103 protein-coding genes and 1 riboswitch (2 of these 104 running past the window's edge) are annotated in these 114806 nt (G+C 71.4%); of the genes, 37 read left to right on the top strand and 66 right to left on the bottom strand.

The annotated features are described in order from the left end of the window. Together dacB and IEY17_RS05535 are read right to left on the bottom strand one after the other, a co-directional pair. Positions 1-1452, bottom strand: the 5' portion of a protein-coding gene (gene dacB, locus IEY17_RS05540; RefSeq protein ID WP_188986116.1) for a D-alanyl-D-alanine carboxypeptidase/D-alanyl-D-alanine endopeptidase. 120 nt of this gene lie to the left of the window's left edge; the window shows 1452 of its 1572 coding nt (coding positions 1-1452); its start codon is at positions 1450-1452; the stop codon falls past the left edge of the window. Between the two features lie 96 nt (positions 1453-1548). After that, positions 1549-2157, bottom strand: a complete 609-nt coding sequence (locus tag IEY17_RS05535) for a LysE family translocator (protein WP_188986114.1) — start codon at positions 2155-2157, stop codon at positions 1549-1551. A gap of 97 nt (positions 2158-2254) precedes the next feature. On the opposite strand from IEY17_RS05535, the gene IEY17_RS05530 reads away from it, so the two are divergent. Then, entirely contained in the window at positions 2255-2755 is a 501-nt protein-coding gene (locus tag IEY17_RS05530; RefSeq protein ID WP_188986111.1) for an Lrp/AsnC family transcriptional regulator, read from the top strand. A 45-nt stretch (positions 2756-2800) separates the two neighbouring features. Here the strand turns inward: IEY17_RS05530 and tesB are convergent, their stop codons facing one another. Next, complete coding sequence (gene tesB, locus IEY17_RS05525) at positions 2801-3733, bottom strand: acyl-CoA thioesterase II (RefSeq protein WP_188986109.1); 933 nt, start codon at positions 3731-3733, stop codon at positions 2801-2803. A 73-nt stretch (positions 3734-3806) separates the two neighbouring features. Next, a complete protein-coding gene (pyk, locus tag IEY17_RS05520; protein ID WP_188986107.1) occupies positions 3807-5228 on the bottom strand; it encodes a pyruvate kinase in 1422 nt (473 codons plus the stop codon). A 74-nt stretch (positions 5229-5302) separates the two neighbouring features. Here pyk and IEY17_RS05515 point away from each other — a divergent pair, with 74 nt between their 5' ends. After that, positions 5303-5665, top strand: a complete 363-nt coding sequence (locus IEY17_RS05515; RefSeq protein WP_188986106.1) for a VanZ family protein — start codon at positions 5303-5305, stop codon at positions 5663-5665. Here IEY17_RS05515 and IEY17_RS05510 read toward each other — a convergent pair. Continuing rightward, positions 5643-6368, bottom strand: a complete 726-nt coding sequence (locus IEY17_RS05510; RefSeq protein WP_188986104.1) for a DUF2461 domain-containing protein — start codon at positions 6366-6368, stop codon at positions 5643-5645. The two genes, IEY17_RS05515 and IEY17_RS05510, sit on opposite strands and share 23 nt — an antisense overlap. Before the next feature lie 929 nt (positions 6369-7297). Between IEY17_RS05510 and IEY17_RS05500 the strand changes: the two genes are divergently transcribed. Together IEY17_RS05500 and IEY17_RS05495 are read left to right on the top strand one after the other, a co-directional pair. Further along, positions 7298-9649 (top strand): ATP-binding protein, encoded by a 2352-nt coding sequence (locus tag IEY17_RS05500; protein WP_188986102.1) that lies wholly within the window; start codon positions 7298-7300, stop codon positions 9647-9649. A 117-nt stretch (positions 9650-9766) separates the two neighbouring features. Next, a complete protein-coding gene (locus IEY17_RS05495; protein WP_229679857.1) occupies positions 9767-10546 on the top strand; it encodes a transglycosylase SLT domain-containing protein in 780 nt (259 codons plus the stop codon). 49 nt (positions 10547-10595) lie between these two features. Here IEY17_RS05495 and IEY17_RS05490 read toward each other — a convergent pair whose 3' ends face one another. Beyond that, entirely contained in the window at positions 10596-11297 is a 702-nt protein-coding gene (locus IEY17_RS05490; protein ID WP_188986100.1) for a FadR/GntR family transcriptional regulator, read from the bottom strand. A gap of 224 nt (positions 11298-11521) precedes the next feature. Between IEY17_RS05490 and IEY17_RS05485 the strand changes: the two genes are divergently transcribed. From IEY17_RS05485 to IEY17_RS05475, 3 genes are all read left to right on the top strand, one after another. Next, positions 11522-12922 (top strand): GntT/GntP/DsdX family permease, encoded by a 1401-nt coding sequence (locus IEY17_RS05485; protein ID WP_188986098.1) that lies wholly within the window; start codon positions 11522-11524, stop codon positions 12920-12922. A 180-nt stretch (positions 12923-13102) separates the two neighbouring features. Further along, complete coding sequence (locus tag IEY17_RS05480; protein ID WP_229679856.1) at positions 13103-13588, top strand: DUF2867 domain-containing protein; 486 nt, start codon at positions 13103-13105, stop codon at positions 13586-13588. A 115-nt stretch (positions 13589-13703) separates the two neighbouring features. Next, positions 13704-15986 (top strand): HelD family protein, encoded by a 2283-nt coding sequence (locus IEY17_RS05475; RefSeq protein WP_188986096.1) that lies wholly within the window; start codon positions 13704-13706, stop codon positions 15984-15986. Positions 15987-16181: 195 nt separating this feature from the next. Here IEY17_RS05475 and IEY17_RS05470 read toward each other — a convergent pair whose 3' ends face one another. Both IEY17_RS05470 and gltB read right to left on the bottom strand, forming a co-directional pair. Further along, the gene (locus tag IEY17_RS05470; protein WP_188986094.1) at positions 16182-17687 is read right to left on the bottom strand and encodes a glutamate synthase subunit beta; all 1506 of its coding nucleotides are present in this window, start codon (positions 17685-17687) and stop codon (positions 16182-16184) included. Beyond that, positions 17680-22230 (bottom strand): glutamate synthase large subunit, encoded by a 4551-nt coding sequence (gene gltB, locus IEY17_RS05465; protein ID WP_188986092.1) that lies wholly within the window; start codon positions 22228-22230, stop codon positions 17680-17682. The genes IEY17_RS05470 and gltB overlap by 8 nt, the downstream gene beginning before the upstream one ends. A 739-nt stretch (positions 22231-22969) precedes the next feature. Here gltB and IEY17_RS05460 point away from each other — a divergent pair. The 3 genes from IEY17_RS05460 to IEY17_RS05450 are packed head-to-tail and all read left to right on the top strand — an operon-like array spanning position 22970 to position 25718. Continuing rightward, entirely contained in the window at positions 22970-23911 is a 942-nt protein-coding gene (locus IEY17_RS05460) for an ABC transporter substrate-binding protein (protein WP_188986091.1), read from the top strand. Then, positions 23908-24948, top strand: coding sequence for a FecCD family ABC transporter permease (locus tag IEY17_RS05455; RefSeq protein ID WP_188986089.1), 1041 nt, complete (start codon positions 23908-23910; stop codon positions 24946-24948). The genes IEY17_RS05460 and IEY17_RS05455 overlap by 4 nt, the downstream gene beginning before the upstream one ends. Then, entirely contained in the window at positions 24945-25718 is a 774-nt protein-coding gene (locus tag IEY17_RS05450) for an ABC transporter ATP-binding protein (protein ID WP_188986087.1), read from the top strand. The genes IEY17_RS05455 and IEY17_RS05450 overlap by 4 nt, the downstream gene beginning before the upstream one ends. Before the next feature lie 36 nt (positions 25719-25754). On the opposite strand, the gene lgt is transcribed toward IEY17_RS05450, so the two are convergent. The 6 genes from lgt to IEY17_RS05420 all read right to left on the bottom strand — a co-directional run bounded on the left by lgt (position 25755) and on the right by IEY17_RS05420 (position 32384). Further along, entirely contained in the window at positions 25755-26849 is a 1095-nt protein-coding gene (gene lgt, locus IEY17_RS05445; RefSeq protein ID WP_188986085.1) for a prolipoprotein diacylglyceryl transferase, read from the bottom strand. 105 nt (positions 26850-26954) lie between these two features. Next, the gene (trpA, locus tag IEY17_RS05440; RefSeq protein WP_188986083.1) at positions 26955-27749 is read right to left on the bottom strand and encodes a tryptophan synthase subunit alpha; all 795 of its coding nucleotides are present in this window, start codon (positions 27747-27749) and stop codon (positions 26955-26957) included. Continuing rightward, entirely contained in the window at positions 27746-29038 is a 1293-nt protein-coding gene (gene trpB, locus IEY17_RS05435) for a tryptophan synthase subunit beta (protein ID WP_229679855.1), read from the bottom strand. The genes trpA and trpB overlap by 4 nt, the downstream gene beginning before the upstream one ends. Before the next feature lie 84 nt (positions 29039-29122). Then, on the bottom strand, positions 29123-29932 hold the full coding sequence (trpC, locus tag IEY17_RS05430; protein ID WP_188986081.1) for an indole-3-glycerol phosphate synthase TrpC: 810 nt from the start codon (positions 29930-29932) through the stop codon (positions 29123-29125). Positions 29933-30211: 279 nt separating this feature from the next. Beyond that, positions 30212-30832, bottom strand: coding sequence for a Trp biosynthesis-associated membrane protein (locus tag IEY17_RS05425; RefSeq protein ID WP_188986079.1), 621 nt, complete (start codon positions 30830-30832; stop codon positions 30212-30214). Next, the gene (locus tag IEY17_RS05420) at positions 30810-32384 is read right to left on the bottom strand and encodes an anthranilate synthase component I (RefSeq protein ID WP_188986077.1); all 1575 of its coding nucleotides are present in this window, start codon (positions 32382-32384) and stop codon (positions 30810-30812) included. The genes IEY17_RS05425 and IEY17_RS05420 overlap by 23 nt, the downstream gene beginning before the upstream one ends. Before the next feature lie 89 nt (positions 32385-32473). Between IEY17_RS05420 and IEY17_RS05415 the strand changes: the two genes are divergently transcribed. After that, entirely contained in the window at positions 32474-33100 is a 627-nt protein-coding gene (locus IEY17_RS05415; protein WP_188986075.1) for a TetR/AcrR family transcriptional regulator, read from the top strand. An 88-nt stretch (positions 33101-33188) separates the two neighbouring features. Here the strand turns inward: IEY17_RS05415 and hisI are convergent, their stop codons facing one another. From hisI to IEY17_RS05380, 7 genes are all read right to left on the bottom strand, one after another. Beyond that, positions 33189-33539: a phosphoribosyl-AMP cyclohydrolase gene (gene hisI, locus IEY17_RS05410; protein ID WP_188986073.1), complete on the bottom strand. Its 351-nt coding sequence runs from the start codon at positions 33537-33539 to the stop codon at positions 33189-33191. Then, positions 33536-34309: an imidazole glycerol phosphate synthase subunit HisF gene (gene hisF / locus IEY17_RS05405; protein WP_188986071.1), complete on the bottom strand. Its 774-nt coding sequence runs from the start codon at positions 34307-34309 to the stop codon at positions 33536-33538. The genes hisI and hisF overlap by 4 nt, the downstream gene beginning before the upstream one ends. A 150-nt stretch (positions 34310-34459) precedes the next feature. Next, positions 34460-35191, bottom strand: coding sequence for a bifunctional 1-(5-phosphoribosyl)-5-((5-phosphoribosylamino)methylideneamino)imidazole-4-carboxamide isomerase/phosphoribosylanthranilate isomerase PriA (priA, locus tag IEY17_RS05400; RefSeq protein ID WP_188986069.1), 732 nt, complete (start codon positions 35189-35191; stop codon positions 34460-34462). Between the two features lie 89 nt (positions 35192-35280). Continuing rightward, positions 35281-35505, bottom strand: a complete 225-nt coding sequence (locus IEY17_RS05395) for a hypothetical protein (RefSeq protein WP_188986067.1) — start codon at positions 35503-35505, stop codon at positions 35281-35283. Next, positions 35502-36131 carry an imidazole glycerol phosphate synthase subunit HisH gene (hisH, locus tag IEY17_RS05390; RefSeq protein ID WP_188986065.1) on the bottom strand — a complete coding sequence of 210 codons (630 nt, stop codon included), beginning with the start codon at positions 36129-36131 and terminating at the stop codon, positions 35502-35504. Before hisH ends, IEY17_RS05395 begins: the two co-directional genes overlap by 4 nt. Before the next feature lie 90 nt (positions 36132-36221). After that, positions 36222-37145 (bottom strand): transketolase family protein, encoded by a 924-nt coding sequence (locus IEY17_RS05385; RefSeq protein WP_188986063.1) that lies wholly within the window; start codon positions 37143-37145, stop codon positions 36222-36224. Beyond that, complete coding sequence (locus tag IEY17_RS05380; RefSeq protein ID WP_188986061.1) at positions 37142-37840, bottom strand: thiamine pyrophosphate-dependent enzyme; 699 nt, start codon at positions 37838-37840, stop codon at positions 37142-37144. The genes IEY17_RS05385 and IEY17_RS05380 overlap by 4 nt, the downstream gene beginning before the upstream one ends. Positions 37841-37936: 96 nt before the next feature. On the opposite strand from IEY17_RS05380, the gene soxR reads away from it, so the two are divergent. Further along, positions 37937-38395, top strand: coding sequence for a redox-sensitive transcriptional activator SoxR (gene soxR, locus IEY17_RS05375; RefSeq protein ID WP_188986059.1), 459 nt, complete (start codon positions 37937-37939; stop codon positions 38393-38395). A gap of 60 nt (positions 38396-38455) precedes the next feature. Here the strand turns inward: soxR and IEY17_RS05370 are convergent, their stop codons facing one another. Continuing rightward, on the bottom strand, positions 38456-39136 hold the full coding sequence (locus tag IEY17_RS05370; RefSeq protein ID WP_188986057.1) for a response regulator: 681 nt from the start codon (positions 39134-39136) through the stop codon (positions 38456-38458). Beyond that, positions 39133-40752 (bottom strand): sensor histidine kinase, encoded by a 1620-nt coding sequence (locus tag IEY17_RS05365; protein WP_188986055.1) that lies wholly within the window; start codon positions 40750-40752, stop codon positions 39133-39135. The genes IEY17_RS05370 and IEY17_RS05365 overlap by 4 nt, the downstream gene beginning before the upstream one ends. 145 nt (positions 40753-40897) lie before the next feature. Between IEY17_RS05365 and IEY17_RS05360 the strand changes: the two genes are divergently transcribed. Beyond that, positions 40898-42259 carry a cation:dicarboxylate symporter family transporter gene (locus tag IEY17_RS05360; protein ID WP_188986053.1) on the top strand — a complete coding sequence of 454 codons (1362 nt, stop codon included), beginning with the start codon at positions 40898-40900 and terminating at the stop codon, positions 42257-42259. Between the two features lie 51 nt (positions 42260-42310). On the opposite strand, the gene IEY17_RS05355 is transcribed toward IEY17_RS05360, so the two are convergent. From IEY17_RS05355 to IEY17_RS25210, 4 genes are all read right to left on the bottom strand, one after another. Next, positions 42311-43858, bottom strand: a complete 1548-nt coding sequence (locus IEY17_RS05355) for a CBS domain-containing anti-phage protein (protein ID WP_188986051.1) — start codon at positions 43856-43858, stop codon at positions 42311-42313. 146 nt (positions 43859-44004) lie between these two features. Continuing rightward, positions 44005-44163: a hypothetical protein gene (locus IEY17_RS05350; protein WP_188986049.1), complete on the bottom strand. Its 159-nt coding sequence runs from the start codon at positions 44161-44163 to the stop codon at positions 44005-44007. 135 nt (positions 44164-44298) lie between these two features. Further along, complete coding sequence (gene hemC / locus IEY17_RS05345) at positions 44299-45324, bottom strand: hydroxymethylbilane synthase (RefSeq protein WP_188986047.1); 1026 nt, start codon at positions 45322-45324, stop codon at positions 44299-44301. Beyond that, a complete protein-coding gene (locus tag IEY17_RS25210; protein ID WP_229679854.1) occupies positions 45302-45697 on the bottom strand; it encodes a hypothetical protein in 396 nt (131 codons plus the stop codon). Before IEY17_RS25210 ends, hemC begins: the two co-directional genes overlap by 23 nt. Positions 45698-45732: 35 nt before the next feature. Between IEY17_RS25210 and IEY17_RS05335 the strand changes: the two genes are divergently transcribed. Both IEY17_RS05335 and IEY17_RS05330 read left to right on the top strand, forming a co-directional pair. Next, positions 45733-46590, top strand: a complete 858-nt coding sequence (locus IEY17_RS05335) for a helix-turn-helix domain-containing protein (RefSeq protein WP_188986045.1) — start codon at positions 45733-45735, stop codon at positions 46588-46590. Then, a complete protein-coding gene (locus IEY17_RS05330; RefSeq protein WP_188986043.1) occupies positions 46587-46802 on the top strand; it encodes a DUF397 domain-containing protein in 216 nt (71 codons plus the stop codon). Before IEY17_RS05335 ends, IEY17_RS05330 begins: the two co-directional genes overlap by 4 nt. A 56-nt stretch (positions 46803-46858) precedes the next feature. Here the strand turns inward: IEY17_RS05330 and hisB are convergent, their stop codons facing one another. From hisB to hisD, 3 genes are all read right to left on the bottom strand, one after another. Then, a complete protein-coding gene (hisB, locus tag IEY17_RS05325; RefSeq protein WP_188986041.1) occupies positions 46859-47476 on the bottom strand; it encodes an imidazoleglycerol-phosphate dehydratase HisB in 618 nt (205 codons plus the stop codon). Beyond that, a complete protein-coding gene (locus IEY17_RS05320; RefSeq protein WP_188986039.1) occupies positions 47473-48591 on the bottom strand; it encodes a histidinol-phosphate transaminase in 1119 nt (372 codons plus the stop codon). Before IEY17_RS05320 ends, hisB begins: the two co-directional genes overlap by 4 nt. A gap of 87 nt (positions 48592-48678) precedes the next feature. Further along, a complete protein-coding gene (gene hisD, locus IEY17_RS05315) occupies positions 48679-49995 on the bottom strand; it encodes a histidinol dehydrogenase (protein WP_188986037.1) in 1317 nt (438 codons plus the stop codon). Between the two features lie 217 nt (positions 49996-50212). Here hisD and IEY17_RS05310 point away from each other — a divergent pair, with 217 nt between their 5' ends. From IEY17_RS05310 to IEY17_RS05300, 3 genes are all read left to right on the top strand, one after another. Further along, positions 50213-51469: a M14 family metallopeptidase gene (locus IEY17_RS05310; RefSeq protein ID WP_188986035.1), complete on the top strand. Its 1257-nt coding sequence runs from the start codon at positions 50213-50215 to the stop codon at positions 51467-51469. A 66-nt stretch (positions 51470-51535) separates the two neighbouring features. Next, entirely contained in the window at positions 51536-52225 is a 690-nt protein-coding gene (locus tag IEY17_RS05305) for a YqeB family protein (protein ID WP_188986033.1), read from the top strand. A gap of 85 nt (positions 52226-52310) precedes the next feature. Then, positions 52311-53606, top strand: coding sequence for a hemolysin family protein (locus IEY17_RS05300; RefSeq protein ID WP_188986031.1), 1296 nt, complete (start codon positions 52311-52313; stop codon positions 53604-53606). 58 nt (positions 53607-53664) lie between these two features. Here the strand turns inward: IEY17_RS05300 and IEY17_RS05295 are convergent, their stop codons facing one another. The 7 genes from IEY17_RS05295 to IEY17_RS05265 form a co-directional block, all read right to left on the bottom strand. Further along, on the bottom strand, positions 53665-53823 hold the full coding sequence (locus IEY17_RS05295) for a hypothetical protein (RefSeq protein WP_188986029.1): 159 nt from the start codon (positions 53821-53823) through the stop codon (positions 53665-53667). A 63-nt stretch (positions 53824-53886) separates the two neighbouring features. After that, complete coding sequence (locus IEY17_RS05290; protein ID WP_188986027.1) at positions 53887-54531, bottom strand: ABC transporter ATP-binding protein; 645 nt, start codon at positions 54529-54531, stop codon at positions 53887-53889. After that, a complete protein-coding gene (locus tag IEY17_RS05285) occupies positions 54525-55481 on the bottom strand; it encodes an ABC transporter ATP-binding protein (RefSeq protein WP_188986025.1) in 957 nt (318 codons plus the stop codon). Before IEY17_RS05285 ends, IEY17_RS05290 begins: the two co-directional genes overlap by 7 nt. Continuing rightward, positions 55478-56359 (bottom strand): ABC transporter permease, encoded by an 882-nt coding sequence (locus IEY17_RS05280; protein WP_188986023.1) that lies wholly within the window; start codon positions 56357-56359, stop codon positions 55478-55480. Before IEY17_RS05280 ends, IEY17_RS05285 begins: the two co-directional genes overlap by 4 nt. Then, positions 56352-57326: an ABC transporter permease gene (locus IEY17_RS05275; protein WP_188986021.1), complete on the bottom strand. Its 975-nt coding sequence runs from the start codon at positions 57324-57326 to the stop codon at positions 56352-56354. The genes IEY17_RS05280 and IEY17_RS05275 overlap by 8 nt, the downstream gene beginning before the upstream one ends. Next, positions 57323-58912 carry an ABC transporter substrate-binding protein gene (locus IEY17_RS05270; protein ID WP_188986019.1) on the bottom strand — a complete coding sequence of 530 codons (1590 nt, stop codon included), beginning with the start codon at positions 58910-58912 and terminating at the stop codon, positions 57323-57325. Before IEY17_RS05270 ends, IEY17_RS05275 begins: the two co-directional genes overlap by 4 nt. 121 nt (positions 58913-59033) lie before the next feature. Next, positions 59034-59711, bottom strand: a complete 678-nt coding sequence (locus tag IEY17_RS05265) for a DUF2848 domain-containing protein (RefSeq protein WP_229679881.1) — start codon at positions 59709-59711, stop codon at positions 59034-59036. A 107-nt stretch (positions 59712-59818) separates the two neighbouring features. Here IEY17_RS05265 and IEY17_RS05260 point away from each other — a divergent pair, with 107 nt between their 5' ends. After that, on the top strand, positions 59819-61111 hold the full coding sequence (locus IEY17_RS05260) for an MFS transporter (RefSeq protein ID WP_188986015.1): 1293 nt from the start codon (positions 59819-59821) through the stop codon (positions 61109-61111). A 125-nt stretch (positions 61112-61236) separates the two neighbouring features. Here IEY17_RS05260 and IEY17_RS05255 read toward each other — a convergent pair whose 3' ends face one another. Beyond that, positions 61237-61863 carry a GntR family transcriptional regulator gene (locus IEY17_RS05255; RefSeq protein WP_188986013.1) on the bottom strand — a complete coding sequence of 209 codons (627 nt, stop codon included), beginning with the start codon at positions 61861-61863 and terminating at the stop codon, positions 61237-61239. Positions 61864-61933: 70 nt separating this feature from the next. Between IEY17_RS05255 and IEY17_RS05250 the strand changes: the two genes are divergently transcribed. Further along, a complete protein-coding gene (locus IEY17_RS05250; protein ID WP_188986011.1) occupies positions 61934-62725 on the top strand; it encodes a carbon-nitrogen hydrolase family protein in 792 nt (263 codons plus the stop codon). Positions 62726-62871: 146 nt separating this feature from the next. Here IEY17_RS05250 and nadC read toward each other — a convergent pair whose 3' ends face one another. From nadC to nadA, 3 genes are read right to left on the bottom strand one after another with little or no spacing between them, the layout of a single operon-like run. Then, complete coding sequence (gene nadC / locus IEY17_RS05245) at positions 62872-63720, bottom strand: carboxylating nicotinate-nucleotide diphosphorylase (protein WP_188986009.1); 849 nt, start codon at positions 63718-63720, stop codon at positions 62872-62874. Next, entirely contained in the window at positions 63717-65321 is a 1605-nt protein-coding gene (locus IEY17_RS05240; RefSeq protein WP_188986007.1) for an L-aspartate oxidase, read from the bottom strand. Before IEY17_RS05240 ends, nadC begins: the two co-directional genes overlap by 4 nt. Beyond that, the gene (gene nadA, locus IEY17_RS05235; protein ID WP_188986005.1) at positions 65318-66334 is read right to left on the bottom strand and encodes a quinolinate synthase NadA; all 1017 of its coding nucleotides are present in this window, start codon (positions 66332-66334) and stop codon (positions 65318-65320) included. The genes IEY17_RS05240 and nadA overlap by 4 nt, the downstream gene beginning before the upstream one ends. Positions 66335-66540: 206 nt before the next feature. Here nadA and IEY17_RS05230 point away from each other — a divergent pair, with 206 nt between their 5' ends. From IEY17_RS05230 to IEY17_RS05220, 3 genes are all read left to right on the top strand, one after another. Beyond that, positions 66541-67191, top strand: a complete 651-nt coding sequence (locus IEY17_RS05230) for an NUDIX hydrolase (RefSeq protein ID WP_188986298.1) — start codon at positions 66541-66543, stop codon at positions 67189-67191. A gap of 54 nt (positions 67192-67245) precedes the next feature. Continuing rightward, entirely contained in the window at positions 67246-67920 is a 675-nt protein-coding gene (locus IEY17_RS05225; RefSeq protein WP_188985986.1) for an LON peptidase substrate-binding domain-containing protein, read from the top strand. Positions 67921-67982: 62 nt separating this feature from the next. Next, positions 67983-68936, top strand: coding sequence for a DUF8017 domain-containing protein (locus IEY17_RS05220; protein ID WP_188985984.1), 954 nt, complete (start codon positions 67983-67985; stop codon positions 68934-68936). A gap of 62 nt (positions 68937-68998) precedes the next feature. On the opposite strand, the gene IEY17_RS05215 is transcribed toward IEY17_RS05220, so the two are convergent. Beyond that, complete coding sequence (locus IEY17_RS05215; protein ID WP_188985982.1) at positions 68999-69616, bottom strand: DUF2567 domain-containing protein; 618 nt, start codon at positions 69614-69616, stop codon at positions 68999-69001. A 174-nt stretch (positions 69617-69790) separates the two neighbouring features. On the opposite strand from IEY17_RS05215, the gene IEY17_RS05210 reads away from it, so the two are divergent. Beyond that, positions 69791-71782 (top strand): arabinofuranosyltransferase, encoded by a 1992-nt coding sequence (locus tag IEY17_RS05210; RefSeq protein ID WP_229679853.1) that lies wholly within the window; start codon positions 69791-69793, stop codon positions 71780-71782. A gap of 60 nt (positions 71783-71842) precedes the next feature. Here IEY17_RS05210 and IEY17_RS05205 read toward each other — a convergent pair whose 3' ends face one another. Both IEY17_RS05205 and IEY17_RS05200 read right to left on the bottom strand, forming a co-directional pair. After that, the gene (locus IEY17_RS05205) at positions 71843-73051 is read right to left on the bottom strand and encodes a cytochrome P450 family protein (protein WP_188985981.1); all 1209 of its coding nucleotides are present in this window, start codon (positions 73049-73051) and stop codon (positions 71843-71845) included. Positions 73052-73146: 95 nt separating this feature from the next. Further along, the gene (locus tag IEY17_RS05200; protein ID WP_188985979.1) at positions 73147-74034 is read right to left on the bottom strand and encodes a LysR family transcriptional regulator; all 888 of its coding nucleotides are present in this window, start codon (positions 74032-74034) and stop codon (positions 73147-73149) included. A gap of 124 nt (positions 74035-74158) precedes the next feature. Here IEY17_RS05200 and IEY17_RS05195 point away from each other — a divergent pair, with 124 nt between their 5' ends. Both IEY17_RS05195 and IEY17_RS05190 read left to right on the top strand, forming a co-directional pair. Continuing rightward, the gene (locus IEY17_RS05195) at positions 74159-74569 is read left to right on the top strand and encodes a hypothetical protein (protein ID WP_188985977.1); all 411 of its coding nucleotides are present in this window, start codon (positions 74159-74161) and stop codon (positions 74567-74569) included. Then, positions 74566-76107: a multicopper oxidase family protein gene (locus IEY17_RS05190; protein ID WP_188985975.1), complete on the top strand. Its 1542-nt coding sequence runs from the start codon at positions 74566-74568 to the stop codon at positions 76105-76107. Before IEY17_RS05195 ends, IEY17_RS05190 begins: the two co-directional genes overlap by 4 nt. A gap of 83 nt (positions 76108-76190) precedes the next feature. Here the strand turns inward: IEY17_RS05190 and dnaE are convergent, their stop codons facing one another. Beyond that, positions 76191-79778, bottom strand: a complete 3588-nt coding sequence (gene dnaE / locus IEY17_RS05185; protein WP_188985973.1) for a DNA polymerase III subunit alpha — start codon at positions 79776-79778, stop codon at positions 76191-76193. A gap of 186 nt (positions 79779-79964) precedes the next feature. On the opposite strand from dnaE, the gene IEY17_RS05180 reads away from it, so the two are divergent. The 4 genes from IEY17_RS05180 (at position 79965) to IEY17_RS05165 (ending at position 83913) form a co-directional block, all read left to right on the top strand. Continuing rightward, positions 79965-80936, top strand: coding sequence for an AsnC family protein (locus IEY17_RS05180; protein ID WP_229679852.1), 972 nt, complete (start codon positions 79965-79967; stop codon positions 80934-80936). 151 nt (positions 80937-81087) lie between these two features. Further along, positions 81088-82197 (top strand): Re/Si-specific NAD(P)(+) transhydrogenase subunit alpha, encoded by a 1110-nt coding sequence (locus IEY17_RS05175; protein ID WP_188985971.1) that lies wholly within the window; start codon positions 81088-81090, stop codon positions 82195-82197. 34 nt (positions 82198-82231) lie between these two features. Beyond that, the gene (locus IEY17_RS05170) at positions 82232-82537 is read left to right on the top strand and encodes an NAD(P) transhydrogenase subunit alpha part 2 (protein ID WP_188985969.1); all 306 of its coding nucleotides are present in this window, start codon (positions 82232-82234) and stop codon (positions 82535-82537) included. Then, positions 82534-83913: an NAD(P)(+) transhydrogenase (Re/Si-specific) subunit beta gene (locus IEY17_RS05165; protein ID WP_188985967.1), complete on the top strand. Its 1380-nt coding sequence runs from the start codon at positions 82534-82536 to the stop codon at positions 83911-83913. The genes IEY17_RS05170 and IEY17_RS05165 overlap by 4 nt, the downstream gene beginning before the upstream one ends. Before the next feature lie 81 nt (positions 83914-83994). Here IEY17_RS05165 and IEY17_RS05160 read toward each other — a convergent pair whose 3' ends face one another. The 12 genes from IEY17_RS05160 to ftsZ form a co-directional block, all read right to left on the bottom strand. Further along, complete coding sequence (locus tag IEY17_RS05160) at positions 83995-84291, bottom strand: hypothetical protein (protein WP_188985965.1); 297 nt, start codon at positions 84289-84291, stop codon at positions 83995-83997. A gap of 47 nt (positions 84292-84338) precedes the next feature. Next, positions 84339-85223, bottom strand: coding sequence for an RluA family pseudouridine synthase (locus tag IEY17_RS05155; RefSeq protein ID WP_188986295.1), 885 nt, complete (start codon positions 85221-85223; stop codon positions 84339-84341). Between the two features lie 41 nt (positions 85224-85264). Then, positions 85265-85882 carry a signal peptidase II gene (lspA, locus tag IEY17_RS05150; RefSeq protein ID WP_188985963.1) on the bottom strand — a complete coding sequence of 206 codons (618 nt, stop codon included), beginning with the start codon at positions 85880-85882 and terminating at the stop codon, positions 85265-85267. Between the two features lie 77 nt (positions 85883-85959). Next, entirely contained in the window at positions 85960-87297 is a 1338-nt protein-coding gene (locus IEY17_RS05145; RefSeq protein ID WP_188985961.1) for an aminotransferase class V-fold PLP-dependent enzyme, read from the bottom strand. 38 nt (positions 87298-87335) lie between these two features. Continuing rightward, a riboswitch (SAM riboswitch) is annotated at positions 87336-87451 on the bottom strand. Positions 87452-87638: 187 nt separating this feature from the next. Next, entirely contained in the window at positions 87639-90788 is a 3150-nt protein-coding gene (gene ileS, locus IEY17_RS05140) for an isoleucine--tRNA ligase (RefSeq protein ID WP_188985959.1), read from the bottom strand. A 283-nt stretch (positions 90789-91071) separates the two neighbouring features. Next, positions 91072-91449, bottom strand: coding sequence for a hypothetical protein (locus IEY17_RS05135; RefSeq protein ID WP_188985957.1), 378 nt, complete (start codon positions 91447-91449; stop codon positions 91072-91074). Between the two features lie 77 nt (positions 91450-91526). Further along, the gene (wag31, locus tag IEY17_RS05130; RefSeq protein ID WP_188985956.1) at positions 91527-92354 is read right to left on the bottom strand and encodes a DivIVA-like cell division protein Wag31; all 828 of its coding nucleotides are present in this window, start codon (positions 92352-92354) and stop codon (positions 91527-91529) included. Between the two features lie 47 nt (positions 92355-92401). Beyond that, positions 92402-92686 (bottom strand): YggT family protein, encoded by a 285-nt coding sequence (locus IEY17_RS05125; RefSeq protein ID WP_188985955.1) that lies wholly within the window; start codon positions 92684-92686, stop codon positions 92402-92404. A gap of 19 nt (positions 92687-92705) precedes the next feature. Then, positions 92706-93335: a cell division protein SepF gene (locus IEY17_RS05120; protein ID WP_188985954.1), complete on the bottom strand. Its 630-nt coding sequence runs from the start codon at positions 93333-93335 to the stop codon at positions 92706-92708. Between the two features lie 73 nt (positions 93336-93408). Next, entirely contained in the window at positions 93409-94167 is a 759-nt protein-coding gene (locus tag IEY17_RS05115; protein ID WP_229679851.1) for a YggS family pyridoxal phosphate-dependent enzyme, read from the bottom strand. Between the two features lie 98 nt (positions 94168-94265). After that, positions 94266-94994, bottom strand: coding sequence for a peptidoglycan editing factor PgeF (pgeF, locus tag IEY17_RS05110; protein ID WP_188985952.1), 729 nt, complete (start codon positions 94992-94994; stop codon positions 94266-94268). A gap of 97 nt (positions 94995-95091) precedes the next feature. Continuing rightward, positions 95092-96501: a cell division protein FtsZ gene (ftsZ, locus tag IEY17_RS05105; RefSeq protein WP_188985950.1), complete on the bottom strand. Its 1410-nt coding sequence runs from the start codon at positions 96499-96501 to the stop codon at positions 95092-95094. Positions 96502-96968: 467 nt separating this feature from the next. Between ftsZ and IEY17_RS05100 the strand changes: the two genes are divergently transcribed. Next, entirely contained in the window at positions 96969-97886 is a 918-nt protein-coding gene (locus tag IEY17_RS05100; RefSeq protein WP_188985948.1) for an SDR family oxidoreductase, read from the top strand. Between the two features lie 91 nt (positions 97887-97977). Here the strand turns inward: IEY17_RS05100 and IEY17_RS05095 are convergent, their stop codons facing one another. The 8 genes from IEY17_RS05095 to IEY17_RS05060 all read right to left on the bottom strand — a co-directional run bounded on the left by IEY17_RS05095 (position 97978) and on the right by IEY17_RS05060 (position 108380). Further along, positions 97978-98724 carry a cell division protein FtsQ/DivIB gene (locus IEY17_RS05095; RefSeq protein ID WP_188985946.1) on the bottom strand — a complete coding sequence of 249 codons (747 nt, stop codon included), beginning with the start codon at positions 98722-98724 and terminating at the stop codon, positions 97978-97980. After that, on the bottom strand, positions 98721-100163 hold the full coding sequence (gene murC, locus IEY17_RS05090; RefSeq protein ID WP_188985945.1) for a UDP-N-acetylmuramate--L-alanine ligase: 1443 nt from the start codon (positions 100161-100163) through the stop codon (positions 98721-98723). The genes IEY17_RS05095 and murC overlap by 4 nt, the downstream gene beginning before the upstream one ends. Then, positions 100160-101281, bottom strand: a complete 1122-nt coding sequence (gene murG / locus IEY17_RS05085) for an undecaprenyldiphospho-muramoylpentapeptide beta-N-acetylglucosaminyltransferase (RefSeq protein ID WP_188986294.1) — start codon at positions 101279-101281, stop codon at positions 100160-100162. The genes murC and murG overlap by 4 nt, the downstream gene beginning before the upstream one ends. 20 nt (positions 101282-101301) lie before the next feature. Beyond that, positions 101302-102714, bottom strand: a complete 1413-nt coding sequence (gene ftsW, locus IEY17_RS05080) for a putative lipid II flippase FtsW (RefSeq protein ID WP_188985943.1) — start codon at positions 102712-102714, stop codon at positions 101302-101304. Positions 102715-102720: 6 nt separating this feature from the next. Further along, positions 102721-104124, bottom strand: a complete 1404-nt coding sequence (gene murD / locus IEY17_RS05075; protein WP_188985941.1) for a UDP-N-acetylmuramoyl-L-alanine--D-glutamate ligase — start codon at positions 104122-104124, stop codon at positions 102721-102723. 61 nt (positions 104125-104185) lie between these two features. Beyond that, positions 104186-105271: a phospho-N-acetylmuramoyl-pentapeptide-transferase gene (mraY, locus tag IEY17_RS05070; protein ID WP_188985940.1), complete on the bottom strand. Its 1086-nt coding sequence runs from the start codon at positions 105269-105271 to the stop codon at positions 104186-104188. Then, the gene (locus IEY17_RS05065; protein ID WP_188985938.1) at positions 105268-106731 is read right to left on the bottom strand and encodes a UDP-N-acetylmuramoyl-tripeptide--D-alanyl-D-alanine ligase; all 1464 of its coding nucleotides are present in this window, start codon (positions 106729-106731) and stop codon (positions 105268-105270) included. The genes mraY and IEY17_RS05065 overlap by 4 nt, the downstream gene beginning before the upstream one ends. Beyond that, positions 106728-108380 (bottom strand): UDP-N-acetylmuramoyl-L-alanyl-D-glutamate--2,6-diaminopimelate ligase, encoded by a 1653-nt coding sequence (locus IEY17_RS05060; protein ID WP_188986293.1) that lies wholly within the window; start codon positions 108378-108380, stop codon positions 106728-106730. The genes IEY17_RS05065 and IEY17_RS05060 overlap by 4 nt, the downstream gene beginning before the upstream one ends. 127 nt (positions 108381-108507) lie before the next feature. Here IEY17_RS05060 and IEY17_RS05055 point away from each other — a divergent pair, with 127 nt between their 5' ends. The 5 genes from IEY17_RS05055 (at position 108508) to IEY17_RS05035 (ending at position 112580) form a co-directional block, all read left to right on the top strand. Then, positions 108508-109011 carry a YbaB/EbfC family nucleoid-associated protein gene (locus tag IEY17_RS05055; protein WP_188985936.1) on the top strand — a complete coding sequence of 168 codons (504 nt, stop codon included), beginning with the start codon at positions 108508-108510 and terminating at the stop codon, positions 109009-109011. Between the two features lie 18 nt (positions 109012-109029). Next, positions 109030-109350 (top strand): type VII secretion target, encoded by a 321-nt coding sequence (locus IEY17_RS05050; protein WP_188985934.1) that lies wholly within the window; start codon positions 109030-109032, stop codon positions 109348-109350. A 4-nt stretch (positions 109351-109354) separates the two neighbouring features. Further along, entirely contained in the window at positions 109355-110785 is a 1431-nt protein-coding gene (locus tag IEY17_RS05045) for a WXG100 family type VII secretion target (protein WP_188985932.1), read from the top strand. Further along, positions 110766-111911 (top strand): pentapeptide repeat-containing protein, encoded by a 1146-nt coding sequence (locus tag IEY17_RS05040; RefSeq protein WP_188985930.1) that lies wholly within the window; start codon positions 110766-110768, stop codon positions 111909-111911. Before IEY17_RS05045 ends, IEY17_RS05040 begins: the two co-directional genes overlap by 20 nt. 180 nt (positions 111912-112091) lie before the next feature. Then, positions 112092-112580 (top strand): CHAP domain-containing protein, encoded by a 489-nt coding sequence (locus IEY17_RS05035; RefSeq protein WP_188985928.1) that lies wholly within the window; start codon positions 112092-112094, stop codon positions 112578-112580. 68 nt (positions 112581-112648) lie between these two features. On the opposite strand, the gene IEY17_RS05030 is transcribed toward IEY17_RS05035, so the two are convergent. Then, positions 112649-114367: an IlvD/Edd family dehydratase gene (locus tag IEY17_RS05030; RefSeq protein WP_188985926.1), complete on the bottom strand. Its 1719-nt coding sequence runs from the start codon at positions 114365-114367 to the stop codon at positions 112649-112651. 229 nt (positions 114368-114596) lie between these two features. On the opposite strand from IEY17_RS05030, the gene IEY17_RS05025 reads away from it, so the two are divergent. After that, positions 114597-114806: the 5' portion of an MFS transporter gene (locus tag IEY17_RS05025; protein ID WP_229679849.1), read on the top strand. Its footprint extends 1134 nt past the window's final position; 210 of the gene's 1344 nt are visible here — the first part of the coding sequence; its start codon is at positions 114597-114599; its stop codon lies off the right edge, out of view.

Genomic DNA, 114806 nt, shown 5'->3' with positions numbered 1-114806 from the left:
GTCGTACCCGGCCAGCCGGATCGCGATCGCGTCCTGTAGATCCTGCGGGGAACTGCCGAGAAAGTCGTTGAACACCACCGAGAACACCAGCTCGCGGCCGTCGGCCGCGGTGACGTAACCGGACAGTGAGATGACCCCGGTCAGCGAGCCGGTCTTGGCGTGCACGTTGCCGGCCGCGGCCGTCCCACCCATCCGGTTGCGCAGCGTGCCGCCGACCATGCGGTCCGCGACGCCCGCCACCGGCAACGAGTCGTAAAAGACCGGAAACCACGGTCGTTCCCGCGCATTGTCCAGCAGTACGGTCAGTTGCTCGGGCGTCACGGAGTCCATCGTGGACAATCCAGAGCCGTCCACCAGACGCAGCACCTGCGGGTCCACGCCCAGCCCGCGCACCTGCTCGGTCAGCACCGCCAGGCCCGCGGCCCAGCTGCCCTCGCCGCGGACCTCGCGCCCCATCGCCTTGACCAGCACCTCGGCGTGTCCGTTGTTGCTCAGCTTCATGAACGGCACCAGCAGCTCCCGCAACGGCATCGACTGCCGCTCGGCCAGCACCCGCGCGCCCCCGGGCGCGGTGCCCTCCCCGGTGCCGCGAACAACCACGCCGTGGGCGGCCAGCGCGCGGGCGAAGACGTCCGCGGCGTAGGCGGACGGGTCCAAAACGGTGGTGAAGTCCTCGACCGGCTGCGCACCCGCCGGGATCGTTCCGCTCACCACGACCCGGGAACCGCCGTGGTCGCGCAGCACCGACACGTCGGCCACCCCCTCGGCCGAGGTCGTCGTCCGGTTGTCGATCCGCACGGCCCTGGTCGGCGGGTCCAGCGACACCTGCGCGGGCCGCCCCTCGACGGTCGGGACAACCCGCACGATCACGGTTCCGGCGTCGAAGTCGGTGTTCGGGGCGACGGTCAGCGCGGACACCGGTGCGGCGTAGTAGTACGGCTCGTCATCCCATACCCAGCCGGTGCCCAGCGGCACGTCGTCGAACCACGTGTCGTCGGTGCGCAGCCGGCCCCGGACCTCGCGGATTCCTGCCGCCGCCACCTGCTCGGCCAACCGGTCGTAGTCGGTGGCCAGCAGGGTGGGATCACCGGTGCCGCGCAGGTACAGGTCACCGAGCAGCACCGGGCCCAGCTGCGGGGCGTTGGTGACGACCTCGGTGCGGAAGCGGTACTCGGGCCCCAGCACCTCCAGCGCCGCGGCGGCGGTGAGCAGCTTGGCGTTCGACGCCGGGGTCGCGCGGTCCGCGGCCTGCCTGCTGTAGAGCACCTCGTCGGTGGCCGGGTCGCGCACCACCACCCCGGCGTGCGCGCCCCTGAGGCGGGCGTCGGCGAGAATGTCGTCCAGATCGACCCGCAGCGCGTCCGGGCCGGCGGGGGCCGCGCCCGAAACGGCCACGGACGCCAACGGCATCCCCAGTGCCAGCACCAACCCGAACGCCCAGCGTCGACGCATCGCGCAGCTCCTTCGGCCCGCCCCGCACAGATCATGCACGATCATGACGGTTGGCCAACGACTCCGCATGGTCTGTCTTGATCCGCCGGTCGGCGGTCAGCCGACGGCGATCGAGGCGGCCATGGCCAGCAGCGCCCCGCCGCAGCACCGCTCGAAGACCCTGCGGCGCCGCGGCCCCGACAGCAGCGCGGACAGCCACCGCACCGACGGCACCACGATCAGCCACCACACGCCGAACGCGGTCACCGCGACACCACTGAGCAGCGCGGCCTGCGGCATCGGCGCCGCCGCCGGGTCCATCGCCTGCGGCAGCAGCGTCAGGAAGGTCAGCATCACCTTGGGGTTGAGCACATCGGTGAGCAGGCCGCGTGCGAAGACCGCACCCGCGGACCGCGGGGTGTCCACAGTGGTCGGCTGCGCCGCCGCGCCGGACCGGCGCACAATCTGCCACCCCATCCAGGCAAGGTAGGCCACGCCGATGGTCTTCACCACCAGCAGCGCCCCCGGCACGGTCACCACCAGCGCCGACAGCCCCAGGGTGGCGGCCGTCGCGTGCAGCAGCAGACCGCAGGTCACCCCGGCGGCGGCCAGCCATCCCCAGCGCGCGCCGTTGGCCGCGTTGCGGGTCACCAGGACGAAGTCCGGCCCCGGTACCAGGACGATCACCAGCAGCGCCAGCAGGAACGACCCCCAGGCGATGTGCACGACAGCTCCTTCGCAAACTCGCAGGTCGGGTGGAAGTCGCCCACATCGTCCGTCATATGTTCGCCGCGTTTCCAGTGACGCCGTAGGATGTTCGGTTATGCGGGAATCTGTCGAACTGGATTCGGTCGACTGGCTGATCCTGGAGGAACTGCAGAACGACGCGACGCTGCCGAACCGGGTGCTGGCCGAGCGCGTGGGGCTGGCCCCCTCCAGCTGCCTGCAGCGGGTCCGGCGGCTGCGGGAACAGGGCGTGATCACCGGGTCACACATCGACGTTGACCCGGCGGCGACCGGGCTGGTCCTGGAAGCGGTGGTGGCGATCAACGTCCGACCGCACACCCGCGAGGTCGTCGACCAGTTCCGGGAGTTCGTGATGGCGCAGCGGGAAACCCGTTCGCTGCTGCACGTCAGCGGGCAGGCCGACTTCCTGCTGCACGTGGCGGTCGCCGACACCACTCACCTGCAGGAGTTCCTGGTCGACAAGCTCGCCTCGCGTACGGAGGTCCGCCACTTCACCAGCTCGATCGTCCTGGAACAACTGCACACCAGGGCCCTGACGCCCCCACCGCACCTGCGCCGCAGACGACGCCGTCGCTGAGCGGCCGGATTGACCGAAGTCGATCTCCGCTGGATCGCGCGGTGGTCAGCGGTTGACGCGGAGCAGGCCCTCCTGGACCACCGTCGCCACCAGGCGGCCGTCGCGGGAGAAGAAGCGACCGGTCGCCAGGCCACGCGCTCCGGAGGCGCTGGGCGAGGCGCAGTCGTAGAGCAACCACTCGTCGGCGCGGAAGCGGCGGTGGAACCACATCGCGTGGTCCAGGCTCGCGCCGTTGACCCGGTCCAGTCCCCAGTAGACGCCGTGCCGCGCCAGCACCGCGTCCAGCAGCGTCATGTCCGACGCGAACGCCGCGATGCACACGTGCAGCAGGTCGTCGTCGGGCAGTACGCCGTCCGCCCGCATCCACACCTGGCTGCGCGCCTCCCGCGTCTCCTTCTCGCGGCTCACCCACGGCGGGTCGGTCACGTAGCGGACGTCGATGGGCCGCGGCTGCCGCCCCAGCACCTCGACCAGGTCACCGACCTGCTCGCCGTAGGTCGGCAGCGACTCGGGGTCGGGCACCTCCGGCATCGGGTCGGCGTGGTCGATGCCCTCCTCGTCGAGCTGGAACGACGCCGACAGGGAGAAGATCGCCTTTCCGCGCTGCACGGCCACCACGCGGCGAGTGGTGAAGGACCGGCCGTCGCGGGTGCGGTCGACCTCGTAGACGATCGGGATGCTCGGGTCTCCGGGCCGGATGAAATAGGCGTGCAGGGAGTGCACCCGCCGCTCCGGCGGAACCGTGCGGCCGGCGGCGACCAGCGCCTGGCCGGCGACCTGACCGCCGAAGACGCGCACCGGCGAGGAGGCGGGGCTGACCCCGCGGAAGATGTTCTCCTCGATGCGCTCCAGGTCCAGCAGCGCCACCAGGCTGTCCAGGACCGGCTGTCCGTGCGGCAGGCCGTTGACGTCCAGTGGGACGGTTCCCTCCCAGCTTCCGGTGGGATCGGCGGCTGCTGCTCGGGCCGCTTCGGTCACTGCACGCTCCTCGGTCCTCACGCCCGGTCGCCGGACGGGAGCGCCGGGTGGCTCCCGTCCGGTGGAACTGGGATCAGACGTGGTCCTCCTCGCCCAGCCGGTGCACGCGGATGAGGTTGGTGGAACCGACCGTGCCGGGCGGCGAACCCGCCACGATGACCACCATGTCGCCGCGCTGCGACCGGCCGAGAGACAGCATCGCCTGATCCACCTGGCGCACCATCTGGTCGGTGGTGTCCACCTTAGGCACCAGGAACGTCTCTGTCCCCCAAGTGAGAGCGAGCTGACTTCGCACGCTCTCCTCCGGGGTGAACGCCAGCAGCGGCAGCCGGGTGTGCAACCGGGCCAACCGGCGCACGGTGTCGCCGGACTGCGTGAAGGCGACGAGCGCCTTGGCGTTGAGCCGTTCGCCGATGTCGCGGGCCGCGTAGGAGATCACGCCGCGCTTGGTGCGCGGGACGTGGCTCAGCGGCGGCGGCGCGGCGGAACCGGCCTCGACGGCCTCGATGATGCGGGCCATCGTCTGCACGGTTTCGACCGGGTAGCGGCCGACGCTGGTCTCGCCGGAGAGCATCACCGCGTCGGTGCCGTCGAGCACCGCGTTGGCGACGTCGGAGGTCTCGGCCCGCGTCGGGCGCGAGTTGTTGATCATGGAGTCGAGCATCTGGGTGGCGACGATGACCGGCTTGGCGTTCTCGCGCGCGATCCGGATCGCCTTCTTCTGCACCAGCGGCACGTGCTCCAGCGGCAGTTCGACGCCGAGGTCGCCGCGGGCGACCATGACGCCGTCGAAGGCCAGCACGATGGCCTCCAGGTTGTCCACCGCCTCCGGCTTCTCCAGCTTGGCGATCACCGGGATGCGGCGGCCGACCCGGTCCATCACCTGGTGCACCAGGTCGATGTCGGCGGGGCTGCGGACGAACGACAGCGCCACGAAGTCCACGCCGAGCTCGAGCGCGAACTCCAGGTCCTCAATGTCCTTTTCGGACAGCGCGGGCACCGAGACATCCATGCCCGGCAAGGAGATTCCCTTGTGGTCCGACACCGGACCACCTTCGGTCACCTCGCACACGACGTCGTTGTCCTCGACGCCGGTGACGGTCAGCCCCACCTTGCCGTCGTCGACCAGCAACCGGTCGCCGACCTTGGCGTCCTTGGCGAGGCCCTTGTACGTGGTGGACACCCGCTCGTGGGTGCCCTGGACGTCGTCGACCGTGATGCGCACCGTGTCGCCGGTCCGCCACTCCACCGGCCCGGCGGCGAACTTGCCGAGGCGGATCTTCGGTCCCTGCAGGTCGGCCAGGATGCCCACGGCGCGGCCGGACTCCTTGGCCGCGGCCCGGACCATCTCGTAGACCTGCTGGTGATCGGCGTGGCTGCCGTGGCTGAAGTTCAGCCGGGCGACGTCCATTCCGCTGCTGACGAGCTCAGCCACCTTGTCCGGTGTCGCGGTGGCGGGGCCCATGGTACAAACGATCTTGGCTCGTCGACTCACGTTATGCCAGCGTAGTCTGTTGACCGGTGCACGCAGCACGCAGCCATGCCCGCGGATGCGGATCGGGGAGATCGTTGCTGGATCATTACAGAACGCAGCTCACCCGGATACCTTTCGCGGTGGCGGCGCTGGCCAGCCTGGTCGTTCTGTTCACCCCGGAGTCGGGGGTGCCGACCGCGCCGCCGGGCACCGACAAGGTGGTGCATTTCGTGCTGTTCGCGGCGCTGGCCGCCACCGGCCGGATCGCCGGGTTCCCGACCGCGCGGCTGCTGCCGGGCCTGGTCGCTTACGCGGCGGCGTCCGAGGTGCTGCAGGGCCTGCTGCCGCTGGGACGGAGCTGCGACGTGGTGGACGGGATCGTCGACGTGGTGGGCGCGGTCGCGGGCTGGTCGGTGGTCGCGGCGGCGCGGCGGATCAACGGCGCTTCTTCTCGCTGACCCCGATGTGGTCGGCGCACCACTGGTTGAGCTCGCGCAGCGCGGCCCAGGATTCCCGGACCCGGTCCAGGCAGCTGCGCTCGTGCAGCACATCCTCCGGTTCCCAGGAGCGGAACGCGTACAGCGTGCGGTGCCGCAGCAGATCCAGCCGCGGGTGGTCGGCAGCCACCCCGCGCGGGCGGCTGCGCAGCGTCTCGCCTGCGATCTCCCAGTCCTGCCGCACCAGCGCGTCGAGCAGCGCCCGCAGCCGCTCGCCGTGGATGCTGGTGTCCACCGCGGTCCGGAAGCGGGCGAGTTGGTCGGACTCGGTGTGGAAGCACCCGCCGGCGACGAGCAGCCCGGCAGCGCTGACCTCCACGTAGTAGGCGCCGCCGCCGCGCCCCGGCTCGATCACGGCGCCGCAGTGCGTCTTGTAAGGCGACTTGTCGTTGCTGAACCGGACGTCGCGGTGCGGGCGAAACACCTTGCCCCGGCCGAATCCCGGCGCGAACTCCGGCTCCAGCTCGGCCAGCAGCGCCTCCATGGGCCGCCGCACATGGTCCCGGTAGAGCTCGAGGTGGTCGTTCCAGTATGTCTTGGCGTTGTCGATCTCTTGGTGCGAACCACTGAGACAGCCGTCCTGGACGTCTTCGAGTCCTTCGAAGAACTCGACCACTCCCCTACCGAAGCCCTCGAACCGCTGTTCGGCCGCCTTGCGCCCCACCACTTCTCCCAGCTCGACCGAGAAAGCGCCCTGCCCCCTTCGCCGGACGCGGAGCCCGGATGCCGTCCGAGAATCCCCCTCCTCGACGCAGCGACTGCGCGTGTCCGGGCACGCTGACCGGATGTTAGACCACGTGTTCGATATCGTGCCAGCCAGCCCCCAACCGCCCCCACATTTCTTGGAAACCCTCGCCTGGCCCGATTCCCGAATTCGCCACCTCGTCGAGCGGGCCCATCATGCCACCTCGATGGGGCTCCACTGTGGATCGCCACGTCGAGCGACTCGCGGCTGACCACGGGCCGTCCGAGCACGCCGCAGGCGGGCACGTTACTTCGGCAGCTTCGGCGCGATCTGCCGGGCGGCCCGCTCGGCCTCGCCGCAGGTGTCGGGCACCGAATCGCGCATCACGCCGACCACATCGACGATCACCACGCCGCCGCCAGCGTCAATCAGTGCCGAACAGCCACCCTGCCCGGACGCACCCTTGGCGACAGCCCTGGCGGCTTTACGGCCATCGATCTCGCCGATCGGTTCGTAGCTGTCCCAGGTTACCGTCGGACTTGTAGCTGTCCACGGTCTTCTCCTGGTTCTCGAAGACCGAGACAAACCTGTCCTCGCCCTCGAAACGACAGCCGGTCTCGAAGCTGAACTGCTGTCGCGGCTCTCCGGGCCCCGCAACACCGGGAACGTCGGATCACTGCTGGATACCTCGCTGCAAGTCCTGGGCGTGCTGTTCGTCGATCGCACGATAGTGGCGGCCACTCGCCGTCGACGTGCTCGCCCGTGTCGAGCGTCAGCGGCACGAGCTCAGGGTGCTTTGGGCACCCGGCACGGTCACCACGCCCAAGTCCGCCCACTCGTCCGGGTGACGCCGGTGCGGGGAGGCAAGATCCCAGGTCAGGCCCCGCGCAGCGGGTTAAGCTCGTGGCGTGGTCTCCACTGCACGGGCCCGTGTGCGGGAGCCAGCGGGCAACCTCCCGGCCGACGTCACGAGCTTCGTCGGTCGACGCCACGAGATCACCCTCACCAAGCGGCTGCTGGCCCAGTCGCGCGTGGTGACCCTGACCGGTCCCGGCGGGGTCGGCAAGACCCGGCTGGCCATCCGGGTGGCCACCAACATGCGCCGGTCGTTCCGGGACAAGTCCTGGGTCGTCGAGCTGGAGGACGTGCAGGACGGCTCACTGGTCGTCGGCGCCGTCATCGAGCAGCTGCGCATCAGCGGCCCGTCCGTCGGCGAGGATCTCGGCACCGTCGTCGAGCAGCTCAAGAACCGCGAGATGCTGCTCGTGCTGGACAACTGCGAGCACGTGGTCGAGGATGTCGCGCTGCTGGTGGACGCGGTGGTGCGCTGGTGCCCGGGCGTCCGGGTGCTGGCCACCAGCAGGCAGTCGCTGGGCGTCGCCGGCGAGGCGACCATGGTGGTCCCGCCGCTGCAGGCCCCCGACATCGAGCACCTCCCGCCGCCCGAGGCATACGAGCAGTTCCCCTCGGTGCGGCTGTTCGTCGACCGGGCGCGGGCCGCCGTCCCGGAGTTCGAGGTCACCCCCGACAACGCCACCTCGCTGATGCGGCTGTGCTACCTGCTCGACGGCAACCCGCTGGCGATCGAGATGGCGGCGGTGCGGCTGCGCTCGCTGTCCCCACAGCAGCTGGAGGAACGCCTCTCCGAGCGTTACGACCTGCTGACCGAGGGGCGTCGCAGCGCTCCGCCCCGGCAGCAGACGCTGCGCGCGCTGATCGACTGGAGCTACGAGCTCGCCTCCGAACAGGACCGGCTGGCGTGGGCCAGGGTGTCGGTGTTCTCCGGCAGCTTCGACCTGGCCGCCGCCGAGCACATCGCCACCGACGGCCTGTCCGAGACCGAGGTGCTGGGCGCGATCCACTCGCTGGTGGACAAGTCGGTGCTGCTGCGCGAGGAGGGCGACGGGGAGGTCCGGTTCCGGCTGCCGCACACGCTGCGCGAGTACGGCCAGGACAGGCTGGCCGAGTCCGGTGAGCTGGCGGCGCGGCAGCAGCGGCATCTGGCCTGGTACGCGGAGCTGGCCGGGCGTTTCGCCGCCGAGTGGCTCGGCCCCGACCAGGTCGCCTGGATGCAGCGGCTGCACAACGACCAGGGCAATCTGCGGGTCGCACTGCGAACCGCGGCGGGCGCGCCGGAAACCGCCGCCACGGCTCTGCGGATGTCCACTGACCTCTGGCACTACTGGGTCATTCGGGGCCTCAACGCCGAAGCCCGGCACTGGCTCGACGAGGCGCTGGCCCTCACCCCGAGGGGACTGCCCGAGCGGGTCCGCGCGCTGCGCGTGGACGCCTGGTTCGCGCTCCTGCAGGGCGATCTCGACGCGGCCCTGCCGCTGCTTGACCAGGCAGCGGAGCTGGCCGCGCAGCGCGGTGACGAGGTGGAGAAGGCGCATCTGGCCCTGGTGCGCGGCATGGCCGCGTTCTTCGCCGATGACTCCCCGCACGCCGTGGGCCTGCTGGAGGACTCGCTCAGCCGGTTCGGCAAGCACGGCGACCGCGACGGGGAGCTGTTCGCGCTGTTCGCCCTGGGCCTGGTGAAGGGCCTGACCGGGGAGCACGAGACCGGGCTGGCGCTGCTGTCCGAATGCATCCGGCTGGGCGAGGAGGCCGGCGAGCTGGCCTGGCGCTCCTTCGCGCTGTGGGGCTGCGCGCAGATCGAGGTCCGCCGCAGCGAGATCGAACGCGCCGAGCGCGCCGCCAAGGAAGCGCTGCGCCTCCAGCGCCAGTTGGAGCACCGGCTGGGCATGGCCTTCAGCATCGACGTCCTGGCCTGGATCGCGCAGCGGCAGGGCCGCCACGACCGCGCGGCCCGGTTGTTCGGGGCGGCCTCCGCCGCGTGGGACGCGGTGCGCTCGGCTCCCGGCTTCTGGGCGGCGTTCGCCGCCGACCACGACGCGCACGAGGCACAGACCCGGGCGGCACTCGGCGACGAGGCGTTCCAGGAGGCGTTCGACCGGGGCCGCCGGCTGTCGCTGGCACAGACGGTGGACCTCGCGCTGGAGGTCAAGCGGCACGCGCGGGTGCGCACCGGCGACGGGCCCCAGATGCCGCTGACCCGGCGGGAGCGCCAGATCGCGAAGCTGGTGGCGCAGGGTCACACCAACAAGGAGATCGCGGAGACCCTGGTCATCGCGCAGCGCACCGTCGAGGGCCACGTGCAGAACATCCTGATCAAGCTCGACTTCTCCTCGCGCGCGCAGATCGCCGGGTGGCTGGCAGCCCAGCGCACGGGTGACGTGCACGATAATCCCGCTGAGTAACCTCACAGTGTGTAGCTAAATCCCGGCAGTATGTCGCCCATTCGAGCGATTCTAGGTACCTAACCGCGTATAAACCGCGATGCACGGACACGCTCTGTGCCGGGATTCTCGGCTCTCGTGACCCCCGACCAACTGAATTCCCCCGACCCGAACGTCCCCAACGAAGCGACCCGGACCCGACCGGCGGCCCGCCTGCGGGCGGCGCTCGCCGGAGTCACGGCCCGCGGCGACCGGCAGCACCGCGTCCCCCCGAAGATGCGGTCGATACAGCTGGGCGTCGCGGTGGCCGCGGTCGGCGTGCTCGGCGTGGTCACCGGCGCGGGCAGCGCCCCGACCGACCAGCCCGCCGTGCAGGCCGCCGCGCACGCCAAGCCGCTGGCCGCGAGGCCCGTGCCGCCGGCCTCCGCGCCGGTCAAGCAGGACGCCCCGCAAGCGGCGCCCGCCCCGCAGGCGACCCCCGAAGCCGCCGCCGCGCCCGCACCGGAGCAGCCCCCGGCGCCGCAGCCCGAGGCGGCCCCGGCCGCCGAGGTCAAGCCCAAGGACCAGATCGGCGCGTGGATCGACGAGGCGATCACGGTGCTGGAGGCCAACGGTGTCCCGCGCGAGAAGTGCGACGCCGAGGCGATCCGGACGATCATCATGCACGAGTCCAACGGCGACCCGACCGCCACCAACAACTGGGACTCCAACGCGGCCGCCGGCACCCCGTCCATCGGCCTGATGCAGACGATCGAACCGACCTTCGAGTCCTTCGCGCTGCCCGGGCACGGGGACATCTACAACCCGGTCGACAACATCATCGCCGCCACCCGCTACGCGATCGCCCGCTACGGCTCGGTCTCCGACGTGCCGGGCGTCGTGGGCGTCACCTCCGGCGGCAGCTACCAGGGCTACTGACGACGGGCGGCGCAGGTGGTCGCCTGCCGGACCTGGGGATCAGGTCCCGTCACCGGTGCGTCGCGGCCAGCTCGGACAGCGTGCCCTCCAGCGCCTCGGCGACCAGTTCGCGCATCGCCTCCTCCGCCCGCGCCCGGTCACCGCTGCGGATGCACTCCGCGATCTCGCAGTGCAGCCGCACGGCGACCGGGCGCGGGTGCACCGGCATCAGGCCGTGCCCGGCCCGCCACCGCAGCAGTTCCTCGACGACCTCGTGCAGCTGCGCGAACATCTCGTTGCCGGAAGCGGTCAGCACCAGGCGGTGGAAGGCGACGTCGGCGTCCATGAACGTGTCCAGGTCGCCGGCACGGGCGGTGGCCACCATCCGCTCGGCGAGCTCGACCAGCCGCGCGGCGTCGGCGTCGGTGGCCCGCTGCGCCGCGGCTCCGGCCGCCACCGGTTCGACGGCGGTGCGCAGCTCGGCCAGTGTCTTCAGCTGCGCGGTGCGGTCGGCGGCCAGTAGCCAGCGGATCAGCAGCGGGTCGAAGGTGTTCCAGTCGGCGCGCGGCCGGACCACGATGCCGACCCGCTTGCGGCCCACCACCAGCCGGATCGACGCCAGGCTGCGCACCACCTCGCGGGCCACGCTGCGGGAGATCCCGAAACGCTGCTCCATCTCGTCGATGCGCAGCACGCTGCCCGGCGGGTGCGCGCCGGCGGCGATCTCGTGGCCGAGCACGTCCAGCACCCTGTCGTGCAGTCCGCCGCCCATCCGATCCCCTCCGACGCTCGTCGCTTCGCGGTGCGGGGCGTCGTGGCAGCGGCTGGCAACAACACCGCGTCGCATTCGTCCCGGCTCCGATCCGTGCGCACTCTAAGCCACCACAGACGGGTGATGCGCGTAACAGACATACTTAATCGGTCAATATGGCAATAAAGTCATACTTATTGCGTAGGCTGTGCCGGCACCAGCTGCTCAACGAGGAGCCAACCCCCATGTCGCACAGCCTTTTCGGCAGCCTCGCCGGCGCCTCGACCGAGGCGGGCACCTGGACCGCGCACGACACCCGGCTGCTGGTGGCGGCCGTCGCGGGCATCGCGGTCATCGTCGTGCTGATCAGCTGGGCGAAGCTGCACCCCTTCCTCTCCCTGGCTCTGGGCGCCGCCACACTCGGCGTCGTCGCCGGCATGCCGTTCGGGGACCTCGTGGAGACCTTCACCAAGGGCCTCGGCAAGACTGTCGGCGATGTCGGCCTGCTCGTCGCGCTCGGCGCGATGCTCGGCAAGCTGCTCACCGACACCGGCGGCGCCGGGCAGATCGTGGAGACGGTGCTACGCCGCACCACCCGCCGGACGCTGCCGTGGGCGATGGTGTTCATCGCCGCGCTGCTGGGCCTGCCGATGTTCTTCGAGGTCGGTGTGGTCCTGCTGGTCCCGGTGGTGGTCATGGTGGCCAGTCGGTCCCAGCAGCCGATGCTGCGCATCGGCATCCCCGCGCTGGCCGGGCTGTCGATCCTGCACGGTTTGGTCCCGCCACACCCCGGCCCGCTCGCGGCCGTCGACGCACTGCACGTGGACCTCGGCCTCACCCTCGCGCTGGGCGTCGTGGTGGCCATCCCGACCGCGATCGTCGCCGGCCCGCTGTTCGGCTCCCACATCGCGCGCCGCGTCGACCTGCCCCCGGCCACCCACCTGCTGGGCACGACCCCGGAGCAGGTTGCGCCGGAGAGGCGCCCCGGTTTCGTCGCGTCGGTGGCGATGCTGCTGCTGCCGGTGGTGCTGATGCTGGGCAAGTCCCTCGCCGACCTGACGCTGCCGGAGGACAGCGCCGGCTACCGGGTGCTCGACACCGTCGGCACCCCGGTGGTCGCCCTGATGCTGACCGTGCTGATCGCCATCGTGGTGCTCGGCGGCGGCGCCCGGTTCGGCCGCGACCGGCTGTCCGACGTGATCGGCGGATCGCTGCCCGCCATCGCCGGGATCATCCTCATCGTCGGCGCCGGTGGCGGGTTCAAGCAGACCCTGGTCGACTCCGGGGTGAACACCATGATCACCGACGTGGCGAGCGGGGCGCACCTGTCGCCGCTGGTGCTCGGCTGGCTGATCGCGGTGGGTATCCGGGTGGCCACCGGTTCCGCGACGGTGGCCACCATCTCGGCGGCCGGGATGGTCGCGCCGCTGGTGACCGGGATGCCGCCGGCGCAGGGTGCGCTGGTGGCGCTGGCCATCGGCTCCGGCTCGCTGTTCCTCTCGCACGTCAACGACGCCGGGTTCTGGCTGGTCAAGGAGTACTTCGGGATGACCGTCGGGCAGACCCTCAGGACCTGGTCGGTGATGGAGACGCTGCTGTCGGTCGTCTCGTTCGCGGTGATCCTGGGCCTGTCGACGGTGCTGTGACCAGCGGTCGTGGGTGGCGGCCGGCGCTCACGACGAGCACCCAGACTCAGGCAAACCTGGAAACCGGTGGTAGCCCCAGCACGCCGCGGATCGCCTGCTCGGCGAGCTCGACGTCGTGCGGGGCGTGCCCCGCGAGGAAGCTCCCAAGCCCTTCCAGGGCACCGAGGTAGAGACAGGGACATGCAGTCCGATTCCGTGCCGACCATCCACGAACACCAGGTCGTGCCCGGGGAGATCCGCGCGCTCAGCACGATCACCGATCCCCACTACACCGACTTCTTCACGCTGGCGGCGACCGGCGTCGCCGACCACACGGCCGAGGAATGGGCGCGCGCCGCGTTCGAGAAGACCTTCGCCGGCCCGCTGGCGCGCCTGATCTTCCGCGGGCTCCTGCAGCTGCGCCTGGACCGGCGGCCGTCACCAGACCACCTGAGCGGCTGGAAGATCGGCGGTCGCGGCGACCGGTGGCTGCGGATCGAAGCCACCTCCTGGTCACTGGCGGTCCACCTCGTCGTCCGCGTCGCAGACGAGAAGGTGTCAGCTGCGACGATCGTCAGATACCACAACGCCTTCGCGGCCCGGATCTGGTCACCGATGTCGACGTGGCACCGCAGGGGCATGGCGATGCTGCTGCGCAGAGCGCACCAAACCCTGCTCGCCGCCTGAGCAACCGGGAGCCCGGCTCCGCGGCCCTGCGACCGCCCCGCCGCGGGCGGTATATTGGCGGGTCGGGCCCGAGTCGGGCTTCTTCCCTGATCCCCAGCCAAAAAAGGTGGCGCAATTGTCCAACGCCCGAGCCGATCGGGATGCCGTGCGCGCACAGGAGATCGCGGCCGAACAACAGTACCTCACCATGCTGTACGCAAAGCTCGACGCGCTGCGCGAGGAGACCACGCAGCGGTTGCGGAACACGCTGCGCGACAGCGGCGGCCCGCCGCAGGCCCGCACCGAGCGGGACATCTCCACCCGGATGTACACCGACAGGCTCGCGCAGCTCAGCGCGGTCGAGCACGGCATGTGCTTCGGGCGGCTGGACCTGGACAGCGGCGAGACCTTCCACATCGGCCGGCTCGGGCTGTTCGACGAGGACAACGAGTACGAACCGCTGCTGGTGGACTGGCGCGCCCCGGCGGCCCGGCCGTTCTACCTGGCCACCGCCGCGGCCCGCGACGGCGTTCGCCGTCGGCGGCACCTGCGCACCAGCCAGCGACGGGTGCTGGACTACGAGGACGAGGTGCTCGACCTCGACGCCGCCGAGCAGGGCAGCGATCTGGGCCTGGCCGGGGAGGCCACGCTGCTGGCCCGGCTCGACGCCCGCCGCACCGGGCAGATGCAGGACATCGTCGCCACCATCCAGCGCGAACAGGACCGCATCATCCGCGCCGGGATGAACGGGGTGCTGGTGGTGCAGGGCGGTCCCGGCACCGGCAAGACCGCGGTCGCGCTGCACCGGGCGGCCTACCTGCTGTACACCTTCCGCGAGCAGCTGTCCAAGCGCGGTGTCCTGGTCGTCGGCCCGAACCCGACGTTCCTACGCTACATCGGCCAGGTCCTGCCCTCGCTGGGCGAAACCGGCGTACTCCTGTCCACTGTGGGCGATCTGTACCCGGGGATCACGGCGACCGGCGAGGAGTCGGCGCGGGCCGCCGAGATCAAGGGCCGGGCCGCCATGGTCGACGTGCTGCACACCGCGGTGCGCGACCGGCAGCAGGTGCCGAAGGACTACGTCGAGGTCACCTTCGACCGCGAGGCGCTGCGCATCCAACGCCGCGACGCGTTACACGCGCGCACCCGCGCCCGCCGCACCCGCCGACCGCACAACCTGGCCCGCCGGGTGTTCCGCGACGAGATGTTCTCCGCGCTGACCCTGCAGGTCGCCGACCGGCTGGGCCGCGACCTGCTGGACCGCCGCGATCTCGACGACATCAACCGCGAACTGCGCGCCGACCAGGTGGTGACCAAGGCGCTGGACGAGCTGTGGCCGGAACTGACCCCGCAGGAGCTGCTGGACGACCTGCTCAGCAGCCCGCAGCGGCTGGAGTCCGCGTCCCGCAGGCACCTCAACGACGCCGAACGCACCGAACTGCTGCGACCCCCCGGCGCGCCGTGGACGCCCGCCGACGTCCCGCTGCTCGACGAGCTGGCCGAACTGCTCGGCGAGGACGACGCCCAGCAACGCGCCGAACGCGCCCGGCAGGAACGCGAGGAACTCGCCTACGCGCAGGGCGTGCTGCACATCATGGAGCAGGACGAGGAGATCGCCGACGAGGAGCGGCTGCGGGTCTCCGACGTGCTCGACGCGGAACTGCTCGCCGAGCGGTTCCGCGCGCGCAGCGACCTGACGGCGGCCGAACGCGCCGCCGAGGACCGCACCTGGACGTTCGGGCACGTCATCGTCGACGAGGCGCAGGAGCTGTCGGCGATGGCCTGGCGGGTGCTGATGCGCCGCTGCCCGAGCCGGTCGATGACGCTGGTCGGCGACGTGGCGCAGACCGGCGCGCTGGGCGGGGCGCGGACCTGGCACGAGGTGCTGCACCCCTACGTGCAGGACCGCTGGAAGCTGGCGGAGCTGACCGTCAACTACCGCACCCCGGCGGAGATCATGGCGGTCGCGGCGAACGTGCTGTCCGACATGGACACCGACCTGGAGGCGCCGAGCTCGGTGCGCACCAGCGGCCACCGGCCGTGGGCGAGGCGGGTCGACGACCTCGCCGCCGAACTACCGGCGCTGGTCGAGGCCGAGCTGCGCGAGGTCGAGGACGGTCGCCTGGCGGTCCTGCTGCCGCCGCGGCTGTGGGCGGACCTCGGCCCGGGGCTCGTGGCGGCCCTGCCGCAGGCGGTACTCGGCGACCGCCCCGACGACCTGGAGTCGCCGGTGGTGCTGCTGACCGTCGAGCAGGCCAAGGGGCTCGAGTTCGACTCGGTGCTGGTGGTGGAACCGGCGGCGATCGTGACCGAGTCGGAGAAGGGCCGCAACGACCTCTACGTGGCGCTGACCCGGGCCACCCAGCGCCTCGGCGTCGTGCACACCGGCGAACTCCCCGCGTCCCTGCGCGGCATCTGACCCCCGTCCGCGGCGTGGTGATCTGGGATGGAACACCGGTTCACCCCAAAGCCGCCGGTTGGTGGCTGCGCCGCGGATCGTCACGTGATGGCAACGGCGATGGTCCTGATTCCCTTGGTAGGACTCAGGACCATCGCCATCGGTGCCCTACGGCTGAGCTATCCCGGCTGATCCGCGGCCCTGCACCGCGGGAAATCAGGCCACGGCGAGCGGCAGGGCCGTGGGGTGCACCGGCGAGGGCAACTGCGACTCGCCGGTCAGGTAGGCGTCCACCGCGTTGGCCACCGAACGGCCCTCCGCGATCGCCCACACCACCAGCGACGCCCCGCGGTGCGCGTCACCGCAGACGAACACGCCCGGCGCGGTGGTCTCCCAGTTCGAGCCGCAGCCGATGGTGCCGCGCTTGGTCAGCTCGATGCCCAGGCCGTCCAGCAGCGGCATGTGCTCGACGCCCTCGAACCCGATCGCCAGCAGCGCCAGGTCGCAGGGCAGCTCCTCCACCTCGTCCGACACCGGGATCACCTGCCGGCGGCCGTCCGCGTCGCGCTGCACCTTGACGTGCCGCAGCCGCACCGCGCGCACGTTGCCCTCGTCGTCGCCGACGAACTCCTGGATCGCCACCGCGAACCGGCGCTCGCCCGCCTCCTCGTGCGCCGGGTAGGTGCGCAGGATGTACGGCCACGTCGGCCACGGCGACCGGTCGTCGTCGCGGGTCGTGGGCGGCTGCGGGTAGTTGTCCAGCTGCGTCACCGACAGCGCGCCCTGCCGGGTCGCGGTGCCGTAGCAGTCCGCGCCGGTGTCCCCACCGCCGAGAATCACCACGTGCTTGCCCCGCGCCGAGATCGGCGACGGGCCGTCGCCCTCGCACTCCTTGTTCGCCGGGACCAGGTGCTCCATGGCCAGGTGCACGCCCTTGAGGTCCCGCCCGGGGATCGTGCGGTCGTCGCGGCCGCGCAACGCACCCACCGCGAGCACCACGGCGTCGTAGCCGGCGCGCAGATCCTCGACGGAAAGGTCCACGCCGACCTCGCACCCGGTGACGAATTTCGTGCCCTCGGCACGCATCTGCGCCAACCGGCGGTCCAGGACGGACTTCTCCATCTTGAACTCGGGGATGCCGTAGCGCAGCAGCCCGCCGATGCGGTCGTCGCGCTCGAACACGGTCACCTCGTGCCCGGCGCGGGTCAGCTGCTGCGCCGCGGCCAGCCCAGCCGGCCCCGAACCGACCACGGCCACCCGCTTGCCGGTGTGCTCCTCGGGCACCTGCGCGCAGACGTACTCGTTCTCCCAGCTGACCTCGGCGATGGTCTCCTCGACCCGCTTGATGGTCACGGCGCCACCGGCCTCGGGCGAGATCGCCAGCACGCAGGCGGCCTCGCACGGCGCCGGGCACAACTTGCCGGTGAACTCCGGGAAGTTGTTGGTGGCGTGCAGCCGCTCGCTGGCCACCTGCCACTGGCCGCGGCGCACCATGTCGTTCCACTCCGGGATGAGGTTGCCCAGCGGGCAGCCGGCCGAACCGGAGTGGCAGAACGGGATGCCGCAGTCCATGCAGCGCGTGGCCTGCGTCGCGACCTGCTCGTTGCGCTCCGCCGCGGGCAGTGCCGCGTAGACCTCGCGCCAGTCGCCGAGCCGGTCCTCGACGGGGCGCTTGGGGGCGTCGGCCCGGGTGTACTTCAGGAATCCCTTCGGGTCAGCCACGGGAAGCCTCCATGATCGCCTCGTCCACGTCTCGGCCCTCGACCTTGGCCATCCGCATCGCTTCCAGGACGCGCTGGTAGTCGCGCGGCATCACCTTGGTGAACGCCGCGGAGCGCCGCGGCCAGTCGCCGAGCAGCGAGGCCGCCACCGCCGAACCGGTCAGTTCGTGGTGCCGCTGCACGATCTCGTGCAGCCACTTCAGTTCCTTGGCGCTGGGCCGCTGCAGGTCCACCATCGCGGTGTTCACCCGCACCGGGTCCAGGTTCAGCACGTAGGCGATGCCGCCGGACATGCCGGCGCCGACGTTGCGGCCGGTGCTGCCCAGCACCACCGCCCGGCCGCCGGTCATGTACTCGAAGGCGTGGTCCCCGGCGCCCTCGGCGACCGCGACGGCCCCGGAGTTGCGCACGCAGAACCGCTCGCCGACCTTGCCGCGCAGGAAGATCTCCCCGCTGGTGGCGCCGTAGCCGATCACGTTGCCCGCGATCACCTGGTCCTCGGCGGCGAACACCGAGTCCGGGTGCGGGCGGACCACGATCCGGCCGCCGGACAGGCCCTTGCCGACGTAGTCGTTGGCGTCACCGATGAGGTCCAGCGTGATACCGGGCGGCAGGAACGCGCCCAGCGACTGCCCGGCCGAGCCCTCCAGCTCCACGTGGATGGTGTCCGGCGGCAGGCCCTCCCCGCCGTAGCGGCGGCTGACCTCGGCGCCCAGCAGGGTGCCGACGGTGCGGTTGACGTTGCGCACCGGCAGCTGCAGCCGCACCGGGCGGGCGTCCTCCAACGCCGCCTCGGCGAGCTGGATCAGCGTGCGGTCCAGCGCGTGTTCCAGGCCGTGGTCCTGCTCGCGGACCCGGCGCCGCACCGACGAGTACGGCGTCTCCGGCTCGGCGAACACCGGGGACAGATCCAGGCCGCGGGCCTTCCAGTGCTCGATGGCCTCGTCCGTGCGCAGCGCCGAGACCTGGCCGATCGCCTCGTCCAGGGTGCGGAAGCCCAGCTGCGCCAGGTACTCGCGGACCTCCTGCGCGACGAACTCGAAGAAGTTCACGACGTGCTCGGCCTTGCCGGTGTAGCGCTTGCGCAGCTCCGGGTTCTGGGTCGCGACGCCGACCGGGCAGGTGTCGAGGTGGCAGACGCGCATCATCACGCAGCCCTCGACCACCAGCGGCGCGGTGGCGAAGCCGTACTCCTCCGCGCCCAGCAGCGCGGCGACGATCACGTCGCGGCCGGTCTTGAACCCGCCGTCGACCTGCACCGTGATGCGGTCGCGCAGCCCGTTGAGCAGCAGCGTCTGCTGCGTCTCGGCGAGTCCGACCTCCCACGGTGTGCCCGCGTGCTTCAGCGAGGTCAGCGGCGCGGCACCGGTGCCGCCGTCGTGGCCGGAGATCAGCACGACATCCGCGTGCGCCTTGGCCACCCCGGCCGCGACCGTGCCGACGCCGACCTCGGACACCAGCTTGACGTGGATCCGGGCGTGTTCGTTGGCGTTCTTCAGGTCGTGGATCAGCTGCGCCAGGTCCTCGATCGAGTAGATGTCGTGGTGCGGCGGCGGCGAGATCAGGCCGACCCCCGGCGTGGAGTGCCGGGTCCTGGCGATCCACGGGTACACCTTGTGGCCGGGCAGCTGGCCGCCCTCGCCAGGCTTGGCGCCCTGCGCCATCTTGATCTGGATGTCCGTGGCGTTGACCAGGTACTCGCTGGTGACCCCGAAGCGGCCGGAGGCGACCTGCTTGACCGCCGAGCGGCGCTCCGGGTCGTAGAGCCGGTCGACGTCCTCGCCGCCCTCACCGGAGTTGGACTTGCCGCCGATGCGGTTCATCGCGATGGCCAGCGTCTCGTGCGCCTCCGCGGAGATCGCGCCGTAGCTCATCGCACCGGTGGAGAACCGCTTCATGATCTCCGAGATCGGCTCGACCTCGTCGATGTCGATCGGTTCCCGGCCGCTGTCCAGCTTGAACAGCCCGCGCAGCGTACCGCCCTCGGCCGCCAGCCGGTTGCACTCCGCGGTGTACCTGCGGAACACGTCGTACCTGCCGGTCTTGGTGGAGTGCTGCAGCAAGAACACCGTCTCCGGGGTGAACAGGTGCAGCTCGCCCTCGCGGCGGTAGGCGTAGTCGCCGCCGATCTCCAGCTTGCGGTGCACCCGCTCGGTCGGGTTGTCCGGGTAGGCGCGGCGGTGCCGCTGCGCGACCTCCTCGGCCAGCACGTCCAGGCCGACCCCGCCGAGCTTGGAGGCGGTGCCGTGGAAGTACTCGTCGACGAGTTCCTTGGACAGACCCACGGCCTCGAAGACCTGCGCGCCGGTGTAGGCGCCGACGGTGGAGATGCCCATCTTGGACATCACCTTCAGCACGCCCTTGACCAGCGCCTGCACGTAGTTGCGGATCGCCACCTTCGGCCGAATGCCGGTGATCTCCCCGGTGGCGATCATGTCCTCGATGGTCTCGAACGCCAGGTACGGGTTGACCGCCGCGGCGCCGTAGCCGAGCAGCGTGGCGATGTGGTGGACCTCGCGGGCGTCGCCGCTTTCCACCACCAGCGCCACGCGCAGCCGCTCCTTGGTACGCACCAGGTGCTGGTGCACGGCCGAGACGAGCAGCAGCGACGGGATCGGCGCCATCCGGTGGTCGGAGTCGCGGTCGGAGAGCACCAGCACGCGCGCCCCGGCGGCGATCGCCTCCGACGCCTCCTGCCGGACCCGCTCGATGGCCTCGGCCAGCGCCGCACCGCCACCGCCCACCTCGTACAGACCGGACAGCACGGCGGAGGCGAAGCCGGGCAGGTCGCCATCGTCGTTGACGTGGATGAGCTTGGCCAGCTCGTCGTTGTCGATCACCGGGCTGGGCAGCACGATGTGCCGGCAGGACGCCGCCGACGGCGCCAGCAGGTTCTGCTCCGGCCCCATCACGCGCGCCACCGAGGTGACGATCTCCTCCCGGATCGCGTCCAGCGGCGGGTTGGTGACCTGCGCGAACTGCTGCACGAAGTAGTCGTAGAGCATCCGGGAGCGCTGCGACAGCGGCGCCGGCGGGGTGTCCGACCCCATCGAGCCCAGCGGTTCCCCGCCGCTGGTCGCCATCGGCGCCAGCAGCAGGCGCAACTCCTCCTCGGTGTAGCCGAACGCCAGCTGGCGGCGCACCACGGACTCGTGGGTGTGCACCACGTGCTCGCGGTCCGGGAGCTTGTCCAGGTGCAGCAGGCCCGCGTGCAGCCACTCGTCGTAGGCGTGCTCCTCGGCCAGCTGCGTCTTGATCTCGTCGTCGTCGACGATGCGGCCCTGCGCGGTGTCGATCAGAAACATCCGGCCCGGCTGCAGGCGGCCCTTGGCCACCACCTCCTCGGGCTTGACGTTGAGCACCCCGGTCTCGCTGGCCAGCACCACCCGGTCGTCGGCGGTCTGCCACCAGCGCGCCGGGCGCAGCCCGTTGCGGTCCAGCACCGCGCCGACCAGCGTGCCGTCGGTGAAGGTCACGCAGGCCGGGCCGTCCCACGGCTCCATCAGGCTGGCGTGAAACTGGTAGAACGCCCTGCGCTTCGGGTCCATCTCGGCGTGGTTCTCCCACGCCTCCGGCACCATCATCAGCACCGCGTGCGGCAGGCTCCGGCCGCCCAGGTGCAGCAGCTCCAGCACCTCGTCGAAGGAGGCGGAGTCCGAACCGTCCTCGGCGCAGATCGGATACAGCCGCGACAGGTCACCGGGGATCAGGTCCGACTGCAGCAGCGCCTCGCGGGCCCGCATCCGGTTGCGGTTGCCGCGGATGGTGTTGATCTCGCCGTTGTGCGCCACGTAGCGGAACGGGTGCGCCAGCGGCCACGACGGGAACGTGTTGGTGGAGAACCGGCTGTGCACCAGCGCGATCGCGCTGACCAGCCGCTCGTCGGTGAGGTCCGGGAAGAAGGCGGGCAGCTGCTCGGTGGTCAGCATGCCCTTGTAGACCATGGTGCGGCTGGACAGCGACGGGAAGTACAGCTCCAGCCCGTCCTGGGCGGCGAGCCGCTCGGCCCGCTTGCGCAGGCAGAACGCCAACCGGTCCAGCTCGATCCCGGCCTCGTCGCCCAGCCCGGCGACCAGCACGGTGGCGAAGTGCGGCATGCACGTGCGCGCGGTGGCGCCGATGCCGGCCTTCTCCGGGGCGATCGGCACGTCCCGCCAGCCGAGCACGCGCAGGTTCTCCTCGGCGGCGATCCGCTCGACGAGCTCGACGACGCGGCGGCGCTGCTCGACGTCGGTGGGCAGGAAGGCCATGCCGGCGGCGTAGCGGCGCTGCCCGGCCTCGTCGGGTTCCGGCAGCTCGACACCGGCTTCGGCGCGCAGCAGCTCGTCCGGTAGCTGGATCAGGATGCCGGCGCCGTCCCCGCTGGTGGGCTCCGCACCGGCGGCGCCGCGGTGCTCGAGGTTCGCCAGCGCGGTCAGCGCGTCGGCGACGATGCCGTGGGACCGGCGGCCGCGGATGTCGGCGACCATGGCGACACCGCAGGAATCCTGCTCCGCAGCCGGGTCATACAGGCCCTGGGCTGCGGGGACGGCGGAGAAAGCCACTGCGCGGACCTCCCTCGTCAGTACTCGTGCGCAAGCGCCGGTCAATTGCTGACCGGGACTTCATGACTTCTGGCACGGGACGGCGCTGGCCCGCAGTTGACTTCCGGTGGCACGGCAGGATTGTTCGGGCGCTGACAGCCCGCATGGGGCGACCGGAGCGTTCAGGGAACTTTAACAGCCAGGATACCTGGAAGCAGCACCGTGGAAGTGATGCTGACCATCTTGTTGTAACGCCCCCGGATGGGTTAGAGGGGGCGTGTGGCGCGAGGGGCGGAAGCTGCTCCGCCGCCGGATTCACCGCACGTGCGAGCGAGCACGTTCCCACCTCCCTCCGCGCGGCCGCCGGGTGCGGTCTCTCAATGCACTTCCCGGCGCCGTACGTCGTCGAACACGATTCGTTGTCAAATCTAGCCGCTCGGTGGTCCGCGGTGTAGGGAGCGTGCGTTCCGACACTCGGCGGCGGCTCGGAGCGTGGATCTTCTCCTGATATCTTTCCAGCTCAGAGTACCCGCGAACCGGGTGCTCGCGGGACGCCAGCGACGAGCGAAACCGGTGCGAACCCGGTGCTGTGCCGCAACTGCGATGGCCCGGCGCGCCGGGCACGAGCCAGGTCGCCTCACGCTGGCGTCGAAGTCCGCCACCCCCGGTGCAGGGGTGCGACTCGCTCGGGGAGGCTCGGCAAGGCCGCCCGGCTCCGGCGAGGCCACGCCCGCCGCACCGGCCGAACCGTAGGGAAGACATGACCGGGTTCCGCCGCCTAGCCACCCTGCTGCTCGTCGTCCTGGCCCTGGTCACCGGGGTCACCGCCTGCGCCACCCGCCCCCACTCCGAGGCACCGGTCCCGGCCGACGACCCCGCCTCGGCGTTCCCGGTCAAGGTCGGACTGCCCGGTCAACCGCCGGTGACCGTGCCCCAGCAGCCGAAGCGGATCGTCTCGCTGTCGCCCACCGCCACCGAGACGCTGTACGCGATCGGCGCGGGCGACCAGGTCATCGCCGTCGACCAGTACTCGAACTTCCCGCCGGAGGCGCCGCGCACCGACCTGTCGGGCTTCTCCGCGGACGCGGCCGCGGTCGGCGCGCGGACGCCGGATCTGGTCATCGCCCCGGACAACGCGACGCAGCTGGCCGAGGGCCTGAAGGTGGTCAACGTGCCGACGCTGCTCACCCCGTCGGCGGCCACGCTGGAGGACGCCTACCGGCAGATCGAGGTGCTCGGCCAGGCCACCGGGCACACCCGGCAGGCCCGCGAGCTGGTGGGCCGGATGCGCTCGGAGATCGACCGGATCGTCCGCGACACGCCTCGACCGCCGCAGCCGCTGAGCTACTACCACGAGGTCAGCCCGGACTTCTACAGCGCGACGTCGCAGAGCTTCGTCGGCAACGTCTACGACCTGTTCGGCCTGGTCAACATCGCCGACCCGGCGGGCGGGAAGTTCCCGCAGCTGTCCCAGGAACACATCCTGCAGGCCAACCCGAACCTGATCTTCGTGGCGGACACCAAGTGCTGCCAGGTGACCGCTGCGGCGGTGGCGGCCCGGCCGGGCTGGGGCACGTTGGACGCGGTGCGCCGCAACCACGTCGTGGAGCTGGATGACGACATCGCCGGGCGGTGGGGCCCGCGGGTGGTCGAGCTGGTGCGGGCCATCAGCGCCGAGGTGACCAGGACGCAGCAGGGGTGACCCGCGCGCTACGCAACCCCGCCCCGCTCACGCGCAGCACGTTGCGGCTGCGCCATGTGCTGCTCGCGGTGGCGGCGTTGCTGGTGAGCGTTGTGCTGTCGGTGTTGCTCGGTGCCGCCGAGCTGGGCTGGCAGCGGGTGCTCGCCGAGATCGTCGCCCAGCTGACCGGCGGGGTGTCGCCGCTGTCGGAGCGGGAGGCGGCGATCCTGTGGAACCTGCGGGTGCCGCGCGTGGTGCTCGGGGTGCTGGTCGGCGCGGCACTGGCGGCGTCCGGTGCGGCGTTCCAGGGCGTGTTTCGCAATCCACTGGCCGACCCGTACCTGCTGGGGTCGGCGTCCGGAGCCGGGCTGGCGGTCACCGTGGTGATGACCGCCGCGCCGCAGGCCGGGGTGACCGGTCCGGTGCAGCTGGCGGCGTTCGCCGGGGCCCTCGGCGGGGTCGGCCTGACGTGGCTGGTGGGCCGCTCCGCGGGCCGCGACGCGGCGACCCTGGTGCTGGCCGGGGTCGCGGTCGGCGCGTTCCTCACCGCCGGGCAGACCTTCGTGCAGCAGCTGCGCGTGGAGTCATTGCAGCAGGTGTACATGTGGATTCTGGGGCGGTTGAGCACCACCGGGTGGCGGGAGGTTCTGGTTGTGCTGCCGCATCTGGTGCTTGCGGCGGTGGTGCTGTGCCTATGCGCGCGGCTGCTCGACCTGCTCGGAACCGGCGACGAGGAAGCGACCGCGCTCGGGGTGAACCCGGCGCGGGTGCGGGCGCTCGTGCTCGTCGCCGCGTCGCTGGCCACCGCGGCAGCGGTGTCGGTGGCCGGGTTGATCGGTTTCGTCGGGCTGGTGGTGCCGCACCTGGTGCGGCTGGCGGTCGGCGGCAGCTTCCGGATCATCGTGCCGCTGTCGCTGCTGTTCGGCGGGATGTTTCTGGTGCTGGCCGACATGCTGGCCCGGACGCTGCTGGCCCCGGCCGAGATTCCGATCGGAGTGATCACCGCGTTCACCGGCGCCCCGTTCTTCGCGGTCCTGCTGCACCGGAGGCGCGCGTGAGCACACTGCAGGTGCAGGACCTCTCCGCCGGATACCGCCGCGGCACGGTGCTTTCCGGCGTCACGACCACTGTGGACACCGGCGGCTGGCTGGGGGTCATCGGGCCGAACGGGTCGGGCAAGTCGACCCTGCTGAAGGCGATCGCGGGCGTCGTGCGGCACCAGGGACGGGTGCTGGTCGACGGGCGCCCGCTGGCCGCGCTGCGCCGCCGCGAACGCGCCCGGGTGGTCGGTTATGCGCCGCAGATCCCGCAGCTGCCGATCGGACTGACCGTCACCGACTACGTCCTGCTCGGCCGCACGCCGCACCTCGGCGTGCTGGGCCGCGAAGGCCCGAAGGACCTGGACGTGGTGCGTTCCCTGCTGGAGCGGCTGGACCTCACCGCCCTCGCCGACCGGCCGCTGACGACCCTCTCCGGCGGCGAACGGCAGCGGGCCGTGCTGGCCCGGGCTCTGGCGCAGCGCGCGGGCGTGCTGCTGCTGGACGAGCCGACCACCGGCCTGGACGTCGGGCACGCCCAGGCGCTGCTGGACCTGGTCGACGAGCTGCGCCGGGAGATGGGCACGACGGTCGTGATGACGCTGCACGACCTGACGCTGGCCGCCCAGTACGCCGAGCGCCTGCTGCTGCTGGACGCGGGGCGGGTCGCCGCCGAGGGCTCCCCGGCGGACGTGCTGACCCCGGCGGTGCTCGCCGAGCGCTACACGGCCCGGGTGACGGTCCTGCACGCCCCCGACGGTTCCCCAGTGATCGCGCCGGTGCGCTCCTGAGCACCACCCAAGGCCGGCTGGGCGCCCCTCGGCGCGTCAGCCCTCGTGGTTCTTGTGGCCGTCGGTGCCGTTGCTGCGCGCCTCCGCCCGGTCGTCCTCGGCCCGGTCGCCGGACCCGTCGGCGCTGGATTCGTCCGCGTCGGCGGTGTCCTCCGTCGCGGCGGCCGCGGTCTGTTTCGGCGCGGCGGCACCGGGGTCGGCCGCACCGGGGTCGGCGGCGTCGACATCGTCGTCGCCGGGCAGCGGCCTGCCCTTCAGCTGTTCGGGGTCCTCGCGCCTGCCGCGGACCAGCACCAGGTACAGCACCGCCCCAGCGAAGACGAGCAAGGAGGTGAAGACGTTGATGCGGACGCCGAAGAGGTGGGTGGCCTCGTCGGCGCGCATGAGCTCGATCCACAACCGACCGGCCGTGTACCCGGCGACGTAGAGCGCGAACACCCGGCCGTGGCCCATCCGGAACTTCCGGTCGGCCCAGAGCACCAGCAGGCAGACGCCGACGTTCCACAGCAGTTCGTACAGGAACGTCGGGTGCACGACGGCGACCGGGGTGTGGTCGACGGCCACCCCCGCGATCGGGTCGGCCAGCCCGGTCTCCGGGTCGATGCGCCGGTAGATCTCCAGGCCCCACGGCAGATCGGTCGGCCCGCCGTAGAGCTCCTGGTTGAACCAGTTGCCGAGGCGGCCGATGGCCTGTGCCAGGACGATGCCGGGGGCGACGGCGTCAGCGAACGCGGACAGCGGGATGCCGTGGCGGCGGCAGCCGATCCAGGCACCGACCGCGCCCAGCGCCACCGCACCCCAGATGCCGAGGCCGCCCTCCCACACCTTGAGGGCGTCCAGCGGGTCGCGGTCCGGCCCGAAGTACTTGTGCCAGTCCGTGGCGACGTGGTACAGGCGGCCGCCGACCAGCCCGAACGGCACCGCGAAGACCGCGACGTCGATGACCGTGCCCTCGCGGCCGCCGCGCGCCACCCAGCGACGGCTGCCCAGCCAGACAGCGGCGATGATCCCGGCGATGATGCACAGCGCGTAGGCGCGCAGCGGGATCGGGCCGATGTACCAGACACCTTGGGAGGGGCTGGGGATGGTGGTCAGCAAGGCGTTCGCCGAGGCAGCAACCGGGGCACTCACGCCGCTAACCGTATCGGGCCCGCAGCGGAGGGCGAGCACCACCCGCCCGACACGCCCTGCGAACTCGACGACCGCCGGAACCGGAGCGGGTGAACGGCGGCGACGTCAGCGGGAGCGGACGCCACGCGCCAGCTCGGCGGTCAGCTCGCGGACCCCCGCGACACCGTCCTGCTCGGCGCGGGTGACGAACGCGGACCCGACGATGACGCCGTCGGCGAAGGACGCCACCTCGGCCGCCTGCTCGCCGGAGCGCACGCCCAGGCCGACACCGATCGGCAGGTCGGTGTGCGCCCGGGTGCGCTGCACCAGGCCCGCCGCGGCCGAACCGACCGACTCGCGTGCCCCGGTCACCCCCATCACCGACGTGGCGTAGACGAACCCGCTGCCGGCCTTGGCGGTCAGCGCCAGCCGCTCCTCGGTGGACGACGGCGCCACCAGGAAGATCCGGTCCAGCCCGTGGGCGTCGGTGGCGGCGATCCAGTCCTCGCCCTCGTCCGGGATGAGGTCCGGGGTGATCACGCCGAGCCCGCCGGCGGCCTTGAGGTCGCGGGCGAACGCGTCCGGTCCGTAGTGGTGCACCGGGTTCCAGTAGGTCATCACCACGGCGTGCCCACCGGCGTCGGCGATCGAGGACACCACGTCGAACACGTCCCGCACCCGGAAGCCGGCGCGCAGGGCCTTGTCGCTGGCCGCCTGGATGGTCGGCCCGTCCATCACCGGGTCGGAGAACGGCAGGCCGACCTCCACGATGTCGCATCCCGTGGTGCCGTCGACCCCGGTCAGCATCGCCTGCAGCAGTTCCTTCGAACCGTCGACGGTCGGGAAACCGGCGGGCAGGTACCCGATCAGAGCGGCCCGCTGCTCCTCGCGGCAGGCGTGGAAAACCTCGCGCAGGTTCACCGCGACTCCTCCTGTTCCGTGGCCTGGGTGGCCGATCCGTTGACCAGACCGAAGTACTTCGCCGCGGTGTCCATGTCCTTGTCGCCGCGCCCGGACAGGCTGACCAGGATGATCGCGTCCGGGCCGAGTTCCTGGCCGAGCTTGATCGCACCGGCCAGCGCGTGCGCGGACTCGATGGCCGGGATGATGCCCTCGGTGCGCGAGAGCAGGCGGAACGCCTGCATCGCCTCGTCGTCGGTGACCGACCGGTACTCGGCGCGCCCGGTGTCCTTGAGGTAGGAGTGCTCCGGACCCACGCCCGGGTAGTCCAGCCCGGCGGAGATCGAGTACGCCTCCATCACCTGGCCGTCGTCGTCCTGCAGCAGGTAGGACCGGGCGCCGTGCAGGGTGCCCGGGCTGCCCTCGCAGAGCGTCGCGCCGTGCTCGCCGCTCTCGATGCCGTGCCCGGCGGGCTCGAAGCCGACCAGCCGCACGTCCGGGTCGTCGATGAAGCCGTGGAAGATGCCGATGGCGTTGGAGCCGCCGCCGACACATGCGGCGACCACGTCGGGCAGCCGCCCGGTCATCGCCAGCACCTGCTCGCGGGCCTCGTCACCGATGATCCGGTGGAAGTTGCGCACCATCATCGGGAACGGGTGCGCGCCCGCGGCGGTACCCAGCAGGTAGTGGGTGTGGTCGACGTTGGTCACCCAGTCGCGCAGCGCCTCGTTGATGGCGTCCTTGAGGGTCGCCGAACCGGCGCTGACCGGGATGACCTCGGCACCGAGCAGGCGCATCCGAGCCACGTTGAGGGCCTGCCGCTCGGTGTCGACCTTGCCCATGTAGATCACGCATTCGAGGCCGAGCAGCGCGCAGGCCGTCGCGGTGGCCACACCGTGCTGGCCGGCCCCGGTCTCGGCGATCACGCGGCGCTTGCCCATCCGCTTGACCAGCAGCGCCTGCCCCAGCACGTTGTTGATCTTGTGCGAGCCGGTGTGGTTGAGGTCCTCGCGCTTGAGGAGGATGCGCGCGCCGCCCGCGTGCTCGGCGAACCGCGTGGCCTCGGTCAGCAGCGACGGGCGGCCGGCGTAGTTGCGCAGCAGGTCGTCCAGCTCGGCGAGGTACTGCGGGTCGCGCTGCGCCTTGGCGTACTCGGCGGCCAGCTCGTCCTGCGCCGCGATCAGCGCCTCGGGCATGAAGCGACCGCCGTAGGGCCCGAAGTGGCCCCGCTCGTCCGGGTCGTGGCCCTCCGGCACCGGTTTGCCCGGCCGGTGGGCGTGCGCGGTCGCGGTCTCTGCGCCGACGGTCATTGCCTTACCTCCTGTGCGTTGCGCCGACACCGCCCCGGTCGACGCTGATCAGCCTCGTCGGCGCCCGAACCCATGACCACGCGGCTACCGGCTCGGCCGGGGGCACGCCGGGTGCGACCCCGCAGTCACCAACTGCGTGACGGCGCTCTTGGGGTTGTCGCTGGTCACCAGGCCCTCGCCCACCAGCACCGCGTCCGCCCCGGAACCCGCATAGGCCAACAGGTCGCTGGGTCCGCGAACACCGGACTCGGCAACCTTGAGGACCTCCTGCGGCAGCCCCGGCGCGATCCGACCGAACACGTCGCGGTCGACCTCCAGCGTATGCAGGTTGCGCGCGTTGATGCCAATGACTTTCGCACCTGCCTCGAGCGCCCGGTCAGCCTCCTCGGCGGTGTGCACCTCCACCAGCGCGGTCATGCCCAGCGACTCAACCCGGTCCAGCAGGGCCTCCAGCGCGTTCTGCTCCAGGGCCGCCACGATCAGCAGCACCATGTCCGCGCCGTGCGCCCGCGCCTCGTGCACCTGGTAGGGGCTGATGATGAAGTCCTTGCGCAGCAGCGGCGTGGTGACCCGGGCGCGCACCGCGTCGAAGTCCGCCAGCGAGCCGCCGAAGCGGCGCTGCTCGGTGAGCACGCTGATCACGCGCGCCCCGGCCGCGGCGTAGTCGGCGGCCAGGTCGGCGGGCTCGCTGATCTCGGCGAGCTCGCCCTTGGACGGGCTGCGCCGCTTGACCTCGGCGATGACCCCGACACCCGGCGCGCGCAGCGCGGCGAGCACGTCGCGCGGCGGTGCCGCCGCCGCAGACCGCTGCTTGATCTCGTCGAAGGGGACCGCAGACTCCCGGATGGCAAGATCTTCGCGAACACCTTCGATGATGGATTCCAGAACGCTCACGCGAACACCTCGCCGGCCGTGCCCCGAACACCGACCCGCGATCCGTGGGTCCGCAAGTCGCCGGATGCGCAGATGAACTCATTGCGCTCGATCACGACACTCCCCTTCCCGCCGTGCCGTCGCATGGCCGATGCTAAACCTCACCGGACTCCGGTCCTACCAAGGGGTGGGCTCAACGTCCCGGCACAGCAAGGACCTTCGGCCCTGGTGGCGAGGCCGCAGAGCCGTTCGGAACCGTGCCGAACTGGGTTTTCCACGTTCGACGATCTCGACGTCCTTTCACCGATCCTGGTCCTCGGTGGGATCGCGTCCCGCGTCCAGTTCGTTCCACATCCGGCGGTCCGGATCGTGCGTTTTCGGCCTGGCCGCGCCCGGCGCCGCGTACTTCGCGCCCATCGCGGGCATCCGCCCGCCCCGCAGCGCCACCAGGATCCCGGCGACCACCAGCAGCACCGCGCCACCGGTCATCAGCAACGGCCCACCCGGTTGGGTCGACATCTCCCCGATCGGGGTGCTGCCGGGCGGAACGTCGCCCTGTGGGGTGTAGGCGAACCAGCCGTACTCCACCTGCTGGACCACCCGCCACAGCAGCGCCGCCCCGGCCGCCAGCACGAGCCCGCCGACCACGCGCCGCACCCAGCCTCCGGTGGCCAGCACGGCGGCGACGGCGGCCAGCGAGGCCAGCGCCACCGGGACGAGCTCGGGGCGCACCTCCGCGCCGGTGGCACCGGTCGCCACCTCGTTGCCGAACGGTGACCGGAACCGCTGGCCGACCCAGACCAGGGCGCTGGCGCCCCAGAACATCGCAGCGGCGGCCGGCATCAGCAGCACCACCGTCCACAGCAGCCCCTTGGACCGCTGCGGCGGGAGTGGCTGCTCAGATCCCGGCTCGGTGGTCAACCCGCTCCTCCACGACCTCGTCGACCGGACGCCGCAGCGTCTCGGCCGTGGCCACCGCGTTGAGCACCGCCCGGGCCTTGTTCAGGCACTCCTGGTCCTCGGCCACCGGATCGGAGTCGGCGACGATGCCACCGCCCGCCTGCACGTACGCCGTCCCGTCGCGCATCAGGGCGGTGCGGATGGCGATCGCGGTGTCGGCGTCACCGGCGAAGTCGAGGTAGCCGACCACGCCGCCGTACTGGGCGCGCCGCGTCGGCTCCAGCTCCTCGATCAGCTCCAGCGCCCGCGGTTTCGGCGCACCCGACAGGGTGCCCGCCGGGAAACACGCGGCGATCGCGTCGAACGCCGTGCGCCCCTCGGCCAGCTGCCCGGTGACCGTGGAGACGATGTGCATGACGTGGCTGTAGCGCTCGATGCGGAAGAAGTCGACGACGTGCACCGAACCCGGCTTGCACACCCGGCCCAGGTCGTTACGGCCGAGGTCGACCAGCATCAGGTGCTCGGCGCGCTCCTTCTCATCGTTGATGAGCTCCTTCTCCAGCAGCGCGTCCTCGTCCTCGTCTGCGCCGCGCCACCGGGTGCCGGCGATCGGGTGCGTCGTGGCCTGCCCGTCGCGCACCGTCACCAGCGACTCGGGGCTGGATCCGACGATGTCGAACGGGGTGCCACCATCAGGAGCCTCCAGCCGCAGCAGGTACATGTACGGGCTGGGGTTGGTGGTGCGCAGCACGCGGTAGACGTCCAGGGCGTCGGCGCTGGTCTGCATCTCGAACCGCTGCGACACCACGACCTGGAATGCCTCGCCGTCGCGGATCGCCTCCTTGGCCTTCTCGACGGCCGCGAAGTGCTCGTCGGGTTGGCGGCGGCGCAGGAACTGCGGGTTCGGCCGCGTGAAGGTGGCCACCGTCGGCGCTGCCGGGGTGCACAGTTGTTCGGTCATCACGTTCAGCCGCCGCACCGCGTCGTCGTAGGCGGCGTCGACCCGCTCCGGGCTGTCGTCCCAGTTCACCGCGTTGGCGATCAGCGTGATGGTGCCCTCGTGGTGGTCCAGCGCGGCCAGGTCGGTGGCCAGCAGCATGACCAGCTCGGGAATGCGCAGGTCGTCCTCGGTGAGGTTCGGCAGCCGCTCCAGTCGGCGCACCGCGTCGTAGCCGAGGTAGCCGACCATGCCACCGGTCAGCGGCGGCAGCCCGGGCAGCGGGTCGGTGTGCAGCAGCCGCACCGTCTCGCGCAGCGCCTCCAGCGGGTCGCCCGTGTCGGGCAGGCCGACCGGCGGGGTGCCCATCCAGTGCGCCTCGCCGTTGAGGGCGGTCAGCGCGGCCGCGCTGCGCACGCCCACGAAGGACCATCGGGACCAGGAGCGACCGTTCTCGGCGGATTCGAACAGGAACGTCCCGGGGCGGTCCCCGCCGAGCTTGCGGTAGACCCCGAGGGGTGTCTCGTCGTCCGCGAGCAGCCGCCGCACCACCGGGATCACCCGGCGGTCCGCGGCCAGGGCACGGAACTCCTCGCGTCCGGGGCTGATTGTGCCGATATCACCGTCGCCGACCATGTCGTCATTGTGCCGCCCACCCGTCACGGCCTGCGCGCCGCCTCCGGACCACTTTGCTCTCCGCGGCCCGCGGCAGCCAGGATGAGCACGTGAGCAGTGGAATCGACCGCAACGGCACGGAACCCAGGCGCCGCGGGCGGCGACGCAGCGGCGCCGACACCAGGGCGGCGCTGCTGGCGGCGGCGCGCGAGGTGTTCATCGAGCAGGGCTACACCGGTGCCACCGTGCGGGCGATCGCCGGGCGGGCCGGGGTGGATCCGGCGATGGTCAACCACTGGTTCGGCGGCAAGGAGGGATTGTTCGCCGCCGCGGTGTCGATCCCGGTGAACCCGGCCGAGGTGATCCCGCAGCTGTTACAGGGCGATCCCGAGCAGCTCGCCGAGCGCATGGTGCGCCGCTTCCTGTCGGTGTGGGACGAGGCGGGCGGCGGCGAGTTCGTGGCCCTGGTGCGCAGCCTCGCCGTGCACGACGAGGCGGTGGCGATGCTGAAGGAGTTCGTCACGACGCTGCTGTTCGGCCGGTTGACCGAGGCACTCGGGATGGACCAGCCGGAGCTGCGCGCGGCGCTGTGCGGATCGCAGATCGTCGGGCTGGGCATGGCCCGCTACGTGGTCAGGCTGGAGCCGCTGGCGTCGGCGGACCACGACACGGTGGTCGCCGCGGTGGCCCCGAACCTCCAGCGCTACCTCACCGGCGACCTCGGGACACCCCCGTGACCCGGAACCGGCCCCAGGAGTCGGCATCGATGGTGCGGCGTTGTCGCGCAACGGGGTTCCGGCTGTGGCCACGTCGGACCCGGTGCGGTCAGAACTCGGGTTTGAGGAGCACGTCGGCGTCGAAGCAGGTGTGGTCGCCGGTGTGGCAGGCCGCGCCCTCCTGGTCCACGACGAGCAGGACCGTGTCACCGTCGCAGTCCAGCCGTACCTCGTGCACGTACTGGGTGTGCCCGGACGTCTCGCCCTTGACCCAGTACTGCTGGCGGCTGCGGGAGTAGTAGGTGCCGCGGCGGGTGGTGAGGGTGCGGTGCAGGGCCTCGTCGTCCATCCAGGCCATCATCAGCACCTCGCCGGTGCCGCGCTGCTGCGCGATGGCCGCGACCAGCCCGTCCGCGTTCCGCTTGAGCCGCGCGGCGATCGCCGGGTCCAGTCCGCTCATCGCACCGTGATCCCTTCCGCGCGCAGGGCGTCCTTGACCTCGCTGATCCGCAGCTGTCCGAAGTGGAAGACGCTGGCGGCCAGCACCGCGTCGGCCCCGGCGCGCACCGCGGGGGCGAAGTGCTCGACCGCTCCGGCGCCGCCGCTGGCGATCAGCGGCACGTCCACCACCTCGCGGACGGCGCGGATCATCTCCAGATCGAACCCGGCCTTGGTGCCGTCGGCGTCCATCGAGTTGAGCAGGATCTCGCCGACGCCGAGCTGCTGGCCCCGGGCGGCCCACTCGACGGCGCAGATGCCGGTGCCGCGCCGACCGCCGTGGGTGGTCACCTCGTAGCCGGACGCGGTCGGCTGCCCGCCCTCGGGCACGCGGCGCGCGTCCACCGACAGCACCACACACTGGGCGCCGAATCGCTGCGATGCCTCGCTGAGCAGTTCGGGCCGGGCGATGGCGGCGGTGTTGAGGCTGACCTTGTCCGCACCGGCGCGCAGCAACCGGTCGATGTCGTCGGTGCTGCGCACCCCGCCGCCGACGGTGAGCGGGATGAACACCTGCTCGGCGGTGCGGCGGACCACGTCGAAGGTGGTCTCGCGGTTGCCCGAGGAAGCGGTGACGTCGAGGAAGGTCAGTTCGTCAGCACCCTCGGCGTCGTAGGCGCGGGCGAGCTCGACCGGGTCGCCCGCATCCCGGAGGTTGGTGAAGTTGACACCCTTGACGACCCGCCCCTGGTCGACGTCCAGGCAGGGGATCACGCGCACCGCAACGGCCATGTCACCAGGGTAGAGACACGACCGCGCACTCCGGCGCACGGGGCGATCCCACCCCGGGTGACGGGTGAGCGGCACCGTTCATGTTCGGGTGCCGCCCAGCCACCCCACGACCGTGCAGCGGGGTGACGGCATCGTCGACCGGGGCACTCCTCAGCGGACGGCGGCGAGGGCTTGTTCCAGGGTGAAGTTCCGGGCGTAGAGCGCCTTTCCGACGATGGAGCCCTCCAGGCCCAGCGGCGCGAGTTCGGACAGCGCCACCAGGTCGTCCACACTGGACACACCGCCGGAGGCGATCACCGGCGCGTCGGTGCGGGCGCAGACCGCCCGCAGCAGGTCCAGGTTCGGGCCCTGCAGCGTGCCGTCCTTGCTGACGTCGGTGACCACGTAGCGGCGGCAGCCGGCGGCGTCCAGCCGGGCCAGCACCTCCCACAGGTCCCCGCCGTCCTTGGTCCAGCCACGGGCCGCCAACCGGTGGCCCTGCTCGGTGATCCGCACGTCGAGGCCGACGGCGACGCGCTCGCCGTACTCGGCAACCACCCGGTCGGCCCACTCGGGGTTCTCCAGCGCGGCGGTGCCCAGGTTGACCCGCTCGCAGCCGGTGGCCAGCGCGGCCTCCAGCGAGGCGTCGTCGCGGATGCCGCCGGAGAGCTCCACCTTCACGTCGAGCTTGCCGGTCACCTCGGCCAGCAGGGCACGGTTCGAGCCGCGGCCGAACGCGGCGTCCAGGTCGACCAGGTGGATCCACTCCGCTCCCGCCTGCTGCCACGCCAGGGCGGCGTCCAGCGGATCACCGTAGGAGGTCTCGGTGCCGGCGGCGCCCTGCACGAGGCGAACCGCCTGACCGTCGGCAACGTCAACAGCGGGAAGCAGCGTGAAAGTCACGTCCCAACCCTACTTCCCGCCGTCCGGCCCCATCGCACCACCCGACCAGCCGCTCCGCGAGGCACCGCGGCCCGTCACGCGGTCCGCGGTCACAGGCGCCGTCTCCCGGGAGGCTGGCGGCGGGTGCGCTCGGAGTGCGCGACGGCGAGCAACGGCACCGCCAGCACCAGCGCGGACAAAAACAGCACGGCCCACCCCGAGAACCCGGCCTGCACCAGGTACGGCGCGCCGATGCCGATGACCATCCCAAGGGCCAGGACGAGCGCGATCACCCGCACCGCGCCGGGCCCGAGCAGGCCGTGCCGCCGCGTCACAGGCTCTCGACCCAGTTGCGCAGCAGGCGGGCCCCGGCGTCGCCGGACTTCTCCGGGTGGAACTGGGTGGCCATCAGCGGCCCGTTCTCCACCGCGGCGACGAACGGTTCGCCGTGCTCGGCCCAGGTGACCAGCGGCGGCGCGATCGACTCCGACGGCTGCATCTCCCACTTGCGCACGGCGTAGGAGTGCACGAAGTAGAACCGGGTGCCGGGCTCGATGCCGGCGAACAGGACGCTGCCCTCGGGCGGCTGGACCTCGTTCCAGCCCATGTGCGGCAGGACGGGGGCGTGCAGCCGCTCCACGGTGCCGGGCCACTGGCCGCAGCCGTTGGCCTGCATGCCGTGCTCGACACCCTCGTCGAAGAGCACCTGCATGCCCACGCAGATGCCGAGGACGGGCCGGTCCCCGGCCAGCCGGTGGTCGATGATCCGGTCGCCGCCGACCTGGAGGAGTCCCTCCATGCAGGCGGCGAAGGCGCCGACGCCGGGCACGACCAGACCGTCGGCCTCCATGGCGGCACGATGGTCGGCGGTCACCTCGACGTCGGCGCCGGTGCGCTGCAACGCCCGCTCGGCGGAGCGGAGGTTGCCTGATCCGTAGTCCAGGATGACGACTCGTGCCACGGTCCCAGGCTACCGGGGCGGCAGGTCAGCCCACGTCGCGGGAGGTCAGGCTCCCGAGGGTCCGGCCCGTCATCGATCTCGGCCCGAAGGTCACCGGGCTGCTCCGTCCAGGAACTCCCGCACGCTGGCGGCGATCTCGGTCGGGCCCAGGCCGTGCGCGGCCTCGTGCTCCTCGGCGGTGCCGTAGGCCCGCAGCTCGCGGTCCCGCCGGACGCCCAGCGCCAGGACGCGGTGTGGGGTGTCGGCGAGGGCGTCGCCCACGACGTGGGTGGAGGTGCCGCGCAGGTAGGGCTCGACGAGCACGACGTCCGCGGTCGCCGCCTGCACCGCGGCCCGCAGCCCGGCGGTGTCGAACGGCCGGATGGTCGCGGTGTACAGCACGGTCACGTCGAGCGTCGCGGTCGCGGCCAGCACCGGCCGCAACACCGGCCCGACGGCGAGCACCACGCCGCGGCTGCCGCGCCGGACGGTGTGCCAGCCGGGGCCGGTGACCAGCGGTTCGGTGTTGACCCGTTCGGACAGCCGCAGGTAGACGCGGTCGTCGCCGGCCAGTGCGGCGCGCAGCAGCGCGTCGACCTCCGCGGGATGGCCGGGGATGTGCACCGTCCAACCGGGCAGAGTGTCGATCAGCGCGACGTCGCCGGGGGCCATGTGGGTGCGGCCGGAGGTCGGATAGTCGTAGGAGGCGCCGGTGCTCACCACGACAGCACCGACGTCCTGGTGGTTGAGGTCCAGTTTGAGCTGTTCGAAGGGCCGCTCGACGAGGAACGGCGTGATCGAGTGCACCACCGGGCGCAGTCCGGTCAGCGCCAGCCCACCGGCGACGCTGATCAGGGCCTGTTCGCGGATGCCGACGTTGAGCACCCGGTGCGGGTGGCGGGCCGCGGCCTCGGTGAAGCGGTCGGCGGAGATCTCGGCGAGCACGAGGGCCACCCGCGGGTCGGTGTCGAGGGCGTCGGTGGTGGTCCGGACGAACTGCTCGCGCATGGTGGGGGCGATGGCGGGTGCGGTCATGCCAACTCCTTGGGTTCGACTTCGGCGACCACCACGAGCGGGCGGTCCGGGCGGGTGCTGGTGAGGGCTCGGCGCAGCTGCGCGTGGTCGCGGCCGTTGACGGTGTGCGCCGCCCAGCCCTCGCGGGTGAAGCGCTCGGCGATGCCGCCGGGCCAGCCGGTGCTGGACGAGCGGTTGTCGACCACGACGGTGGTCAGCTGGGACAAACCCCAGCGGCCGGCGACCTGGATGGCCTCGTGGTTGCTGCCCTCGTCGAGTTCGGCGTCGCCGACGAGCACCACCACGCGCGGCCGGTGCCGGCCCTGCGCGCGCAGGCCGAGCGCCATGCCGAGCCCGAGCGGCAGGCCGTGGCCGAGGGAACCGCTGCCGATCTCCACGCCGGGGACCAGGACGCGGTCGGGGTGGAACCCGAGGCGGGAGTCGAACTGGCCGAAGCGGGGCAGTTCGGCGGGGTCGAGGAAGCCCTTGGCGGTCAGCACGGCGTAGAAGGCCATCGGCCCGTGGCCCTTGGACAGCAGGAAGCGGTCGCGGTCGGGGTCGTCGGGGCGCTGCGGGTCGACCGACAGGACCTGGTCGTAGAGGACCCACAGCACGTCGAGCGTGGAGGTGGCGGCCGCCGAGTGCTTCTCGTCGCCGGTCATGGCGCTCATCAGCGGCCGGAGGTCGGCGTAGCCGAGCGGTGCGGTGATCGTCATGTCACCCAGCGTGGAACCTCCAGCGCGCTGGAAGTCAAGGCGACGGAAGGAAAATTACCTCAACCAAACTCGAAGTTTTCGGCTAGCCTGGCGGTCGTGTCGAAGCTACCGAAACTGTTGACCATCGGAGAGGTCGCCCACCGCAGCGGGGTCGCGCAGACCGCGCTGCGTTTCTACGAGCAGCGCGGGCTGATCCACACCACCCGCACCAGCGGCAACCAGCGCCGCTACGACCGATCGGTGCTGCGGCGGCTGGCGTTCATCCGCTCCGCGCAGCGCGTCGGGCTGAGCCTGGAGCAGATCTCCGAGGCGCTGTCGACGCTGCCGCACGACCACGCGCCCACCAAGGCGGACTGGGCGCGGCTGTCACGGCGCTGGCGCGACGAGCTCGACGCGCGTATCGACGGCCTGCAGCGCCTGCGGGACCGCCTCACCGGCTGCATCGGCTGCGGCTGCCTGTCGCTGCGCACCTGCGCGCTGCACAACGCCGACGACCGGCTCGCCGAGTTCGGCCCGGGCGCCCCGCTCCTGCGCCCGACCAAGGACCGCCGCTGAGACACCCGTGGGGTCGCCTTTGACTCGGCCGCGCCCGGGCCCCGGTCCGGCGCTGAGGGCTCAGGGCTCGCCGATCCAGAGGTAGGTCATCTCGGGGCGGCCGACCCCGCCGTACTGCGGGCGCCGCTCGGCCATGCCGTTGTTCACCAGGTACTCCAGGTAGCGACGGGCGGTCACCCGGGACACCCCCACCGCCTCGCCGACGACCCCGGCGGAGGCGCCTTCCGGGTTCGCCCGCAGCGCGGCGACGACGACGGAGAGGGTCTCCTCCCCCATGCCCTTGGGCAGCGAAGCCCGGTGCACGCCCCGCAGCGCGGAGAACGCCCGGTCGATCTCGGCCTGCCCGCTGGCCTCCCGGTCGTGCCCGAGGCTGGCGCGGAACCGCGCGTAGTGCTCCAGCTTCTCCCGCATCGTGGCGAAGGTGAACGGCTTGAGCAGGTACTGCACCACGCCGCTGGACACCGCGGCGCGCACCACCTTGAGGTCTCGGGCGGAGGTCACCGCGATCACGTCCGCGCTGCTGCCCGCGGTCCGCAGCGCGCGGGCCACCTGCAGGCCGTCCATGTCGGGCAGCCGCAGGTCGAGCAGCACCAGGTCCACCGGGGTGTGTTCGACGAACCGCAGCGCGTCCTGCCCGGTGCGGACCCGGCCGACGACGCAGAACCCGTCGAGTCGGTTGACGTAGGTCTCATGCGCCTCACCGACCAGTGGATCGTCCTCCACCACCAGGACCGTGATCACCGCACCACGCCCGATCCGGCCGGGAGCCGCACGGTGAACACCGCGCCGCCCTCGCCGCGCACCTCGATCGTGCCGCGGTGGCGCCGCACGCTCTGGCCGACCAGCGCGAGCCCCAGCCCGCGGCCGTCGCTCTTCGTGGACCAGCCGCGCTGGAAGACCTGCTCGGCGGCCCGCGGGTCAAGGCCGGGCCCGTTGTCGGCGACCTGGATGAGCACCCCGTCCGCGGTGGAGCGGATGGTCACCTCCACCCTGGGGTGCGGGCGGTCCAGGGTGGCCTCGACGGCGTTGTCGATCAGGTTCCCCAGGATCGTCACCAGGTCCCGGGAGTCGAGGTGCTGCACGGCGACGTCGTCGATCTCGGAGTCCTCGGTGAGCACCACCTCCACACCGCGCTCGCCCGCCTCGGCGCTCTTGCCGAGCAGCAGCGCGGCGACCACCGGTTCGCCGACGGCCCCGACGACCCGGTCGGTGAGCCGCTGGGCGAGCTGGAGTTCGGCGGTGGCGAACGCGACGGCCTCGTCCGGGCGGCCGAGTTCGATCAGCGACACCACGGTGTGCAGGCGGTTGGCCGACTCGTGGGCCTGCGATCGCAGCGACTCGGCGAAGCCGCGCATCGAGTCCAGCTCCCGACTCAGCGCCTGCAGCTCGGTGTGGTCACGCAGCGTGGCGACAACGCCCAGGTCCCGGCCTCCGCTGCGGATCGGCGAGACGTTGACCAGCAGCACGTGCTCGTCGGTCAGGTGCACCTCGTCCCGCACGGCGCGCCCGGCTCCGAGGGTGTCCACAAGCGACGGCGGCAGTCCCAGTTCGCAGACGTGCCTTCCCTCGGCATCGGCGGGATCCAACGACAGCAGCACAGCGGCCCCATCGTTGCACAAGGTCACCGTGCCGGACGGCGCCACCAGCAGCAGCCCCTCGCGCACGGCGTGCAGGATCGCGTCGTGGTACTCGTACATGCGGCTCAGCTCGGCGGGTCGCAGGCCGTGCGTGTGGCGGCGGATCCGCGCGCTGACCAGGTACGTCAGCAGCCCGCCGAGCAGCAGCGCGGCCCCGGCGACGATCGCCAGCCCGACCACCGCCAGGCGCAGCTCGGCGGTGAGCACCGGCATCGTGATCCCCACGGACACCAGGCCGACAAGCCGACCGGCGTCGTCGTACACCGGCACGACGGCGCGCAGCGACGGGCCGAGGGTGCCGGTGTAGGTCTCGGTGAACGCCGTCCCCGCCACGGCGGGCTCGATGTGTCCCAGGAACCGCTGCCCGATGCGGCTGGGATCCGGGTGGGTATAGCGGATCCCCTGCGGCGACATCATCGTGATGAAGTCGACCCCGGTGTCGGCCCGGACCCGCTCGGCCAGCGGCTGCAGGGTCGCGGGTGGATTCGGCGCGACCATGCCCTGGCGAACATCGGGCAGCGCGGCCAGCGTGCGGGCGACCGCCACGACCTGGTCGCCGGCCGCCTCCTCGGTGCGCCGCTGGGCGTCGTACCAGGCGAGTCCCGCCCCGGCCAGCACCACGACGGCCACCACCACGACCTGCAACACGAACAGCTGACGGGCCAGGCTCCAGCCCGGCCGGACGCGGCCGAACCAGTTGCGGGGATCGGCAGTGGGCATGGCGGTCCCGTGACGAGGACGTGAACAGAATGAACACAAGCGTGACGAGGACGATACCGGGCACCGATAGTTCCATCCCGAGCCACACCGTGACCTGGGACACGAGTGGCTGGAGTGTTACCCGGTAGCCCGTAGGAGCGCAACAGTGGCACGCAAGGACGCTGCACCGGCCCGCCGTCGAGATCGAACGCACTATCTGTATCTGGCGGTGATCGTCGCGGTGGTGGCCGGGATCGTCGTCGGGTTCGCCGCCCCCGACCTCGGCAAGGCCCTCAAACCGCTGGGCACCGGCTTCGTCAACCTGATCAAGATGATGATCTCGCCGGTGATCTTCTGCACCATCGTGCTCGGCGTGGGCGGGGTGCGCAAGGCGGCCAAGGTCGGCAAGGTCGGCGGCCTGGCGCTGGTGTACTTCCTGATCATGTCGTTGGTGGCGCTGGTGATCGGCCTGCTGGTGGGCAATGTGCTGCACCCGGGCGAGGGCCTGCACATCACCGAGGCGCTGCGCGGCCAGGGCGCCGCGCAGGCCGGTGAGGGCGCCGAGAGCACCACCGACTTCCTGCTCGGGATCATCCCGCACACCCTGGTGTCGTCCCTGACCGAGGGCGAGGTGCTGCAGACGCTGCTGGTCGCCCTGCTGGCCGGCTTCGCGCTGCAGGCCATGGGGGACAAGGGTGCGCCGATCCTGCGCGGCATCGAGCACCTGCAGCGGCTGGTGTTCAAGATGCTGGCGATGGTGATGTGGGCGGCCCCGGTGGGCGCGTTCGGCGCGATCGCGGCGGTCGTCGGCGCGACCGGCGTGCAGGCGCTCAAGGGTCTGGCCGTGATCATGTTCGGCTTCTACGTGACCTGCCTGCTGTTCGTGTTCCTCGTGCTGGGCCCGGTGCTGTGGATGTTCGCGCGGGTCAACATCTTCTCGCTGCTGCGGTACCTGGGCCGCGAGTTCCTGCTGATCGTGTCCACCTCGTCGTCGGAGGCGGCCCTGCCACGGCTGATCGCGAAGATGGAGCACCTCGGGGTGAGCAAGCCGGTGGTGGGCATCACGGTGCCGACCGGCTACTCGTTCAACCTGGACGGCACGATGATCTACCTGACCATGGCGTCGCTGTTCATCGCGAGCGCGCTGGGCGCCCCGCTGTCGCTGGGTGAGCAGGTGGGCCTGCTGCTGTTCATGATGATCGCCTCCAAGGGCGCGGCGGGGGTCAGCGGCGCGGGCCTGGCGACGCTGGCGGGCGGCCTGCAGTCGCACCGGCCGGAACTGCTCGACGGCGTCGGCCTGATCGTGGGCATCGACCGGTTCATGTCCGAGGCCCGGGCGCTGACGAACTTCGCGGGCAACGCGGTGGCGACGGTCCTGATCGGCGCGTGGACCAAGGAGATCGACCGCGACCGGATGAAGCAGGTCTTCGCGGGCCGCGAGCCGTTCGACGAGCAGTCCTTCGTCGACGACGGCCACGGCGGCGGCCAGCAGCAGGAACCCGACAAGGTCACGGCTGCGGCGAACTAACGCGCGCACGACGGGCCCGGCCACAGCGCTGGCCGGGCCCTTGTCACCTGCTCAGCCGCGCGGGTCGACCGTGCGCAACATCCGCACGAATCCGGTCAGGCAATCGAGCTGCGCGGCATTGAGTGGGTCTGGGGTGAAGTGCATCAGTTCGTTCCGGATAGCACGGACCTGCTCCAGGCGGTCGAGGAAAACCTGGTGATCCAGCGGCCATCCAAGCCGCTGCCAGTGTGCAACCGGCTCGAGCAGGTATCGGTAGTTCCCGAGGGTGAGATCCGCGGCCGACCGCACCGCACTACGACCTCGACGCGCCACGTACTGGATCTCCCCCAGGCTGAACACCTCGTCCACCCGCCGCCGCAACCGCCGCTCGGCTTCCTCGATCAGTACGAAGGGGCGGGCGATTTCGCCGAACTGTCCGGTGAGATCCGCTGTCGTCACGATGCCGCAGATTGCCTGGTCTGCCCCGCGGACGAAGACGTAGCCGCTGCGGTAGATCTCGTCCAACTGAGTCAGGAGATCTTCGCTGTGCTCGACAGTCCGGGCCGGCACGATCGCGTCTGACACCAGGCTCGGGGTCCGCGACATGCGAGCCTGGCCGATTGACTCCCAACTGACCGCACCGTGCAGGTGTCCCTCGTCATCGATGACTGCCAGCTGCGAATAGTTGTCGGCGACCATCCGAGTCGTCGCGCTCAACAGTGTGTCGCCGGGTCGAACGCTGGCCACACCGCTGTTCGCCGACTTCAGCATGCCCATCCGCAACGTGATGGGCGGAAACTCGGACGCTTCCTGCGTGTTCTCGGTCGCTGCGCGACTTGCCGGCTCCTCCGCATCACCAGGTTCCTCACCGACCGGCACGATCTCGACCTTGTTGTCGAGCCACCCCTCGGTGAACGGCGGTTTGGTGGTGATTCCGAACTCGCTCAGATCAGCCTCGATCGCAGCGATGTTGGCCGGGGTGCGGCGCAGCACCCCCCAACACGCCAGCAGTTCCCTGATCGAAAGCTGAAACGGAGACTCTGCTGAGGCGGCGACTGCCTTGTCGACCAGATCGCGCGGCGACCGCACCCCATGCCACTCCTGCTCGTCTGCGGTGGGCCCGGGGTCAACTCCGTGTGCGGCGATCTGTGCCACTCGCCGGGCTGCCCCGAAACGCTGCAGCCTGCAGATCGTCAACAACGATCCCATGCTGTCCAACAGATCGCGTTGCACCGCATCCCGCGGAACGTCCTTGCGGATCCAGTCCACCGGGCGGACGTGCTGGAAGCCGGGCGGCGCGGTGGAGTCAAAGCGGTATGGTCCGCTGACGCGACCGATCGCGATCTGCTGTGGCCGGGTCTTGAGCGGCATGACGACGTGGTCCCCCTCCTGCATCTCGGAGACAAGCCGCCATAGCTGCCCGGTCCAGTTCGCCACCCTCGCCTTGCTCTCGTGCGGATAGGAACGCTCGATGTGTTCCCGCACGTCCGCTTTGGTGGTCGATCCGCTCAGGTCACCGACCTCGGTCCACCCGGCGATCACCAGGCCGGAGCTCAGGGCACGGTCCTCTCGCTCGCCATCTCGACCACCGCGCACCAGCCACGCCGCAGCAGTTGCCATCCCCAGAGTCCTCCCCGCCGCACGAGTCGATCCCGCTCGACGTCGACCAGGTCAGGCCGACGACCAACCGCGCACTGTAGCAAGCAGAGTAGTCAGATCGTCACGGAACGTGCACGATCTGCGTACGTTATCGGCTGGTGGAGCGTTCAGCCGTACACCATCCAGCCAATGCCGCCGACGATCGCCATGACGGCGGCCACCGCGAGCAGGATCGCGCAGCCCCGCGCGGTCTTCCAGGTCGCGTAGACGCCGCCGACCAGGAAGCCTGCGACCGCGAGCAGCACGATCGGGAGGTAGTCCGCCATGCCCGGCAGCCTACCCGCGAGGCCACGTCAGCCGGTGACACCGGGTCGGCCGTTCTCGACGCGGCCGTGCTGCGGTGTCGCCCACCACCCGTACCCGCGAACGTCCACATGGGACGGTTAAGGCGACTCGGGTTCTCACTTGCGCGTGGCGGTGATCAGGCGTCGGGCTCCCTGGCGGAGCAGGTCTCCGGCGACCCATGCGCCCAGGCTGGCAGGGTCGTCGGTGGGACCCCAGCCGTGGGAGCGGACCCACCGCGAGCCGTCGCGGTTGAACACCATGCCGAACAGGCTGAGCTGGCCGTCGGCGGTGGTGTGGGCGTGTCCGGCGATGGGGCTGTTGCAGTGGCCCCGGAGCATGTGCAGCATCGTCCGTTCGGCGGTGATGTGCCGGGCGGTGCCGGGGTCATTGAGTTCGTCGAGCAGCCGCATGACCAGCTCGTCCGCGGTGCGGGCCTGCACGCCGATCACGGCTGCGCCGACGGCGGGAACCATGGCGGGGGTTTCCCCGTCGGCCCACGTGGTGGGCAGGACTTCGGTGATGCGGTGGTCCAGGCCCACCCGTTCCAGGCCGGCGCGGGCAAGGAGGATCGCGTCGTACTCACCGTCGTCGAGCTTGTTGATCCGGCGGTTCACGCTGCCCCTGACTCGCTCTATGATCAGATCAGGCCGGTACAGACCCAGTTGGGCGTGGCGGCGGACGGCGGATGTGCCGATCTTCGCCCCGGCGGGAAGGTCGGCCAGCGGGCGGCCGTCGCGGGAGATCACCACTCCGAGCTGCATCGGTGACGGCAGGTGGACCTGGATCCGGCCGGGCGGTGCGTCGGGGGCCACACACCGCCACGGCCGGGCGGCTCGGTGCTGGGTGTCGGGGAGGGAAGCGACCAGCACCGAGCCGGGTCTACATGCGCCGCAATCCAGCGAGGATTCGTTGCAGCACAAGAAGATTGCGCGCATGGCCATGTGAGTCCCTTGCCCGCGCTGCGGGTGGTAGCGCGCGAATTCGGGTGCTTTGCCGAGATACCGGACCATCAGCGCACCATCGCCGCCTCCGGCGTGCTGCATACGACCAGCAACGGTAGCGGAACCACGTGGCGCGCAGATGGAGGCGACGCCGGCGGCAGTGATCCACGTGATCAGCTCAGGCCCCTTCGCGTCGATCATCAGGGCGCTGCTCTGCGACGAGAATTCCGTTGCACAGCTGGCAGGTCGGGAAGAGACACCAGTCCATTTCGGACGGTTTGGCCATCGCGACTTCCTGACCACACACGGTTGATCCCGAAGACTGTCCTTCCCAGCGCAGCCCGCGGAAGGCGTGGCGCGTCCCGCCGATGTCGCCTGCACCCGGAATGGGCAACCAGTAGTGGCGGTTCGCGGCGTACTCGGTGGCCATCGCATCTACCTCGGCTTTCAGCATGGTTCCTGGTCGAATTTCTGCTGACCACGTGATCGACTCTTTGTAAGTTACACTGAAGTATTCATTCCGAAAGTCCACCAATCGGGTCGTGTCGCTCATTGGCAGCCGATCGATCGACATGGAGACTGACCAGGTACACGACCGCAGGAGGTGTCATGGCCGGAATGGCCCCGACGATGGGACGGCGCCGATTGGGAGGCGTGCTGAAGGCGTTGCGTCTCAGCGCTGGACTCAGCAACGAGCAAGCCAGGCGGCGCGCAGGCATGTCCACGGCGAAGCTCTCGCGGCTCGAAACCGGCCATAACGTGGTGCTCCTGAAGGACATTCGAGCTCTGCTCGACGCCTACAACGCCGACGACAAGACGCGGAAGAAGGTCCTGGAACTCGCTCAGGCTGCGGAGCAGCGCGGGTGGTGGCAGGAGTTCGATGACGTCCTGCCCACCGACTTCGACCTGTACCTCAGCGTTGAGGAAGCGGCCGCGTCGCTGCTCATCTTCGAAACGTTGATCGTGCCTGGTCTTTTGCAGACGGAGGACTACGCCCGGGCCTGGCTCCGCGCGGAGGATCCGGGCAGGCCCAATGCCGAGTTGGAACGGCTCGTCGGTCTGCGGATGGCACGGCAACAGGCACTGACGCGGGAAACCGACCCACTCACCGTGTGGGCCGTGCTCGATGAAGCGGTGTTCCGCAGGCGGGTGGGCAGCCCAGAGGTCATGCGCGAACAGCTCGAACACCTGCTCACGTTGTGTGAAAGCACCAAGCTCACGGTTCAGGTCCTGCCGTTCAGCGCAGGTGAGCATGTCGCGGCAAGCGGCTCCTTCACGCTCGTCGAGTTCGCCGAACCCACTGATCCCGAGATCGGCTACGTGGACTGCGCGGCGGGTAACGTCTACCCGGAGAAGCCAGCGCAGGTACGCAGGCTGAAGACGAACTTTCATCATCTGACCAGCACCGCGCTGGAACCGCTAAAGTCACTGTCGTTCATCCGCAAGCTGCAGAAGGAGTTCATGTGAGCCACGTTGACCGGGCATCCGACTTAGCGGTTCAGTGGCGCAAGAGCAGCCGCAGCCAGCAAGGTGCCCAGTGCGTCGAGGTCGGTGCCACCGCGGAGTTCACCGCGGTCCGGGACTCGAAGAACCCCACCGGACCCGCGCTGCTGCTCGCGCCGAGCGAGTTCACCGCCATGATCCGCTCGGCGAAGGCCGGTCGTTTCGACCTGCCCTGACGGAGGTATGGGGCGCCCTTGAGCGCTCAGGGGCGCCCCTCACCGGAGAGGATCTGTTACAGGGCGCCCTTGGTGGAGGGGATTACTCCGGCGAAGCGGGGGTCCGGTTCCACCGCGGCTCGCAGGGCTCGGGCGATCGCCTTGTACTGGGCTTCCGCGATGTGGTGGGGGTCCCGACCGTGGATCACCCGGACATGCAGGTTGATCTGGGCGTGGAACGCCAGGGACTCGAAGACGTGGCGGTTGAGGACGAACGGGTAGTTGCCGCCGATCGTGAAGCTGTTGTACTGCTCCGGTTCCCCGGTCAGAACGCAGTAGGAACGGCCCGAGACGTCCACCGCCGCGTGCGCCAGGGTCTCGTCCATCGGGATCCAGGCGTCGCCGAAACGACGGATGCCCTTCTTGTCGCCCAACGCCTGACGCAGGGCCTGACCGAGCACGATCGCGGTGTCCTCCACCGTGTGGTGGGCGTCAATGTGGGTGTCGCCGGTCGACTTCACCTTCAGGTCGAACGCCGCGTGCGTGCCCAGGGCGGTGAGCATGTGGTCGTAGAACGGCACCGTGGTGTCGATGTCGACCTGGCCGGTGCCGTCGAGGTCGAGCTCGACCAGCACCGAGGACTCCTTGGTGGTGCGCTCGACCCGGCCGATCCGGGTCCCCTGCTGGAACGTCACTGGGTGATCTCCTCGCTCACGACCTTGCTCGCCGCCAGGAAGGCGTCGTTCTCCTCCGGCGTGCCGATGGTGACCCGCAGGTGGCCGGGGATGCCGACGTCGCGGATCAGCACATCGGCATCCAGGTAGCGCTGCCAGGCGCGGTGTGCGTCCCCGAACCGTCCGAACAGGACGAAGTTGGCGTCGCTGGGCACCGGCGAGAAACCCATCTCCCGCAGCGCCCGCACCACCCGCTCGCGCTCGTCGATCAGCGCCCGCACCGAGCCGAGCGTGGCCGCGGCGTGCCGCAGGGCGGCGCGCGCCGCGGCCTGGGTGACCACGGACAGGTGGTACGGCAGCCGCACCAGCAGCAGCGCGTCGATGACCGCCGGCGCCGCGGCCAGGTAGCCGAGCCGACCGCCGGCGAACGCGAACGCCTTGCTCATCGTGCGGCTGACGATCACCTTCGCCGGGTACTCCTCGATCAGCCCGACCGCACTGGGCCGCGCGGAGAACTCCGCGTACGCCTCGTCGACCACCACCACCCCGGGGGCGGCGTCGAGGATCGCGCGCAGGTCGTCCTGCGACACCGACTGCCCGGTGGGGTTGTTCGGGCTGGTCACGAACACCACGCTGGGCTGCTTCTCGGCCACGATCCGGGCCGCCTGCCGGCCGTCCAGGCTGAAGTCGTCCCGGCGCGGCGCCGGCACCCAGTCGGTGCGGGTGCCCGCCGACAGGATCGGGTGCATCGAGTAGGACGGTTCGAAGCCCAGCGCGGTGCGCCCGGGCCCGCCGAACGCCTGCAGGATCTGCTGGAGTACCTCGTTGGAGCCGTTGGCGGCCCACACGTTCTCCATCGCCAGCGGCACGCCCGTCGCACCGGTCAGGTAGGCCGCCAGGTCGGCGCGCAGCGCCCGGGCGTCGCGATCCGGGTAGCGGTGCAGTGCGGTCGCGGCCTCCTGCACGGCCGCCGTCACGTCGTCAACCAGATCCCGCGGCGGCGGATAGGGGTTCTCGTTGGTGTTCAGCCGCACCGAGACGTCCAGCTGCGGTGCGCCATAGGGGCTGCGACCGCGCAGGTCGTCCCGCAGCGGCAGGTCGGCCAGCGTCGTGTCCGCGCCGAGCACGTCACTCATGGGTTCTACCTTCGGAATCTTGCGGGACACCCGGTCGGCCGCAGGGCCCGGGACGAAAGTCGGCACCCATGCGTCCTCCTTCGGTCGTCAGCGGGGGAAGCGGGCGGTGATCGCCTGGCCGTGCGCGGGCAGGTCCTCGGCGTCGGCCAGCGCCACCACCTTGTCGGCCACGTCGCGCAACGCCTGCTCGCTGTAGGAGATCACGTGGATACCGCGCAGGAAGCTCTGCACGCTCAACCCGGACGAGTGCCGCGCACAGCCGCCGGTGGGCAGCACGTGGTTGGAACCCGCGCAGTAGTCGCCCAGCGACACCGGCGCGTAGGGGCCGACGAAGATCGCCCCCGCGTTGCGCACCCGCGCCGCCACCGCCTCGGCGTCTGCTGTCTGGATCTCCAGGTGCTCGGCCGCGTAGGCGTCGACCACCCTTACCCCGTCATCCACATCGGACACCAGGATGCAGCCGGACTGCCGACCGGTCAGCGCGGTGCGGATCCGCTCGACGTGCTTGGTCTGCGCCACCTGACGCTCCAGCTCGGCGTCCACCGCGTCGGCCAGCTTTTCCGAGGTGGTCACCAGCACGCTGGCGGCCAGGGTGTCGTGCTCGGCCTGGCTGATCAGGTCCGCGGCCACGTGCACCGGGTCCGCGGTCTCGTCGGCCAGCACCGCGATCTCGGTCGGACCGGCCTCCGAGTCGATGCCGATCAGGCTGCGCAGGTGCCGCTTGGCGGCGGTCACGTAGACGTTGCCCGGCCCGGTCACCATGTCCACCGGGGCCAGCTCGGCACCGTCGGTGTCCTGTCCGCCGTAGGCCAGCAGCGCCACCGCCTGGGCACCGCCGACCGCCCACACCTCCTCGACGCCCAGCAGCCTCGCGGCGGCCAGAATCGTCGGGTGCGGCAGGCCGCCGAACTCCGCCTGCGGCGGGCTGCACACCACCAGCGACTCCACCCCGGCGGCCTGCGCCGGGACGACGTTCATCACCACGCTGGACGGGTACACCGCCAGACCGCCCGGCGCGTACAGGCCGACGCGCGCCACCGGCACCCAGCGCTCGGTGACCGTGCCGCCGGGCACCACCTGCGTGGTCGTGTCGGTGCGCCGTTGATCGTTGTGCACCATGCGGGTGCGGCTGATCGACTCCTCCAGGGCGGCCCGCACCGCGGGGTCGAGCTCGTCGAGCGCGCGCTGCAGCTCCGCCGCCGCGACTCTCACCCGTTCCGGTCGAACTCCGTCGAACTTCTCGGTGAAGTCCAGTACCGCCGCCACCCCGCGGTCCCGGACGGACTCGATCACCGGCCGAACCCGATGCAGCACGTGCTCCACGTCCATCTCGGCGCGCGGCAGGGTCGCGCGCAGCTCGGCGGTGGACGGGACACGACCGCGCAGGTCGGTTCGGGTGAGCATGTTCGTCCTTCCAATGCCCGGGGACTCTGCCGACCAGGGTAGTCGGCGCGGGTCACAGCTGTCCGCGAACCTGGTCGCCGGTCACACCCGCATGCCCCCGCCAGGCCGCTGAAATGGGAAAATGTCAACCACAGGCCATTGTTCGCCAGCGACTTGCCAAGATCGGGCGCCTCATCCAAGGTCTCCACGTCACCACCAGTGATCGATCGGAGACCCCATGTTCAGCTCACGGCGCAGGGCAGCGGCGGTGGCGGCCGCCGCGTGCCTGGTCCTGTTGGCCCCGATCCAGGCCAGCGTGTCCGCGGAGCCGACGACCGCCAGCCAGGAAAACGCCCTCTACACCGTCGCGAACACCGACAGCGCCAGCCGCACCGAGATCAACCGCACCGGCGCCCTCGTGCTGTCGGTCTCCGGCGGCGTGGCCACCATCGAGGCCAGCCCCGAGCAGGCCGAGCAGCTGCGCGCCGCCGGTTTCACGCTGAAGAAGGAGACCACGGTCTCCGAGGCGCTGCGACGCCGCAACGGCACGCAGCGCGTGCCGGGCGACTTCCCGCCCGAGGACCAGGGCTACCACAACTACGACGAGATGGTCGCCGAGCTGGACGCGACGGTCGCGGACCACCCGGACATCGCGGCGAAGTCCAGCATCGGCACATCCTTCGAGGGCCGCGACATCCCGGTGCTCAAGATCAGCGACAACGTCGGGCAGGACGAGGACGAGCCCGAGGTGCTGTTCGACTGCAACCAGCACGCGCGCGAGCACCTGACCACCGAGATGTGCCTGCACATCGCCAAGCGGTTCACCGACAACTACAGCGACCCGGCCGTGAAGGACATGGTCGACAACCGGGAGGTCTGGATCATCCCGGTGGTCAACCCGGACGGCTCGGTCTACGACGTGGAGTCCGGCCAGTACCGGGGCTGGCGCAAGAACCGGCAGGACAGCGGCACCGACCTCAACCGCAACTGGGGTTACAAGTGGGGCTGCTGCGGCGGGTCCAGCGATGCCCCGAACGACGAGACCTACCGGGGCGCCGCGGCGTGGTCGGCCCCGGAGACCGCGGCGATGCGCGACTTCATCGACTCGCGGGTGGTCGGCGGCCAGCAGCAGATCAAGGCCGCGATCGACTTTCACACCTACTCCGAGCTCGTGCTGTGGCCCTTCGGGCACACCACCGACGACGTCACCGAGGGCATGACGCAGGAGGAGTACGACCGGTTCGCGCGGGTCGGCCAGGAGATGGCGGAGTCCAACGGCTACACCCCGCAGCAGTCCAGCGACCTGTACATCACCGACGGCGACAGCCTCGACTGGATGTGGGGCCAGCACAAGATCCTGGCCTACACCTTCGAGATGTACCCGGCCAACGGCGGTGGCCTCGACGGGTTCTACCCGCCTGACGAGGTGATCGAGAAGGAGACCGCGCGCAATGACGGCGCCGTGGACATCCTTCTTCGCGAGGCGGGCGCCTGAGCCGCTGACCGGGGGTCCGGGGTGCTGCGGCGCCCCGGGCCCTTCCACGTCGGGATAATGGCGGGCATGGCTGCTGGTTCCGGGAACGCGCCCACGACCGTGACCGAGCACCACCTGGTCCGGTACGGCTCATGGGTGGTGTGCCCGGCGCTGGGGGCCGTGCTGGTGCTGCTGCTGCGGCTGGTGTCGGGCTGGGTCACCTCGCTGCCGTGGGCGCCGTTCCAGGGCGTGTTCGAGCTGGTCGCCGCGGTGCCGGACCCGTGGGGGCTGACGGGTTCGCTGCTGGTGGGCGCGATGATCGGCTTCGGCTTCGCCGGGCTGATGGCGCAGGAGCGGCTGGCGGTGGTGGTGGCGCCTGACCGGGTCGAGCTGACCGTCGGCCGGTCCACCGAGCGAATCGACCGCGCGGGGGTCGGCGCGGTGTTCGTCGACGGCAGGGACCTGGTGGTGCTGGACGGCGCCGGCGCGGAAGCGGTCCGCAAGCGGTCCGATTTGGACAGGCGGGAGCTGCGCAGCGCCTTCCGCGAACACGGATACCCGTGGCACGACGAGGATCCGCACGCGGCCGACTACCAGCTCTGGATGGCGGACACCCCGGAGCTGTCGCTGCGGATCAACACGCTGATGGCCGCGCGCGACCGCGCGGTCCGCAAGCGGGACGGCAAGGAAGCGACGCTGTTGCGCGCCGAACTCGGCAGGCACGGGGTGGTCGTCCGCGACCGGGACAATCGCCAGTACTGGCGCCGGACGGCCTGACAGCCTGCCGCGCGGGCGGCCCCTTCCGGTTCGGCAGCCCGTCGCGGAGTCGCCCGCCCCCGCGGGCGCGCGGGACAATCGGCGTATGGACGGCGTTGCCTGGAACCTGGCACTGGTCCTGCTGTTCGTGTTGCTCGGCGGGTACTTCGCCGCCGCCGAGATCGCACTGGTGTCGCTGCGCGAGAGCCAGGTGCGCAAGCTCGCCGACCGCGACCGCCGCGGCGCCCGCGTCGCCAGACTGCGCGCCGACTCCAACCGGTTCTTGTCCGCGGTGCAGATCGGCGTGACCTTTGCCGGGTTCTTCGCCTCCAGCTACGGCGGGGCGACGATCGCGGTGCGCCTGGAGCCGGTGCTGGCCGGGTGGGGCCTGCCGATCGGGCTGGCCGCGTCGCTGGCACTGGTGCTGGTGACGTTGTTCGTCTCGTATTTGTCGCTGGTGCTCGGGGAGCTGGCGCCGAAGCGGTTGGCGCTGCAGAAGTCCGAGGGCGTCGCGCTGGCCACGGCCGGGGTACTGGACCGGCTGGCGGCGCTGTCGCGCCCGCTGATCTGGTTGCTGTCGAAGTCCACCGACGCCGTGGTGCGGCTGATCGGCATCGACCCGCGCGCCGGGGAGGAGAAGGTCAGCGAGGAGGAGCTGCGGGACATGGTGCGCACCAACGAGCAGCTGACCGTCGAGGAGCGGCGGCTGCTCAGCGACGCGTTCCGCGCCACCGACCGGGTGCTGGGCGAGGTGATGGTGCCGCGCACCGAGGTGGATTTCCTGGACCGGACCACCACGGTGGAGGAGGCGATCGCCCAGGTGACCGACAAGCCGCACTCGCGGTACCCGGTCATCCGCGACACCGCCGACGACGTCGTCGGTTTCATTCACGTCCGGGATCTGCTGACCAACCGCCGCGACGCGCGCACCGTCGGTGACCTGACCCGGCCGGTGACGGCGTTGCCGGCGAGCAAGCCAGTGCTGGCGGCGCTGTCGCTGATGCGGCGGCGCGGCGGGCACCTGGCGGTGGTGGTCGACGAGTACGGCGGGACGGCGGGCATCGTCACCGTCGAGGACCTGGTGGAGGAGGTCGTCGGGGAGATCTGGGACGAGTACGACCCGAACGCGGCGCCGGTGCGGCCGAAGGCGGACGGCAGCTTCGAGACCGACGGGCTGCTGCACCGCAGCGACTTCGAGCAGCAGACCGGCATCCTGCTGCCCGAGGGGCCCTACGACACGGTGGCGGGGTTCTTCGTCAGCCGCCTGGGCCGGGTTCCGCAGGAGGGCGACTCGCTGGAGGCACTGGGCCACCGCTTCACGGTCCGCGCCATGGACGGCCACCGGGTGTCGCGCCTCCAGGTCACCAGGCTGGCCGACCAGCAGCGACCCCCGGCTGGGTGACTCGTTCCGGTTCTCACTCGGCCGGGTTCGGGATCCGGCCGGGTGAGACCCGCTCGGGTCAGGACAGCAGCAGGACCACCGCACCCACGACGATGCCCACGACCACAACGGCCGCCGCGCTGATCAGCAACGCGCGCAGCTTGGGGCGGTCGTGCCTGACCTCGGACTGGGCGCGTTCCCGCCACTGCATGAAGGTGGTGCCTTCGCCCTCGCTCAACGTCGACTCCTCGATCCGTCGGTGTTGTCCGGCGGTCCCCCCGCGACCGCGTGCCCCACGATGTCACATCGCCCCGGCGCCCAGGCGCACCACGTGCGTCGCCCAGTGCTCCAGCAGGTCCTCGTCGTGGCTGATCGCCAGCACCCCGGTGTCCTGCTCGTGCACCCGCCGGTCCACGACCTGCACCAACGCCGCGGTGGTCGACGCGTCCAGCATCGCTGTCATCTCGTCGCAGATCAGGTACCGGGGCCGCAGCGCCAGCGCCCGCGCCAGGCAGGCCCGCTGCAGCTGCCCGTCGCTGACCTCGTGCGGCCGCCGCGACAGCAGCTCCGCGGTCAGCCCGACCTCGTCGGCGAGGGCGTCGACGTCGCCGGGGCGGCCGGTGGCGCGCAGCGGTTCGGCGACGATCTGCCGCAGCGTCAGGCGCGGGTCAACCGCGGGGCGGGGATGCTGGAAGACGATGCCCACGGCGGTGCGCTGGTCGCGGGGCGTGGCGTGCCGGAAGCGGGTCACCGGTTCACCGTCCAGCACCACGCGCCCCGACCACGGCTCGTGCAGCAGCCCGAGCACCCGCGCCAGCGTCGACTTGCCGCAGCCGCTCGGCCCGGCCAGGCCGACGACGGCGCCGGCCGGCACGTCGAGGTCCACGCCGTCGAGCACCGGGGCGCCGCGGCGGTACCCGGCGACCAGGCCGGTGCCGCTCAGCACGGCGGGTGGGCGGCGACCCACCGGCCGCCGAGGTCGAGCAGCTCGGGTTCGCCCGTGCACGGCGCGAACCCGGGGACGTCCGGACAACGTTGGCAGAACACGCAGCCCCACTCCTGTTCGATGCGGGCGAGTTCGGTGAGGTCGGGCGGGTGCCCGGGGATCGGCCGGAAGCCGCCGTCCGGCAGCGCGCCGAGCAGCCCCGCGGTGTACGGGTGCCAGGGGTCGGTGAGCACCTCCGCGGCGGGCCCGGCCTCCACGATGCGGCTGGCGTACATCACCGCGATGTCGGTGGCGACCCGCCGGGCCGCGGCCAGGTCGTGGGTGATCAGCAGGACCGCGCGGTCGGCGGTGGCGGTGTCGGCGAGCAGGTCGACGGTGCGGTGCACCAGCGGCCGGTCCAGGCCGGTGGTGGGTTCGTCGGCGAGCACGACCCGCGGGTCGCCGGCCAGGGCCAGCGCCACGGCGACGCGCTGCGCCATCCCGCCGGACAGTTCGTGCGGATACCGGTCCAGGTCGGCGGGGTCCAGGCCGACCCGTTCGGCGAGTTCGTCGGCACCGGCCGGACCGTCCAGCGCGCGGATCGCCTCGACAAGCTGGCTGCGCGCGGTGCGCACCGGGGTCAGGTGGGTGGCCGCCGACTGCGGCACGAGGCCGACCAGCCGCCCGCGGACCTGCCCGGCCAGCACCGGTTCGGGCGCCGACAGCAGCTCGATTTCCTGCTCGGTTCCGTTGTGCAGCAACGCCTTCCCGCGCACCTGGGCGTTGCCGGGCAGCAGCCCCAGCAGCGCCGAGGCCAGCACCGACTTGCCACACCCGGACTCGCCCACCAGCGCCAGCACCCGGCCGGGCCGCAGGTGCAGCGTCGCGTCGGTCACCGCGCGCACCTCCGCGTCACGGCCCAGCAGGAACCGCACGGACAGCCGGTCGAGTTCCAGCAGTACTCCGCTCACAGCGCCAACTCCGATCGCCTTCGGGGCACGACCCGGTCCCGCCAGGTCGCGGCCAGCCCGGACACCGCCAACGTCGTCACCACCAGCAGCACGGACGGGAACAGCACGATCCACCACGCGCCGAGCAGTACCGCCTCGCGGCCGTCGCCGAGGATGGTGCCGATGCTCGCCAGGTGCGGCGGCAGGCCGAGGCCGAGGAAGCTGAGCGCCGTCTCGTGCCAGACCGCGTGCGGCACCAGCAGCACGGCCGACAGCGCCGCCTGCGGCACCACCGCGGGCAGCAGGTGCCGGACGAGGATTCGCCACCGCGACGAGCCGCCGGCGATCGCCGCGTCCACGTACGGCCGCTGCCGCAGCGACAGCACCTCGGAGCGCACGATGCGGGCCACCGTCGTCCAGTGCGTCAGGGCGATAGACAGCACCACCGCGGGCAGGCTGCCGCGGTACAGGGCGACGATCACGATGCCCAGCAGCAGGTGCGGCACCGAGTTGACGGTGTCCACCAGCCGCATGAGCAGCCGGTCGGGCCAGCCCCCGAGGGCGCCCGCGACCGCCCCCACCAGCGAACCGAGCACAGTGGACACCAACGCGCTGGTTGCGGCCACCAGCAGGGAGATCCGCAGCCCGGCCAGCGACTGGACGAGCAGGTCGCGGCCGCCGGAGTCGGTGCCGAAGGGGTGCGCCGGGCCGGGTGGCAGCCGGATCGAGTCGTAGCGCACCGACTCGCCGCCGACCAGCGCCGGAACCGCGACGGCGGCGAGCACCAGCGCGGCGAGGACCCCCAGCGAACTCCACAGCCTCGCGCGTGCCCGCCCGGCGGCGCCCGGTGCGGTTCCGGCGCGGCGGCGCCCCGCGTCCCGCCAGGTGAGCTCAACCATCGGCGGCCACCCTCGGGTCGAGCAGGACGGCGGCGATGTCCGCCAGCAGCGAGCCGACCAGCACCGCAGCGGTGGCGACCAGCGTCAGCACCGCGAGCAGCGGGTAGTCCACCGCCGTCGCGGCGGTCACCACGGCAGCGGCCACGCCCGGCCAGGAGAAGACCTCCTCGACCAGCACCGCACCGGTGACCAGTTCCGGCACGCGCGCACCGATCAGCGTCACGAACGGCAGCAGCGCGGTCGGCAGCGCGTGCCGCAGCACGACGACGGGCTCGGCGAGCCCGCGCGCCCGCGCCCCGGTCACGTGGTCCTCCGCCAGCGAGGTCAGCATCGACTGCCGCACGTGCAGCACCAGCCACGGCGACTGCGAGATGCCCAGCACCAGCGCGGGCAGCAGGAGGTGCTCGGCGACCTGCCCGAACGACACCGCGGCGCCGGCGTCGGTCAGCCCCGCCACCGGCAGCCAGCGCAGACCCAGCGCGAACACCGCGATGGACAGCAGCGCGAGCACGAACGGCGGCACACCCTCCAGGGCGTGGCCGAGGGCGGTGACGAACCGGTCGAGCCAGCCGCCCTGCCGCCAGGCGGCGACCGTGCCCAGCACCAGCGCGAGCAGCACCGCGAGGACCAGGCCGGTCGCGGCCAGCAGCACCGTCCACGGCAGCCGCTCGGCGACCACCTGCGCGACCGGTTGCCGGAACGAGCGGGACACCCCGAGGTCGCCGCCGACCACCCCGGTCAGCCAGTGCCAGAACTGCAGCAGCACGGGGTCGTCGAGGCCGAGCCGCGCCCGCACGGCCGCGATGTCGGCGTCCGAGGCCCCGTAGAGCCGCACGCCGTAGTACTGGTGGATCGGATCGAACGGGGAGGCCGCGGCGAGCAGAAAGACCCCGAGCGCCACGACCACCAGCACCGGGACCGCGAACCCGAGCCGCCGCAGCACCAGGCGGCCGATCGCGCGGCTCATGCCTGCGGTTTCCAGGTCTCGACGTTCCACCACGGGCCCCACGTGGTGCCGTGGGTGTGCGGCTCGACGGGGGCCTGGTAGCCGGTCCAGCGGCCCTCGCGCATCACGTAGCTGTGGTCGATGAAGGCGAGGTACACCAGGCCGGGGTCGGCGACGTAGGCGCGCTGCGCCTGCCGGTAGTACTCGGCGCGCCTGGCTGGGTCGAGCTCCTGGCGGGCGCTGTCGAGCGCGGCGTCCACCTCGGCGTTGCGGTACCTGCCCGGGTTGTTGTAGGTGCCGGTGCCGATCACCGAGGAGTGCAGGGTGGTGTAGGACTGCGGGTCGGGGTCCATCGGGTTGCCGCCGCCGAGCACGATCCCGTCAGTGGCCAGCCGTCCCGGTACCGCCGAGCGGTCCACCCCGGCGAGGTCGACCTGGATGCCGACGGCCTGCGCGTCGGAGGCGAAGGCGCGGGCCAGGTCCCTGCGCAGGCTGTCGTCGGCGAAGTACATCACGGTGAAGCGGGCGCGGACGCCGCCGCGCTCGCGGATGCCGTCCGCGCCGACCCGCCACCCGGCGTCGTCGAGGACCCGGGCGGCGCGCCGCGGGTCGAAGTCGAAGCGGGCCGCGGGCTCGTGGTGGGCGCCCATCGACTCCGGGATCGGCGTGTACGCGGGCTTGCCGTGTCCGCCCAGCAGCGCCCGGATCATGCCCTCGCGGTTGACCGCCAGGTTCAGCGCCAGCCGCACGGCGCGGTCACCGGCGACCGGGTGGGTGTTGGGCAGGGCGATGCTGCGGAAGTCCGCCGTGCTGTGGTGCACCGTGCGGTAGCCGTCGCGGCCGACGCTCTCGGCGAGCACCGGCGGCAGCACCGTGCCGTCGAACTCGCCCGAGGCGAGCCGCTGGGCGCGGGTGTTGTCGTCCTTGGCGAAGACCACGGTGATCCGGCTGATGGCGGGCGCGCCGCCCCAGTAGTCGGGGTTGGCTTCCCAGGTCATCTGGTCGCCGCGGCGCCAGTCGACGAGCTTGTAGGGCCCGGTGCCCACGGGCCGGGTGTTGAGCTCGGAGTTCTCCTGCGGTTCGGGCCGGGCCAGTTTTTCGGCGGGCACGATGCCCAGCACCAGCTTCGATGGCCACGCCGCGTACGGGATCTTCAGGTCGAACCGCACGGTGCGCGGGTCGAGGGCCTGCACGTCGGCGAGCATGTCGAAGTCGGAGCTGACCGTGGACGCGTAGGCGGGGTCGATGGCCGCGCGGTAGGTCGCCACCACGTCGTCGGCGTCGAACGGCGTGCCGTCGTGGAACCGGACTCCGTCGCGGAGCCGGACCGTCCAGGTCCGGGCGTCCGGGGATGCCTGCGGCTGCTCGGCGGCCAGCGCGGGGCGCAGGGCGGACCGGCCGTCGAAGGCGAGCAGCCCATCGTAGAACTTGGCCGCGCCCTCCTGGCCGTAGCCGAGCAGCGGGTTCAGGCTGTCCGGTTCGTAGCCGTCGGCGAGCAGCATCGATCCCGGATCGCCCCCGCCCGGCGAGCTGGGGGCGGCGCACCCGGCCCCGAGCAGGCCCAACGCGACGGGGACGGCGACGAGCAGACCACGACGATTCAGCATTCCTGTAAGATAAATGCAACTGCAAGTTTTTCTCAACAAGCTGAGATCGTGCTCGCCGCAACCGGGGAACGGCGGCGTTGCCCCGCGGTGCAGGCGCCGTCAGACCTCGCCCGGGCAGGGGTCATTCGACGGGTTCGGGCATCCGGCGCACCGCGTACTCGCACGCGATGGTCGCGCCGGTCTTCGGGTCGCCGAGCTCCACCCGCCAGCGATCCGCGAACTGGTCGACCGCGGCGTCCATCGGGATCGTGCCGGACAGCAGCACCGTGCCCGGCTGGAGCAGGCCGCGGTCGCGCAGCTCGTCCAGCCAGTACTGCGGGGTCAGCAGTTCGGCCAGCGTGCCGTGCTGGATCTGCGCACCCCCGGCCCAGGCGGTCAGCGTCAGCTCGTCGATCCGGTCCGCGACGTCGACCAGCCGCCAGGCCCGCTCGCCCAGCACGTCCGGCCCGGCCTGCTTGCTCCACGCGACGCCGTGCACCTCCAGTGCGCGGTCGGTGTGGTCGCAGGCCACCGTGAGCAGCAGGTCGCGCTCGTCGGGACCGGCCACGACCAACGCCCACTCGGCCTCACCGGACGTGCGGCCGTGCTGGACCGGCACCTCGGCGGACTGCATCGCCAGGTACGGCGCGACCGGGTACAGGCAGGGCGTGTGGGTGGGCGCCGGCACGCCGAGCTCGGCCAGTTCGGCGACGTGCGCGGCGACGTCCTCCTGGCTGCGCCCCGCGTAGCCCGCGTTGAGCAGCGTCGTCACGGCGACCTCGACGATCTCGCCGTTGACATCGAAACGCAGTGGAAACACAATGCCCTCCCACATCCGCATACCTGTTGTATACATTTGGTATCACACTGGCCCGGTGCTCGGCACCCACCCAGCACAGAACCTCCGGTAGGACAAGGACCACGCCGATGACCCAAGCTCCCCCCACCGCGGCGGCCCGCCCGGCTCGCAAGGACCTGGTGAAGGCATTCGTCGCCAGCCTCAGCGGCACCTCGCTCGAGTGGTACGACTTCGCCGCCTACTCCGCGGCGTCCGCGCTGGTGTTCGGCCAGCTGTTCTTCCCCAGCCACGACCCGCTGTCCGGCACGCTGCTGGCCTTCTCCACCTACGCCGTCGGCTACGTCTCCCGCCCGCTCGGCGGCTTCGTGTTCGGCCGCCTCGGCGACGTGCTCGGCCGCAAGCAGGTGCTGGTGATCACCCTGCTGCTCACCGGCATCTCGACCGTCCTCATCGGACTCCTGCCGACGCACGGCCAGGTCGGCGCACTGGGTGCGGTACTGCTGGTGGTCCTGCGATTCGCGCAGGGCGTCGGCATCGGCGGCGAATGGGGCGGCGCGGTGCTGCTGTCCAGCGAGTTCGGCAGCGACCGGCACCGTGGCTTCTGGGCCTCCGCGGCGCAGATCGGCCCGCCGGCGGGCAACCTGCTGGCCAACGGTGTGCTCGCGGCGCTGGCCACGCTGCTCACCCAGGAGCAGTTCCTGTCCTGGGGCTGGCGGGTGGCGTTCCTGCTGTCCGCGGTGCTGGTGCTGTTCGGCCTGTGGATTCGGGTGAAGCTGGAGGAGACCCCGGTCTTCAAGGAGCTGCGGGACAGGGGCGAGCAGGCCGGTGCGCCGGTACGGGAGGTCTTCACCCGCGAGCCGCGCGCGCTGGTGGCCGGCATCCTGTCGCGCGTCGGCCCCGACGTCCTGTACGCGCTGTTCACCGTCTTCGTGCTGACCTACGCCACCCAGCAACTGGGCATGCCGAAGAGCTGGGCCGTCACCGGCGTCATGCTCGGTTCGGCGTTGCAGCTGGTGCTGATGCCGCTGGCCGGGGCACTGTCCGACCGGCTGGGCCGGCGCCGCGTCTACACCGCGGGCGCAGTCGGCGCGGGCGTGTGGCCGTTCGTGTTCTTCCCGCTGGTGGCCGGCGGCTCGGCGCCGATGCTGGTCGCCGGCGTGGTGATCGGGCTGGTCTGGCACGCGCTGATGTACGGGCCGCAGGCGGCGTTCGTGTCCGAGCAGTTCAGCACCGCGCTCCGGTCCACCGGGTCATCGCTGGCCTACACGCTGGCGGGCGTCATCGGCGGCGCGCTGGCACCGCTGCTGTTCACGTCCCTGTTCGCGTCCTTCGGCACCTGGGTGGCACCGGCCTGCTACCTCGCGGCGGCGTGCGCGGTGACCCTCGTCGGCCTGGCCATGGGCCGCACGGCCGCGCCATGACCTCCCACCCCCGCCCGAACGTCCCACCCCGGCACAGCCCCTCACATTCCCACCGGAGCGGGCTAGCAAGTCTGCCTGAATCTGGGATCGCCCGGCCGGCGTTCGTTCTGCACGCCGGGCCGGTGTCAGCCCTGGAGCAGGACCTGTTGTGTGGCGGCGAGGTGCGCGTTGATCGCCGCGACCGCGGCCTCCGCGTCGGCGTCCGCGAGCGCGTCCACGATCGCCTCGTGCTCGACGAGCACCGCCTTACGCCGCCCGGCCGCGCGAAACAGGGCGACGATGCCCGCGCGAATCTGCCGGGCGCGCAGGGCGTCGTAGCTCTTGGCGAGCATGTCGTTGCCGACGGCGCGGACCAGGGCGGAGTGGAACCGGTGGTCGCAGTCGATGAACGCCCGGGCCTGGTCCTCGCCGGTCAGGTCGCGCTGACCGGCCAGCTCGGCGCGCATCTGGGCCACCGGCACGACGCCCAGTTCGACCGTGCGGCGCGCCGCGTAGCACTCGATCATGCCGCGGATCTCGAACAGTTCGCGGATCTCCCGGCCACTGACCGGCGCGATGTAGGCGCCCCGCTTGGGAACCAGCTGCACCAGGTCCTCGGCGGCCAGCAGCAGGAGGGCCTCGCGGATCGGGGTACGCGACACCCCGATCTCGTCGGCGAGCGCCTGCTCGTTGACGAACTGCCCCTGCATGGCGGGGTCGCTGAGGACCGTGTCCTTGAGATGGTCGTAAGCCAGTTCGCGTCCGGACGGCACCGAGGACCCCCTGCTTGCATATCGCTGGTATACAAGCATCGTAACGGGTGAGCGAAGGATGGTTGCGGTTATGCGGATTACCCTGTGCCAGATCGTGTCCGGCCCCGATCCCAAGGCGAACCTGGAACTGGTCGCCGACGGCGTACGCCGGGCCGCCGAGGCGGGCGCCGACCTCGCGGTGTTCCCGGAGGCGACGATGGCCTGCTTCGGGATCAAACTGGAACCGGTGGCCGAGCCGCTGGACGGTCCGTGGGCGACCGAGGTGCGGCGACTGGCCGACGAGGCGGGAATCGCCGTGATGGCGGGCATGTTCACGCCCGCCGACGACGGCCGGGTCGTCAACACGCTGCTGATCACCGGCCGCGGCCTGGACACCAGTTACGACAAGATTCACCTCTTCGACGCCTTCGGCTTCACCGAGTCGCGCACCGTCGCGCCCGGCTCGGAACCGGTCACGGTCGACCTCGCCGGCACCAGGATCGGCGTGGCGACCTGCTACGACGTGCGCTTCCCCGGCCTGTACACGACGCTGGCCGACCGGGGTGCGACGGTGATCGTCACCGCCGCATCCTGGGGTTCCGGCGAGGGCAAGCGCGAGCAGTGGGAGCTGCTGGTGCGCGCCCGCGCGCTGGACTCCACGTCGTGGGTGGTGGCCTGCGGCCAGGCCGATCCGCGCAGCGTCGGCCGGGAACCCAGCGGCAGGGCCCCCACTGGCATCGGCCACAGCCTCGTGGCCAGCCCGACGGGCCAGGTCCACGCGCAGCTCGCGGACGCACCGGACGTGCTCGTGGTCGACCTGGACCCGGAGGTCGTGGCCCAGGCCCGCCAGGCGATCCCGGTACTCGCCAACCGCCGCTTCTGACACCCGGAGGAACTGCTCGCGGGGCACGCGCGGCGTGATCCGGCATCGGGCGTGCCCGTGAGCACCTGCACCGGTTCGGCCGATGAGGGTCGACGAACTCGCCCGAAGCCCGGACCGCCCATCCAGAGCCTCGTGCCACGGAGTGACTACATGTCCAGACCGAGGTCCAGGGCTGGGGCCGAGTGGGTGAGGCCGCCGACCGCCAGGTACTGCACGCCCGTTTCGGCGTAGGCGCGGGCCACGTCGAGGGTCAGGCCGCCGGAGGCTTCCAGTTCCGTGGCCGGAGACGTCTCGCGGACCCGGCGGACCGCCTCGGCGCACTGCTCCGGGGTGAAGTTGTCCAACAGGACCAGTTCGACGCCCTCGCCCAGCACCGCATCGAGCTCGTCCAGTGTGGACACCTCGACCTCCATCGGGAGCTGCGGTGCGTGCGCGCGGCAGGCCCGCACCGCCGCCACCACCGAACCCGCCGCCACGACGTGGTTGTCCTTGATCAGCACCGCGTCGCCCAGGCCCATCCGGTGGTTGACCCCGCCGCCGCAGCGCACCGCGTACTTCTGCAGCACCCGCAGCCCGGGCAGCGTCTTGCGGCTGTCGCGGATGCGGCAGCCGGTCCCGGCCACCGCCCGCACCCACTGCGCGGTGGCGGTGGCGATACCCGACAGGTGGCAGAGCAGGTTCAGCGCCGTCCGCTCCGCCGTGAGCAGGCCGCGGACCGGTGCCTTCACCCGCAGCACGCAGTCGCCCGGCTCGATCGCGTCGCCGTCGGCGCGCTCGGACAGCACCGCGTAGGCGTCCGCGCCCAGCACCTCGTCCAGCACCAGCCGCACCAGCGGCAGTCCCGCGACGACCCCGGCCCGGCGGGTGTTGAACGCCGCCTCGGCGACCGCATGGGCCGGGACCGTGGCCTCGGTCGTGGCGTCCGGCCCGTAGCGCAGGTCCTCCGCCAGCGCCGCGCGCACGACGTCGCGGGCTTCGCTCAGGTCGATCGTCATGCCGCCGTCCTCGCAATCCCCGCCGCGGTGTGGACCAACCACCCCGAGGCGTCCAGCCGGAGCACCGTGCTGCGCCGCCAGTGCAGGTCATCGGTGTCCGGGTAGTCCGTCCTGCGGTGGCAGCCGCGGGACTCGGCGCGCTGCCGGGCCGCGGCGATGAGCGCCTGCGCGGTCAGCGCGAGCGAGGCGTCCTCGACCGCCTGCCGGGTTTCCAGCCGGCGGACGACCGCGGCCTGGTCCAGGGTCCGCGCCGCCTGGGCCAGCCCCCGCTCGTCGCGTCCGATGCCGACGTGGCGGCTCATGGTGCGCTGCAGCAGGTCGCGGTCCACGACGGCCAACGCGGGCTGGACCGGGTCCCCGCAGGCCCGGCGGCTCAGCAGACCGCAGCCGAGGTCCTTGGCGACCGCCTCGGCCGCGCGCTGCCCGACGACCAGGCCCTCCAGCAGGCTGTTGGACGCCAGCCGGTTGGCGCCGTGCAGACCGGTGCAGGCGACTTCTCCGGCGGCGTACAGGCCGGTCACCGCCGTACGTCCATCCACAGTGGACACCACACCGCCGCAGGAGTAGTGCGCGGCGCTGGCCACCGGGATCGGGTCCCGTACCGGGTCGATCCCGGCCGCTTGGCACGCCGCGTACACCGTCGGGAACCGCTCGGCGAACCGCGCCCCGATGCCGGTGGCGTCCAGGAACACGTGCTCCGCACCAGTTTCCGCGGCCCGCCGGTTGATCGCCGCCGACACGACGTCGCGCGGCGCGAGGTCGGCCAGCGGGTGCTCGCCCGCCATGACGCGTCGTCCGCGCACGTCCACCAGCACCGCGCCTTCGCCGCGCACCGCTTCGGTGATCAGCGGGCGGCGCCCGCGCGGCCCGCCCGGCGTGTACAGCACTGTCGGGTGGAACTGGACGAACTCCAGATCGGCCACGGAGGCCCCGGCTCGCAGCGCCAGCGCGACACCGTCCGCTGTGGACACCTCGGGATTGGTGGTGGCCGCGTAGAGCTGGCCGAGACCGCCGGTGGCCAGCAGCACCGCCGGAGCATGCAGCACGCCCGGGCGGTTCTCGCCATCCAGCGCCAACGCGCCCACCACGGCGCCGCTGTCGCCGCGCAACAGCTCCACCACGCAGTGCTGCTCCAGCACCGGAATTCCGCCGCCGCGCACCGCGTCGACCAGCGCGCGCTGCACCTCCGCACCGGTTGCGTCCCCACCCGCGTGGATCACCCGGAACGCGCTGTGCCCGCCCTCGCGGGTCCGCGCCAGCGCCCCGTCGGCTCCCACGTCGAACCGGGCCCCGGCGGCGCGCAGCCGCGCGATCGCGGCGGCGCCACCGGCGAGGATCTCCTGCACCGCGGGCCGCGAGCACAGGCCCGCCCCGGCGATCACCGTGTCCTCGACGTGCCGGCGCAGGTCGTCACCCGGGTCCGCCTCGTCGGGCCGGACCACGGCGATACCGCCCTGCGCCCACCCGGTGTTGCCCGCCGACGCGGAGTCCTTGCTGACCACCAGCACCCGCAGGCCCAGCTCCCGCGCCCGCACGGCCGCGGTCAGCCCCGCCACACCGGTGCCGATCACCAGCAGGTCCGCACCGGCCTCCCAGCTCATTCGCCGCCCCCGGGCTTGCCGATGGCGATCATCCGCTCCACCGAGGCGCGCGCCCGCTCCGCGACGTCGGCGGGCACGTTAACCTCGTCGGCGCCCTCACGCAGGCAGCGCAGCAGCGCCGCCGGGGTGATCATCTTCATGTACCGGCAGGAGGCGCGGTCGTTGACCGCGCGGAAGTCGATCTCCGGGGCGGCGCGGCGCAGCTGGTGCAGCATGCCGACCTCGGTGGCCACCAGCACCGACCGCGCCCCGGTCTCCCGTGCCGCGTGCAGCATGTCGCCGGTGGACAGGATCTTCACCCGCTCCTTGGCCACGGTGCCCTCCCCGGCCAGGTACAGCGCGGAGGTGGCGCACCCGCACTCGGGGTGGATGAACAGGTCGGCGTCCGGGTTGGCCGCCGCCCGCTCGGCGAGCTCCGGCCCGTTGATGCCCGCGTGCACGTGGCACTCCCCGGCCCAGATGTGCAGGTTCTCCCGCCCGGTCTCGCGCTTGACGTGCGCGCCGAGGAACTGGTCGGGACCGAACAGCACCTCGCGATCCGCCGGGATGGAACGCACCACGTCGACCGCGTTGGAGGAGGTGCAGCAGATGTCGGTCTCGGCCTTCACCTCGGCGGTGGTGTTGACGTAGGAGACCACCACCGCGCCCGGGTGCTGGGCCTTCCACTCGCGCAGCTGCTCGGCGGTGATGGAGTCGGCCAGCGAGCATCCCGCCCGCGCGTCCGGGATGAGCACCGTCTTGTCCGGGCTGAGGATCTTGGCCGTCTCGGCCATGAAGTGCACGCCGCAGAAGACGATCGTGCTGGCCTTGCTGTTCGCCGCGATCCGGCTCAGCGCCAGCGAGTCGCCCGTGTGGTCGGCGACGTCCTGGATCTCCGGCAGCTGGTAGTTGTGCGCCAGTAGCACCGCGTCCCGCTCGTCGGCCAGCCTGCGCACCTCACGCGCCCAGTCGGCGGTCGGCTCGACGCCGACGTAACCGGCGTCGGTCCGCTCCCACGTCGCAGTCGCAGCCATGTCGTCCTCCTGCTCTTGCGGGACGTCCGCGCCCGGTCGGCCGCGAGCCGGGGGCGCGCACCCTCCGCTCCCGTCAGCCGCCGGCCGCGCCGCCCGGTAGCCCGGCGCACCCCGGATCATGCTCCCGAGGTTTTCGCCTTAGAATCGAAAACGTGGCACATCCTAACACCGCAACCCCTTCGGGTGACGAGGACCTGGGTCACGAAGTGCTGGCCGGGGTGCTCCAGGTCCGCGACGACCGGCTGCGGGTACTGCTCTGGCAACGGGCCCAGGAACCCCACCTGCACCGATGGGCCCTGCCCGGCGGGCGGCTGGCCCGCACCGAGGACGTGGAGAGTTCCATCCGGCGGCAGCTGGCCGAGAAGGTCGACGTGCACAAGCTGTCGCACGTCGAACAACTCTCCGTGTTCAGCTCCCCCGATCGGGTGCCCGGCCGTCGGGTGATCGCCACCGCGTTCCTCGGCCTGGTGCCCTCCGACATCGACCCCGAGGTGCCCACCGACACCCGCTGGCACCCGGTGGACGAGCTGCCGCTGACCGCCTTCGACCACGAACTGATCGTGCTGGCCGCGCGCGACCGGCTGCGCGCCAAGCTGTCCTACACCAACATCGGGTTCGCGCTGGCCCCCGCCGAGTTCACCATCTCCGAGCTGCGCCGCATCTACTCCGCGGCGCTGGGCTACCAGGTCGCGGCCACCAACCTGCAGCGCGTGCTGTCCCGGCGCGGTGTGCTCGAACCCACCGGGCGCACCGTGCCCGCCGGGCCGTCCGGGGGCCGCCCGCCCGCGCTGTTCCAGTTCACCTCGCGCGACCTGCAGGTCACCGATCCGTTCGCGGTGTTCCGCCCGCCGAGCTGAACCGGCGCGATCACCGGGCTGCCGCCACGCGATCGGCGCAGTAGGTTGGGGACCGTGACGGAGACGCTGCCGCTGTTCCCGCTCGGCTCGGTGCTGCTGCCGGGCGGCCACCTGTCGCTGCACATCTTCGAGCCGCGCTACCGGCAGCTGGTGGTGGACCTGATCGGCGAGGTGGTGCCGGAACGCCGGTTCGGCGTGGTCGCCATCCGGCAGGGCTGGGAGGTTGGCGAGGACAACATCGACTCGATGTACGACGTCGGCTGCACGGCGCTGCTGGACCAGGTGCGACAGCTGCCCGGCGGGCGCTATGACGTCAGTGCCCGGGGCGAGCGGCGGTTCCGGCTGCTGCAGATCGACCGGCACGCGGCGCCGTACCTGATGGCCCGCGTCGAGTGGCTCCCCGACACCGAGCCGGACAACGACTCACCGGCGCGGCGCGAGCGACTGGTCGCCGCCGCGCAGGCGGCCCACCAGCGCTACCACAGCACGGGGCTGCGCGGCAGCCGGCGCAAGATGCCCACCGGGGACCTCGCGGCGCTGTCCTACCAGCTCGCGGACGACTGCGTGCTCACCGTGCAGGACCGGCAGGACCTGCTCGCCGAAACCGACCCGCTGCTGCGGCTGCGGCACGTCCGCAGGCTCCTGCTGCGCGAAGCCTCGTTCCTTCGCGAACTCCGGGCCATCCCGGCCCCGCTGACCGAGTTCGCCCAGCATGCCAGCGTGAACTGAAGGCACCGGCGGATCCGCCCGGCGGCGCTCACCGGGCAACGTCCTTCCCATAAGATCGCCGCATGTCGTCACCTGGTGGTCACTGGGGTTCCAACCAGTACGGGCAGCAGTACGACCCGCTGACCGGGCAACCCCTCGGCGGGAGCCACGGCGCACCCGGACAGCCCATGCGGTACCAGGGTTTCGGCGCGTTCTCCCAACCCGCGCAGCAGCCGCCGTACCCCGGTGCGGGCGGCGGGTTCCCCGAGGTCCAGCCGCCCAGGCGGCGCGGGCCGCTGATCGCGGCGATCTCCCTCGTCGCGGTCACCGTGATCGCGATCGTCACCACGATCATCGTGCTCACCACCGGCGAGGACCAGCCGCAGGCACAGACCACCCCGCCGACGACCACGACCGCCCGCCCCAGCACGTCGCCGCGCACCACCACCAGCGCCGCACCGACGGCGGCCAACCCCGACCTGACGCCGGTGGTGCCGGGCTGGCAGGTGGTGCGGGTGCCCAGGCGCGGCGCGGTCTACGACGTGCCGATGGACTGGACGCTGGACACCCCGGACAACATCCACGGCATCGGCCCGCCGGACGACCCGGTCACCATGACCGGGGTGGCCGTGTACCAGGAGGGCTTCTGCCCCGGTGATCCGCGCAGCTACCGGGCGATCACGGGGGCCACCGCGCGCAAGGGGCCGGACGACCAGACGGTGGCCGACCAGACGCTGCAGAAGTTCATCCAGCACGCCTACACGCGCGACGGCCGCCCGCCGATGGTGGTGCCGAACCCACCGGAACACGTCCAGCTCAACGGCGGCCTGCCCGCGGTGCTGGCGTCGGCGCAGATCACCCTGGCGGCGCCGGGACCGTGCGACCCGACCTCGGCGTACGTGAGCGTGCTGGCCACCAACAGCGACGGGCAGGGCTCGGTGGTGTTCCTGGCGGCGGCCGACCAGAACATTCCCGACGCGATCCCGATCGACGCGATGAAGCGGATCAGCGGCTCCTTCCGCCCCGCCCCGAACTGACCGCACCGGAGAGCTCGCGCGGTGCGGGGCACCGTCGCCACGGTGCTCCGCACCGCGCGGGGTCAGCGGAGGCGGCGGCCGAGGTCGTCGAGGCCGTTCCAGGAAGCCGCGATGCCGTAGCCGAGGGCCACCGCCAGCGGTTGGGCCAGCAGGACCCAGTAGGTGCGCACCTGCGGTGCCACCGCGATCAGGTCGCCCGGCTTCGCCTGCGGCGGCATCGCGTACAGCCCGGCGGCCAACGACGCCCCCGTCCGCACCCCCAGCCACGAGGCGAGCAGCGAACCCAGCACCCCGGCCAGCAGCAGGACCGGTCCGCGGCGACCGCGTACCAGCCACAGCACCGCCGAGGTCAGCAGCCCCGCCGCGAACCCCAGCAGAACGAAGATCGCGATCGCGTCGAACTCGTGGTAGCTCTCCACCAGCAGCGGGGTCAGCTTCCCGTTCTCCCCCAGCACGCTCTGCTGCGGCGGCGCCAGCCGCGACCACACCCAGCCGATCGGCAGGCCGAGCAGCGCGAGGAGCGACACCACGCTCACCGCGGGCAGCAGGTCGGCTCTGACCACCACGCGGGGCACCGGCGCGGTCGGCATCAGCAGCGGCATCTCCTCGGGGCCGCTCGCGGGCGCGATCCACTGCGGGGCGGCGCCCGTGCCGCTGGACTCCACCGGCCTGTCAGTCACCCGCCGACCTCCTCCTCGGCCTTCCTCACACCGCGGTGACGCAACGCGGCCGTCCTGCCGCGCCACCCTAGCGCTCCGCGGCGCCGCCTCCGTATCACCCGATGGCGGGGCTCACGGCGCACATCAACTATCCTGCGCGAGCCCCCCTGTCAGCTACGCCGAAGGACGCGTGAAGTGGCGGGAATCCTGCCGAGCCCCCTGTTGACCGGACCGAGCCCGATCGACGAACCGCGGCGGGATTCGGCCGTCCGGCTGCCGTTGCGCGGCGCGGTTGTGGAACTGCTCCTGTGTGCGGTCGTGGCCGCGGTGGTGAGTCTGCTGCTGCAGTTCGCCGTCGCCCGGCTGGGCATCAGCGAACCCAGCTTCGCACCGGAGGCGCTGGCCTCGGTGGGCAGCGCCCTGGTGCTGACCGCACTGTTCCTTCTGCTGGCCTTCGGGCACCGCCGCTCGCCGCGCTGGACGCGACTGCTGGGCACCTGGGTGGCGTTGAGCGCGTTCAGCACACTCGCGCTGGCAATCCCGTTGCAGTCCACCAGGTTCTACTACGGCGGGTCCTCTGTGGACAACGGGTTCCGGATGCAGTACATGACCCGGATGGCCAGCACGCCGGGCCTGGCGGACATGAACTACGCGCACACCGCGCCGTACTACCCGGGCGGCTGGTTCTGGCTGGGCGGCCGGTTCGCCAACCTCATCGGCTGGGAGGGCTGGGCGGCGTACAAGCCGTACGCGCTGACCTGGGTGGCGGTCACCACCGTGGTGGCGTTCACGTTGTGGAGCGTGGTGGTGCGGCGGCGGTTGGCGCTGCTCGCCGCGCTGGCGACCGCCCTGGCCGGGATGCTGCACGGCATCGAGGAGCCCTACGCGTGGCCGTCGGCCGCGTGGCTCACCCCGGTCGCGGTGCTGTGCTGGCACGCGTTGCGCCGCCAGCAGCACGCTCCACGGTGGACGCTGATCTGCATCGGCTGCTACGTCGGTTTCGCGGCCGTCACCTACACCCTGCACTTCGCCTTCGCGGTGCTGATGGTGGTGACCATGGCCGTCCTCATCGGCGCCTTCCGGGTGCACCAGGGCCAGCCGCCGGGGCCGACCGCGAAGCAGTTGTTCCTGCGGCTGGTGCCGATCGGCCTCGTCAGCCTGGTGCTGGCGCTGCTGGTGTGGCTGCCGTACCTGCTTGCGACCAGCTTCCTGCTGGACAACCCGCGCAGTGCGGCCCAGCACTACCTGCCGGAGGACAGCGCGTTCCTGCCGGTCCCGATGATGCAGGCCACCACCTTCGGGGTGCTGTGCCTGGCCGGACTGGTGTGGCTGCTGGTGCGCTGCCGCCGCAACGAGGTCGCCGCCTCGATGCTCACCATCGTCATCGCCGTCTACGTCTGGTTCGTGCTCTCCACGCTGGCGCTGATGGCCAGGACGACGCTGCTGGCGTTCCGGCTGAACGTGATCCTGGATCTCACGCTCGCCGTCGCCGGCGTGTTCGGGTTGCTGGAGCTCATCGGCTACCTGCGGCGCCAGCTCGACAGCCGCCACGCCCTGCGCATCAGCATGGTGTCCTGCGCCCTGGGCCTGCTCGGTGCGATCACCATCACCCAGGGCGCGATCGGCCTGGCACTGCAGGACTCGGTGGAGCGCGCCTACGCGGACTACTACCCCACCGGGGACAACGCCATGGGGCACCGGGACCCCCACAAACCGGGGTCGTGGACCGACGACGAGATCCGCACGATCGCCGAGCTCACCGGCCGACAGCCGACGCAGAACCTGCTGCTGACCACCGACTACAAGCTGATGTCGTTCCAGCCTTACTGGGGCTTCCAGCAGGAGACGCCGCACTACGCCAACCCGCTGGCCGACTACGACGAGCGGGCCGCCGAGATCCAGCGGTGGACCACGGCGAGGACCAGCGACGAGCTGCTGCGGATGCTGCGCACCAGCCGGTTCGAGACGCCGAACGTGTTCGTGCTGAGCAACCCGGCGAGCCCGTACTCCACTGTGGCCGTACCGCCGGAGCAGGCGGGCAAGCTGGTGCTGCAGCTCAAGGGCGACGCGTTCCCGCAGCTGCCGAACGTCCGCGACTACGACGTGTACTTCTACCCGGCGGTGTTCGACTCCCCGGCCTTCGTCAGGCGCGACGTCGGCCCCTACGCCATCATCGTCCGCCGCTGACGGGCTCCTGCCCGCGCGAGGTGCGCCCGTCCGGTGACGGGCGCACCTCGCGCGACGCCGTCACCGCGGGTGCACGGGAAGTTCCCGCAGCCCGTGGATGAGGGGGCTGTAGCGCCACTGCACGTCGTCGAGGCTCTTCGCCGCGCGGAGGTTCGGGAACCGCTCGATGAGACCCCGCAACGCGATCTGCGCCTCCATCCGGGCCAACTGCGCGCCCAGGCAGAAGTGGATGCCGTGCCCGAAGGCGAGGTGCCCGCGCGCGTCGCGGGTGATATCGAACCGCTCGGGGTCCGGGAAACGCTCCGGGTCGTGGTTCGCCGACGCCAGCCCCACCCAGACCATCTCGCCCGCCGGGATCTCCACCCCGCCGTACTCGACCGGCTCGGCGGTGAAGCGGAACGTCCCGTGCATCACCGGCCCGTCGAACCGCAGCATCTCCTCGACGGCGTCGGCCACCCGGTCCGGGTCGGCCCGCAGCGCCGCCCACTGGTCCGGGTTGCGCAGCAGGGCCAGCACCCCGTTGCCGATCAGGTTGACCGTCGTCTCGTGCCCCGCCACCAGCAGCAGGAACACCATCGAGATCAGTTCCTGCTCGCTGAGCCGGTCCTCGTCCTCGGTGGCGTCGATGAGCGCGGTGATCAGGTCGTCGGCCGGTTCGCGGCGCTTGGCGGCGATGAGCTCCACCAGGTACTCGGCCATCGCGAAGCCCGCGATGCGGGAGGCGTCCTCGTCGGAGCCGTCCAGCAACGTGTTCGTCCAGGCACGGAAGTCGTCGCGGCGGCTCTCATCCACCCCGAGCAGCTCACAGATCACCTGGATCGGCAGCGGGAAGGCCAGGGCATCCAGCAGGTCCACTTCGGACTCCTCGGCCATCGCGTCGAGCAGGTCGGCGGTGATCGCCTCCACGCGTGGCCGCAGCGCCTCCACCCGCCGCGCGGTGAATGCCTTGACCACCAGCTTGCGCAACCGCGTGTGGTCCGGCGGATCCGTGTTGAGCATGTGCGCCACCAGCTCAGAGGCGAACACTCCCCGGTCCTCCGCCGCGGGCACCTTCTCGGCGACCAGCTCCTGGGCGCGGGAGGAGTCCTTGCGCAGCCTGGGATCTGCCAGGGCGGCGCGGGCGTCCTCGTACCGCGTGATGACCCAGACCGGCAGGCCGTTCACGGTCCTCATCTGGTGGACCGGTCCGGCGTCCCGCAGGTCCCGGTAGCGCTCGTACAGGTTCCGCACGAACTCCGCGTCAAACACGGGAAGGTCAGTGGTGGTCATCGGATTCCTCTACGTCCGGCGAGCATCCCCCCGTCGAATCCCAGTGAACTCCGCTCGGCCCGTCCTGTCACACGCGGCTGAGAAACGGCTCAGCGTCACCGCGCGGACCGTCCGCCACGGAGGGATTCGGTGACGTGCTCGCGGAACACCCGGACGGCGGCGGACAGGTACGCCTCGCGGCGCCGCACGAACGACAGCACACGGTGGCAGGTCGGGGCCTGCAGGTGCAGGTAGGCGATGGGCTCGTGCGGCGCCAACCGGCGCGCCATCTCGGGGATCAGGCCGATGCCCAGCCCGGCGCGGATCAGGTAGGCCGTGACCCCGGGCTCGTCGCACTCGAAGCTGATGGTCGGCGTCAGGCCCGCCGCGGCGAACACCCGGTCGGTCAGGTCCCGCTGCCAGTAGCCGGGACTGGTGGTGATGAACGGCTCCCCGGCGAGCTCCTCGACGTGGCAGCTCGTGCGGCCGGCGAGGCGGTGGCCGAGCGGCACTGCCAGCAGCACCTCCTCGCGCAGCACCTCGGTGGTCTCCAGCGACGGATCGGCCGGTTGGGAGGCCAGGCACACATCCACCTCGCCGCGCCGCAGCCGCTGCCACATCACCTCCGCCGAAGACTGGTAAAGCCGCACGTCGATGCCGGGGTGAGCGGCGCGGAACCGGGTCAGCGGATCAATGAGCGTCAGCAGGGTCTCGGAGGCCACGGCGACGGTGCCGCGCTGCTCCCCGGCCTCGTCGGCCAGCTCGCGGCGGGCGTCGTCGAGCTCGCCGAGGGCCCGGTCCACGCGGCGCAGAAACGCCGCCCCGAAGCGGTTCAGCCGCACGTGGCGGCCCTGCCGGTCAAACAGCGGGACGCCGAGCTCGGCCTCCAGCCGGGCGATCGTGCGGCTCAACGAGGGTTGGGAGACGTGCAGTTCGGCCGCGGCCCGGCTGATGTGCTCGTGGCGGGCGACGACCTGGAAGTAGCGCAGGGGCAGCAGGTCCACGACCCCATCATGCCTTGAGAGGCATGAACACATCGCAGAACTGGTCTTGGAAGTCATGAGAAAACGGTCCTAGCTTCGGGATCGGAGCTCCCCGGTCCTAATCCTCTACCCAGGAAGAACTGCAATGGCACTGCCCACCTCGGCCGCGCCGCCCCGCGGGCGCGCGCGACCGGCCCTGCTCGTGCTGCGCCTGGTCGCCACGGCGCACGCCGTAGCGATCTTCGCCCAACCGGTGTTCGCGGGCGTTTTCCTCAGCGGCGACTACGACATGCTGCACGCACACGCCGTCGGCGCCGACGTCGTCTACTCCCTCGGACTGGTGCAGCTGGCCGCCGCGCTGGTGCTGTGGGCGCTGCGCGGCGCGCGCTGGCCGAGCGGGGTGGCGCTGCTCATCGTGCTCGGCGAAACCGCGCAGTACTCCGCCGGTATGGCGAGCGACCTGGACCTGCACATCCCGTTGGGCGTCGCGCTGGTGGCGCTGACCTTCGGCACCCTCGTGGCGCAGTGGCGGCCGGCCACAGAGGTGATCCGATGAGCCTGGGTCGCCGCCGCTTCCTCGGCCTGACCGGCGGTGCCGGGTTCCTGCTGGCCGCAGGCCTCGGCGGCCCCCGGCTGCTGCCCACCCACACCTCGACCGGCTCGGTGCTGCGCAGCGCCCTGCCCCTGCCGCCGCCGTTCCAGGTGCCGCTGCGCGTACCGCGCGTGCTCGCCCCCGTCGCCCCGGACCGCTACGAACTCATCGCCCGGGAAGCCGAAGCCGAGATCCTGCCTGGGGTGCGTACGCCGATCTGGGGCTATGACGGAACGTTTCCCGGCCCCACCATCGAGCTCCGCCGCGGCCGCACCACCACCGTCCACCACCGCAACGACCTGCCGGTGCCGACCGTGGTGCACCTGCACGGCGGCCGCACCCCGCCGGAGTCCGACGGCTACCCGACCGACCTGGTCCTGCCGACCCGCGGCTGGTCCGGCGGGCACAGCAGGCACGACCCGGCGGCCCGCATCGCGCACGGCTCCCGGGACTACGTGTTCCCGCTGGACCAGCGCGCGGCCCTGCTCTGGTACCACGACCACCGGATGGATTTCACCGGACCGGCCGTGTACCGGGGCCTGGCCGGGTTCGCCGTCGTGCGCGACGACGAGGAGGACGCGCTGCCGCTGCCGCGCGGCGACCGGGAGATCCCGCTGCTGATCACCGATCGGGCGTTCGCCGCGGACGGCTCGTTCGCCTACCCGTCCCTCGACCCGTCGCTGACCCGCGTCCCGGGTGTGACCGAGCCCTACACCGGGGGCGTGCTGGGCGACGTGATCCTGGTCAACGGTGCGCCGTGGCCCGTCCACGAGGTCTCCGCGACGCGGCACCGGCTGCGGCTGCTCAACGCCTCCAACGCGCGCCGCTACGAGCTGGCGCTGGACCCGCCGCCACCGGACGGCCCGGCGTTCGTGCAGATCGGCTCCGACGGCGGGCTCCTGGAACGCCCGGTGGCGCACGGCAGCCTGGTGTTGGCCCCGGCCGAACGGCTGGACGCGGTCGTCGACTTCGGGCGCTACCCGGTCGGCACCGAGGTGACGCTGGTCAACCGGCTCGGCACCGGCACGACGGGCCACGTGATGCGGTTCCGCGTCGCGCGCCGCGACCGCGACGACACCGCCATCCCCCCGCGGCTGTCCGAAGTGGAGCGCCTGGACCGCGCGCAGGCCACGGTGACCAGGGACTTTGCGTTCCGCAGCGGCCTGCTCGGCGACCGGCACGGCTGGCTGATCAGCGGTCGGGCGTTCGACGCCGGGCACGCGGTAGCCCGGCCTCGCCTCGGCGACGTGGAGATCTGGCGCTTCGTCACCGACCTGCACCACCCGATCCACCTGCACCTGGTGCACTTCCAGGTCCTCGCCCGAGGTGGCCGCGAGCCGGGCCCGTACGACGGCGGCCTGAAGGACACCGTCGACCTGGGCCCGGGCGAGGCAGTGGAGGTGATCACCCGCTTCGACGGCTACCGGGGCCGCTACGTGTTCCACTGCCACAACGCCGAACACGAGGACATGGGCATGATGGCCACCTTCGACGTGGTGTGACCGGATGAGCGGCACCGTTCACCACCGGGTCAAGGATGCCCTCGCCCCCGAAGACACGCGTTCTCGCGCTGTGGCAGCCGCGCTCAGTAGGACTCGAAGCAGCCCGCGCCCAGCAGGCCCTTCAGTTCGCCCTGCAGGCCGTTCTCCGTCGACACGAAGAAGTCGCTGGACAGCGCCAGTCGCGTGGTGCCGCGCGGGCTCTGCAGCTTGAGGTGCACCGGGGTGGTGCCCGCGTGCGCCCGCAGGGTCCGCTTCAGCTCCGCCACCAGCGACTGGTCCACCCGCGCCACCGGCACCTTGATCACGAACGCCGGGCTGGTGCCCGGGTCGGTCTCCGCCGCCGAGATGTCCACCGGCACCGCGTCCGAGGCGAACACGCTGATCGTGCCCTCGCGCTCGTTGACCCGGCCCTTGACGGCCAGTGCCGTGTCCTCCACCAGGCAGTCGGCGAACATTTCGTAGGACTTCGGGAAGAACAGCACCTCCACGCTGGCATCCAGGTCCTCCAGCGTGACGATCGCCCACGGGTGGCCGTTCTTGTTGATACGGCGCTGGATTCCCGAGATCATCCCGGCGATCTTGATCTGGTCCTTGCCGTTGCCGAAGTCCCGTTCCCCGCCCACCAGATCGGCGATGCTGGTGTCCTGGTACGGCGCGAGGAGCCGCTCCGCCCCGTCCAGCGGGTGCGCCGAGACGTACAGGCCCAGCATCTCGCGCTCATAGGCCAGCAACTGCTTGCGCGGCCACTCCTCCGGCGTGAACTGCAGGTGCGCCAGCGGCGAGGCTGATTCTGCCGTGTCCGTGTCATCCCCGCCGCCGAACAGGTCGAACTGGCCCATCGCCTGCTGCCGCTTGAGGCCGATGACCGCGTCCACCGCCGCCTCGTGGTGCTGGGCCAACGACATCCGGGTGTGCCCCAACGAGTCGAACGCCCCGGCCTTGATGAGCGACTCGATGACCCGCTTGTTGCAGACGGTGATCTCCGACTTGTCCAGGAAGTCGGTGAACGACGTGTAGCGGCCCTTCTCCTCGCGGGTCTTCACGATGGAGGCCACCACGTTGGACCCGACGTTGCGGATCGCACTCATCCCGAAGCGGATGTCCGAACCGACCGCGGCGAAGGTGTCCTTGGAGTCGTTGACGTCCGGCGAGAGCACCTTGACGCCCATCCGGCGGCACTCGGCGAGGTAGACCGCCATCTTGTCCTTGTTGTCGCCGTTGGAGGTCAACAGCGCGGCCATGTACTCGGCCGGGTAGTTCGCCTTCAGGTACGCCGTCCAGTACGCCACCAGGGCGTACCCGGCCGCGTGCGACTTGTTGAACGCGTAACCGGCGAACGGCAGCACCGTCGCCCACAGCTTCTCGATCGCCTCGTCGGAGAAGCCCTGCGCCAGCATGCCGTCCCGGAAGCCCTCGAACTCCTGGTCCAGGACCTCCTTCTTCTTCTTACCCATCGCGCGGCGCAGGATGTCCGCTCGTCCGAGGCTGTAGCCGGCCACCTTCTGCGCGATGGCCATGATCTGCTCCTGGTAGACGATGAGACCGTAGGTCTCGGCCAGGATGTCCTTGAGCGGCTCGTCCAGCTCGGGGTGGATCGGCTCGACCGGTTTCTTGCCGTTCTTGCGGTCCGCGTAGTCGTTGTGCGCGTTGACCTCCATCGGGCCCGGCCGGTACAGCGCGTTGCAGGCCACGATGTCGGCGAACTCGGTGGGCTGCATGCGCTTGAGCAGTTCCCGCATACCGCCACCTTCGAGCTGGAACACGCCCAGGCTCTCCCCGCGGGCCAGCAGCTCGTAGGTGGCCTTGTCGTCCAGCGCCAACGTGGACAGGTCGATCTCGACGCCGTGGTTGTCCTTCACCATCTTCAGCGCGTCGCCGAGGATGGTGAGGTTGGACAGCCCCAGGAAGTCCATCTTCAGCAGGCCGATGGCCTCGCAGGACGGGTAGTCCCAGCCGGTGATGATCGAGCCGTCGTCGCGTGCCCACAGCGGCACCGTGCCCAGCAGCGGCTGCGAGGAGAGGATCACCGCGCAGGCGTGCACACCGGCGTTGCGGATCAGCCCCTCCAGGCCGCGCGCGGTCTCGAAGATCTGCGACACCGTCGGGTCGTTCTCGATCAGTCCGCGGACCTCGGCGGCCTCGGCATAGCGCTCGTGCTGCGGGTCCACGATGCCCGACAGCGGGATGTCCTTGGCCGCGATCGGCGGCGGCAGCGCCTTGGAGATCTTGTCGGCGATGGCGAAGCCGGGCTGGCCGTGGTGAACCCGGGCGGCGTCCTTGATCGCCGCCTTGGTCTTGATCTTGCCGAAGGTGATGACCTGCGCCACCTTGTCCCGGCCGTACTTGTTGATCGCGTACTGCAGGACCTCGTCGCGGCGCCGGTCGTCGAAGTCGAGGTCGATGTCCGGCGGGGAGTTGCGCTCCGGGTTCAGGAACCGCTCGAAGATCAGCCCGTGCTCCAGCGGGTCCAGGTTGGTGATGTGCAGGATGTAGGCCAGCAGCGACCCGGCCGCCGAACCGCGGCCCGGGCCGACGTGGATGCCCTGCGACTTCGCCCACCGGGTCAGGTCGCCGACGACCAGGAAGTACGCGCAGTAGCCCTTCTTGTCCAGCACGTCCAGCTCGACCTGGATGCGCTGGCGGCACTCCTCGGTCGGCCCGTTCGGGTAGCGGGTGGGCAGGTACTGCTCGATCTCGGCGGCCAGCAGCTCCCGCTCGGTCTTGCCGGTGCCGTCGGTGACGCGCGGCATCCGGTCCTGGTACTTCCAGACGTCCTCGTAGGACTCCACCATGTCGGCGACCAGCAGGGTGTTGTCAGCCGCGCCCGGGACCTCCTTGTCCCAGTACTCGCGCATCTCCTCGGCCGACTTGAGGTAGTAGCCGTCGCCGTCGAACTTGAACCGGTTCTCGTCACTGAGCGTCTTGCCGGACTGCACGCACAGCAGCGCGCCGTGCGACTCGGCCTGGTCGATCGTGACGTAGTGGCTGTCGTTGGTGGCCAGCGGCTTGAGGTCCAGCTTCTTGGCGATCTCCAGCAGGCCCTGGCGCACCGACCGCTCAATCGGCAGGCCGTGGTCCATCAGCTCCAGGAAGAAGTAGTCCTTGCCGAAGATGTCCCGGTAGTCGGCGGCGGCCTGCAGCGCCTCGTCGAACTGCCGCAGCCGCAGGCGGGTCTGCACCTCACCCGACGGGCAGCCGGTGGTGGCGATGATGCCCTCGGCGTACTCGGCGATCAGTTCGCGGTCCATGCGCGGCTTGCGGTAGTAGCCCTCGAAGCTGGCCCGGCTGGAGAGGGTGAACAGGTTGCGCAGGCCGGTGGCGTTGCGCGCCAGCATCGTCATGTGCGTGTAGGCGCCCCCACCGGAGACGTCGCCGCCCTCGCCGAACTCGTCGGTGCCGCGCTGCTTGGCCTCGCCCCAGAACACCGGCTTCTTGTGGAACCGGCTGCCCGGCGCCAGGTACGCCTCGATGCCGATGATCGGCTTGATGCCGGTCTTCTTCGCCTGCTGGTAGAACTCGTCGGCGCCGAACATGTTGCCGTGGTCGGTCATTCCCACCGCGGACATGCCCAGGCGCTCGGCTTCGGCGAACAACGCCCCGACCTTCGCCGCACCGTCGAGCATCGAGTACTCGGTGTGCACGTGGAGGTGGACGAAGGGGTCGACAGGCACGGCGGAAGTCCTCCTTCGCGGCGGATTGTGGGAGAGGTGCCAGCCTAACTCCCGGCTCCGACGTGATCGGGGATTCCCCCGGCGTTGCGGCGGGATCGGTGTGGGTGACGTCCACCTGTGCGCAACCGCCCCGAAGTCCCGACCAGTTGACGCGGTGATCGGTGGGAGCGGGTAGCGTGGCACATCGTGGCTGGCCCTGATCCCGTGGACGTGCGTCTGCTGAGCGTCGTCGCCGAGATGGGCCGTGCGGCGGTTCCCGAGATCGCCGGTCGGCTCGGCATGGATGTGCGCGACGTCGCGGCGCGCCTCGCTGCCCTGTCCACGACCGGTCTCCCGCTGATCGTCGGGGTCGAGTGCGACGTGCAGGGCATCCGCAACGCGGTCGCCGCCGCCCAGCAGTGGGCCGCGCAAAACATGGCCAGCGGCCCCTACCAGGTCTCCGGCCCGCACCACGTGTCCGGCCCGCACAGCGGCACGTACCAGGTGCCGCCGTCGGGCCCCTACCCGCAACCCTCCGGTGGCTACCCGATGCCCAGCGGAAGCCACCCGGTGCCGGGCCACGGCGCGCCCAGCACCCCGCAGCGCTTCGTGCCGCCCGGCCCGCCGCCGTCGTTCCCGCAGCACACCCCGCCCGGACCGCCGGACCCGATGAACGTGTGGGGACCCCCGGGTTCCGCGGCGTGGGCCCGCGGTGACCAGCAGTTCCCCGGCGCCCCGCAGCCGCCGGCGCCGGTGCGCACCGGCAAGGTCGGCAGCAAGCTCGACGTCGAGGGCCCGGAGGGCGAGCGGATCACCATCCAGCTGGTCGAGGTCGTCGACCCCGCGGACTTCCTGTTCACCGCGGCCGGGTACGAACTGCAGGACGGCGAGCGCGCGGTGGTGGTGCACACCGAGCTGACCAACCGCGGCGCGGCGCCGTTCGCCTCGCTGCCCGACCTGTACCTGGAGCTCATCGCCAAGGACGGCTCGGCGGTGCAGAAGGCACCGGTGTCGCTGTCGTCCCGCCCGCCGCACCGCATCGGCGTGCAGCCGGGCGAGACCGCGGGCGGCCACACGGTCTACGTGCTGCCGGAGTCCACCGAGCTGGTGGCGGTTCGTTGGACGCCCCGCCCCGGCGACGAGCAGCGCACCCTCACCTGGGACATCACCGACCTGTGAGCCCGGGCTCGTGATCGTCGCCTGAACCGCATGCTGGGTGGAACCGCGCTCCCGGCCGGGACCGGTGGCCTACGTCTGTCCCGGTGATCCACTGCCGCCGATCGGGCGTGTGCTCTTGCGGTTCGTGCTCCGGTGTGGACCCCTTGGAGTCATGACCTCGCACGAGGGCGATCGACTCAGCGTCGGTGTGCCACGCGAGACGCTCCCGGGTGAGCGCCGCGTCGCGCTGGTGCCCGCTGTCGTGGGACGGCTCTGCTCGCGCGGCGTGGGTGTCGTCGTCGAGCCCGGTGCCGGGGCGGCGGCGCTGATCCCGGACGAGGAGTTCACCAAGGCGGGCGCGAGCACCGGCGACCCCTGGTCGGCCGACGTGGTCGTCAAGGTCAACCCGCCGGGCGCGGCGGAGATCGCCCGGTTGCGGCCCGGTTCGGCGCTGATCGGGTTCCTGGCCCCGCTGACCGACCCGGACGTGGCGCGGCGGCTGCGCGAGGCGGGCGTGACCGGCTTCGCGCTGGAGTCGGTGCCGCGGATCTCCCGGGCCCAGTCGATGGACGCGCTGTCTTCGCAGGCCAACGTCGCCGGGTACCGGGCCGTGCTGCTCGCGGCCGGCGAGTGCACCCGGTTCTTCCCGATGCTCACCACCGCGGCGGGCACCGTGAAACCCGCGTCCGTGCTGGTGCTCGGGGCCGGGGTGGCCGGGCTGCAGGCGCTGGCGACCGCGAAGCGGCTGGGCGCGCGCACCACCGGATACGACGTGCGGCCGGAGGTGGCCGACCAGGTGCGCTCGGTGGGTGCGAAGTGGCTCGACCTGGGGGTCGCGGCGGTCGGCGAGGGCGGCTACGCCCGGGAGCTGACCGCGGCGGAACGCGCCGAGCAGACCCAGCGGCTGGCTGCGGAGATCGCCGGGCACGATGTGGTGATCACCACGGCCATGGTCCCGGGCCGCCCGGCGCCGAAGCTGGTTCCGGCGGACGCGGTGCGCCGGATGCGGCCGGGCAGCGTGGTCGTGGACCTGGCCGGGGCGGCGGGGGGCAACTGCGAGCTCAGCGAGCCGGGGCGGACCGTGGTCCACCACGAGGTCACCATCGCCTGCCCGCTGAACCTCCCGGCCACCATGCCGGAGCACGCCAGCGAGCTCTTCGCCCGCAACGTGGCGGCCCTGCTGGAACTGATGCTGGTCGAGGGCCGCCTGGCCCCGGACTTCTCCGACGAGGTCATCGCCGCCACCTGCATCACCCGGCCCGCGCCCAGCGGGGCGCCATGAGCAGCTCGGCCCCCACTACCGGAAGGAGGTGGCGATGTTCCTGGCCGATCTGGCGATCCTGGTGCTGGCGGGGTTCGTCGGCTTCGCGGTGATCTCCAAGGTGCCCAACACCCTGCACACGCCGCTCATGTCGGGCACCAACGCCATCCACGGCATCGTGCTGCTCGGCGGCGTGCTGGTGCTCGGATCGGGCGTGACCGACCTCGTCTCGCAGCTGCTGGCCCTGGTGGCGATCGTGTTCGGCACCATCAACGTGGTCGGCGGTTTCCTCGTCACCGACCGGATGCTGGGCATGTTCCGGCGCAGGCCGGACGCCGCCCGGAAGGGTGCGCAGAAGTGATCACGCTGCGGTCGGTGCTCTACATCCTGGCGTTCGCGCTGTTCATCTACGGCCTGATGGGCCTGACCGGTCCGCGCACCGCGGTGCGGGGCAACGCGATCGCCGCCGCGGGCATGGTGGTCGCGGTGGTCGCGACCCTGCTCACGCCCGGGCTGGGCAACTGGTGGCTGATCGCGCTGGGCCTGGTGCTCGGCACGGTGATCGGGATTCCCGCCGCGCGGCGGGTGAAGATGACCGCGATGCCGCAGATGGTGGCGCTGTTCAACGGCGTCGGCGGCGGGGCGGTGGCGCTCACCGCGTGGGTGGAGTTCCGGGAAACGGCGGGATTCACCGGGGAGCCCGCGTTCGTCCCGATCTCGACGCTGTTCGCCGCGATCATCGGCTCCATCTCGTTCTGGGGTTCGCTGGTGGCGTTCGGCAAGCTGCAGGAACTGCTGCCCGGCCGCCCGATCAGCGCGGGCCGGTGGCAGCTGCCGCTGAACGTGCTGCTGCTGGCCGGGGCCGTGGCGTGCGCGGTGGCGATCGGACTCGGCGGCACGGCGGAACTGCTGCTGGTGGCGGTGCTGGTGCTGGCCGGGCTCGGCGGCCTCGCGGTGGTGCTGCCCATCGGCGGCGCGGACATGCCGGTGGTGGTCTCGCTGCTCAACGCGTTCACCGGGCTGTCCGCCGCGGCAGCCGGGCTGGCGCTGGGCAACACCGCGATGATCGTGGCGGGCATGCTGGTGGGCGCCTCCGGTTCGATCCTCACCGACCAGATGGCCAAGGCGATGAACCGGTCGATCCCGTCGATCGTCGCGGGCGGGTTCGGCGGCGGCCAGGCGGCCGCGCCGGTCACCGCCGGTGGCTCGGTGCGGTCGATCAGCGCGGCCGACGCGGCGATCCAGCTCGCCTACGCGAACCAGGTGATCATCGTGCCCGGCTACGGCATGGCCGTCGCGCAGGCGCAGCACGCGGTGCAGGACATGGCCAAACTGCTGACCGAGCGGGGCGTCGAGGTCAACTACGCGATCCACCCGGTGGCGGGCCGGATGCCCGGTCACATGAACGTGCTGCTGGCCGAGGCGGACGTGCCCTACGAGCAGCTCAAGGAGATGGACGAGATCAACGACGAGTTCGCCCGCACCGACGTCGCCCTGGTGATCGGCGCCAACGACGTCACCAATCCGGCGGCGCGCTCCGACCCGGGCTCGCCCATCTACGGCATGCCGATCCTCAACGTCGACCAGGCCAGGGCGGTCATCGTGCTGAAGCGCTCGATGCGCGCCGGGTTCGCCGGCGTGGACAACCCGCTCTACACCGACCCGAAGACCTCGATGCTCTTCGGCGACGCCAAGTCCTCGGTCCGCGACGTGATCGAAGAGCTCAAGGCCCTGTGAGCGTTCCGCGCCGGTGATCTCGCTGGACGCACCCGCGGTGCGAGGGTGGCCGACAGCGCCTGCGCCGCTGGACTCCCGCGTTCAGTCCGCGCGGCGGCGGAAGATGCGCAGCGGGTTGGTGCGCCCGGGGCGTTCGGGCCGGTTGCGGCTGCGGTACTCCAGCTTCGGCCAGTCCCCCGCCTCGCCCGGCGCGGGCTCCGGTTCCGGCGCGCCGAACACCGCAGGCGAGGCGCTGCCGATGTCCTCGGCGTTGATCACGTCGCGGAGGCTGGTGAAGCCCTCGGCCGGGGTGGCGTCGTCGGCACCGGGCTGGATCACCGGCATCCCGGTGGGCGGCGTCGGCGCCTCCGAACCCTCGAACGATCTCGACTGTGCCATCCCGGCCCTCCGTGGTCGCACGGCTCGTTGCGACCACGGTACCCGGATCAGCTGTCCTGATCGCGCAGCGCGTCGAGCGCGTGCTGCAGATCGGCCGGGTACTCGCTGTCGAACGTGACCCACCCGCCCGCGGGGTGCTCGAAGGACAGGCTCCGCGCGTGCAGCCACTGCCGGGTGATGCCGAGCCTGCGGGCCAGCACCGGGTCCGCGCCGTAGGTGAGGTCGCCGACGCAGGGGTGCCGGATCGCCGCGAAGTGCACCCGGATCTGGTGGGTGCGGCCGGTTTCCAGTTTCACGTCCACCAGTGATGCGGCGCGGAACGCCTCCACCGTCTCGTAGTGCGTGATGCTGGGCTTGCCACCGGTGACGACCGCGAACTTGTAGTCGTGGCGCGGGTGCCGGTCGATCGGCGCGTCGATGGTGCCGCGGCTCGGGTCGGGGTGGCCCTGCACGACCGCGTGGTAGCGCTTGTCCACGGTGCGTTCCTTGAACGCCCGCTTGAGCACGGAGTACGCGTGCTCGCTCTTGGCCACGACCATGACGCCGGTGGTTCCCGCGTCCAGCCGGTGCACGACGCCCTGCCGCTCGGCGGCGCCGGAGGTCGCGATGCGCACCCCCGCGGCGGCCAGCCCGCCCACCACGGTCGGCCCCTCCCAGCCGGGGCTCGGGTGCACGGCCACGCCGATCGGCTTGTCGACGACGACGATCTCGTCGTCCTCGTGCAGGATCTTCAGCCCCTCGACGGGCACCGGCACGACCTGCAGCGGCGGCCGCGCCGTCGGCAGGGTCACCTCCAGCCACGCACCGGCGACCAGCCGGTCCGACTTGCCCGCCGGGCTGCCGTCGATGAGTACGTCACCGGATTCCGCCAGGGAGGCAATGGCGCTGCGGGACAGCCCCAGCAGTTTCGACAGCCCGGCGTCCACCCGCATGCCGTCCAGCCCCTCGGGCACCGGCAGGGTTCGCAGATCGCTCACGAGTCGTTCTCCGCGGCCTTGTTCCGGCGGTGCACCGTCCCGTCGTAGTCGCGGCCCAGCAGCGACAGCAGGACCACCAGGACACCGCCGCTGACGATGCAACTGTCGGCGATGTTGAACACCGGCCACACCGCGCCGCCCGGCGCGAACACGGACACAAAGTCCACCACGTGGCCCTGCAGTGGGCCGGGAGCGCGGAAGACGCGGTCCACCAGGTTGCCGAGCGCGCCGCCAAGCACCAGGCCGAGCCCGACCGCCCAGCCGGGCGAGCGCAGCTTCGGCGCCAGCCAGATGATCACGCCCACGACCGCGATGGCCAGCAGCGCCAGCAGCCAGGTCATGCCGGTGGCCAGCGAGAAGGCCGCGCCCGGGTTGCGCAGCACGTCCAGGTACAGCAGGCCGCCCAGCAGCCGGACCGGCGGCCGCCCTTCCAGGTTGGCCACCACCGCCACCTTGGTGACGATGTCGACCGCGAGGGCCACCACCGCCACCCCGAACAGCAGCGCGAGCAGCTTCCGGGATCGCACGCGCGGCTCGTCGGGGGGCGGCTCGGCGGCGGCCCGCTCGGGGTCCGCCTGCTCCGGGGAGGACTGCTCGGTGCTCACAACCTCCATTGTCCCTGAACGACACCGGGCGCAGCGCAGCAGTACCCGCCGTCGGCAAGACCGCGGAAACGGCGCGCCCGGAGGGGTCAGCGGAGGAAGTCCGGTGCCGGGCGCGGGTCGTCGGCCGGGCTCCAGCGACCGTCGCGCTGCTCGTAGCGCCACACCGGTCCGTCGGTCACCAGCGTGCGCAGTGCGGTCAGGAAGCGGTCGACGTGCTCCGGCGTGGTGCCCAGACCCACGCTGACCCGCACCGCGCGCTCGGCGTCCGCGCCCGCCCGGGCGAGCAGCCGCCGGGTCGCCAGGTGGGCACAGAACAGGCCGTCACGGACACCGATGCCGTGCTCGGCGGACAACGCCGCCGCCAGCAGCCCCGGGTCCTGGCCGTCGACGGTGAAGCTCACCACACCGACGCGGTCGTGGTCAGCGTCGAACAGCCGCAGCTCCCGCACTCCGGGCACGTGCCGCAGCCCGGCCCGCAGCCGCCGCAGCAGCGCCTCCTCGTGCGCGATGACGCCGTCCCAGTTCGCGGCCAGCGTCTGGCAGGCCCGGGCCAGCGCGTGCACGCCGACGGTGTTCGGCGAGCCCGCCTCGTGGCGCTCGGGGCCGGTGGTCCAGCTGACCGACTGCTCCCGCACCACCCTGGTGGCACCGCCACCGGCCAGGTACGGATCGGCGGCGTTGAGCCAGTCCGCGCGCCCGATGAGGGCACCGGCGCCGAACGGCGCGTAGAGCTTGTGCCCGGACAGGGCCACGTAGTCGACGTCCAGCTCGCCGATGCGCACCGGGCGGTGCGGGGCGAGCTGCGCGGCGTCCAGGACGGTCCGCGACCCGCGGCGGCGCGCCACCCGCGCGAGCTCGGCGACCGGCCACAGTTCCCCGGTCACGTTGGAGGCGCCGGTGAGCACCGCCAGCCGCGGTCCCTCCGGGCAGTCGGCGAGCGCCTCGTCGAGCGCGGCGACGGCCGCTGCCGGGCTTTCCGGTGCGGAAAGGCGGCGCACCCGCGGCCCGGCCCACGGCAGCAGGGCGGCGTGGTGCTCGCTGTCGAAGACGACGACGGACGTGCCGCGCGGCACCGCCCGCGCCAGCAGGTTCAGCGCGTCGGTGGTGTTGCGGGTGAAGACCACCTCGTCCCCGCGCCGCGCACCCACGAAGTCCAGCAGCGTCTCCCGCGCTCCCTCGTAGACCCGGGTGCACACCTGCGAGGCGAACCCGGCGCCGCGGTGCACGCTGGCGTACCAGGGAAGCAACTCGTCCACCGCGGCCTGCACGGCCGCCAGACAGGGCGCGCTCGCGGCGTGGTCGAGGTTCGCGTAACCGATGTGCCCGCCGGTGACCAGCGGAACCCGCAACGCGGCACCGACCACGGCCGGAACCCCGCGGTCCGCGGCGGACTGAGACGGGATGTCGATGACGGCAGATGTCATGATGCCCCTCCCAGGGCCTCATCGGACCCGCCACGAGGGGTCCGCGCTTGCCGAATCGCCCTACGCGACCGGCCAGGTCCTCACCCGGGGCACCCCACCGCGGTTGGAGGGTTGCCGGCCAGCAAGCCGGGGCTTGACGCTGGCGCTCATGACCTTCGGTCCCACACCCTAGGAAACCGCCGCCGCAGTGGGCAACAGGCGTCCCGCACCGTGGGAGCGTCCTACGTCACACACGTACGCAGGCGCCCCCGCGAGAAAATCGCACGACGGGGACCGCGGTGCCCACACCACACGGCGATCCCCGAGGCGCGGTCGAACTCGCGGAGGCGCCCCTCCTCGGATCAGAGCCGGGTCGCCGCGACCCTGATCTCGGTGCCCTCGCCGACCGTTCCGACGTAACCGTCCGGCGTGGAACCGGTCTCCAGCGACTCCGCGAGCGTCTCGCCCGCGATGAACTCCCGGTGCGCCTCGATGGCCGCCAGCACCTCCGCCGGTGCCTCGACGGTCACCGCGATCCGGTCCGACACCTCGAAGTCCGCAGCCTTGCGGGCCTGCTGCACCACGCGCACCACGTCGCGGGCCAGTCCCTCGGCCGCCAGCTCCGCGGTCACCTCGGTGTCCAGCACCACCAGGCCGTCGCCGCCCGGCAGCGCCGACGCAGCACCGGTGTCGGTCGACACCAGGCGCTCGGTGAACTCGCCGTCGCGCAGCTCGATCCCGGCCGCGACCACTGAGCCGCCGGGGGTGCGGCTCCACTCGCCAGCCTTGACGGCCTTGATCACCTTCTGCACGTCCCGGCCCAGCCGCGGACCGGCGGCCCGCGCGTTCACCGCGATCTCGAAGCGGCCGTGCGCGGCCACGTCGGTGCTCAGCTCCAGCTCCTTGACGTTGACCTCGTCGCGGACCAGCTCCGCGAACGGCCGCAACGTCTCCGCGTCCGGCGTGGCCACCACCAGCTTCGCCAGCGGCAACCGCACCCGCAGCTTGTTGGCCTTGCGCAGCGCCAACGCCGACGAGCACACCTGGCGCACCCGGTCCATCGCCGTCACCAGCGCGGCGTCCGCGGGCAGCTCGTCGACCAGCGGCCAGTCCGTCAGGTGCACCGAGCGGCCCCCGGTCAGCCCCCGCCACACCGCCTCGGCGGTCAGCGGCAGCAGCGGCGCCACCACCCGGCAGGTCACCTCCAGCACCGTGTGCAGGGTGTCGATGGCGTCGCGGTCGCCCGCCCAGAACCGGTCGCGGGAGCGGCGCACGTACCAGTTCGTCAGCACCTCGAGGAAGTCGCGGACCGTCGCGCAGGCCCCGGCCAGGTCGAACGAGTCCATCGCGGACTGCACGTCGCCGACCAGCTCGTGCGTCTTGGCCAGCACGTAGCGGTCCAGCACGTGCTGGCTGTCCACTCTGGACCGCCCCTCGACGCCCGCTGCGTTGGCGTACAGCGCCAGGAAGTACCAGGAGTTCCACAGCGGCAGCACGGCCTGCCGCACCGCATCCCGGATGCCCCGCTCGGTGACCACCAGGTCGCCGCCCCGCAGGATCGGGCTGGACATCAAGAACCAGCGCATCGCGTCCGAGCCGTCGCGGTCGAAGACCTCGTTGACGTCCGGGTAGTTGCGCTTGGACTTCGACATCTTCTGCCCGTCGGAGCCCAGCACGATGCCGTGCGCCACGACGTTGGCGAACGCGGGCCGGTCGAACAGCGCGGTCGCCAGCACGTGCAGCGTGTAGAACCAGCCGCGGGTCTGCCCGTTGTACTCGACGATGAAGTCGCCCGGGTAGTGGTGCTCGAACCACTCGGCGTTCTCGAACGGGTAGTGCACCTGGGCGAACGGCATCGAGCCGGACTCGAACCAGCAGTCCAGCACCTCCGGCACCCGCCGCATCGTCGACTTCCCGGTCGGGTCGTCCGGGTTCGGCCGGGTCAGCTGGTCGATCTCCGGGCGGTGCAGGTTCGTCGGCCGCACCCCGAAGTCACGCTCCAGCTCGTCCAGCGACCCGTACACGTCGATGCGCGGGTAGTTCGGGTCGTCGGACACCCACACCGGGATCGGCGAACCCCAGTACCGGTTGCGGGAGATGTTCCAGTCGCGGGCGTTCTCCAGCCACTTGCCGAACTGGCCGTCCCGGATGTGGCCGGGAACCCAGTTGATCTGCTGGTTCAGCTCGACCATCCGGTCCTTGAACCGGCTGACCGCCACGAACCAGGACGACACCGCGCGCTGGATCAGCGCGTTGTCGCAGCGCCAGCAGTGCGGGTAGGCGTGGTCGTAGGTCTCGTGCCGCAGCAGGAGGCCCTTCTCTCTGAGGTCGCGGGCGATCTGCTTGTTCGCCTCGAAGACCTGCAGGCCCTCGTACGGCGGCACCTCGGCGGTGAACCTGCCCTGCGCGTCGACCGGCACGACCGGCTCGATGTCCGCCGCGTCGGTGACGGCCTTGTCCTCCTCGCCAAAGGCCGGGGCGATGTGCACGATCCCGGTGCCGTCGTCGGTGGTGACGTAGTCGGCGGCCAGCACCTGGTGCGCGTTCTTCCGGCCGACGAAGAAGTCGAACGGCGGAGTGTAGCGGGTGCCGAGCAGGTCAGAGCCCTTGAACCGGGCCACGACGTGGTCGGCCACGTCCTCGCCGAGCTCCCGCGCGTACGCGCCCAGCCGCGCCTCGGCCAGTACGTAGCGCTCCGCGCTGGTGCCGGGCGCGACGAGCACGTAGTCCACCTCGGGGTGCACCGCCGCGGCGAGGTTGGACGGCAGCGTCCACGGGGTCGTCGTCCACACCAGGGCCAGCGCCTGGTCGTGGGGCCTGCCGGGGGCGTGGAGCCGCAGGCCCACCGTCACCGCCGGGTCCTGGCGCTGCCGGTAGACGTCGTCCATGCGCGTCTCGGTGTTGGACAGCGGCGTCTCGCAGCGCCAGCAGTACCAGAGCACCCGGAAGCCCTCGTAGATCAGCCCCTTGTCCCACAGGGTCTTGAACGCCCACATGACGCTTTCCATGTAGTCCAGGTCGAGCGTCTTGTAGTCGTTGTCGAAGTCCACCCAGCGGGCCTGCCGGGTGACGTAGTCCTCCCACTCGGCGGTGTAACGCAGTACCGACGTGCGGCACGCCTCGTTGAAGGCGGCCACGCCCATCTGCTCGATCTCGGACTTCGAGGTGATGCCGAGCTGCTTCTCGGCCTCCACCTCGGCGGGCAGCCCGTGGCAGTCCCAGCCGAAGCGGCGCTCGACCCGGCGGCCCCGCATCGTCTGGTAGCGGGGCACCGCGTCCTTGACGTAGCCGGTCAGCAGGTGCCCGTAGTGCGGCAGCCCGTTGGCGAACGGCGGGCCGTCGTAGAAGACGAACTCGTTGGCACCGTTGACGCCGGCCTCACGGGCCTGCACCGAGGCCCGGAACGTCTTGTCGTCCGCCCAGGAATCCAGCACCCGGCGCTCGATCTCCGGGAACGCGGGCTGGGCCGGCACGCCGCGTTCGTCGCCGAACTGAACCTTGGGATAAGCCATCGCGGATGCGCTCCTCGCGGTGTGTGTCGATTCCGCCGCACAGTCACCGAAGCCTCGGTGCCACACGGGGACGACAACCCGCGCGCGTGCTCACACGGGTTCCGCGGTACCACCCCGCTTGCCGCCGACGGACGCCGACGACCCCTCATTTGCCAGCTGTCACGGGCTGGACCCGTCCGGTTCTACTGAGGCGCGCGAGCGCCCGTTCTTCCGGAGGCTCCCCGGTGATGGCCGGATCATCGCCTGTTCACGGTCCAGAGTACCGGCCGCCCGCCACCGGTTTTCACCGACCACCGCGATTCAGGGCGGAACCGCGGTGCGCCTGCGCGACCGGGGCGGTGTCCGGCCTGCACCGCCGACACGGTGTGAACCCCAGCTCCCGGGCCTCGTCGTTGTGCAAAGCGATCGTCCGACGCTCGCCGACCAGGTCGCAGTCGCGCCGGTGGTAGTGCGGGCGCTCGTCGATCACCATGACCTCGACCGGCGGACCGGCGGACCCGCTCGGTGCGCGGCGGTGCCGTGCCCGCTCCACGACCAGCAGCAGCACGCCCAGCGCACTGGCCAGCACCGAGAACCACGCCACGTCGGGCTGGCCGCTGACCACGGCCGACGCCAGCACCACCCCGGCCACCACGACCAGCAGCAGCACGGTCAGCAGCACCCGATCTCACGCTCCTCGCCGACGGGCCGACACGACGGTGGCAACGGGCACCGGCCCGCTGCCACCGGTGCGGGTCGTCAGCCTGCCTCGGCCGCGCGCGCGCCGAAGCTGTAGCTGGCCTGCTGACCGGACGACCGGCCGCCGCTGTCGGCGGGCGCGGCGGAACCGCGGTCCTGCAGTTCGCGCAGCTGCGACTCCAGGTAGGTCTGCAACCGGGTGCGGTACTCGCGCTCGAAGGTCCGCAGGGTCTCGATCTTCTTCTCCAGCGCGTTCTTCTCCTGGGTGATGTTGCCCATCACCTCGGCGTGCTTGCGCTGCGCGTCACGTTCCAGGCTGGCGGCCTTCTCGCGGGCCTGCCGCTCCAGGGTCTCGGCCCGGGTACGGGCGTCGTTGAGCATCGTCTCGGCGCGGGTACGCGACTCGTTGACCATGCTGTCGGACTTCGACCGCGCCTCGGACAGCAGCTGCTCGGCCTTGGTCCGTGCCTCGGCGAGCATGCCGTCGGCCTCCGCCTTGGCCTCGCCGGTCAGCCGATCCGCCATCTCCTGGGCGAGCCCCAGAACCTTGGCGGCCTGCACGTGGTGATCACCGCCCGGGGAGGTCTGCTCCACGGGGGACGGCGCCGGCACCGGGGTCAGCCGACGCGGTTCCTCCGGTGCGGCCGGAGCGGCGGAGACCGACGCCGCCTGGCTGCGGGCGTCGTCCAGCTCGACCTGCGCGGACTGCAGCTGGGCCTCCAGCTGCTCCACCTGGCTGCGCAGGTCGTTGTTCTCCTCCACCAGCCGGGCAAGCTCGGCTTCAACCAGGTCGAGGAATGCGTCCACCTCGTCCTCGTTGTAGCCCCGCTTACCGATCGGAGGTTTGCTGAACGCGACGTTATGCACGTCGGCGGGGGTCAGGCCCACAAGATCACCTCACGCACTCCTCGGCTGCGAGTAGCCCGGGTTCCCCGTCACCCGGGCTGAACCAGTCGCATCAGTATGAACACGACCAGCAGCAGCACCATAATCGATAGGTCCAGTCCGACGCCGCCGATCCGGACCGTCGGAATCACCCGACGCACCAACTTCACGGGCGGGTCGGTCACTGTGTAGATGCTCTCCAGCGCGATTGCAACCCCCCCGATCGGTCGCCAATCGCGCGCGAACACCCGAACGAGTTCGATCACGATACGGGCCGTGAGCAGCAGCCAGAAGAAGAACAGAACGTAAAACAGGACGGTCTGTACCGGGTTCACGCTTCAACTGTGCCACCACTCACCCGTAGTTGAAAAAGGCGCCCTCCGCCAACCTTCGCTTGTCCTCGGCGGCGACGTCCACGTTCGGCGGTGAGAGCAAGAACACGCGGTTGGTGACCTTCTCGATCGAACCCCGCAGGGCGAACGCCAGTCCCGCGGCGAAGTCGACCAGGCGCTTGGCGTCGGCCTCCTCCATCTCGGTCAGGTTCATGATCACCGGGGTCCCGTCGCGGTACTGCTCGCCGATCGTGCGGGCTTCGCTGTAGCTGCGCGGGTGCAGGGTTGTGATCTTGCTCAAGTTGAACTGGGTGCCCGTGTCGGTCACCGCCCGGAGCCGCGAGACCGGTTCCCGCGGCGGATCGGCGGGCAGCGCGCTGCGCACCGGGGAGTCCGACGACCATGACCTGCGCGGACGGGCAGGTTCCCGGTACTCCTCGGCGAAGCTTTCCGACTCGGCGTCGGCCTCCGCCTGATAGCTGCTGCGGGTCCCGGCGCGCCGCCGGCCACCGCCCCGGTCCGCCGGGGCGTCGTAGCCGGTGCGGTCGGAGTCCGCGTACCGGTCGCGGTAGGCGACCTCGTCGTCGTAGTCGTCGACCTCGTCGGCCGGGACCATGCCGAAATAGGCCTTCAACTTGTGCAAAGCGCTCATCGGCATGCCCTTCCTCTGCGACTCCTTAACACCGAGCACGAGGCGGCCGACCTTCGACCCCCTTGGTTAGCGGCTACGGCGAGGTTAACCGCCGCCCACCGAGCAACGCGGTTCCGACACGCACCCGCGTCGAGCCGTGGGCAACGGCACTCTCCAGGTCTCCGCTCATTCCGGCCGACACGTCGACAGCTTCCGGGTGGTCGCGGCGCAGTCGCGCGGAGATCACGGAAAGTGTGTCAAATGCCACATCCGGGTCGCCACCCAGGGGAGCGACGGCCATCACCCCTCGCAGTCGAAGATCACTCGTACGCGTGATCATATCGGCAAGTTTCGGCACCTCGTCCGGTCGGCAACCCCCGCGACCCTCCGCCTCATCCAGGCTGACCTGCACCAACACGTCCAGAGGGTGCTTTCGATCACCCGCGTCGAGGGCGTTCGCGGTGGCGCGGCGGAGCGCCTCGACGAGCCGCTCGCTGTCCACCGACTCGACCACGTCGGCCCACCGGACCACCGCGCGCGCCTTGTTCCGCTGCAGCTGCCCGACCATGTGCCACCGCACCCGGGCGTCCGGGCGCAGCGCGGCGAACTCGGCCACCTTGACGCGGGCCTCCTGCTCCCGGTTCTCGGCGAACTCCACCAGCCCGAGATCGGCCAGCAGCGCCACGTCCGAGGCCGGGAAGGTCTTCGTCACCGCCAGCAGCTCAACCTCGTCAGGCCGCCGCCCCGCGGCGCGGCAGGCGCGGTCCAGGCGCTCCCGGACCTTGCGCAGCGACTCGGCGAGTTCGGACCGCCGCTGCTCGCTCGCGTCCGGGCGGGTGGGCAGATCGTTCACCAGTCCTCCAACGCCCGGTCGGCCGGGCAGATCGTCGCTTGCAGGGTCACCTTCGTTCATGGCTGGGACCTCCGGGAAGTCGCCTGTCCCGTGAGGACTCACGCTTCCCGCCCTTCCTCCTCCGGGTCCATCCAGACCACCGAGGCGAACCGCCCGGTGCGGCCGCGGTCCCGGCGGTGGCTGTAGAGCTCCGGGGACTCCAGGGTGCAGCGCGGGTCCACCCCGATCCTGCCGATCCCGGCGGCCGCCAGCTGCTCCCACAGACCCGCCCGCAGGTCCAGTCCCGGGGTGCCCCGGCGGGTCCGGCAGGCGCTGCCCGGCAGGTGCCTGTCGACGTCGGCCTGCATGTCGGCCGGGACCTCGTAGCACTTGCCGCACGCCGCCGGCCCCAGCAGGGCCTCGATCCGGCCCAGCTCGGCCCCGGCTTCCTGCATCGCCCGCAGCGCGGCCACCAGCACCCCGACGCGGGCCCCCACGCGCCCGGCGTGCACCGCCGAGACCACCCCGGCCACCGGGTCGCCGAGCAGCACCGGGACGCAGTCCGCGGTCAACACCACCAGCGCCAGGTTCGGTTCGGCCGTGACGAGCGCGTCGGTCGCCTCCACCGCGCCGGGCTGGGGTCCGGTGACGATCGTGGCGGTGCGCCCGTGGATCTGCTCCATCCACACCAGCCGGTCCTCGGTGAGGCCGATACCCTCGGCAAGTCTGCGCTGGTTCGCCGCCACCGCCGCCGGATCGTCGCCGACCCGTCCGCCGAGGTTGAAGGAGTCGAACGGCGGCTGCGACCGGCCGCCTTCCCGCGTGGTGATCACGCGCCGAATCCGCACTGCTCACGCCTCCGAACACACATCGACACCGGAAACGGGTCGTCTCCGGTGTCGATTCTCGCGCACCCCGGCCGCGGCCCGGCCGGGCACGGGGCCGTCAGCGGCGCATGAAGGGCGGGATGTCCACGTCGTCGTCGGTGTCCTCGTTGACCGGGATGGGGCGGTTCGGCAGCGACCCGGTCCGCCCCGTGGCGGTGCCGTGCGTCGGGTAGCCGCCGGTGGCGCGAACCGGCACCGAGACGTTCTGCTGCCCGGTCGAGGAACCGTCGCCGCCGAACAGTCCGGTGCGCTGGCCGAGAGTCGGCCGCTGCGGCGGTTCCGGCCGGGCGGGCTCCTCGCGCTCCGGTGCGGTGGTCTCCGCGGCGGGCTGCGGTTGCGCCGCCGGTGTCGCCGGCTCGACCGCCGGCGGTGTCGGCGACGACGGCTCCGGCTGCGGGGTCGATGCCGACTGCGGCGCGGGGGTTTCGGCCTGCGAGGCGGGCTTGTTGTCGGCGCTGGACTGTTCGCCGTCCTCGCTGCGCGAGCCGACCTTGGTGGGTTCGAGCTTCTTGTGGGTGGGCGTGCCGGAGTCGAACCCGGCGGCGATCACCGTCACCCGCACCTCGTCGCCCAGCGAGTCGTCGATGACCGTGCCGAAGATGATGTTGGCGTCAGGGTGCGCCGCCTCCTGCACCAGCGACGCGGACTCGTTGATCTCGAACAGGCCGAGGTCGGAGCCGCCGGCGATGGCCAGCAGCACGCCGTGGGCGCCCTCCATGGACGCCTCCAGCAGCGGCGAGTTGATCGCCTTCTGCGCGGCCTGCACCGCCCGGCCCTCGCCGCGCGCCGAACCGATGCCCATCAGCGCGCTGCCCGCGCCGGACATGACGCTCTTGACGTCGGCGAAGTCCAGGTTGATCAGGCCCGGGGTGGTGATCAGGTCGGTGATGCCCTGCACACCGGAGAGCAGCACCTCGTCGGCGGAACGGAAGGCGTCCATCAGGCTCACCCCGATGTCGCCCAGCTGCAGCAGCCGGTCGTTCGGGATGACGATCAGGGTGTCGCAGCAGTCCCGGAGCTCCTTGATGCCCTGCTCGGCCTGCTGCGCGCGGCGCTTGCCCTCGAAGGAGAACGGCCGGGTGACCACGCCGATGGTGAGCGCCCCCAGCTTGCGCGCGATCGACGCGACCACCGGGGCGCCACCGGTGCCGGTACCGCCGCCCTCACCGGCGGTCACGAACACCATGTCGGCGCCCTTGAGGACCTCTTCGATCTCCTCCTTGTGGTCCTCGGCTGCCTTGTGGCCGACCTCGGGTGCCGCACCGGCGCCGAGACCGCGGGTCAACTCCCGACCGATGTCCAGCTTCACGTCGGCATCGGACATCAGCAGGGCCTGCGCGTCGGTGTTCACCGCGATGAACTCGACGCCCTTGAGCCCGACCTCGATCATGCGGTTCACGGCGTTGACGCCGCCGCCACCGATGCCGACGACCTTGATCACCGCGAGGTAGTTGTGCGGGGGCGTCATCGGATCCGCCTTCCTGATCGTGGCTGGAGTGCTCGCTGCGTCGACCGCCGGGACCGGTCGCCGCCGACGCGGGTTCCCCCCGGTCGCTGTCGGCGCGGGAGTCGGGGTGCAGCCGATCCCGTGCCCGGTCCGGACGGTAGGCATCCGAATGCCCCCTCGTCCAGCAGCCACGCCGGAATCCCTGGCAGGTGTGTTATGCCGTGCACCTCGTCGTTTCCGCCTCGACCGTGTTGCTTCGCCCAGCTGGTCCGCATTCCGCCGCGGTGCGGCGCATCGAGCCCAGTTCGTTCCTCCCCTTGTGCGGCGCTCACGTCACGGACGTGATCACCAACAACACCGTACCTCGGCCCCCGCTCACCCGGTCGAGGCAGGCAGTCCGAGATCGGTGCGGAAATCCCGACCGAAGATGTCGGGATTCGCTGCGATCATCGCCGGGTCCGATCACCGGAAAAGGAGGATCTGGGAGCATGGGCAAAGATCTGCGCGGCAAGGTCGCGTTGGTGGCCGGGGCGACCCGCGGGGCCGGGCGCGGCATCGCCATGGAGCTGGGGGCGGCCGGGGCCACGGTGTACGGCACCGGGCGCAGCACGCGGAAGCAGCGCTCGGACTACGACCGGCCGGAGACCATCGAGGAGACCGCGGAGCTGGTGACGAAGGCGGGCGGCACCGGCATCGCGGTCCGCTGCGACCACACCGACCCCGACCAGGTCCGCGAGCTGGTGCGGCGGATCGAACGGGAGCAGGGGCGGCTGGACGTCCTGGTCAACGACCTCGGTGGCGAGCACCTGATGGACTGGCACAAGCCGATCTGGGAGCAGGACCTGGCCAAGGGCCTGCAGCGGTTGCGGGTCGGCATCGAGGCGCACATGATCACCAGCCACTTCGCGCTGGGGCTGCTGGTCCGCAACCCGGGCGGACTGGTCGTGGAGCTCACCGACGGCACCGCGGAGGTGCACGAGAAGTACTACCGCAGCGAGGGCGGCGCGTTCTTCGACGTCGTCAAGACGGCGGCGCACCGGCTGGCCCGCGCGCAGGGCGAGGAGCTTCGGGAGTACGGGGGCACCGCGGTGTCGCTGACGCCGGGGTGGCTGCGCTCGGAGATGATGCTGGACCTGTTCGGCGTCACCGAGGAGAACTGGCGGGAGTCGACCACGGCCCCGCGCGACTTCCTCATCGCGGAGTCCCCGGCCTACGTGGGCCGGGCGGTGGTGGCGCTGGCCACCGACCCGGACGTGGCGCGGTTCAACACCCGGTCGCTGTCCACCGGCTACCTCGCGCGGGTGTACGGCTTCACCGACACCGACGGCTCCCAGCCGGACGCCTGGCGCTACATCCTCGAAGTCCAGTGGGCGGGCAAGGAGGGCGACCCGGACGACTACCGCTGACCGGGTGTGCGGTGATCACAGGCGAACTTGGTGGTCGGTCCCCGTGGTAGGACTCCCAAGTTTGGGCGAACCTGGGGGTCGGTCCCGGCGTTCAGGCCACTGTGGGCAGGGCCGGGGTCGTGATGTCGTAGACCCTGCCCGGGCGGGTCAGCAGCGGCGGCAGGATCGCCGCCTTGCGGGCGGTTTCCTCCACCGACCCCCACTCGACCTCGCGGTCGCCGGTGAGCAGCAGGCGGACGTCCCGCGGGTTGTCCGCCAGCACCGCGGTGACCTCCGCGCGCACCGCCGGGGGCAGGGACGTCAGGATCGCCATCGCCGTCCGCGTCGCCGGGTCGTTCTGCGACACCTCACGCAACCGCAGTTCCGGCAGGTCCGCCGGGCGCTGCGGGACCACCTCGAACGGCATCCCGGTGCCGTCGACCAGCTGGATCCCGTTGCGCGCCACCACGAACGCCACCGCGGCCCGCTCGGTGACCTCGACCCGCAGGGTGGACGGCCAGGACAGCGACACCTCCGCCGCCGCGATCTTCGGCACCGCCTGCAACCGGTCGCGGACCTCGTCGACGTCGACCTGCAGCATCGGTGTGCCCAGCTCGACGCCCGCCGCCTGCACCACCTGATCCTGGTGCAACGTCACGTTGCCGGTGACCTCCACCGACCGCACCCCCAGCAGCGGCGTGAAATACAGCACCAGCGCCAGCACCGTCACCACGGCCAGCAGTGCAGGCAGCGCCCAGCGGCGCCACTTCGGCGGTGCGAGCGCGCCACCCCGCACGGGACGTCCCCGGGTACTGCGCACCCCGGGGCGGTCCGTCGCGCGGCGGCGCGTCGTGGTCACCCCTGCGCCTCCCCCGCGGCGCGCTCGATCTCGGCCAGGATCTCGGGGCCGAGCATGGTCACGTCACCGGCGCCCATGGTCAGCACCAGGTCGCCCGGCCGGACCAACCCTGCCACCAGCGGCGCCGCTTCGGTGAAGGACGGCTCGTAGTGCACCTTCTCGGCGGGCAGCGGCACCGCGTTGGAGATCAGCTCGCCGGTGACGCCGGGCTGCGGATCCTCGCGCGCCCCGTAGACGTCCAGCACCACGACCTCGTCGGCCAGGCCCAGCGCGGTCGCGAACTCCTCGGCGAACGCCGCGGTGCGGGAGAACAGGTGCGGCTGGAACACCACGACCAGCCGCCCGTCGCCGACCACCGGCCGGGCCGCCCGCAACTGCGCGTCCACCTCGGTCGGGTGGTGCGCGTAGTCGTCGTAGACGCGGACTCCCTCGGCGCGGCCCTTGAACTCGAACCGCCGCCGGACACCGCCGAAGGCCGCGAGCCCGTCGAGCAGCCCGCCCAGCGGCGCCCCGAGCTCCAGCCCGGCCAGCAGCGCCGCCACCGCGTTGCCCGCCATGTGCTCGCCTGGCACCGACACGTGCACGTCGACGCGGTCCGCACCGGCCTCGGTGCCGATCAGCTCCACGGTCACCACGCCCGCGCTGTGCTCGGGCCGGTAGCCGACCAGCCGCGCGTCGCCGTCACCGGTCACCGAGCGTCCGTAGCGGCGCACCCGGATCCCGGCGGCCTGCGCCAGGTCGGCCAGTTCTGCGGCCCCCGGGTCGTCGGCGCAGGTGATCAGCACCCCGCCGGGTTCGATACGCTGCACGAACTCCGCGAAGACCTTGGTGTATGCCTCGGCGGTGCCGTGGTGGTCCAGGTGGTCCGGTTCGACGTTGGTCACGACCGCCACCGACGGCGCGAACACCAGAAAGGACCCGTCGCTCTCGTCGGCCTCGGCGACGAAGATGCTGCCGTCGCCGTGGTGGGCGTTGGCTCCGGAGTCGTTGAGGTCGCCACCGATGGCGAAGGACGGATCGAACCGGCAGTGCTGCAGCGCCACCGTCAGCATCGACGTGGTCGAGGTCTTGCCGTGGGTGCCCGCCACGCAGGCCACCCGGTGCCCGGCCATCAGCGCCGCGAGGGCCTCGGCGCGGCGCAGCACGGTGATCCCGCGCCGCTGCGCCTCGACCAGCTCCGCGTTGTCCGGCCGGATCGCGGTGGACACCACCACCGCGGTCGGGTCGGCGTCGAACTGGTCGAGGTTCTCCGCCCGGTGCCCCACGCCGATGTGCGCGCCCTGCGCCCGCAGCGCCAGCACGGTGCGCGAGTCCCGGGCGTCGGAGCCGGAGACCTCCTGCCCGCGGGCGAGCAGGATGCGGGCGATGCCGCTCATCCCGGCACCGCCGATGCCGACCAGGTGGACCCGCCGCAGGTCCGGAGTGGACGGTGTGGTCACTGCCCCACCACCTCCAGCACGATCCGCGCCAGCACCTGGTCCGCCTCCCGGTGCCCGCTGTTGCGCGTCGCCCGGCTCATCTCCTGCAGTTGCTGCGCGTCCAGCGCCAGCGGCAGTACCTCGTCGATCACCCGCTGCGGGGTCATGTCCGCGTCGGACACCAGCCGCGCCCCGCCGGCGGACACCACCGGCTGCGCGTTGAGCGCCTGTTCACCGTTGCCGTGCGGCAGCGGCACGAACACCGCGGGCAGGCCGACGGCCGACACCTCGGCGACGGTCATCGCGCCGGACCGGCACACCACCAGGTCCGCCGCGGCGTATGCCAGGTCCATCCGCTCCAGGTACGGCACCGCGACGTAGGCCGGCGCGCCCGGCACCTGCTGCACCGCCAGGGAGTTCTTCGGGCCGTGCGCGTGCAGCACGCCGATCCCGGCGCGGCCCAGCGCCTCCGCGGCCCCGGAGAACGCCGTGTTCAGCGTGCGGGCACCCTGCGAACCGCCGAACACCAGGACCGTCGGGGCGCTCGGGTGCAGGCCGAAGTGTGCGCGGGCCTGCGCGCGCAGCGCCCAGCGGTCCAGGCGGGTGATCGACTCCCGCAGCGGGATGCCGATGGTTTGCGCCCCCGCCAGCCCGCTGTCCGGGGTGGCCGACAGCACGCGGGTGGCGAACTTCGCACCCACCTTGTTGGCCAGCCCGGCACGCGCGTTCGCCTCGTGCACCACGATCGGCACGCGCCCGCGCGCCGCCAGGTACGCGGGCAGCGAGACGTAGCCGCCGAACCCGACGACCACGTCCGCGCCGACGCGGTCCAGCACCTCGCGGGTCTGCCGGACCGACTCGCGGACCTTCAGCGGCAGCTTCAGCAGTTCCGCGCTGGCCTTGCGCGGCATCGGCACCGGCGGGATCAGCTCCAGCGGGTAGCCCCGCGCCGGGACCAGCCGGTTCTCCAGGCCGCGCTCGGTGCCCAGCGCCGTCACGCGGGCGTCCGGCCGCAGCCGCCGCACCGCGTCGGCCAGCGCCAGCGCGGGCTCGATGTGCCCGGCGGTGCCGCCACCGGCGACCACCACCGACAGCGCGCGCCGCCCCACGGCACCGTCGCCCGCCGCGCGCTGGTCGATGCGGACCGTCTGCTCCCCGCTCAACGGTGTCCTCCTCGTGTCTGCGCCCGGGAGCCGGGGCCGCTGCGCGCGCCGCGCGCCCGGCTGGTCCCGCCTCCCCGGCGTGTTGCCGCCGCGCCGGAGCCCTTCGCCCCGGGTCGGCTTCGTGGGGTCGTGGGCCGGGCCGGGCGCCGCCTGGCCGGAGGCCGGTACGGCGCCGGGGTGGGCAGCCGCAGCAGCTTGCCGACCCGACCCGGTCCCAAAGACCGTAGCGCGGCGATCGCCTCGGGCTCGTGCCGGGCGAAGTTCGCCAGCAACCCGAACACCAGCATGCTGGTGACCACCGAGGATCCGCCGGAGGAGATCAGCGGCAGCGGCAGCCCGGTGGTGGGCAGCAGGCCCACCACGTAGCCGACGTTGATGATCGCCTGCCCGACCAGCCAGGTGGTCAGCGTCGCCGACACCAGCCGGATCCAGGGGTCGGTGTTGCGGAACGCGATCCGCAGGCCCACGTAGGCGGTGGTGCCGTAGAGCACCAGCACGATCGCGCAGCCGACGAACCCGAGTTCCTCGCCGATCACCGCGAAGATGAAGTCGTTGTGCACGTTGGGCAGGTACTGCCACTTCGACCAGCCCTGCCCCAGCCCGCGGCCGAACAGGCCGCCGTCGGCCAGCGCGTACAGCGCCTGCATCGCCTGGTAGCCCTGCCCCATCGGGTCGGCCAGCGGGTCGAGGAACGAGGTGATGCGGGCCATCCGGTAGTCGGCGACCATCGCCAGCGCCAGGATGCCGGTCAGCGCGCCCAGCAGCATCACCGCGAACAGCCGCAGCGGTGCCCCGGCGAACCACAGCAGCGCCAGCAGCACCACGAACAGCGTGATCGTCGAGCCCAGGTCGGGTTGCAGCATCACCAGCGTGAACATCAGCAGTGCCGCCGGGACGACGGGCACCAGCAGGTGCCGGTACTGGTTCATCAGCCCGCGCTTGGTGACCAGCACGTGCGCGCCCCACAGCGCGAAGGCGACCTTGGCGAACTCGACCGGCTGGAAGGAGATCCCGGCCACCACGAACCAGCTCCTCGCCCCGTTGAGCTCGGTGCCCAGCGGGGTCAGCACCAGCACCAGCAGCGCCAGGCAGGTGGTGAGCAGGATCAGGCTGAACCGGCGCATCAGCTTCACCGGGGTGCGCAGGGCCAGGTAGAACACCACCAGCCCGGCCAGGCAGTACACGACCTGCTTGCCGAAGACGCTGTAGGACGAGCCGTCCTTGGTGAACGAGTCGACGCTGGAGGCCGACAGCACCATCACCAGGCCGAAGATCGTCAGCAGGCCGAAGACCGCCAGCAGCAGGTGGAAGGAGGCCAGCGGCCGGGTCAGCCAGGCGGTCAGCGGCGACAGCACGGTCAGCCCCGCGCGCCTGCGCCTCGCGGGCGCCGACTTCGTCGCGGTGGTCACGGGGGATCACCCGCCGGGTGTGGTAGTAGCCGGGTCCTCGGCGAGCACGGCGCGCACCGCGTCGGCGAAAGCCCGCCCGCGGTGGGCGTAGTCGGTGAACATGTCCATCGACGCGGCGGCCGGGGCGAGCAGGACCACCGAGCCGGGCCGCGCGAACTCGTTGGCCAGGCGGACAGCGTGCAGCATGCCCGCATCGTCCCCCGCGGTGACCTCGCGGACCGGCACATCCGGGGCGTGTCGGGCCAAAGCCGCGGCGAACCGGTCGCGGTCGCGGCCGATCAGCACCACGGCTTCCAACCGGTCGGCGTTGGCCGCCACCAGGTCGTCGACGTCGGCGCCCTTGAGCAGTCCGCCGGCGATCCAGACCACGCGCGGGTGGGCGCGCAGCGCCGCGTCCGCGGCGTGCGGGTTGGTCGCCTTCGAATCATCCACATAGGACACTCCGGCGGCCGCTGCGACCGGCACCGACCGGTGCGCCCCCGGCTGGAAGTCCCGCAGGCCCCGGGCCACCGCGTCCGCCTCGACCCCGAAGGAGCGCGCCAGAACGGCCGCGGCCAGCGCGTTCGCCACGTTGTGCGGTCCGGCCGGGTGCACGTCGCCCACCGACGCGAGCACCACCCCGTCACCGAAGGCCCGGTCCACCAGGTCACCGCCGGACACGCCCACCTGCCCCGGCTCCGGCGCCGACAGCGTGAAGGAGACCCGGCGGGCGCCGTCCGGCGCGGTGGCGGCCAACCGGGTGGACCACTCGTCGTCGGCGTTGGCGACGGCCACCGAGTTGCCCGCGAACACCCGGGCCTTCGCGGCCCCGTAGGAGTCCAGCGAGCCGTGCCAGTCCAGGTGGTCCTCGGCGAGGTTGAGCACCACCGCCGCGAACGGCGCCACCGACTGCGACCAGTGCAGCTGGAAGCTGGACAGCTCCACGGCCAGCACCCGGTGCCCGGCGCGAACCGCGTCCACCACCGGCAGGCCCACGTTGCCGCAGGCCACCACGTCCTCCCCGGCCGAGCGCAGGATCGACTCCAGCATGCTCACCGTGGTCGTCTTGCCGTTGGTGCCGGTGACCGCCAGCCACACCGCCGGCGCACCGCGGTCCTGGTCCAGCTGCCAGGCCAGCTCGACCTCGCCGATCAGCTCGATCTTCGCCGCCGCGGTGGCGGCCAGCAGCGGCGCGTCCGGCCGCCAGCCGGGGCTGGTCACCACCACGTCGGTGCCCGCGGGCGGCTCGACCAGCCCGGGCACCAGATCCGCGCCCTGCGCCTGCAGCGACGCCAACGCGGCCAGCCGGTCCGCGGAGGCGTCGGTCACGGTCACCGCCGCGCCCGCCGCCAGCAGCGCCTGCGCCGCCGACCGGCCGGACACCCCGGCCCCGGCCACCAGCACCCTGCACCCTTCGAACCGACCTGCCACCGGTTTCGCCTCCCCGCTCGTCGTCACCGGTCGCGGGCGCGGACCGCCGCGCCCGCGCCCCTCACCAGTTCGCCGTCAGCGGGCCGGCGCTCAACCAGTCCGCATAGAACAGCCCGACGCCGAACATGCAGCTGATCCCGGCCAGCACCCAGAACCGGATGATCACCGTGGTCTCCGCCCACCCGGCCAGCTCGAAGTGGTGGTGGAACGGGGCCATCCGGAACAACCGCCGCCGCGTGGTGCGGAACACCACGATCTGCAGCACCACCGACAGCGCCTCGACCACGAACACGCCGCCGATCACGATCATCAGCAGCTCGGTGCGGGTCACCATGGACAACCCGGCCAGCAGACCCCCCAGCGCCAGCGAACCGGTGTCGCCCATGAAGATCTTCGCGGGTGCCGCGTTCCACCACAGGAACCCGACGCAGGCCGCCATCGCCGCCGCCGCGACCACCGCGATGTCCAGCGGGTCCCGCACCGTGTAGCAGCCCGGCGCCGGGCCGCTCGGCCCGAAGCAGTCGTTGCGCAGCTGCCAGAACGAGATGAGCACGTAGGTCGCCAGCACCATCGCCGCGGTGCCGCCGGCCAGGCCGTCCATGCCGTCGGTGAAGTTCACCGCGTTCGACCAGCCGCTGATCGCGACGTAGGCGAAGATCACGAACCCGACCGTGCCGAACGAGATCACCGTGATGTCGCGTAGGAACGACAGGTTCAGCGAGGCCGGGGTGACCCCGTTCTGGTTGGCGAACTGGATCGCCAGCACCGCGAACAGCACCGAGGCCACCAGCTGGCCGACCAGTTTCGCGGTCTTGTTCAGCCCGAGGTTGCGCTGCTTACGGATCTTGATGAAGTCGTCGAGGAACCCGACGATGCCCAGCGCCGTGGTCAGGCCCAGCACCAGCAGCCCGGACGCGGTGGGCCGGTCGCCCATCACCAGGTGGGTCACCAGGTAGCCGGCCCACATGGCCACCAGGATCGCCACCCCGCCCATGGTCGGGGTGCCGCGCTTGGCGCCGTGCTGGCTCTGCACCTCCTCGCGGATCTCCTGACCGAAGCCCTGCCTGGAGAACACGCGGATGAGGTAGGGGGTGAACAGGATCGAGACCACCAGCGCGACCGCGGCGGCCACCAGGATCGGCTTCACGCGGCACCACCGCCCGCGCCCAGCAGGGCGTCGGCGACCCGCCACAGCCCAGCCGAGTTCGACGCCTTGGCCAGCACCACATCACCCGGACGCAGCTCGGCGCGCAGCAGCGCGACGGCCGCATCGACGTCCGGCACCAGAACCGACTCCTCTCCCCACGACCCTTCCAGCGATGCCGCCTGGTGCATCACCCGGGCCTGTTCGCCGACCACCACCAGCCGGTCGATGTTCAGCCGGACGGCCAACCGTCCGATCTCGTCGTGCGCGTCCGCGCTGGCGTCACCGAGCTCGTTCATCGGCCCCAGCACGGCCCACGCCCGGCTCGGTCGACCGCGGGTCATCGCGGCCAGCGTCTTGAGCGCGGCGCGCACCGACTCCGGGTTGGCGTTGTAGGCGTCGTTGACGACCGTGACGCCGTCGGCGGTCTCGCTGACCTCCATGCGCCGCGCCGACACACGCCGCACCGAGCCCAGCCGCTCGGCGACCTCCTCGACGGTCGCGCCGAGTTCCAGCGCCACCGCGGCGGCGGCCAGCGCGTTGGCCACCTGGTGCTCACCGAACAGCGGCAACGTGACCGGCGCCTTGCCGTGCGCGGTCACCAGCGTGAACTTCGGTCGAGCGCGGCCGTCGACCTCGATGTCCTCGGCGCGCACGCGCGCGTCCGGATGCTCGCCGACGAGCACCACGCGGGCGCGGGTGCGCTCGGACATGGCCGCGACCAGCGGGTCGTCGGCGTTGAGGACCGCCACCCCGTCCGCGGGCAGTGCCTCGACCAGTTCGCCCTTGGCCTGCGCCACCGTCTCCTGCGAGCCGAACTCGCCGAGGTGCGCGTGCCCGACGTTGAGCACGACGCCGATGCGCGGCGGCGCCACCTCGCAGAGGTTCGCGATGTGCCCCACGCCGCGTGCGGACAGCTCCAGCACCAGGTGCCGGGTGCTCTCGTCGGCGCGCAGCACGGTCCACGGGTGGCCGAGCTCGTTGTTGAACGAACCCGGCGGCGCAACCGTCGGGCCCATCGGCACCAGCAGCTGCGCGATCAGGTCCTTGGTGGACGTCTTGCCGGACGAACCGGTGACGCCGACCACGGTCAGCTGCGGCAGCCGGTCCACCACGTGGCGGGCCAGCTTCGCCAGCGCAGCCAGCACGGCGGCCCCGGAACCGTCGGTGTCGCCGGCCAGCGCCAGCGCGCCGGAGCGGTCCGCCGCCGGAACCGGCGGCACCACCACCGCCGGGGCGTCGACCTCGCGCGCGGCGAGCACGCCGACCGCGCCGTTCGCCGCGGCCTGCGCGGCGAAGTCGTGCCCGTCGACCCGTTCACCCGGCACGGCCACGAACAGCCCGCCGGGTTCGATCTCACGGGAGTCGAACTCCACTCCCGCGGTGACGATCTCCGGGCCTTCCGCACGATGAAGCCTGCCGTCCACCGCACCAGCGATGTCAGCGAGGCTGAGCCGGATCACCTTGCCTCCTCGTCGCCCTGCCCCCGACGAACTACGGTTTCCTGTGGCGTGGGCTCCTGTCCGCCCAACCTGTGGCGCAGCGCGGCGGCGAGTTCCTCCCGGTCCGAGAAGGGGTGCACCACGCCCGCCACCTCCTGTCCTGTCTCGTGGCCCTTGCCCGCGACGACGACGATGTCGCCCGGTTCGGCACGTTCGACGGCCGCGGCGATGGCCGCCCGGCGGTCGCCGATCTCGAGGACCTCGCCCCGCTGGTCGGCGGGCACCTCGCGGGCGCCGGCCAGCATGGCGGCCCGGATGTCGGCCGGGTCCTCGCTGCGCGGGTTGTCGTCGGTGACGATCAGCACCGCGGACCGGCGGGCGGCCTCGGCGCCCATCAGCGGCCGCTTCGCCACGTCCCGGTCGCCGCCGCAGCCCAGCACGACGATCACCTTGCCGTCGACCTGCGCGCGGGCCGCGTCGAGCACCGCGGCCACGGCTCCGGGCTTGTGTGAGTAGTCCACCACAGCGGTGAAGTCCTGCCCGAGCGCGACACGCTCCATGCGGCCGGGCACGTCGACCTCGGCCAGCCCGCGCTCGATGGCCCAGGCGGGCACGCCCGCGGCGTGCAGGACGCCGATGGCCAGCAGCGCGTTGGCGATGTTGAACGCGCCGGGCAGCCGGAGCCGCACGGGCATCGTGAGGCCGTCCGGGCCGTGCGCGGTGAAGGTCTGCTCCCCGGTGGGGTGGGCGCGCACGTCGGCGGCCGTCCAGGCCGCGTCGCCCGCGGTGGACACGGTGACTGTGCCCGGTCCGACCAGCCGCTGCCCCCAGTCGGTGTCCACGCAGACCACCTCGTGCTCGGCGCGCCCGTCGAACAGCAGCGCCTTGGCCTGGAAGTAGTCCTCCATGTCGCGGTGGAAGTCGAGGTGGTCCTGCGAGAGGTTGGTGAACGCGCCGACGGCGAAGTGGGTGCCGGAGACCCGGCCCATGGCCAGCGCGTGGCTGGAGACCTCCATGGGCACGAACGTCACCCCATGCTCGACCATCACCGCCAGCAGCGCCTGCAGGTCCGGCGCCTCCGGGGTGGTGAACGCCGAGTCGAGCCGATCGCCGGCGATGCGGGTCTCCACGGTGCCGACCAGGCCGGTGCAGAACCCGGCGGCCTGCAGCGCCGACTCCAGCAGGTAGGTCGTGGTGGTCTTACCGGAGGTGCCGGTGACGCCGAGCACCCTGAGCTTCGAGGACGGGTCGCCGTAGATCAGCGCGGAGGCGGCCCCCAGCACGCGGCGCGGGTCCTCGTGCACCAGCAGCGACACCTGGCCGGAGCGGACCGCGGGGTGCTCGGCGAGGGCGGCGCGGTCGATGCCCGCCTGGTCGGTCAGCACCGCGACCGCGCCGGAGTCGAGCGCGGTCGGCGCGAAGTCGGCGCCGTGCACGCGGGTGCCGGGCAGGGCGGCGAACAGGTCGCCGGGGCGCACGTGCTGGGCACGCAGCGTCGCCCCGGTCACCGGAGCCGCAGGGCTGTGACCAGGGGCGCGAACCACTCGCGCACCGACGACGTCGGCGAGCTTGTCGATCTCGACCGGCTCGACGTGCGACGGGCGAGGTGGGGCTGTCGCGACCGCGGAAGGCACGTCGCGACAGGCTACCGGTACCGCCTGAAGGGTCATCCTCATGGTCGGTCACCTGTTCGGCACAGCGGGGGCTGCTCCGATCATCCCAACCCCACCTCGGCCGCCCCCACCCCGCCCGAACGTGCGCTAGAACTCCCCCTGGCTCGCAATTCCAGGGGGAGGAATGTCGCAGGGTTTCGGCGCGGATCCGGCCGAGGCGGAACGCGCGATCCAGAACTGGGCGCAGGACCTGGAGCAGAAGGCGCGCCGCGCCGCGGCGCTGCAACAGGAGATCAGCCGCATCCGCATCACCGAGCACAGCCGGTCGGTGACGGTGACCGTCGACGCCGAGGGCGTCCCCACGGACGTGCGGTTCCACGATCAACGGGCGTCGGGCGCCGAGCTCAGCGCCGAGTTCATGGCCGTCCTGCGGCGGGCCCAGTCGCGCATCGCCGACCACGTGGCCGAGGCCACGAAGGCCACGCTCGGCGACGCAGATCCCACGACAGCGAACGCGGTGACCAGCAACTACCGGCAGCGGTTTCCCCCAACGCCGGCATCGCACCCGCGGCTCGCCGAGCCCGCTTCCGCCCAGCCGGAACCCGGCGGCCCCGCGCATCCCGGCCCGACGCGAGTGCACGGCGCCCACGACGACGGCGACTTCAGCGACGAGACATTCCTGAACTGACACCTCCGAGGGGGATCGATGGCGGACGGCTTCCGGATTCCGCCCGACCAGCTGCGCGCGCACGCGGACAAGCTCGACGACCACGCCGCGGCGCTCGGCCAGGCCGCGGACGCCGGGCGCGCCGTGCGGCTGGACACGGACGCCTACGGCCTGATCTGCCAGTTCCTGCCCCCGCTGCTGACCGAAACGGCCGACGCGGTGCTGTCGACCACCTCCGCGGCGCAACGCGCGGTCGCCGCGCTGTCGTCGTCGTTGCGCGACGCCCTCGCGGACTACGAAGCGAGCGACGCCGAGATCGCCACCGCGTTGCAGCGGCTTGCCGACGAGCTCGGCGGGTGAGCCGGTGAGCGACAACCCGCTGATCGCACCGCCGCAGGACTCGTCCAGCTGGTACACCGGCATCGGCATCGTGGAGGCCATCGCCGACGTCAGCGCGGCCATCGAGTCGGGCTCGTGGGCCGAGGTCGGCTACGGCGTCCTGGGTACCGGACTCGAGGCGCTGTCGGCGGTCCTCGACCCGATCGGCACGGGGGTGTCGTGGGTGGTCGGCTGGGTGATCGAGTACGTCCAACCGCTCACCGACATCCTCGACCAGCTCGCCGGCAATGCCGACCAGGTGGCGGCCCACGCCCAGACGTGGCGCAACGTGAGCGAATCGCTGCGCACCACCGCCGACGCCCTGCAGGCCGACGTCGACCGGGACACCGCGGGCTGGACCGGGGCGGCCGCCGATGCCTACCGGTCGCGCCTGGCGGCGACGGCGCAACTCATCCGAGCGCAGTCGGAGGCCGCCGGAGCCCTGGCCGCCGGAACCGAGATCTCCGGCATGTTCGTCGGCACGATCCGCGAAGTGGTCCGCGACCTGATCGCCGACTGTGTCGGCCGACTCGTCTCCTGGGCCATCGAAGCGTCGACCGGAGTGGGCATCGCGGTGGTAGCAGCCCAGGCCACGGCCCGGGTGGCCCGCTGGGGAGCCCGCATCATGCAGGTCGTCCAGAAGCTCCTGCAGGGCCTGATGAAACTGGTCCCCCTGGTCCGGAAACTGGCCGACCTCCTCGTCCGGCTCCGCCGGATCCTCGACGACATCACCAACGGAAACCCGCTACCCGACCCGAAAAACCCACCACCCCCGACTCCGAAAGACCCGAACACTCCAAAGAACCCCAACGATCCTCCCGACGACCCGCCGGACACCCCGCCGGGTACCGGGCACCCGGACCCCGAGGACCCACGCCGGTCCGGCCATGACCACTTGCCGCGGACACCAGACGATCCCAACACTCCGCACCCCGAAATGACCCCTGCGGAAAAACAGGCCCATGAACAATACCTGACGGAACTGGAGAAGCGGTACCCAGCAGACTTCGACAACTGGCGTACGAATGACCCGGCGCATATGGGCAAGCCAAACCGGAGCACGGAAAACGAGGCTCGCGTCGCCCTGGATCTACGAGAAAGCGGCCGACTCGGCCCCGATCTAACACGTCCAACCGACGTGCGGCACGGCGACTTTGTAGACCCTGCGACGGGCGACCGCTGGGACATCAAGAGCTTTCAAAGCGACTACCCAGACCACGTGCCGCCTGAACACCGCAAGGGACCGTTCAAGCACGCGGTCACGCCGGAAACATTTACGAAATCACTGAGCAAAGAGTTCGAGGACGGCAACAAGGTAATCATCGACACACGGAACGTCAACAGCGATGCACTAAGATTCATGGCAGACATCGTGCAGAAGAACGGATGGGAAGATCGTGTCCTCTGGTACCCATGACTGGCAGCCACGCCGATGGCCGAACGACCCCGAAGTCGTTTCCGATCTGCGCAGCTGGCTCGCGGGCGAAGGACACCGGGAGTTCTATGCGATCGACGCGGACCTTCGTGGGGCGGACCTTTCCGGAGGAGATTTCACCAGCGCGTGGTTCATGTCCAGCAACCTCGCGGACACCACCCTTCGTGGCATCCAGCTCGCCGACGCCGAGTGCACGGAGGCCCGCTTCACCCGGGCCGACCTGTCGGATGCCAACTTCGCTGAAGCAAGCCTGGACCGAGCAAATTTCGTGATGGCACGACTGGCGCGCGCAAACTTCACCCGCGCGACAGCAATGGATTCCAACTTCCAGGGAGCCAGTCTCGCGGGCGCAACACTCGTAAAGACTCTCCTGAGTGGAGCCAACTTCACGGATGCTGATCTCGAGGGATGCAATTTCGATCGAGCCGATCTCAGCGAAGCTGATCTCACAGGTGCCCGCATCGACGGAACAATCGGCCTGGTCCGCGGCCCCGTCGTCGTTCAAACAGAACCACGACGAATCCTGCTGGACGGCAGCGATCTGGAAGAATGGTTCAGAAACCACGGTTCCAACATGACCGTTCGACCACCCAGCGCGCCACCCGATTCGGTCGACGAGCAACCACGGATAATCGCACCCGTCCCCGTGGATCCACATCAACTTCCCGACGTCACATGGACTTCGAGCGCAATTCACGTCGACCTTCCGCACTCGCAGTTGAACCGATGGGTTCAGCAACTCGGTCGCGGCCCTGAACACCTGTGGGAGATCGACGTGCGCAATGTTGCCTCCGTACAAGCCCTCGCCAACAGCATCTCACCAGGCGCGACCTCCCTCGCAGAAGCGATTCGCCATGTTCGAGCGAAGGTCCTGGTGTTCACGAAGCTGGAGCAGCTGGGCGTACGAAACCGCCCTGTTCTCATCGAGCTCCTCCATACCCTTCCAACGGCCTTGGCCGCCCGAAAGGCCAGTGGCACATCCCTCCATATCGGACTCGTCGACCTCTCCGCAGACAAGGCAGACGTCGTGATCGCCGAGCTTGGCCGCGCTCCCACCGAAGACGTCGTCGAGCCGATCACCATTTTCGATTACCCGACCATGCCGTAAGGCAGCTCACCAACGTGAGCACGTATCCGTTACTCACCGTCGATGGCAAGACCTTGGCGGGAAGTTGCCGCGGGTGACTTCTGTCATCGGCTGTTCAGGTCATCTTGATGGTGTTACTCAGGGGTGGGCGCTAGTTTGCTTCCCTGATCGTTGCTGATTTTCGGGTTCAGGGAGGTTTTCGTGAACAGGCGTCGTCTCGTTCGATTAGCCGGCTCGTGCGGTGTCGCCGCCGCACTGCTGCTCGCTCCCGTCGCCGTGCCGGAAGTCACCTGGTCTCCGTCGGCCGAAGCCGTGCAGGTGGCTTCTCCCGGGGACGGGACAGCGCAGGGGGCCATCGAGTGGTTCCAGGCCCGCATCGGTGACACCTCCTACCAGGGCCTGTGCGAGAAGGCCGTGGAGAACGCCTGGGGCACCACCGGGGTGTGGCCTTCGGCGATCGCGCACTGGAAGGGTGCGGTGCGCGCGGGCAAGGCGCACACCGACGGTTCCACCCCGCCCAAGGGCGCCTTCGTGTACTGGGACATCAGCAGGTACGGCCACGTCGGGATCGCCGACGGTAAGGGCGGTTTCTACGCCACGAGCGTCAACGGCGCCATCGGCCACGCCAACAGCCTGTCCTACTTCGACAACTACCTCGGCTGGAGCGACCCGCAGGTCCCCGCCAGCTGACCTGCCACGAACCGGTGTCACCCGGGGCCTGCTCCGCGAGGAACGAGCAGGTCCCCGGGTGACGTTGGTCAGTGGCCGTCGCGGGGGACGTAGCTGCCGGATTTGCCGACGAGGAAGTCGAGGTCCGCTCCGTCCGACGCCTGCAGGACGTGGTCGTGGTACAGGCGCTGGTAGCCGCGGGGGAACGGGTTGTCCGGTTCCTTCCACTCCGCCCGGCGGCGCTCCAGCTCCTCGTCCGGGACCTCCAGGTCGAGGCGGCGGTTCGGAACGTCGATGCTGATCATGTCGCCGGTGCGCACGAACGCCAGCGGGCCGCCCGCCGCCGCTTCCGGTGTGACGTGCAGGATCACCGTGCCGTACGCGGTGCCGCTCATCCGGCCGTCGGAAATCCGCACGATGTCGTCGAATCCCGCGTCCTGGACCTTCTTCGGCACCGGTACGTTGGCGATCTCGGGCATGCCCGGGTACCCCTTCGGCCCGGCGTTGCGGATGACGAGCACGGTGTTCTCGTCGACGTCCAGGTCGTCGTCCTTGCAGACCGCGTAGTAGTCGTCCACGTCCTCGAACACCATGGCCGGGCCGCGGTGCCGCAGCAGCCGCGGTGAGGCGGCGGACTGCTTGACCACGGCGCCGCCCGGGGCCAGCGAGCCGCGCAGCACGGCCGTCCCGGTGCCGACGGCCCGGAACGGCTTGTCGAACGGGGTGATGACCTCGCGGTTGTGCACCTCCGCGTCGGCGATGTTCTCCCCCATGGTGCGGCCGGTGACCGTGATCGCCGAGCGCTCCACGAGGTCACCGAGCTCCTTGAGCACCGCGGGCAGGCCGCCCGCGTAGCAGAAGTCCTCCATCAGGAACGTGCCGCTGGGCTGCAGGTTCACCAGCGTCGGGACGTCGCGGGTGTCGGCGTCGAAGTCGTCGATGGTCAGCTCGACGCCGACGCGCCTGGCGATGGCGATGAGGTGCACGACCGCGTTCGTGGAGCCGCCGATGGCCGCATTGGCGCGGATGGCGTTGCGGAACGCCTCGCGGGTCAGGATGTCCGACGGCTTGAGGTCCTCCTGCACCATCTCGACGATGCGCTGCCCGGTCTGCTGCGCGGCCGCGTAGCGACGGGCGTCCACCGCGGGCCACGTCGCCGCGTACGGCAACTGCATACCCAGCGCCTCGACGACGCAGGCCATGGTCGAGGCCGTGCCCATCGTCATGCAGTGCCCGTTGGAGCGGGACATGCAGCCCTCGATGAAGAAGCACTCGTCCTGGGTGATCCGCCCCGCCACCAGGTCGGCCTCGGCCTGCCACACAGCGGTTCCGGATCCGATGTCGGTGCCCTTGTACTTGCCGTTGAGCATGGGGCCACCGGTGAGCATCACGGTGGGCAGGTCGACGCTCGCCGCGGCCATCAGCATGCCGGGCGTGGTCTTGTCGCAGCCGGACAGCAGCACCACGCCGTCCAGCGGGTTGGCGCGGATGGTCTCCTCGGCCTGCATCGCCAGCAGGTTGCGGTAGAGCATCGCGGTCGGCCGCATCAGCGTCTCGCCCAGCGCCATGTTGGGGAACTCCAGCGGGAACCCGCCCGCCTGCCACACCCCGCGCTTGACCGCCTCGGCGATGCGCTGCTGGTGGGCGTTGCACGGCGCCAGCTCGGACCAGGTGGTGCCGATGCCGATCACCGGCCGACCGTCGAACACCTCGTCGCCGTAGCCCTGGTTCCTGACCCAGGACCGGGCGGTCATCCCGGCCCGCCCATGAGCCCCGAACCAACTCGTGCTGCGCCGCGGGGTCGTCATCCGCCCTCCTTGGTGGGGAACATCGTCGGTCGAGTCGCGACGTAACCAGCTCCGAACCCGACGCGCAATACCCCTACCACCACAGATCCGCGATTTCGAACATCCGTTGCGATATCGAACACCGAGCTCCAGGCCATTGACGCCACCCCGCACCAGATCTAGGCTCGTGTCCCATATCACGAACATGGTTCGATATTTCGAACACTCACCACCTCAGCGAGGAGGCAGGGTGCACACCGGCGAGCGGGCGCCCGACGAGGCGCTCACCACCGCGATCCGGCGGGTCATGGTTCGGCTGATGCCGTTCCTGTTCTTCATGTATGTCATCGCGTTCCTGGACCGCGTCAACGTCGGCTTCGCCAAGGAGGAGTTCCAGGCCCACGCCGGCATCTCGGAGGCGGCCTACGCGCTGGGCGCGGGCCTGTTCTTCATCGGCTAC

The sequence above is a fragment of the Saccharopolyspora thermophila genome, from assembly GCF_014646075.1.
Lineage (GTDB): Bacteria > Actinomycetota > Actinomycetes > Mycobacteriales > Pseudonocardiaceae > Saccharopolyspora > Saccharopolyspora thermophila.
The sequence above is the reverse complement of the archived record's forward strand: the minus strand, read 5'-3'. Positions and strand labels throughout refer to the sequence as shown.

Bases quoted from the DNA above. Each gene is read 5' to 3' on its own strand.
- IEY17_RS05320 (WP_188986039.1), bottom strand. From the start codon at position 48,591: ATGAGTGACGTGCTCGGCGCGGACACGACGCTGGCCGACCTGCCGCTG.
- nadC (WP_188986009.1), bottom strand. From the start codon at position 63,720: ATGACGATCGACCTGAGCGAAGCCCGCGACGTCGTGCGCGCGGCGCTG.
- IEY17_RS05260 (WP_188986015.1), top strand. From the start codon at position 59,819: ATGACCCAAGCTCCCCCCACCGCGGCGGCCCGCCCGGCTCGCAAGGAC.
- IEY17_RS05270 (WP_188986019.1), bottom strand. From the start codon at position 58,912: ATGCTGAATCGTCGTGGTCTGCTCGTCGCCGTCCCCGTCGCGTTGGGC.
- IEY17_RS05250 (WP_188986011.1), top strand. From the start codon at position 61,934: ATGCGGATTACCCTGTGCCAGATCGTGTCCGGCCCCGATCCCAAGGCG.
- IEY17_RS05420 (WP_188986077.1), bottom strand. From the start codon at position 32,384: ATGGTCGGCGACGGTGATATCGGCACAATCAGCCCCGGACGCGAGGAG.
- IEY17_RS05310 (WP_188986035.1), top strand. From the start codon at position 50,213: ATGTTCAGCTCACGGCGCAGGGCAGCGGCGGTGGCGGCCGCCGCGTGC.
- IEY17_RS05155 (WP_188986295.1), bottom strand. From the start codon at position 85,223: ATGCGGGTGGACGCCGGGCTGTCGAAACTGCTGGGGCTGTCCCGCAGC.
- IEY17_RS05160 (WP_188985965.1), bottom strand. From the start codon at position 84,291: ATGGCACAGTCGAGATCGTTCGAGGGTTCGGAGGCGCCGACGCCGCCC.
- IEY17_RS05030 (WP_188985926.1), bottom strand. From the start codon at position 114,367: ATGACGACCCCGCGGCGCAGCACGAGTTGGTTCGGGGCTCATGGGCGG.
- IEY17_RS05120 (WP_188985954.1), bottom strand. From the start codon at position 93,335: ATGAGCGCTTTGCACAAGTTGAAGGCCTATTTCGGCATGGTCCCGGCC.
- IEY17_RS05205 (WP_188985981.1), bottom strand. From the start codon at position 73,051: ATGACCACCACTGACCTTCCCGTGTTTGACGCGGAGTTCGTGCGGAAC.
- IEY17_RS05170 (WP_188985969.1), top strand. From the start codon at position 82,232: ATGTTCCTGGCCGATCTGGCGATCCTGGTGCTGGCGGGGTTCGTCGGC.
- IEY17_RS05365 (WP_188986055.1), bottom strand. From the start codon at position 40,752: ATGCCCACTGCCGATCCCCGCAACTGGTTCGGCCGCGTCCGGCCGGGC.
- IEY17_RS05280 (WP_188986023.1), bottom strand. From the start codon at position 56,359: ATGGTTGAGCTCACCTGGCGGGACGCGGGGCGCCGCCGCGCCGGAACC.
- IEY17_RS05100 (WP_188985948.1), top strand. From the start codon at position 96,969: ATGGGCAAAGATCTGCGCGGCAAGGTCGCGTTGGTGGCCGGGGCGACC.
- IEY17_RS05175 (WP_188985971.1), top strand. From the start codon at position 81,088: ATGACCTCGCACGAGGGCGATCGACTCAGCGTCGGTGTGCCACGCGAG.
- IEY17_RS05145 (WP_188985961.1), bottom strand. From the start codon at position 87,297: ATGACATCTGCCGTCATCGACATCCCGTCTCAGTCCGCCGCGGACCGC.
- IEY17_RS05350 (WP_188986049.1), bottom strand. From the start codon at position 44,163: ATGGCGGACTACCTCCCGATCGTGCTGCTCGCGGTCGCAGGCTTCCTG.
- IEY17_RS25210 (WP_229679854.1), bottom strand. From the start codon at position 45,697: ATGTCGATCGATCGGCTGCCAATGAGCGACACGACCCGATTGGTGGAC.
- trpB (WP_229679855.1), bottom strand. From the start codon at position 29,038: ATGACCGTCGGCGCAGAGACCGCGACCGCGCACGCCCACCGGCCGGGC.
- hisD (WP_188986037.1), bottom strand. From the start codon at position 49,995: ATGCTCACCCGAACCGACCTGCGCGGTCGTGTCCCGTCCACCGCCGAG.
- IEY17_RS05050 (WP_188985934.1), top strand. From the start codon at position 109,030: ATGGCGGACGGCTTCCGGATTCCGCCCGACCAGCTGCGCGCGCACGCG.
- IEY17_RS05490 (WP_188986100.1), bottom strand. From the start codon at position 11,297: ATGGGCGGCGGACTGCACGACAGGGTGCTGGACGTGCTCGGCCACGAG.
- IEY17_RS05190 (WP_188985975.1), top strand. From the start codon at position 74,566: ATGAGCCTGGGTCGCCGCCGCTTCCTCGGCCTGACCGGCGGTGCCGGG.
- nadA (WP_188986005.1), bottom strand. From the start codon at position 66,334: ATGGCTGCGACTGCGACGTGGGAGCGGACCGACGCCGGTTACGTCGGC.
- hemC (WP_188986047.1), bottom strand. From the start codon at position 45,324: ATGATCGACGCGAAGGGGCCTGAGCTGATCACGTGGATCACTGCCGCC.
- IEY17_RS05385 (WP_188986063.1), bottom strand. From the start codon at position 37,145: ATGACCGCACCCGCCATCGCCCCCACCATGCGCGAGCAGTTCGTCCGG.
- ftsZ (WP_188985950.1), bottom strand. From the start codon at position 96,501: ATGACGCCCCCGCACAACTACCTCGCGGTGATCAAGGTCGTCGGCATC.
- IEY17_RS05355 (WP_188986051.1), bottom strand. From the start codon at position 43,858: ATGGCAACTGCTGCGGCGTGGCTGGTGCGCGGTGGTCGAGATGGCGAG.
- IEY17_RS05300 (WP_188986031.1), top strand. From the start codon at position 52,311: ATGGACGGCGTTGCCTGGAACCTGGCACTGGTCCTGCTGTTCGTGTTG.
- IEY17_RS05060 (WP_188986293.1), bottom strand. From the start codon at position 108,380: ATGACCCTTCAGGCGGTACCGGTAGCCTGTCGCGACGTGCCTTCCGCG.
- IEY17_RS05220 (WP_188985984.1), top strand. From the start codon at position 67,983: ATGTCGTCACCTGGTGGTCACTGGGGTTCCAACCAGTACGGGCAGCAG.
- IEY17_RS05335 (WP_188986045.1), top strand. From the start codon at position 45,733: ATGGCCGGAATGGCCCCGACGATGGGACGGCGCCGATTGGGAGGCGTG.
- IEY17_RS05460 (WP_188986091.1), top strand. From the start codon at position 22,970: ATGACCGGGTTCCGCCGCCTAGCCACCCTGCTGCTCGTCGTCCTGGCC.
- ileS (WP_188985959.1), bottom strand. From the start codon at position 90,788: ATGGCTTATCCCAAGGTTCAGTTCGGCGACGAACGCGGCGTGCCGGCC.
- IEY17_RS05485 (WP_188986098.1), top strand. From the start codon at position 11,522: ATGTCGCACAGCCTTTTCGGCAGCCTCGCCGGCGCCTCGACCGAGGCG.
- hisF (WP_188986071.1), bottom strand. From the start codon at position 34,309: ATGGCCGTTGCGGTGCGCGTGATCCCCTGCCTGGACGTCGACCAGGGG.
- IEY17_RS05530 (WP_188986111.1), top strand. From the start codon at position 2,255: ATGCGGGAATCTGTCGAACTGGATTCGGTCGACTGGCTGATCCTGGAG.
- IEY17_RS05480 (WP_229679856.1), top strand. From the start codon at position 13,103: ATGCAGTCCGATTCCGTGCCGACCATCCACGAACACCAGGTCGTGCCC.
- IEY17_RS05380 (WP_188986061.1), bottom strand. From the start codon at position 37,840: ATGACGATCACCGCACCGCTCGGCTACGCCGACCTCCGGCCGCTGATG.
- IEY17_RS05195 (WP_188985977.1), top strand. From the start codon at position 74,159: ATGGCACTGCCCACCTCGGCCGCGCCGCCCCGCGGGCGCGCGCGACCG.
- hisI (WP_188986073.1), bottom strand. From the start codon at position 33,539: ATGAGCGGACTGGACCCGGCGATCGCCGCGCGGCTCAAGCGGAACGCG.
- IEY17_RS05305 (WP_188986033.1), top strand. From the start codon at position 51,536: ATGGCTGCTGGTTCCGGGAACGCGCCCACGACCGTGACCGAGCACCAC.
- IEY17_RS05275 (WP_188986021.1), bottom strand. From the start codon at position 57,326: ATGAGCCGCGCGATCGGCCGCCTGGTGCTGCGGCGGCTCGGGTTCGCG.
- IEY17_RS05240 (WP_188986007.1), bottom strand. From the start codon at position 65,321: ATGAGCTGGGAGGCCGGTGCGGACCTGCTGGTGATCGGCACCGGTGTG.
- lspA (WP_188985963.1), bottom strand. From the start codon at position 85,882: ATGGAGGTTGTGAGCACCGAGCAGTCCTCCCCGGAGCAGGCGGACCCC.
- IEY17_RS05055 (WP_188985936.1), top strand. From the start codon at position 108,508: ATGTCGCAGGGTTTCGGCGCGGATCCGGCCGAGGCGGAACGCGCGATC.